Here is a 114118-nt window from a genome sequence, read left to right as displayed (position 1 = left end):
TTGTATTCGGTGTTTTCGCTCTGACGCAGCACGCGCATGCCCAGCACGCGGGTGTAAAAATCGATGGAGCGCTGCAGATCGCCAACGCGTAACATAGTGTGAAGTAAACGCATAACATCCTCTTTTTAAAAGTCATCAGGGAACCCGCTAAGTATAGCGAGGGAATGCCCTGAAGAAAGCACGCGGCCGCACATCCGCTGCGGCCGCGTTTGACTTACAGTGTCGGGTAGTCGGTGTAACCTTCCGCGCCGCCGCCGTAGAAGCTCTCCGGACGCTGCGGGTTAAGCGGTGCATCCTGCTGCAGGCGCGCTACCAGATCCGGGTTGGCGATGAAGTCACGGCCAAAGGCCACGGCGTCAATCAGGCCACGCGCGATCAGATCGTCCGCTTTTTCCACAGTGTAGGCACCGGCACCGATAATCACGCCCGGGAAGGCGGCACGCACTTTCTGGCGGAACTCATCGGTGTAAGGCTTACCGCCCGCCCAGTCTGGCTCAGACAGGTGCAGGTAGGCGAGGCCGCGCTTGCCCAGTTCGCTGATGTACCACAGTGCCGCTTCTTCTTCATCCGGACCGTTTTCCAGATTCTGGAAGGCGCCGATGGGCGAGATACGGATACCGATACGATCGGCTGACCAGTTAGCAATTGCCGCATCGACCACTTCCAGCGCGAAACGGCCGCGCTTCTCAATCGAACCGCCGTATTCATCGGTACGCTGGTTAGAACCGGGTGCGAGGAACTGATGCATCAGATAGCCGTGCGCTGAGTGCAGTTCCAGCAGGTCAAAATCGGCGTCGCGCGCATTGGCTGCCGCCTGACCGAAGTCTTTAACGATCTGCTGAATTTCTGCCACGCTCAGTTCACGCGGCATGGAGGTATCTTCGCGATACACGCTGCCGTCGGCGGCGCGCAGCGAGGTGCGGGTGCCAGCGGCGATCGCGGACGGTGCAACCGGCGCTTTGCCATCCGGCTGTACGCTATTATGCGAGATGCGGCCGGTGTGCCACAGCTGAACGGCGCTGTGACCGTGCGCGGCGTGAATGCCTTCGTTAATCATTTTCCACGCAGCAATTTGCTCCGCGGTGTGCAAACCCGGCGCACCAGCGTAGCCTTTCGCCTGGAACGAAACCTGGGTGGCTTCGGTAATGATCAGACCCGCGCTGGCGCGCTGCTGATAATACTCCGCCATCAGCGGGGTAGGAATATCGCCCGGTTCAATGCTGCGCAGACGCGTCAGCGGCGCCATAAATACACGGTTAGGTACGGTAATCGCGCCCACTTTCAGCGGGGTGAACAGCTGTTTACTCGCCATGATGACTCCTGTAATAGACCGGTCGTCTAGAAATTGCCGTTTTTAAAAATCAGCGGTGATTAAGCCACTGTTCGATGGTGTCGAGCGCCAGGCTAATCGGCCCGGGCTCACGTGAAATCTTGCTCTGCAGGCTGGCTCCCAGCCACAGCAGATAACAGCGTTGCGCCAGCTGCTGCGGGCTTTGCCCATAGGGCAGCGGCTGTTCGGCTGCGACCTCCGTCAGACAGCGTGCGTAAGCGGCCGTGATGGCCGTAGCCCCGCGCTGCAGCGCATCGCGCATCGGCTCTGACAGATCGCACACTTCGCCGGAAAGCTTAACGCCCAGACAGCCGACGATGTGACCCTGCTCAATAAACAGCCGTTCCGCGTAGCGAAAATGCTGCAGTAAGCGTTCGCGTGCAGTAACGCCGGGCTGGGTCAGCTGCTGTTCAACCTGCTGCTGATAGTTGACGAAATAGCGCTCCAGCAGCGCCACACCGAACGCTTCTTTCGAGCGGAAGTAGTGGTAAAACGAGCCTTTAGGCACTTCCGCCAGCGCCAGCATTTCGCTCAATCCCATGCCGGTGAAACCGCGCTGCAGGCAGACCTGCTCGCCGGTGGCGAGCAGATGTTCACGGGTTTCGTTGCGTTGCACTGTCTTGTTCATGGCAGGCAGAGTATTAGACCAGTCGGTCTAATGCAATCCTCAGGCGCGATTCTGGCACGATTTGATCATATCCAGCTGTGGCTGATACTGCTGCGTCTGGATGTTGAACAGGCCGAGCACCGTGTGGAACAGATTATCCTGCGACACCGCTGTCTCTGCCGCCTGCTGGCGCAGACAGGCCTGATCAATGTGATACGCCGCGGCGTAGCCCGGCGACATCCACAGCAGCAGCGGGATGTGCGTCTGCTGCGACGGCGCAAACAGGTACGGCGCACCGTGCAGATACATGCCGTGTTCGCCCAGCGATTCGCCATGGTCGGACAGATACACCAACGCCACGTTAAAGCGATCGCTCAGGCCTTTCAGCTTATCGATGGTGCGACTCAGCATATCGTCGGTATACAGCAGCGAGTTATCGTAGGTGTTGACCAACGCCTGGTGATCGCAATCCTGTATCTGATTACTGTCGCAGGTGGGCGTAAAGCGCTGGAACGCGGCCGGATAGCGCTTAAAGTAAGCCGGACCGTGGCTGCCCATCTGGTGCAGTACGATGATGCTGTCATTGTGCAGGCTGTCGACATAGTTATCAAAGCGATGCAGCAAGACGTCATCGAGGCAGAAGCCATCGTGGCAGTACTGTGGCAGCTGCCACTGCGTCATATCGGTATGCGGCACGCGGTCGCAGGCACCCTTGCAGCCGCCGTCGTTTTCGCGCCACAGCACGCTGATTCCGGCATGGGCCAGCACATCCAGCACGCCTTCCTGATGATGGGCGAGGTTCGCGTCATAGTGCTCGCGTGGCATATTCGAGAACATGCACGGCACCGAAATGGCGGTTTCCGTGCCGCAGGAGCTGGCGTTGGGATAATAAATCACCTGCTGCTTTTTCAGCTGTGGGTTGGTGTCGCGCGCATAGCCGCCGAGGGAGAAGTTCTCCGCGCGCGCAGTTTCGCCCACCACCAGCACCACCAGCGTCTTCTTCGGCTCGGCGGCGATCAGCGGCCCTTTCTTCGCATCTTCGCCAATCTTCACCAGCGCCTGGCTGCCCTGCAGATAGCGCTGATCGACATAATGGCCGGTGCCGCTGACAATATTGGCTGGGGTGATCATCTTCACCAGGCCTTTGTTATTGCGGATCAGCGAAGCGTAGTCTTTGTAGAACAGCACAGCCATCAGCAGAATCACCAGTACGGCACCGAGCGCACTGGCGAGGCGCTGCAGCAGGTTCCACCACCAGCGCTGGCGATTGCTGATACGGACGCTGCACACCAGCGCGACCGGAAGAATGCCCATCAGCAGCATCCAGATGACATAGTTGCGGCTCATCAGCGCGCCGGTTTCCTGCGTATTCGACTCAAACACGTTTTCGATCATGTTGGTGTCGATGACCGTACCAAAGCTGTGCATAAAGTAGTTGGCGGCGGCGCTGGCGAGAATCAGCACAATCAGCAGCGGTTTGCGTATCCACGGCCAGGCCAGCAGCGAGAAGATCAGATAAAACGCCGCGACCAGCACCACCGGCATGCTGGCGGCGAACAGGTAATCGTGCAGGCGGGTGTAGGGAATAATTTCCCACGCGCGCAGTAAAAACAGGGCATTGAGAACAAAAGCAAAGAACAACGCGGCCAGTAAATTAAAACTGTTGTCGTGACACTGTAACTTAGAGATCAGTTTCATGGAGACTCATCGGAATAACGGAATATGACAATCGTATGAATTGAAGATGAGGAAAACCTTAACCGCGTCTCCTTACCTGATTGATTCCCTGACTATTGCCACGGTGACGGACGCTGGCGTGGTTGTCGCCGTGTACAGTATCAGCAATAACGGTTTATGCCTTGCACTATGTCACTAAGCTGTTATCAATAAGAGTGGATAGGTTCATTGCGGAGGTGATGTGGCTGAGCAATTAGAGTTTTTTCCGGTTCCGAGCCCCTGTCGCGGTATCTGCCAGAGCGATGCGCGCGGCTATTGCCGTGGCTGTCTGCGCAGCCGGGAGGAGCGCTTCAACTGGATGAAATTCAGCGATGCGCAAAAACGCGAGGTGCTGCGCCTGTGTCGTCAGCGCCTGTTGCGCCTGCAGCGTCAGCAAAAAGTGGATGAAAATCCTGATCCACAGCAACCGGAGCTGTTTTAAGAAAACGCGACGTGCGCATTTGGTTATACTCGCGCTTTCGCTATTGCGCAGAAGGGAGTTTAACCATGTTACAACCGCACGCTATTGCCCCACAGGGACCCGCTTTTTCGCCGCTGATCGCCGGTTACTGGCGGCTGATGGAGTGGGGCATGACGCCGCAGCAGCTGGTGCAGTTTATTGAGCATCATCTGGCATTGGGCATCACCACCGTTGACCACGCCGACATCTATGGCGACTATCGCTGTGAAGCCGCGTTCGGCGAAGCGCTGCGCCTGGCACCGCAGCTGCGTCAGCAACTGCAAATCGTCACCAAGTGCGGCATTGCCACCCGCGCGAAACCGGAACATAAAATCGGTCACTACATCACCGAAGCCAGCCACATCCTGCACAGTGCGGAAAATTCGCTGCGCCACTTTGCCACCGATTATCTCGATCTGCTGTTGATTCACCGTCCGGATCCGTTAATGGATGCGGATGAAATCGCCGACGCCTTCCTGCAGCTGCATCAGAGTGGCAAGGTGCGTTATTTTGGCGTGTCCAACTTTACCGCTGCGCAGTTCACGCTGCTGCAATCCCGTCTGCCGTTTAGCCTGGTCACCAATCAGCTGGAAATCTCACCGCTGGAGCAGTCGGCGCTGCTCGACGGCACGCTCGACCAGTGCCAGCAGACGCGTATGCGCCCGATGGCGTGGTCGTGCCTCGGTGGCGGCCGCCTGTTTAACTATCCGCACTACCAGCCGCTGCGCGATGAGCTGGAACAGGTGCGTCAGGAGATCGGTGCCAGCAATATCGAGCAGGTGGTGTATGCCTGGGTAATGAAGCTGCCCAGTCGTCCGCTGCCGATTATCGGTTCCGGTAAAACCGCGCGCGTCAGCGACGCAGTGAAAGCCTGTGAACTGACGCTGGATCGTCAGCAGTGGTTCCGTATTCGCAAGGCGGCACTCGGCTACGATGTGCCCTGAAGCGTAAATCTGCGTCAAACTACGGCAGCCTGGGCAAAAGCGGTCCAGGCTTAGAGGGAATCTGAACCGTAAGGAGACGTTATGAACAAAACCATTATGGCCGTGCTGACGCTGGCGTGTGCTGCCGGTGCACACGCGGCGTCAGAAGACGTGACGCTGCATCAGGTGACGGCGCAGGGTATCGGTGAGTCGATCGGTAAGGTGACCATCAGCGAAACCCCGTATGGCCTGCAGTTCGCGCCGGCGCTGAGCGGGCTGAAACCTGGCATTCATGGCTTCCACGTCCACGCCAAAGGCAGCTGTGAGCCCGGCGAATCCGCCGGCAAAACCGTGGCGGCCGGCGCGGCGGGCGGTCACCTCGATCCGCACAACAGCGGCAAGCACCTCGGTCCGTACGCTGACGGTCACCTCGGCGATTTGCCCGCGCTGTATGTCACCGACGACGGCAAAGCCAGCTATCCCGTGGTGGCGCCGCGTCTGAAATCGCTAAGCGAGATCAAAGGCAAAGCGTTGATGGTGCACGTCGGCGGCGATAACCATGCTGACCATCCGCAACCGCTTGGCGGTGGCGGGGCGCGTCTGGCCTGCGGCGTGATCTGACTACCGGGCGGCGACGGGCCTGACCCGCCGCCGCCGCGCAGAAAAATTCTGACCCATTTTCCTGCTACTCAGCGGCAACATTCCATCCTATGATGTTGATTCAGGAACGGAACCGCTCAGGGGCAGGCATGAAAACGCGTGGGATTTTGCTGTTGTGTTTAGCGCTGGTGGGCTGCGATCGCCCGAATGATACCCAGCTGCGACTGGAGGCCAGCCGTCAGCTGCAGCGAGATATAGATACCAATCCGCTGCGTGCCAGTTGTGAAAATATTGCCCGCGGCCGCGAATGGCTGACGCAGCATACCCTACAGCGGCTGCAAGCCAAAGGCTGTCAGAACGTCCTGCGCAGCGCCACCGAAACCAATTTCACCCATACCGAAATCCGCCGTCACAGCATCACCGTGGTGTGCGGCGGCATTCAGGGCACCAGTTTTACCGGCAGCACGCTGGCACGGCGCTTTATCTACTCGTCGGATGAGAAAGCGCTGGTGATCGAACCGATGTCCGAGCAGGATAAAACCCGCTTTGAAGGGCAGAAGACCCTGCAGCAGCTGCACGATGACTTTGATCGGCAGTTTACCCAGTACTGTGAATGATCAATCCGGCACCGCCTGACGCAGCTGCGCCAGCGAACAGCGCAGGCGCCACAAAATACCCGCCAGGGTATTCGCGTCGCTCTCCGGCTGCCCCTGAAGCTGATCAATGGCCTGCTGCAGCGTATCCAGCGCGGTCTGCAGCGAGTCGTGACGCACACCGCGCAAACTCATAATACGCTGCAAATCCTGCAGACTGCTGTCGCGCAGCTGCGCCAGCGCCGGTGAGCGGGGTTGCCAGGCGCGCAGCTGCCAGACAATGTGCGAACAGTTCAGCAGCACCACGCCCCAGCGCAGCAGCCACAGGCGCGCCTGCTCATCACGGCTGTGGCTCAGCTGGCTGATGTGATGATAAATCTGCGATTCAAACCGGCTTTCACTCAGACGCGGCTGGCGACGTAGCTGATCGAGAAAAGCGTGGCGCAGCGCCGGGATATGGCGCCGGCTGCGGCGCGCATCAGAACCCGGCTGTAACACCTGAAACGCCAGCCACGCCAGCAGGACGCCACACACTTTTGCCAGGTTATCGTTAAGGAAGCTCTGGAAATCCCAGTCTGGCGGATTACTTACCGCGATAAACGATCCCATAAACACAATAAACTGGCCCCAGAGCGCGGCGCGTTGCTTCTGCTGCAGCTTAAACAGTTGCAGCGTCAGCAGCAGCGGGAACAGCAGCAGCAAAAACTGCCACAGCGCGCTGATTTGCACCATCAGACCAAACTGCAGCACAAAGCTGAACAGCGACAGCCACAGCAGCGTTTTCAGCAGCAGCGACACGCTGCCGCCGGGCGAAGGCGATGACGAGTAGAGCACGCAGGCAATAGCGGTAAGCGTCAGCGCGGCGGCGCCAGCGTCCCACTGGGTCCCAATCCAGAACGCGCAGCCCAGCATGATCACGCTAAACGTGCGCAGCGCACTCCAGCCAGCTTCGGCACTGTCGCTGGCACGTGCCAGTGCCGGCGCGTAAGGCGGCTGGAAACGGGTGTCAGCGTCGGCGCGCTCAATCAGGCGAATCCAGCGCTCCACATTCAGCCACACCCAGCAGAAGTAGCGCAGCCGCTGGACAAAAGCACGCCGGCGGAAATCACCGTGCACGTCCGGCGTGATGCTGCGCAGAATCTGCGCCAGACGGTATTTATCACACTGCGGCTGCGCCAGTTCGTGCAGCAGCTGTTGCATTGCGCTGTACAGCACCGGCGGCGCGTCGGGCCAGTTAAGCAGCATGCGCCGCAGGCTGGAGAGCACGCTGGTCAGGCGCAGCTGCTGATGCAACACGTAGTTAAGCACGTTATTTTGCCGGCGGAAGCGATAGTGGCTCCAGAAGGCCTGAATGCGCAGCAAATTCATGGTAAGGATCTGGCTGATCACCGTTTCGTGGGCGGTGCGCACATTTTCTGTGCTGCTCTGCTGCAACAGCAGCACCGCGTGGTCAAGCAGGCGGGTGTGCATCTGGCGCAGCGATAGCATCAGTGCGCTGCCGTCCGAGGTGCTGGGCAGGATCATCATCATCAGCCCGGCGCAGAGAATCCCGACGATCACTTCGCACACGCGCGCCTGGGTGATGTCCCACAGCTGGCTGACGTCGCTAACGTTAACGCTGCTGAAGGCGATAATCGCGGCGGTGTAACCGGCCAGTGAAAAGGCGTAGGCCACATTGTTTTGAAAATGGCTGGCGACCCAGGTGCAGAGCGCCAGCCAGCCGGCCATGAAAAAGGCAAACAGCCACGGTTCGTTGAGCGTATGGCCGGCAATCAGCAGCGCGGCGCTGGCACCGAGCAGGCTGCCGACGATGCGGCCCAGGCTTTTGCTGATGGCACCGCCGACGGTGGGGAAACTCACCACCGCGGCGGACGTCATGGCCCAGTAAGGCTGATCCAGCTGCAGCGCATACGCCAGGGTGAGCGCCAGACACATCGCGATTGCGTTACGCAACGCATAGCGCCACTCGCCGCCGGTTGCCTTTATCCACGGCAGATTGTGCCAGGCCAGCCACTGCAGATTCATACCGGCCTCAGTGCGCGACAGAGATGGTGCAGGTGGTACCGGCCACCAGCGGCACATTATCCGGTACCGCGTTTAGCCGGATACGCACCGGGACGCGCTGCGCCAGCCTGACCCAGGGCACGTTGGGTTTGATATCAGGCACCAGACCGCCGTCGCTGGCGATGCTTTGATCGTAAATGGCGCGCCCGATGCTCTCCACCTGGCCCTGCAGTCGTGCGCCGTTGCTATACAGCACGATTTGCGCCGCCGCGCCGGGCTGGATGTGGCGCAGTTTGGTCTCTTCGAAATAGCCCATCACATAGTAAGAGTGGCTGTCGACCAGCGCGAACAGTGGCGTACCGGCCGTCGCGTAATTGCCGGCACGCAGCGTCAGGTTACTGACCCAGCCGTCGGTCGGCGCCGTCACCGTGGTTTGCTGCAGGTTCCAGCGCGCCTGATCGAGCATTGCCTGTGCGGCTTTCGCTGTGGCGGCCGCTGCATTCGCGTTGAGGCGCGCCGCGTCCATATCTTCAGCGGAGATCACGTTACGCGGCAGGCTGGCACGGCGATCCGCCTCATGCTGCGCTTCGGCGAGGTCGGCCTGCGCCTTCGCCAGCTGGGCCTGCGCATTGGCCAGCGCAATCTGCCACGGCACCGGATCGAGCGTCAGCAGCACCTCGCCTTTATGCACGAACTGATTGTCGCGCACGGCCAGCGTGCTGATACGGCCGGAGACCTCGGGCGTCACGTCCACCAGTTCAGCGCGCACTTTGCCATCGCGAGTCCACGGGGCCTGCATGTAGTAGTTCCACATCCACCAGCCTGCGAGCAGCGCCAGGGTAAACACCACAAGGGTAGAAAAGTACTTAAAGGGGTTGAATTTCATGGTGATTTATCCGAGGCTCAGTATCCACAGTGCGCCGCTCACGCACAGAACAAACAGTGAGAGATCCATTAAGGTGGGGTGCCAGACATCGCCGGAGTAGATCCAGCCGCGCAGCAGCGGATGAATCAGCAGCCAGAAAAAGAAGCCCAGCAGCACCGCTTTGAACAGCGGCGGGAAGAACAGTGAGGCACCGAACACCAGATCGGTCAGCGGTGCCGTCGCGGTGAGCGCGAAGATTGACACGTGGCATCATCCTTTTTACCCGGGCACGGTTAAATCAAGTGTAGACAGCGGGCGTGCCGTCTGGCCCGGGATTTGTAATTTGTCCTGTAAACTCGCAGAATAGTGTAAAATCTGGCTTGATAGCTAGCAAGCTAATTATAAGGAGATGAAATGGATACGCCGCTTGGAACAGATCTGTCTCGCCTGGTGCGCATCTGGCGCGCGTTGATCGACCAGCGTCTGAAGCCGCTTGAGTTGACACAAACCCACTGGGTGACGTTGCACAATATTCATCAACTCCCGCCAGAGCAGTCGCAGATTCAGCTGGCGAAAGCCATCGGTATTGAGCAGCCGTCGCTGGTGCGTACGCTGGATCAGCTGGAAGAGAAGGGGCTCATCACCCGCGCCACCTGCGCTAACGATCGCCGCGCCAAGCGCATCAAGCTGACCCGCCAGGCTGAGCCGATCATTGAGCAGGTCGAAAACGTGATCGACGCGACGCGTGACGACATCCTCTCCGGCATCAGCCTCGAAGAGATTAATCAGATGGTGACGCTGATTGCCCGGCTGGAAAAAAACATTCTCGAGTTGCAGAACCGCGAGAAATAAAAAAACCGACGCACTGGCGTCGGTTTTTTTTATCTGTGCGCTTAGCGCGGAGAGACGGTGACCTGGCTGCCGTTGGAGGCCATCACCACGCGCTGGCCGACCGAGTAACGGCTGGCGGACTGCTTCTGCACCACCATAATGGTATTGCCGTCATCCTTACGGATCTCCAGCTCTACGCCGTCAGATTTGTTGAGCGCACCCTGCACGCCCTGACCGGCTACGCCGCCCAGTACCGCACCGCCGGCCGTTGCCAGACTGCGCCCCGCGCCGCCGCCGATGGTGTTACCGAGGAAACCACCCAGCACCGCACCGCCAATGGCACCGATCACATTACTGTCATCGCCGCCCTGAATTTTTACCGGACGCACGGATACCAGCGTACCGTATGAGACGCTTTGAACCTGCTTGGCTTCGCTGGCGCTGTAAACATCGCCGGAAAGGGTATCGTTATTAACACAGCCAGCCAGCGTGATACCCGCCAGGGCTACGGCTACGAAACGCTTAATCATGAGAAAGCTCCTTAATGCAAAAAAACGCCATATTCTCGTCCTGTACTGCAACAGTATAAGTCAGAAAATGGTCAATTGACGCGATGTCCGAACAATATGCGGCTGGGCCGAAGCATAGACCACCGCCCATCAACAAAAATTCAATTGCCGGATGAAAATAGTTTGCTGCCGGAATGCGTGTCGCAGCGCAGTTGAAAAGCGGAAATTTATCATAGAATTAGCCCCGGTAATTTGCCAGGCTAAACACAGATGCATTGCAGGCCCGCAAACGGGTAAGGAAGCGCTATGAAATCAGGACGCTATATCGGCGTGATGTCCGGCACCAGCCTGGACGGCGTAGACGTCGTGCTGGCCGCGATCGACCAGCATATGGTGGCGCAACAGGCCAGCTACTGCCATCCCATCCCGCTGGCGCTGCGTCAGCAGGTGCTGGCGATTTGTCAGGGACAGACGCTGACGCTGTCCCAGCTCGGTCAGCTTGATACCCGGCTCGGCCAGCTGTTTGCGGAAGCCGTACTGACGCTGATGCAGCAGCAGGCGCTGGAGGCCAGCGATATCATGGCGATTGGCTGCCACGGCCAGACGGTGTGGCACGAGCCGCAGTCGGCGGCACCGAATACGCTGCAAATTGGCGACAATAACCAGATCGCTGCCGCGACCGGCGTTACGGTGGTGGGCGATTTTCGCCGCCGCGACATGGCGCTGGGCGGCCAGGGCGCGCCGCTGGTACCGGCTTTTCACCAGGCGCTGCTGATGGACAGCGTTGAACGGCGCATGGTGCTGAATATTGGCGGCATCGCCAATCTGTCGCTGCTGATCCCCGGTCAGCCGGTGCGCGGCTTTGATACCGGGCCGGGCAATATGCTGATGGATGCGTGGATCTGGCGCCACAAAGGCCTGCCGTTTGATAAAGATGCCGGCTGGGCGCGCAGTGGCCAGGTCGTGCCCGCGCTGCTGGAGCAGATGCTCGGCGATCCGTGGTTTGCGCTGCCGCCACCCAAAAGCACCGGTCGGGAATACTTTAACTTGGGCTGGGTAGAACAGCAGCTGCAGCGCTTCCCGGCGCTGGCCCCGCAGGATGTGCAGGCAACGCTGTGCGAGCTGACCGCGCTGACCATTGCCCATCAGGTTCAGCTCAACGATGGCTGCGATCGTCTGCTGGTTTGCGGCGGCGGCAGTCGCAATCCGCTGCTGATGGCGCGGCTGGCCGCGCATCTGTCCGGCACTGAGGTGGGCACCACCGATCAGGCCGGTATCAGCGGTGATGATATGGAGGCGCTGGCCTTTGCCTGGCTGGCGTTCCGCACCCTGTCCGGGCTGCCGGGCAATCTGCCGGCGGTGACCGGCGCGCGCGAAATGAGCGTGCTGGGCGCCATCTATCCCGCCAATCCCCATGCAATACGTTAAGGAGCAAACATGAAGAAGATGATCGTGCTGGCCGGCACCCTGACCTTACTCAGCGGCTGTGGTATCTGGCATAAACCCGCACCCGCGCCAGAGACGTTACATTACCAGTGTGGCACGCTGCCGCTGACGGTCAATCTGGACAACGCGAAGCAGCAGGTGAGCTTTATTCTGGACGGCAAACCACTCACGCTGACCCAGACGGTGTCTGCCTCCGGCGCGCGCTACAGCGATGGGACCTACGTTTTCTGGTCAAAAGGCAATCGCGCCTTTGTTGAACGCAACGATAAAATCGTGATTAATGATTGTGAACTGCAGAACGCGGATGCCTCCGCACAGTAAGAGAGAACCGGGATACCAGCATGAGCGACAGTGACAGCTTGCAACACATTGCCCACCTGCGTCGGGAGTACACGCGCGGCGGGCTGCGGCGCAAAGATTTGCCAGATACTCCTCTGGCGCTGTTTGAGCAGTGGCTGCAGCAGGCGTGCGCCGCGCAGCTGCCCGATCCCACCGCCATGACGGTGGCGACGGTGGACAGCAGCGGCCAGCCCTATCAGCGCATCGTCCTGCTTAAACACTACGATGAGCAGGGCATGGTGTTTTACACCAACCTCGGCAGCCGTAAAGCGCTGCAGCTGGCGGACAATCCGCGCATTTCCCTGCATTTCCCCTGGCACTTCCTTGAGCGTCAGGTAATGGTGCTGGGCGAAGTGGAGAAACTATCGCCGCTGGAAGTGCTGAAGTACTTCCACAGCCGTCCGCGAGACAGCCAGATTGGTGCCTGGGTATCGAAACAGTCGAGCCGGATTTCCGCGCGCGGCGTGCTCGAGGGCAAATTCCTTGAGCTGAAGCAGAAGTTTCAGCAGGGGGAAGTGCCGCTGCCGAGTTTCTGGGGCGGATTCCGCGTCAGATTCCACACCATGGAGTTCTGGCAGGGCGGCGAACATCGCCTGCATGACCGCTTCCTTTATCAGCGTGATGGCAGCGGCTGGACAATCGACCGTTTAGCACCGTAAAACTGCGTTTTATCCCCTTTCAGCGCTGGCGCACGGCTCGTCAGCGCTTTATGCTATAGCCCTCATTTTTTTCGTATCCGCACGTCAGCGGACAGCTGTGTACCAGCATAGGTGCAGTCTGATCAATTTGGAGTCAGTGATGACCAGCAGTAACCTGATACAACAATTGCAAGAGAGAGGCTTAGTAGCCCAGGTAACGGACGAGGAAGCGTTAGCAGAGCGGCTGGCGCAAGGGCCAATTGCACTCTATTGCGGCTTTGATCCCACCGCTGATAGCTTGCACTTGGGCCATCTGGTGCCGCTGCTGTGCCTGAAACGTTTCCAGGATGCCGGCCACAAGCCGGTGGCCCTGGTCGGCGGTGCCACCGGCCTGATCGGCGATCCCAGCTTTAAAGCGGCCGAACGTAAACTCAATACCACGGAAACAGTCAACGAGTGGGTAGAGAAGATCCGCAAACAGGTTGCGCCTTTCCTCGATTTTGACTGCGGCGACAACAGCGCCATCGCGGCCAACAACTATGACTGGTTTGGCAGCATGAACGTGCTGACCTTCCTGCGCGATATCGGTAAGCACTTCTCGGTCAACCAGATGATCAACCGTGAAGCGGTGAAGATGCGCCTGAACCGTGAAGATCAGGGCATCTCCTACACCGAGTTTTCCTACAACCTGCTGCAGGGTTACGACTTTGCCGAACTGAACAAGCGCTACGACGTGGTGCTGCAGATTGGCGGCTCCGACCAGTGGGGTAACATCACCTCCGGCATCGATCTGACGCGTCGTCTGCATCAGCAGCAGGCGTGGGGACTGACGGTGCCGCTGATCACCAAGTCGGACGGCACCAAATTTGGTAAAACCGAAGGTGGCGCGGTATGGCTGGATGCGAAGAAAACCAGTCCGTACAAGTTCTACCAGTTCTGGATCAACACCGCCGACGCCGACGTCTATCGTTTCCTGAAGTTCTTCACCTTCATGAGCATTGAAGAGATCAATGCGCTGGAAGAAGAAGACAAAACCAGTGGCAAAGCGCCGCGCGCGCAGTATGTGCTGGCTGAGCAGGTGACGCGTCTGGTGCACGGCGAAAGCGGTCTGAGCGCGGCGAAGCGCATCACCGACAGCCTGTTCTCCGGCAGCCTGAGCGATATGACCGAAGCGGACTTTGAGCAGCTGGCACAGGATGGCATGCCGACCATTAGCCTGAATGCGGACGACGATCTGCAACAGGCGCTGGTGGCGGCGGAACTGGTGCCGTCACGCGGCCAGGCGCGCACCATGATTGGCTCCAACGCGGTGTCTGTCAACGGTGAGAAACAGTCTGATGCCGAGTATCGTTTCAGCGACAGCGACAAACTGTTTGGTCGTTACACGCTGCTGCGTCGCGGCAAAAAACACTACTGCCTGATTAGCTGGCAGTAAGGTGCAAGGGCCGGTCTCCGGCCCTTTTTTATGGCAAGCAGTACAGGGCAATAATGAAAAATATCCTCGCAATCCAGTCTCACGTGGTTTATGGCCACGCCGGTAACAGCGCGGCCGAATTCCCGATGCGACGCATGGGCGCCAACGTCTGGCCGTTAAACACTGTGCAGTTTTCCAATCACACCCAGTATGGTCACTGGACCGGCACCGTCATGCCCGCCACCCATCTGACCGATATCGTCAGCGGGATCGCCGCCATCGATCGTCTGAAAACCTGCGATGCAGTGCTGAGCGGCTATCTCGGCTCGGCGGAGCAGGGCGAACAGATCCTGGAAATCGTGCGTATGGTGAAGGCGGCGAATCCTGACGCCTGGTATTTCTGTGATCCGGTGATGGGCCATCCGGAAAAAGGCTGTATCGTCGCGCCCGGCGTGGCGGAGTTTCATTGCAAGCAGGCGATGCCGGCCAGCGATCTTATCGCGCCGAACCTGCTGGAGCTGGAGATGCTCAGTGGCCAGACGGTCGCTAACGTGGAACAGGCGGTGGTTGCCGCTCGCGCATTGATTATGCAGGGGCCGCGCGTGGTGCTGGTGAAACACCTGGCGCGCGCCGGACGCCGTAGCGATCGCTTTGAAATGCTGCTGGTCACCGCCGATCAGTGCTGGCACATCAGCCGTCCGCTGGTGGATTTTGGTGTGCGTCAGCCGGTGGGGGTTGGCGATCTGACCAGTGGCTTGTTGCTGGTTGACCTGCTGCACGGCAAATCGCTGCAGGATGCGCTGGAACATGTCACGGCGGCAGTATATGAAGTGATGCTGAAAACCCACGAGATGGGCGAGTATGAACTGCAACTGGTGGCGGCGCAGGATGCGATTGCGCAACCCACGCAGCACTTTGCGGCAGAACAGCTATAATCGCTGCTAATCAACAGGCCGGCCAGCACGCCGGCCTGTGGCGTCAGACCAGACCTTCAGCCTTCAGTGCGGCCTGAACCGCCGGCCGTGCGTCCACCCGCGCAAACCATGCCTCCAGCGCGCTCAAACCTTCGAGATTCAGTTTGATGGCTTTTGCCCAGCGCGTAACCACAAACAGATAGACATCGGCGACGGTAAAGCGTAACCCCATCAGCCACTGTTTATCCTGCAGCGCGTCGTTAACGCGCTGAAATTTCTGCTCCAGCTGTGCACGCACTATGGCTTTGTACTCTTCCGGCGTATCCGGACGGAACAGCGGGGAAAAGGTTTTGTGCAATTCGCTGCTGATGTAGCTCAGCCACTCCAGCGTGTGATAGCGCGTCAGGCTGCCGGTCGGTGCCAGCAGGTTGCGATCCGGCTTGAGATCCGCCAGATACTGCACAATCGCCACGCCTTCCGTCAGTATGCTGCCGTCATCAAACTGCAGCGCGGGAACCTGTCCTTTGGGGTTTATCTGCCAGTAATCTTCTCCGCGCTCGGTGACTTTCTTCTGCAGATCGACATTGACCTGCGTAAAATCCAGCCCGCATTCGCGCGCAACGATATGCGGCGAGAGCGAACAGGCACCGGGCTTACAATAGAGTTTCATCATGGCCTCTCCTGATGAGTTGTTGTGATGTCAGCAGCATAAAACTGCCAGAAATTTTTACCAGTGACAGCGATCAGGAATTGCGGGCGGGCGCGGGAAATTCAGCGGCCGCCTGCAGTCGCGGCGGCAGTGCCGTGAGCGCGAAATCCCAGAAACAGCGTACCTTGGGCGCCATGTTTTTCACCCGCTGCGCCACCAGATGCACCGGCAGCGGTGCCGGCTCCCACTCGCTCAGCAGGCGGATCAGCGTGCCAGCCTGCAGTTCATCTATCACCTGATAAGACAACAGACGGCCAATGCCCTGGCCACTGCGCAATGCATCCAGCTGGCTGGCGATATCATTGACGCGCAGGCGTGGGGTGATGCGCACACGCAGGTCGTGCGCGAAGCGCCACTCACGGGTATGGCGCACGCCTGCCACCAGCGCATGCATGCTGAGCTCAGCCGGATGGGCTGGGATTCCGGCCTGGCGAAGGTAGTCCGGGCTGGCGACCAGCATCGAGCGTACGCTGCCGACGTTGCGCGCCACCATCGACGAATCCTGCAGCTCGCCAATGCGCACTGCAATATCCAGCCCGTTTTCAATCAGGTCCTGATAGCTGTCGCTTAGAATCAGTTCGATTTGCATTTCCGGATGCTGTTGCAGAAAGGCATTGACCAGCGGCATCACGTGGCGACGGCCACACATCACCGGGGCGGTAATGCGCAGCAGGCCGTGCAGTCCGCTGTGGTGGGCGCTGTCGAGCGCGCTCTGGTAATCGTTAAGCAAGCGCTGCGCCTGCTCAAACAGCTGCCAGCCGCTCTCGGTGGGAGCCAGCTGGCGCGTGGTGCGTTCAATCAGGGTGGTACCGAAACGTGCTTCCAGCGCATTCAGCGTGCGGGTAATGACCGGCGGCGAACGCTGCAATACGCGCGCCGCGCCAGCCAGGCTGCCCTGCTGAATCACCGCAACAAACACCTGCAGCTCGTCAAATCTGTCCATGAGCCATTCCCGATCTCAGCCGTGCAAGGCGAGCATAAAAAGCGTGTTGCTTAAACTACAGCGGAAAGCAGGGGTTGTGAAGGGGGATAAAAAAAGCCGGGCTTAGCCCGGCTCAGAAACGATTACTGGTTGGCGCTGGCGCGCTTCAGTTCTGCCTGCGCGTCATCCTGCGTCATGCGGTTGAGCAGCGGGGCGGTAATCAGCATCAGCAGGGCGATTACGCCAGTGGCGATACCAATCTGCTGGAACACCTGGCTATACACGGCCAGTGAGGCGTGAGGATCGGTGACGTTTTCCGGCACCGCCATCAGGTTCGCTACCTTACCGGCAATCATCGCGGCGCCAGCGGTGGTGAGGAACCAGGAGCCCATAATAAAGCCCATCAGACGCTGCGGCACCAGCTGCGCCACCATCGCCAGGCCGAGACCGGAGATCATCAGCTCACCGATACTCTGCAGCGCGTAGCTCAGAATCAGCCAGTTTACCGAAACGATACCCGCCTGGTTCGCGAATTTCGCGCCAAACGGCAGCACCAGGAACGCTGCAGAGCACAGCACCATGCCAATGGCAAACTTGTGCGGCATCGGCAGCTTATCGCCAAGCTTGTTATAGACTGCCGCCAGAATCGGGCTGGCCACCATGATCCAGAACGGATTGAGCGCCTGGAACTGTTCCGGCTCAAAGGTGATACCGAGAATCGCGTGCTCGACGTTACGGATGGCGAAGAAGTTCAGCGAGGTTGGCATCTGCATGTACAGCACGAAGAACACAATGGCTTCGACCATCAGCAGGAATGCAACGATCATTTTGCGGCGTGCCGCACCGTGCAGCGCAAAGGCTTCTTTGGCAAACACCAGCACGATACCGATCGCGATCACGCCCAGCGTCATGCGGGCAATGCTCTGATGATGCAGCAGCCAGGTGGCCAGTGCGATCAGCGCAACCACGCCGACAAGGGTCATCAGCAGCTTACCGACCTGCAGCGGCGCAAAGTCTGGTTTGGAGCCGTAATTCTTCACCAGGCGCTGGCAGAACAGGAAGTTCAGCAGGGTGATCACCAGGCCCACCACCGACAGCGAAAACGCCGCGCCCCAGCCATATTTGGCCGCCAGCCACGGAGTCAGCATCATCGAGAACAGCGAACCGATGTTGATCGACATGTAGAACATGGTGAAGGCACCGTCGATGCGCGGATCGTCTTTCTCGTAGCAGGTCGACAGCAGTGAAGAAGGGTTAGCCTTAAACAGCCCGCTACCCACGGCAATGGTCGCCATGCCGACATACACCATGGTAGTGTCATGACCGGAGAAGGCAATCATCGCATAGCCCAGCGCCAGCACAATGACGCCGAGAATAATCACGCGTTTGGTGCCGAGCACTTTGTCGCCCAGCCAGCCGCCAATGGCCACCAGGCCGTAAACCAGTGCGCTGAACGAGGTGAACAGGGTGATGGAGTCCGCTTCGGACATCCCCAGCTGTTTCACCAGATAGACCGCCATGATGGCTTGCAGACCGTAGTAGCCAAAACGCTCCCACAGTTCGATGGAGAAGATCAAATAGAACGCTTTCGGCTGGCGGAAGGCGTTAAGGCTTACCGCCTCATCAGTGTGTTTGTTTGCAGTTGACACGTATACCTCAGTTTATACATCGCCTGTTTTACAACAGGAATTAAGTCTGCGTCGGGCTGGGTAATCCCGCGCAACATTGTTATTAGAAAGGAAAAACGGCGCCTAATTTGGCTGAATCAGGCCAACAGGGCAAGCATTTTCTGCACGCTGAAATACTTGTTACAGGCAGGGTTATAACCAGGATAATAACTTGTAAATCAGTGTTAAATATCACTGCGTGACATTATAGCAGGATAATTGTTCTTGTTGCAGATCGGTTGATGGATTTTCCTGAGATAAACTGCTTTTCCTGCTCTGGGCAGGACATAATATTATCCAGCCCATTCAGATGGATGAATCCCCTGATTTTTGCCGAAGAAGTAAGCGCAATTGTCTGATTGTTGAGCACAATAAGCGGTTGACAGTTCGCCGCAGGCTAATTTGTTGATCCTGCGCACAAAATTATCAATTAATTAGAAATGTAAAAAAAGAAAACGATTGCTGCTCTCCCGTTTGCCGACAATTTCACCACTTAATCGCAGCTTTCATTGTATAAGCTCTGCAACGCCCCCGGCGGCAGTGACCTGTTGCGCCAGGCAGGGGGAAGATGGATAGCCGATCGCCAGCCCTTAGACAGCCTGAAGAAATTGCTGTAACCTCGTTTTTTCCCTGCAAGGAACTCATCATGAAGCAGTCCGTTCGTGTCGCTCTCGTGGGCGATTACCGTGCCAGTGCTGTCGCGCACCAGGCTATTCCTCCCGCTGTTCAGCTTGCCGCAACCTCTCTCTCACTTAACGTAACCGCCGACTGGATCGCGACGCCGGAAATCGATCTGCCGCGTCTGCACGACTATGATGCCGTCTGGGTGGTGCCTGGCAGTCCCTTCCTGAATGATGCCGGTGTGTTCGACGTCATTCGCTGGGCGCGCGAAAGCGGTAAACCCTTTTTAGGCTCGTGCGCCGGCTTTCAGTATGCGGTGGTGGAGTACGCGCGCAACGTGCTGGGCTGGGAGGATGCTGGTCATGCCGAGACCGACCCTGACGCGCGCTGGGTGATTGCGCCACTGGCCTGCTCGCTGGTCGAGCAGCGCGGTGAGGTCACGTTTGAGCCGGGTTCGCGTATTGCTCAGGCCTACGGCGCGCTGCAGAGTAACGAAGGCTATCACTGCAACTTTGGCGTTAACGCTGAGTTCAGCGAGGCGCTGGCCACGCGCAATCTGCGTATTACCTCATGGGATCTGGAGGGGGATGTGCGCGGGGTAGAGCTGACCGATCATCCGTTCTTTGTCGCCACGCTGTTCCAGTCTGAACGCGCCGCGTTACAAAACCGGCTGTCACCGCTGGTCGTGGCGTGGCTGCAGGCGGCGCAATAACGGTTAATAAGCGATCTACGGCGCGCAGCGTCGCGCCGTTACCGATCAGTCGGTCTTTTCCGTGAACTCACACAAATCTTCAATCAGGCAGGAGCCGCAGCGCGGTTTACGCGCCACGCAGGTGTAGCGACCGTGCAGAATCAGCCAGTGATGGCAGTCAACCTTAAAGTCGGCCGGCACCACTTTGAGCAGCTTCTGCTCCACTTCCTCAACGTTTTTACCCGGCGCAAAGCGGGTGCGATTGCTGACGCGGAAAATGTGGGTATCCACGGCAATGGTGGGCCAGCCAAAGGCGGTATTGAGCACCACGTTGGCGGTTTTGCGCCCGACGCCGGGCAGGGCTTCCAGTGCCGCGCGGTCTTCCGGCACCACACCGCCGTGCTGCTCCAGCAGGATGCGGCAGGTTTTGATGACGTTTTCCGCTTTGCTGTTAAACAGGCCAATGGTCTTGATGTACTCTTTAACGCCTTCCACGCCGAGCGCCAGCATTGCCGCTGGCGTATTGGCCACCGGATAGAGTCGGGCGGTGGCTTTGTTGACGCTGACATCGGTTGCCTGTGCCGACAACAGCACAGCGATCAGCAGCTCAAACGGTGAGCTGAAATTCAGTTCGGTGGTCGGATGGGGATTGGCGTCACGCAGTCGCGTGAGGATCTGCAGGCGTTTATCCTTATTCACACAGCCTTCCCGGTTTCGCCCTGCGGCGCGGCAGCAGCAGCGTCCAGCTGACGTGCGGCGCGCTGCTTCATTTTCTGATCGATCAGGTATTTGCCGGCCAGCAGCATACCGAGGCCGATAAACGCACCCGGCGGCAGCATCGCCAGCAGCATCGGTGAATCAAAATGCATCACTTCAATACGCAGCGCTTTAGCCCACGGCCCCAGCAGCTGGTCAGCGCCATTGAACAGCGTGCCGTTACCAATCAGTTCACGAATCGAACCCAGCGTCACCATGGCGCAGGTAGCGCCCATACCGATGGCAAAGCCATCCAGCGCGGAGAGGGGAATACTGCTTTTCGATGCCACCGCTTCCGCGCGTCCCACCACAATGCAGTTGGTGACGATCAGCGGGATAAAGATGCCCAGCGACTGATACAGGCCATAGGCATAGGCGTTGATCAGCATCTGCACGCAGCTCACCACCGAGGCGATGATCATCACGTAGATCGGAATACGAATTTCACCCGGCACCCAGCGGCGCGAAGCGGAAATCGCACTGTTGGTGATGGTCAGTACCAGCGTGGTTGCCAGTCCGAGGCCCAGCGCGTTAGTGGCGGTTGAGGTCACCGCCAGCAGCGGACAGAGCCCCAGTAGCTGCACCAGCGCCGAGTTATTCTTCCACAGTCCGCCAATCAGTAAATTTTTCGCTTCACTCATGGTGCATCTCCACATTCAGGCAGCGAAGCGAGCTTCGCTGGCAGCGTTTCAATCAGCAGCGCCGTGCGTTTGGTGGCGTTGACCACCGCGCGCGGCGTGATGGTAGCGCCGGTAAACTGGTCAAATTCGCCACCGTCTTTTTTCACGGCAAAGGCTTTATCGTCGGCACCGTGCACCACTTTGCCGTTAAAACTGTTGATCCAGTCGGAAATTCGCAGCTCGATTTTATCACCCAGACCCGGCGTCTCATGATGTTCAATTACGCGTACGCCCAGCACTTTGCCGTGAAAATCGGCGCCGACCAGCATCTGTATCGCGCCAGAATAGCCGTCGGGGGCAGTGGTCTCAAGTGCGGCGGCCACCGGTTGATCTCCTTTGCGCGCCACATACAGATGATGCGGTTTGTCGTTGCCGAGCGCGCGGGCATCGGTCACCAGCAGACACTCCTGCTGAATATTGTTGTCGTACAAATCGGTGGGCACCACCTGGTCGAGCAGGTTTTTCTGCTGCAGCGCGGTCTGGTGATCTACCGTCGGTTTGGTGACATAGTTGACCACCGCCGTCACGCCGGTGGTGATCACGGCAAACATGCCCAGCGTGAACGCGTTTTTACGAATGGTTTCGATCATCATCAATCCCTGCGATGTCCATACACGCGCGGCTGCGTGTAGTAGTCAATCAGCGGCACGCAGATGTTGGCGAGCAGCACCGCAAAGGCGACGCCATCTGGATAGCCACCGAAGCTGCGAATCAGCCACACCAGCAGGCCAATCAGCGCACCGTAAATCAGCCGGCCACGGTTGGTAGTGGACGCGGTGACCGGATCGGTGGCAATAAAGAACGCACCGAGCATGGTCGCCCCGGAGAACAGATGCACCAGCGGCGAGTTCAGCGACTGCGGCGCGAACAGCCAGCCGAGCGTGGCGCACAGCGCCAGCGACAGCAGGAAGCTGAACGGGATATGCCAGCGAATGGCGTTCTTCGCCAGCAGCAGCATGCCGCCGAGCAGATAGCCGAGATTGACCCACTGCCAGCCGAGGCCGGCCAGAACGCCGCCATAAATCGGCTGGGCCAGCAACTGTTCGGCGCTGTGCCCGGCGCGCAGGCCGGTTTTAAAGGTATCCAGCGGCGTGGCCTGGCTCACGCCATCCACACCCAGCTGCAACTGCTGCATGGTGTCACCGGCCAGCGTGTGGCCGGTAAAAATCATACTGAGTGAGTCCATCAGGCCAGGTTTAATCGCCTGCAGTACGTCCGGCGGCAGCCAGCTGGTCATCTGCACCGGGAAGGAGATCAGCAGTACCACATAACCGACCATGGCCGGATTGAACGGGTTCTGGCCGAGGCCGCCGTACAGTTGCTTGGCGATAACCACGGCAAATACGGTACCGAGCACCACCAGCCACCACGGCGCCAGCGGCGGCAGGCTGATGCCCAGCAGCAGCGCCGTCAGCAGGGCAGAGTTATCCGCCAGCGTCGGCACTACCGGCGCGTGACGCAGGCGCAGAATTACGCCTTCAGTGATCCATGCGGTAGCGACCGCCAGCAGCACCTGAATCAGGAAGCCGATGCCGAAGAAATACCACTGTGCCGCCATGCCAGGCAGCGCGGCCAGCACCACCAGCAGCATGATGTTGCCGGTGCTGCGGCGGTTATGGGTATAAGGCGAACTTGCAATACGAAAAGCCATTTAGTCCTCAGTCGTCGAAGGCTGCTGCTGCGCTTTACGCGCTTTGGCACGGGCGACCGCTGCGGCAATCGCCGCTTTGCGTGGGTCGGCGGAGTCAGGAGAGGCAGCGGCCTCCACTTCAGGGGATGCGGCGGGCGCGTCGGCTGTCTGCTGCGCTGCGGCCGCGGCTTTCTTCGCTTTGGCACGGGCGATAGCGGCTTCGACTGCGGCTTTGCGCGGATCGACCTCAGCCGCTGGCGTTTCCGCTACCGGTTCAGCGTTGGCCGGCGTCTGCGCGGCGGCAGCTTTCTTCGCTTTGGCACGGGCGATAGCGGCTTCGACTGCGGCTTTGCGCGGATCGACCTCAGCCGCTGGCGTTTCCGCAGCTGGCTCAGCATCGGCCTGAGTCTGCGCCGCCGCAGCTTTCTTCGCTTTGGCGCGGGCAATCGCCGCCTCGACCGCCGCTTTGCGCGGATCGACCTCAGCCGCTGGCGTTTCCGCTGCCGGCTCAGCGTCGGCCGGCGTCTGCGCCGCCGCCGCTTTCTTCGCTTTGGCGCGGGCGATAGCGGCTTCAACCGCCGCTTTGCGCGGATCGCTTTCTGCGGTCGTGGTGTCAGCGGCTGGCTGTGCTGGCGCGGCCACTTTTTTCGCTTTAGCACGCGCAATGGCGGCTTCCACGGCGGCCTTGCGCGGGTCAATGGCCTGGCGGCTTAGCGGTTCGGTTTCAGCCTGCTTCTCGGCCTGCTGCGCCAGCGCCTGCGCATGGCGCGCTTCGCGTTCGGCGGCTTCCTGTTCCGGCGTTTTGGCCTGACGCGCTTTCACGCGCCCGGTTGCCGCTTCCAGCTCGGCTTTATCGCTGCGCGCAACCCGCTGTTTGGCCTGCTCATGGCGCGCTTCCCGCGCCAGTTTTTCCCGCTCAAGGCGTGCCTGACGCGCTTCAAAGCGTGCTTTGGCTTCGGCGGTGCGTTTGGCCTCCAGATCGATGGCGCGCAGTTCGGCTTTTTCCTGACGGTAATACTGCACCAGCGGAATATTGCTGGGACAGACATACGCACAGGCACCGCACTCAATGCAGTCATCAATGTGATGGGCGCGCGCTTTGTCATGATCGCCACCCTGACTGTACCAGTACAGCTGCTGCGGCAGCAGTTTTGCCGGGCAGGCGTCAGCGCAGGCGCTGCAACGGATGCAGGACTGTTCTTCCTGTGGTTGCCCCATCTCGCTGGCCGACGGTGCCAGAATACAGTTGGTGATCTTCACCACCGGCACGTTGAGGGACGGCAGGGTAAAGCCCATCAGCGGCCCGCCCATGATCACCATCTGGCGCGCGCCCGGCGTGAAACCGACCTGTTGCAACAGATGGCTTACCGGGGTACCGAGACGACCCCAGACATTAAGCGGCCGGGCAATGGCCTCGCCGGTCAGCGTCACCACGCGCTCTGTAATCGGTTCGCCATTGACAATGGCGCGCTTCACCGCCCAGGCGGTGCCGACGTTCTGCATCAGCACGCCAATGTCGGTGGAGCGTCCGCCGTGCGGCACTTCCCGCCCGGTGAGAATTTTGGTCAGCTGTTTGGCACCGCCGGAAGGGTATTTGGTTGGGATCACCCGCAGCTGCAACTCGCGGTCACCGGCCAGCGCCTGTTTCAGCGCGGCAATCGCCTCCGGCTTATTATCTTCAATGCCAATCAGCACGCGTTCCGCCTGCAGCACCCAGGCGAGGATGCGGCAGCCTTCCAGCACTTCCGCCGCACAATCCTGCATCAGGCGATCGTCCGCCGTGATGTAAGGTTCGCACTCGGCGGCGTTGATGATCAGCGTGTTGACGCCACGCAGTCCGCCGCGCAGTTTGGTGGCGGTCGGGAAGCCCGCGCCGCCGAGGCCTGCAATACCGGCATCGTGGATGCGTTTCACTACCGCGTCCCGACCCAGCGCGCGATAGTCCGGCTGCGGATCGAGCGGCATCCAGCGGTCTTCGCCATCGGCGCGCAGGAAAACGCACAGCTCGGACAGGCCGGAAGGGTGCGCGGTCATGTGTGGCGCGATGGCTTCAATGGTGCCGGAAGTGGGCGCGTGCACCGGCAGCATCCGGCCGCTGCCAAAGGTCAGCGGCTGGCCGCGCAGCACCTTATCGCCCGGCGCGACACAGATTTCGCCTTCGTGGCCAATATGCTGTTTCAACGGAATAATGAACTGTTCAGGCAGCGGGAGCTGGCTGAGCGGCGTGCCGCTGGACTGGGTTTTCATTTCCGGCGGGTGAATGCCGCCTTCGAAATCCCACAGCTTCTCTTTGCGCAGCAGCGATAACAGATTAAGCATGATGTTCTACCGGGATCACCCGTACAGGTATGGTGTCGAGATCCCACTTCCAGTTGGCGGTGGTGGTGGCAACCGGGCGCATCTCAATACAGTCGGTGGGACAGGGCGCGACGCACAGGTCGCAGCCAGTGCAGACATCGCTCAGCACGGTGTGCATGGCGCGCGTGGCACCGACGATGGCGTCAACCGGACAGGCCTGAATACATTTGGTGCAGCCAATGCAGTTGGCTTCGTCAATCCACGCCACGGTGCGAACCGGCGTCAGCACTTCCGCGCCGCCGTCCAGCGGCTGCGGTTCAACGTTGAGCAGTTCGGCCAGCTTCAGCATGGTCTGTTCGCCGCCCGGCGCACATTTGTTAATGGCTTCACCGTTATTGCCCACCGCATCGGCGTACGGACGGCAGCCGGGATAGCCACACTGGCCGCACTGACTCTGCGGCAGAATCGCATCGATCTGCTCAACAATCGGGTCTTCTTCTACTTCAAAGCGGCGCGAGGCGTAGCCCAGCAGGGCACCAAACACCAGTGCCAGCGCCGCCAGAACAGCAATAGCAATCCAAATCGCGGTCATATCAGAATTTCACCAGACCGGTAAAGCCCATGAACGCCAGCGCCATCAGGCCAGCGGTGATCAGGGCAATGGAGTTTCCTTTGAACGGTGCCGGCACGTTGGCCAGCACCAGACGTTCACGCATGCCAGCGAACAGCACCATCACCAGCGAAAAGCCGAGTGACGCACTGAAGCCGTACAGCGCCGCCTGCAGGAACGTGTGGTTGAGGTTGACGCTCAGCAGCGGCACGCCCAGCACCGCGCAGTTGGTGGTGATCAGCGGCAAAAAGATACCGAGCAGGCGATACAGCGACGGGCTGGTTTTACGCACCACCATTTCGGTGAACTGCACCACTACCGCAATCACCAGGATATAGGCCATGGTACGCAGGTACACCAGATCAAGCGGCAGCAGAATCAGGTGATTCACCAGCCAGGCGCAAATCGACGCCAGCGTAATGACGAACGTGGTGGCAAGTCCCATGCCAATGGCCGTTTCCAGTTTTTTTGACACGCCCATAAAAGGGCAAAGGCCGAGGAATTTGACCAACACGAAGTTGTTCACCAGCACTGTGCCAATAAAGAGCAGTAAGTAATCGGTCATTTTTTAACCTGGGAAGCCGAAAGGCGTTTATTATCCGGAATTGAGAGGTGCATCTCAACCTTTGCGCGATTCGTGCGCTGGCTGAGAGCACTCAGAATTAAATTCCTGACGAAAAGAGCGTCATCAGGGCTGAATAAAGGTCTGTTTGACCCGCTGTGAGCGTTTGAAGTAGGGCACAAAGACTGCCGCCGAGAGCAGGGCCAGCAGCAATGTCTGGATCGCTTTCCCATCGGCCACCGGCGTAAAAGCGAAGGTTTTCAGCGCCAGCAATACGGTCATCAGCAGCCAGAGAATGTAGTGACGTGGCAGACGGCGCGAACGCTGACAAAAGATCCAGCACACCCAGATGCTGTACAGCCACACCGCGGCGGCGGTGAGTAAGGACACCAGCCACTGCGTCATTAAAATACTGGCGTGAGAAAACAGCGTGGTGCGCAGTTCCGTGTCAAACAGCGGCCGCAGATAGAGCGCCACCACCAGCGCGCTGGTCAGCATCGTCATAATCAGCCAGGCCAGCGGCAGCAGCAGCCAGCCGGCAATACGCGGCGGGTTTACCGATTCGGACATGTTGTTCATCCTGATGTAAGAAAAAAGACGAGGCAGAGCGTACCATGTCCAAACGGGTCACGCCCGATTCGGACAGCGCACCAGGGGCAGAAACAGAGATAAGCGCGCTTTACACCACGTAGCGCCAGACGGATTTCGGCACACAGCCGAGGTCATACAGACGGCCACCTGAGGCGAGTTCAGCACGGCGGTGATCGGCGGCGCGGTACATATTAATGATCTCGTTATCATCAGTGAGCGAATAATTGAGGTGATCGTAGAGTTTTTCCAGACTCTCAAGATTATTCACTTTACGAAATTTCAGCAGGTAATCGAGCGCAGTCATGATTGCCATAAAAGATAGAGAACGGGGAAGTGCTCAAGTATAGGGAGCACGCGGCCAGAGTCCAGACACCGCGGTTAAAAAAATTCAAAATTCAGACAACGTGCGCTAATTCGCTCATCAAAAGGGACTTTTTTACGCTTTTATCTTTTTTAACGCGCATTTTCCTGCGCGTCAGGCGCGTTTTTGGCCCCGTTAACCGGGGGCTGGTGAGAAAATTTAACAGCTGCCTTAAACGGTATTCCAGACGCTATTTTTAGCACTTTTGTTGCGCTTATTTTGAAACGCAGCAGGCGCGAAAAAGCGATTTATCTGTAGCGAGTGACGCACAAGGGTGCAGCTGTGATGAAACGTCAAATCGCAAGTGTGCGAATTATCACAAAACAGAACATTGCCTGCCGCGCGCATGAATAACCATTCTTTACGTGTCCGTTGTAATCGTTTCCAGTGCCTGCGGTCATAACCGCTTCTGTTTATTACAGTTATTTAACCTCCGCTGACATAAAGTTCAGGCGTTTTGTCCATAAGCTGAGTCAGCTGTCTGACACGCTGATGCGCGTAACCCCTTTAATTCATTCTGTTTTGTGAGGTGTGTCGCGCTTGTTTTAGCGCAATTGCGCCAGGCTTGAAGCGCGTTTGTACCCCTACAGCACACTCCCTTCAGAGGAATGAAAATTATGTGGAAACGTTTACTCTTGACCACCATGGTCAGCGCCGCACTCAGCACATCGGTTCTGGCTGCCGACATGACGGTGGGCTTCTCGCAGGTCGGTTCTGAATCCGGCTGGCGTTCGGCCGAAACCAACGTGGCAAAAAGTGAAGCGCAAAAGCGCGGTATCACCCTGAAAATTGCCGATGGTCAGCAGAAGCAGGAGAACCAGATCAAAGCGGTGCGCTCGTTTATCGCTCAGGGCGTTGACGCCATCTTTATCGCGCCAGTGGTTCAGACTGGCTGGGAACCGGTGCTGGAAGAGGCCAAAGACGCCAAAATCCCGGTGTTCCTGCTGGACCGCGCCATCGTGGTGAAAGATAAATCGCTGTACATGGCGGTGGTGACGGCCGACAACGTGCTGGAAGGCAAACTGATTGGTGACTGGCTGGTGAAAACCGTCGGTGACAAGCAGTGTAAGGTGGTGGAACTGCAGGGTACCGTCGGTGCCAGCGTGGCGATCGACCGTAAGAAAGGCTTTGCCGAAGCCATCGCCGGCCATAACAACATCAAAGTGATTCGCTCGCAGTCCGGTGACTTTACCCGCAGTAAGGGTAAAGAGGTGATGGAGAGCTTCATCAAAGCCGAGAACAACGGCAAAAACATCTGCATGGTGTATGCGCATAACGACGACATGGCGATCGGCGCCATCCAGGCAATTAAAGAAGCCGGCCTGAAGCCGGGCAAAGATATTCTTACCGGCTCGATTGATGGTGTACCGGATATCTACAAAGCGATGCTGGCCGGCGAGGCCAACGCCAACGTTGAGCTGACGCCGGACATGGCTGGCCCGGCGTTTGACGCGCTGGAGAAATTCAAAAAAGACGGCACGCTGCCGCCGAAAATCATCAAAACCGAATCAAAACTGTTCTTACCGGCTGACGCTCAGGCGGAGCTGGATAAGAAAAAAGGCATGGGTTACTGATCCCCGCAACCGCCCTTCGGGGCGGTTTTTATGACGTAAGCGAGGCAGAATCTGATGAGCAGCTACGATGAAACACCCCTGCTGAGCCTCAACGGCATCAGCAAAGGCTTTCCCGGCGTCAAAGCGCTGGATAACGTGTCGTTCAGCATCCGCAAGGGCGAAATTATGGCGCTGCTGGGTGAGAACGGCGCGGGGAAATCGACCCTGATTAAAGTGCTGACCGGCGTCTACACGCGGGATGCCGGCACCATTACCCTCAACGGCGCGGTGATTGCGCCGCACAGTACCGCCGATGCACAGCAGATGGGCATTGGCACCGTTTATCAGGAAGTGAATCTGCTGCCGAATATGTCGGTGGCGGATAACCTCTACATTGGCCGCGAGCCGCGCCGCTTCGGCATGATCGATCGCAAGCGCATGGTGCGCGACGCCGATGCGCTGATGCGCAACTACGGCTTCGCGCTGGATGTGACGCGTCCGCTCGGCCACTACTCGGTGGCGATGCAGCAGATCATTGCGATCTGCCGCGCAGTCGCTCTCTCCGCGCAGGTACTGATTCTGGATGAACCAACTGCCAGCCTCGATGCCAGCGAAGTGGAGATGCTGTTTACCCTGATGGCGCAGCTGAAAGCCAAAGGCATGAGCCTGATTTTCGTCACCCACTTTCTCGACCAGGTGTACCGTATTACCGACCGGATTACCGTACTGCGCAACGGCCAGTTTATCGCCACGCGGGACACCGCTACGCTGCCGCAGATTGAGCTGATCAAGCTGATGCTGGGGCGAGAGCTGCTGGAAACCGCACTGCAGCGCCAGGGCAGCACGTTACGCAGCAATCAGCCGGTGGTGTCGTTTGAGGATTACGGTAAGAAAGGCACCATTGAACCGTTTAGCCTGCAGGTACGGCCGGGCGAAGTGGTGGGGCTGGCCGGGCTGCTTGGCTCCGGGCGCACCGAGACCGCCGAGGTGCTGTTTGGCATCCGCCGCGCCGATCGCGGTACCGCCACCATCAAAGGCAAAGTGCAGCACATCCGCACGCCGGCCAAAGCCTCGCGTCTCGGCATGGGCTTCTGCCCGGAAGATCGTAAAACTGACGGCATTATCGGCGCGGCCTCGGTGCGGGAAAACATCATTCTGGCGCTGCAGGCGCAGCGTGGCTGGCTGCGGCCGATCAAACGCCGTGAGCAGCAGGCGATAGCCGAGCGTTTTATCAAGAGCCTGGGTATTCGCACGCCGCACGCCGACCAGCCGGTGGAGCTGCTGTCGGGTGGCAACCAGCAGAAGGTGCTGCTGTCACGCTGGCTGGTGACTAAACCACAGTTTCTGATTCTGGATGAGCCGACGCGCGGTATCGACGTGGGCGCCCACGCCGAGATCATTCGGCTGATTGAGTCCCTGTGCGCCGACGGACTGGCGCTGCTGGTCATCTCCTCTGAACTGGAAGAGCTGGTGGGCTATGCCGATCGCGTGCTGATCATGCGCGATCTGAAGCAGGTCGCCGAAATTCCGCTGGAACAGCTGTCGGTGGCGTCGATCGTCAACGCCATCGCGGACGGAGGAGCACAACATGCTTGAATCGCCTATGACACACGAAAAACCGGAACGGCGGAAGCCGAAGCTGCCGCCGGGCATGCCGCAGATCGTCGCGCTGATTCTGGTGCTGCTGATCGACAGCCTGGTGGCGAATAACTTTTTTGCTATTCACATTCAGGACGGGCGGTTGTTCGGCAGCCCGATTGACATTCTCAACCGCGCCGCACCGGTGGCGCTGCTGGCGATTGGTATGACGCTGGTGATCGCCACCGGCGGGATCGATCTGTCGGTAGGCGCGGTGATGGCGATTGCCGGCGCGACGGCGGCGACGCTGACGGTGGCGGGGCACAGCCTGAGTTTTATTATTCTGGCTACGCTCGGCACCGGGCTGCTGTGCGGCCTGTGGAACGGCGTGCTGGTGGCCCTGCTGAAGATTCAGCCGTTTGTCGCCACGCTGATTCTGATGGTGGCCGGGCGCGGCATCGCGCAGCTGATCACCCAGGGACAGATCGTCACCTTTAATAGTGACAGTCTCGCGTGGTTTGGCAGCGGTTCGCTGTGGCTGCTGCCGGTACCGGTGTGGATTACCCTGCTGGTGGCCGTGGCGGTGTGGCTGCTGACGCGCAAAACCGCGCTTGGCCTGTTCATCGAAGCGGTAGGCATCAACCTGCGCGCGGCGCGCAATGCCGGGGTGACCGGCTGGCTGGTGGTGATGTCCACCTATGCCATCAGCGGCGTGTGCGCGGCGGTAGCCGGGCTGATTGTCGCCGCCGATATTCGCGGTGCCGATGCCAATAATGCCGGGTTGTGGCTGGAACTGGACGCCATTCTGGCGGTGGTGATTGGTGGCGCCTCGCTTATGGGCGGGCGTTTTAACCTGGTGCTGTCGCTGGTTGGCGCGCTGATTATCCAGTCAATGAATACCGGAATACTGCTGTCAGGTTTTCCGCCAGAGCTGAACCAGGTGGTGAAAGCGGTGGTGGTGATGTGCGTTCTGCTGCTGCAGTCGCCGCGCTTTATCGCCATGCTGAAGGGGAGACGTAAACCATGATCAAGCGTCATTTACCGTTAATGATTACCCTGCTGGTGTTTGTCGCGGGTTACCTGTTCTGCCTCAGCCAGTTTCCCGGCTTTGCCTCAACACGGGTGATTTGCAACATCCTCACTGATAATGCGTTTCTCGGCATCATCGCCGTCGGCATGACGTTTGTGATTTTGTCCGGCGGCATCGATCTGTCCGTTGGCGCGGTGATCGCTTTCACCGGCGTGTTTCTGGCGCGCATCATCGGCGACTACCATGTCGATCCGCTGCTGGCCTTTGCGCTGATTCTGGCGGCAGGCGCGCTGTTTGGTGCCATGATGGGCTGGCTGATTGATGCATTAAAAATCCCGGCCTTTATCATCACGCTCGCCGGGATGTTTTTCCTGCGCGGCTGCAGCTATCTGGTGTCGGAGAACTCGATTCCTATCGATCATCCGCTGTATACCACGCTGTCGAGCCTGGCGTGGAAAATTCCCGGCGGCGGACGTCTCAGCCTGCTGGCGGTGATTATGCTGGTGGTGGTAGCGGGGGGCATTCTGCTGGCGCACCGTACGCGCTTCGGTAATCAGGTGTACGCCATTGGCGGCAATCTGACGTCGGCTCAGCTGATGGGCGTTTCAACGCGTGCCACCACGATTAAGATTTATATGCTGTCGACCACGCTGGCGACGCTGGCAGGCATCGTATTTTCCATTTACACCTCGGCCGGCTACGCGCTGGCCGGGCTGGGCGTCGAGCTGGATGCCATTGCTTCGGTGGTGATTGGCGGTACGCTGCTGTCGGGGGGCGTCGGTACGGTGCTGGGCACGCTGTTCGGGGTGCTGATTCAGGGGTTGATTCAGACATGGATTAACTTCGACGGCACGCTGAGTTCGTGGTGGACCAAAATCGCCATCGGTATCCTGTTGTTTGCCTTTATTGCGCTGCAGCGTCTGCTGACGGTGATGTGGGACCGCCAGCAGAACGCGCCGGTTAAGCGTTTAACGTCTTAGTTGTGATCGCATGTGTCTTTTAAGAGGTGCGCAAACTGGCGCACCTTTTTTTATGCACAGATTCGTGGATGTTGGGTGGGGTTGCTGTTTTAGCGCTCAGAGTCGTGAAAGTTTGGTGGGTTTGCTGTTAATTGAGTGCCCGGCCCCATCAAGGCCAGCCCGATCGCAAAGAAACCCCGCATCCATGCCGATCGGCCGCGCCATCCCTGGCGCGGACGCTTTGCTATTCGGGCTGGCCTTGATGGTGCAAGTGAGATTGTCATTGCTGTAGTCAGTACGACGCTTAATGGCTGATGCAAATTCGGCTCCGGTAAAAGCGCAACCAACCTGCATTAAGGAAACCAGGGCGGCCGGGGCGACAGGGCGGTATTCATGCCGGCTTTACGTAACGCCTGCCGTTGTTGACTGGACCCAGTTTCGCCATAAAAAAAGCCGCGATACACTCGCGGCTTACTTCAATTTTCAGGCAATTAACGTTTCAGGCGGTAGTACGCGTCGTTCCAGCGCAGCGCATTTTTGAAGGCTGGCAGGCGCGTCTCGTCATCAATCACCAGCACTTCAATGCCGTGCAGTTCGCCGTACAGGTACATATCCTCAACATCCAGCGCCTGGCTGAACACCGTATGGTGTGCGCCGCCCGCCAGGATCCACGCTTCAGAAGCGGTGGCCAGCGACGGCTGTGCGCGCCACAGCGCACGTGCCACCGGCAGCTTCGGCAGCGCCTGCGGCTGTTCAATGGTATCGACCACGTTGACCAGCAGACGGAAGCGGTCGCCCATGTCGATGACGCTGGCGTTCACCGCGCGACCCGCCGGCGTCGAGAAAATCAGACGCGCCGGATCGGCTTTGCCGCCAATGCCGAGGAACTGCACATCAATCAGCGGCTTCTCCTCTTTGGCGATCGACGGGCACACTTCCAGCATGTGCGAGCCCAGTACCAGCTCGTTGCCCGGCGCGAAGTGGTAGGTGTAATCCTCCATAAACGAGGTGCCACCGGCGCGCGTGCCGGCCTGCACTTTCAGGATGTGCAGCAGCGCGGCGGTTTTCCAGTCGCCTTCACCGGCGAAACCGTAGCCCTGAGCCATCAGGCGCTGAACCGCCAGACCGGGCAGCTGGGTCATACCGTGCAGCGTCTGGAAATTGGTGGTAAAGGCTTTACAGCCTTCGCTATCGAGGAAGCGCTTCAGGCCCAGCTCAATGCGTGCGGCATCCAGCACATTCTGCCGCTTGTCGCCGTTTACAGACGCCGCTGCGCTGAACAGATACTGGCTCTCATATTCGTCGACCAGCGCGTTGACATCACCGTCGCTGACGCTGTTCACCACCTCAACCAGATCGCCGACGCCCCAGCCGTTAACCGCATAGCCAAACTGAATCTGCGCTGCCACTTTATCGCCTTCGGTGACCGCCACTTCGCGCATATTGTCACCGAAGCGCGCCACTTTCAGATGCTGGCTGGCCTGCTTCGCCAGGGCGGCATTGATCCAGCGCGCGATACGCTGCTGGCTGGTTTTATCCTGCCAGTGACCGGTCACTACGCTGTGCTGCAGACCCATGCGCGCGCCAATGAAGCCGAACTCACGGCCGCCGTGCGCGGTCTGGTTCAGGTTCATGAAGTCCATGTCCATGCTGTCCCACGGAATTTCCGCATTGAACTGGGTGTGAAACTGCAGCAGCGGCTTATGCAAAATACTCAGTCCGCCAATCCACATTTTTGCCGGCGAAAAGGTATGCAGCCAGGTAATGATACCGACGCACTGGCTGTCGTGATTGGCCTCGCGGCACAGCGCCAGCGCTTCATCCGGTGATTTCACCAGCGGCTTCAGCTCAAGCGGCACCGGCAGCGTACCGGCCTGGTTCAGGCCGTCCATCACCTGGCGCGCATGCTGCTCAACCTGGCGCAGGGTTTCCGCTCCGTAGAGATGCTGTGTACCAATCACAAACCAGACTTTCTGTTCCATTCATCGCTCCTTTACTTAGCGGATGCGGCGCGCGCGGCGTACTGCGGTTCAGCCGCCTGGCACCAGTGTTGATAACGTTGATAAAGCTGCTGATAAGTCGCCACGCGCGCGCTGTCCGGCTGCAGGGTGACGGCAATCGGACTGGCCATCACCTGCTGCGCCGCTGGCACATCGGGGTAAACGCCGGCGGCAACGGCGGCAAAAATCGCCGCGCCCAGCGCGCAGCACTCATCGGAAGCGACAATGTCCAGCGGCCGGTTCATCACATCGCAGCAGGCCTGCATGATGGCAGGGGATTTGCGCGCAATGCCGCCGAGCGTCAGGATGTTCTGCACCGGAATCTGCTGCTGCTCGAAGCACTCCATGATGGCGCGCGCGCCAAAGGCGGTGGCGGCAATCAGGCCGCCGAACAGCGCCGGCGCATCGGTGCCGAGGTTGAGGTCGGTAATCACGCCTTTCAGGCGCTGGTTGGCGTCTGGCGTGCGGCGACCGTTAAACCAGTCCAGCACCACCGGCAGGTGATCGAGTTGCGGATTTGCCGCCCAGGCGTCGGTCAGCTGGCGGATCAGATCCTGCTGCAGCGCGGCCAGCTGCGGCTGTAATTCAGGATGGCGCTGCGCCGCCTGCTGTAAAGGCCAGCCGAGCAGGCGACTGAACCAGGCATAGATGTCGCCGAACGCCGATTGTCCGGCTTCACAGCCGATGGCGCCCGGCATCACGCTGCCGTCGACCTGACCGCAGATGCCTTTGATCGCGCGATCGCCAACCTGTTCGCTGTCGGCGATCAGGATGTCGCAGGTCGAGGTGCCGATCACTTTCACCAGCGTGTACGGCTGTGCGCCCGCGCCAACCGCGCCCATGTGGCAGTCAAAGGCGCCACCGGACAGCACCACCTGTTCTGACAGGCCAAGACGCTGCGCCCATTCGCCCGACAGCGTGCCGACCGGCACATCGGCGGTAAAGGTATCGCTGAACAGCGGCGAATCGAGCTGTTCCACCAGCATGGGGTCGAGCGCGCGAAAGAACGCCGCCGGCGGTAAACCCTGCCACTCCGGATGCCACAATGATTTGTGCCCGGCGGCGCAGCGTCCGCGCCGCAGATCGGCCGGTGCGGTGGTACCGCTCAGCAGCGCGGGCACCCAGTCGCACAGCTCTACCCACGACACCGCCGCCTCTCGCACCGCGGCATCGGCACGCGACACGTGCAAAATTTTGGCCCAGAACCATTCGGAGGAGTAAACGCCGCCGATGTAGCGGGTATAGTCGGTGAACTGGCCGCTGCGGCACAGGCGGTTGATCTCTTCGGCTTCTTCTATGGCGGTGTGATCTTTCCACAGCACAAACATGGCGTTGGGATTGCTGGCGAATTCCGGACGCAGCGCGAGGACGTTGCCGTCGCGATCGATGGGGGCCGGCGTCGAGCCGGTAGAATCGACGCCAATACCCACCACCGCGGCGCGCTGCGCCGGGGTTAACGCCTGCACCACGCTGACGATGGCCTGCTCCAGCGCATCAATATAATCCTGAGGATGATGACGAAAGCGGTTGGCGTGGGCATCGCAGAATTCACCCTTTGCCCAGCGCGGATAGTTGACCACCGCCTTTTCCAGCTCTTTACCGCTGTGGCACTCCACGGCCAGCGCTCGTACCGAGTCACTGCCGAAATCCAGCCCAATTGTTATGGCACCCGCGCTCATCGGGATTCTCCTGTGTGAGTTGTCTCGCTCTATCCTGGAATGGGGCGCGGGCGGCGGTTAGTCATCAGCGGCTGAGAATATGCACTTTTCTGTCATCGGCGGGGTTGTGTGATCGACAGCAAAAGTTAATGTCCGGTTAATTTTGCTGAATATATGGAGGATTTAGTCATCGTTTTGGGATGTGATACCGCTCTACATTTTTCCGCGCTTTTCCCGCTACAACTAGCCCAGCGTTTGCACAGCCTTTGTACAACCTTTGAGCTAACGCGCTGATTTTGCGCTGTACCCGAACGTGAAATCTGATTGGTAGCGTTTACACCGATTCGTTGATAACAGCGATAAAACACCATTGTGCCGGAGAGCATCATGCATAAATTCACTAAAGCACTGGCGGCCGCAGGCCTCGCCGCGCTTATGTCACAATCCGCTATCGCCGAGACCATGAAGCTCGGTTTTCTCGTCAAACAGCCGGAGGAACCCTGGTTCCAGACCGAGTGGAAATTCGCCGATAAGGCCGGCAAAGATCTCGGCTTTGAAGTGATCAAAATTGCCGTGCCGGACGGTGAAAAAACCCTGAACGCTATCGATAGTCTGGCGGCGAGCGGCGCCAAAGGCTTTGTCATCTGTACCCCGGATCCCAAGCTGGGCTCGGCCATCGTCGCCAAAGCACGCAGCTATGACCTGAAAGTGATTGCCGTGGATGACCAGTTTGTCACCGCCAAAGGCAAGCCGATGGATACCGTACCGCTGGTGATGATGGCAGCGACCAAAATCGGCGAGCGTCAGGGCCAGGAGCTGTACAAAGAGATGCAGAAACGCGGCTGGGATGTGAAGCAAACCGCCGTCATGGCGATTACCGCTAACGAACTGGATACCGCGCGCCGCCGCACCGGTGGTTCGATGGCCGCGCTGAAAGCCGCCGGCTTCCCGGAGAAGCAGATTTATCAGGTGCCGACCAAATCCAACGATATCCCGGGCGCGTTTGACGCCGGTAACTCGCTGCTGGTGCAGCATCCGGAAGTGAAGCACTGGCTGATTGTCGGCATGAACGACAACACCGTGCTGGGCGGCGTGCGCGCCACCGAAGGCCAGGGCTTCAAGGCACCGGACGTGATCGGTATCGGCATCAACGGCGTGGATGCGGTAAGCGAGCTGTCGAAGGGCGCGCCAACCGGCTTCTACGGTTCCCTGCTGCCAAGCCCGGACGTGCACGGCTACAAGAGCAGCGAAATGCTCTACAACTGGGTGACCAAAGGACAGGAGCCAGCGAAATTCACCGAAGTGACCGACGTGGTGCTGATCACCCGCGACAATTTCAAAACCGAGCTGGCGAAGAAAGGGCTGATGTAAGTCGGTTTTAAGCCGCCCTCAATGTGATGTTAATTAACAGGCAGCCGGCATAGTTCGTGCTGTAGCAAGGCGGCAGGCACGTTTATCCCCGGGAGCTTACTGAGGTCAGTGACCGGGGTAAATGTGCGCAGCCAACGCCGCTACGGTGCGAAACATAGAGGCTCAGGAGTTCCCATGAACACGGATCCAGCATTTCTGTCATTTCATGGCATCAGCAAAACCTTCCCTGGCGTGAAAGCGCTGCAGGATATCTCTTTTCAGTGCCGCGCCGGGGAAGTGCACGCGCTGATGGGAGAAAACGGCGCGGGCAAATCCACGCTGCTGAAAATCCTCAGCGGCAGCTATCAGCCCAGCGGCGGCGAAATCCGCATCAAAGGCACAGCGAAAAGCTTCAGCAATACCGTTGATGCGCTGGATGCCGGTGTAGCGATCATTTACCAGGAGCTTCATCTGGTACCGGAAATGAGCGTGGCGGAGAACATCTATCTTGGCCAGCTGCCGCACAAGCGCGGGCTGGTTAATCGCAAGCTGCTGCGCTACGAAGCCGGTCTGCAGCTGAAAAATCTTGGCATGGATATCGACCCCGACATGCCGCTGAAATACCTGTCGCTCGGCCAGTGGCAGATGGTCGAAATCGCCAAAGCGCTGGCGCGCAACGCGCGCATCATCGCCTTTGATGAGCCGACCAGTTCGCTGTCGGCGCGCGAAATTGAGCATCTGTTCCGCGTGATTCGCCAGCTGCGCGAGCAGGGCCGGGTGGTGCTGTATGTGTCGCATCGCATGGAAGAAATTTTCGCGCTGAGCGATGCCATCACCGTGTTTAAGGATGGGCGCTACGTGCGCACCTTCACGGATATGGCCAATACCCACCATGACGATCTGGTGGAGGCGATGGTCGGACGTAACCTCGGAGATATCTATGGCTACGCGCCACGTGAGCTGGGCCCCGTGCGTCTGCAGCTGGACCAGGTGGAAGCGAAAGGCGTGCGGATGCCGATATCGCTGACGGTGCGCGCCGGAGAAATTGTCGGTCTGTTTGGACTAGTCGGTGCCGGCCGCAGCGAACTGATGAAAGGGCTGTTTGGTGCCACCCGGCTGCGCGCAGGCACGGTCACGCTGGACGGTAAACAGCTCAACATTCGCGAACCGATTGATGCCATCCGCGCCGGCATCATGCTGTGCCCGGAAGATCGCAAAGCCGAAGGCATCATCCCGGTGCACTCGGTGCGCGAGAACATCAATATCAGCGCGCGCCGCCACAACCTGAGTGCCGGCTGTCTGATCAAGCCGGGCTGGGAAGCGAAAAACGCGGACCACCACATTCGCTCGCTGAACATCAAAACGCCGGGCGCGCATCAGCTGATCATGAATCTGTCCGGTGGCAACCAGCAGAAGGCAATTCTGGGCCGCTGGCTGTCGGAGGAGATGAACGTGATCCTGCTCGACGAACCGACGCGCGGCATTGATGTCGGCGCCAAACATGAAATCTACAACCTGATTTATCAGCTGGCGAACAAAGGGATTGCGGTGCTGTTTGCCTCCAGCGATCTGCCCGAAGTGATGGGACTGGCCGACCGCATCGTAGTAATGCGCGAAGGTGAGATTGCCGGTGAACTGCCCCACGACGCCGCCACGGAGCAGCTGACGCTGAGCCTGGCCATGCCGAAAACCACTCAAGCGGCCGCCGTGGCCTGAGGTAAAGGAGAGTAAAAATGGCTTCATCTACCACGTCCAATACGCCACCGGTGCAGCGCAGTGGCCTGCAGCTCGGGCGCATCTGGGACAACTTCGGCATGCTGGTGGTGTTTGCGCTGCTGTTTATCGTCTGCGCCATCTTCGTGCCTAATTTTGGCACCTTTATCAACATGAAAGGGCTGGGCCTGGCGATGTCGATGTCCGGCATGGTGGCGTGCGGCATGCTGTTCTGCCTCGCCTCCGGCGATTTCGACCTGTCGGTGGCGTCGGTGATTGCCTGCGCTGGCGTCGTCACCGCCGTGGTGATCAACATGACCGAAAGCCTGTGGATCGGCGTCGCCGCCGGCCTGCTGCTCGGTATGGCCACCGGCTTCGTTAACGGCTTCGTGATTGCGCGTCTCAAAATTAACGCGCTGATCACCACGCTGGCGACCATGCAGATTGTGCGCGGCCTGGCCTATATCTTCTCCGACGGTAAAGCGGTGGGGATTGAGGATGAGCGCTTTTTCACCCTCGGCTACGCCAACTGGCTGGGCGTGCCGGCACCGATCTGGCTGACCATCGCCACCATGATCGTGTTCGGTTTCCTGCTGAACAAAACCACCTTTGGCCGCAACACGCTGGCGATTGGTGGCAACGAGGAAGCGGCGCGGCTGGCCGGGGTGCCGGTGGTGCGCACGCGCATCATCATCTTTATCCTCTCCGGGCTGGTGTCAGCGGCGGCCGGCATTATCCTGGCTTCACGCATGACCAGCGGTCAGCCGATGACCTCGCTCGGCTATGAGCTGATCGTCATCTCCGCCTGCGTGCTGGGCGGCGTGTCGCTGAAGGGCGGTATTGGCAAGATCTCCTACGTGGTCGCCGGGGTACTGATTCTGGGTACCGTCGAGAATGCGATGAATTTATTGAATATCTCGCCATTCTCACAGTATGTGGTGCGCGGTTTGATACTGTTAGCGGCGGTGATCTTTGACCGTTACAAACAAAAAAGCAGAACCGCCTGATCCCGCGGGCGCAGCCGCAACGCTGCGCCCCAACGTCACACGAACCGGGAGATCCTTATGTACCACCGCGAAGCGCCGAGTGAACAGCAAAATCCGTTACTGCCGGGCTATCCGTTTAACGCCTGGCTGGTGGCCGGCCTGACGCCGATCAACGCCGGCGATCAGCTCGATTTTTTTATCGATCGCCCGCACGGCATGAAAGGTTACATCCTCAATCTGACCATTAAAGGCCAGGGACGGGTGTTTGACGGGGCGTCAGCGTTTGACTGCGAGCCGGGCGACCTGCTGCTGTTTCAGCCGAAAACGCCGCACTACTATGGCCGCGCGCCGGACAGTCCGTGCTGGCACCATCGCTGGGTCTATTTCCGTCCGCGCGCCTACTGGACCGACTGGCTGCAGTGGCAGGATCAGAACCAGGGCGTTGGCCGGCTGCGGCTGCCGGATGCGCTGCGCGCCGAATTTGACCGCCTGTTTGCCAGCATCGAACAGACGCATAATTCCGGACGCCGCTTCGCCGAAGAGCTGGCGATGAATCTGCTGGAACGCCTGCTGCTGCGTGCGGTAGAAGAGGATCCGCGCAGCCATCAGCAAATTCGCGATCCGCGCGTGATTGAAGCCTGCCAGTACGTCACCAATCATCTGGCCAGCGAGGTGAAAATCGAGGAAGTGGCGCGCCACGTCTGTCTGTCGCCGTCGCGTCTGGCCCACCTGTTCCGCGAGCAGATGGGAATCAACCTGTTACGCTGGCGCGAAGATCAGCGGGTGATCCGCGCCAAGCTGCTGCTGCAAACCACTCAGGAACCGATCGCCTCGGTGGGGCGCGAGGTCGGCTACGACGACCAGCTCTACTTCTCGCGCGTGTTCCGCAAGCGGGTGGGCGTCAGTCCGAGCGATTTCCGCCGCCGCAGTCAGGATGCGCACGACGCACTGGTGGCCCAGGAGAGCTGGCAACCGGCACGGAGTGCGATCTCCTGAGCTTTCAGGTGATTCCGCCTTGTTCTTACTGACTGATTCGTCTTAAATCAGTCAGGTCACGAACAAGAGGAATGAGAATGAGCGATAAACTACGTGTCGGCCTGATCGGCTACGGATTTGCCAGCAAAACCTTCCATGCGCCACTGATCGCCGGTACGCCAGACGTTGAGCTGGCGGCGATCTCCAGCAGCGATGCCAGTAAAGTGCACGCTGACTGGCCGTCGGTGCAGGTGGTGGCCGATCCTCAGGCACTGCTGGATGACCCGACGCTGCACCTGATTGTAATTCCTACCCCGAACGACACCCATTTCCCGCTCGCCAAAGCGGCACTCAATGCCGGCAAGCATGTGGTGGTCGATAAACCGTTTACCGTGACGCTGTCACAGGCGCGCGAGCTCGACCAGCTGGCCAAAGCCAAAGGGCTGCTGTTGTCAGTGTTCCACAACCGCCGCTGGGACAGCGATTTCCTGACGCTGAAAACGCTGCTGAACGACGGCACGCTGGGCGAGGTGCGCTATCTGGAGTCGCACTTTGACCGTTTCCGTCCGGAAGTGCGTCAGCGCTGGCGCGAAATGAAAGGCCCGGGCAGCGGGATTTGGTTCGATCTTGGACCGCACGTGCTGGACCAGGCGTTGCAGCTGTTTGGACCGCCGGTGGCGATCAACGTCGACATGGCTGAACTGCGTCCCGGCGCGCAAACCACCGATTACTTCCACGCGGTGCTGACTTATCCCACCCGGCGCGTGGTGCTGCACGCCAGCATGCTGGTGGCCGCGGAATCGGCGCGTTTTGTGGTGCACGGCACGCGCGGCAGCTACGTTAAGTACGGGCTCGATCCGCAGGAGGACCGTCTCAAAGCCGGTGAACGTCCGCCGCGTGAAGAGTGGGGCTACGATATGCGCAACGGCACGCTGACGCTGGCCGAGGGCGACGTGATGGTGGAAAAAGAGCTGCTGACGCTGCCGGGCAACTATCCGGCCTATTATGCGGCGATCCGCGACGCCATTGCCGGTAACGGTGCCAACCCGGTTACGGCGGAAGAGGCGATTCAGGTGATGGAGCTGATTGAGCTTGGCCTGCAGTCGGCGGAGAAACGCCAGACACTGTCCCTGAAGTAAACCGGACGGCGTTATCGCCAGCCGATCAACAAGGAGCGCAATCTGCGCTCCTTTTTTATGGCTCAGGCTGCAACGCGCTGGCGCAGCGCGGCTTTCTCCGCCTCGGTTAAAAAGGCGATAGCGATGCCGTTCTCTTGTGCCTGGCGAATCTCGGCGGCGCTCAGGCCCGCCTGTGGCGCAGCGACCTCATATTCATGCGCCAGCTCAATGCCCTGTACTGCCGGATCGTCAGTGTTGATGGTTGCCAGAATGCCGTGCTGCAGGAACGCCTTCAGCGGATGGCTGGCCAGCGAGGCCACGGTGCTGGTCTGAATGTTCGACGTCAGGCAGGATTCAATGCCAATGCGCTGTTCGGCGAGGAAATCCATCAGCGCGCGGTCTTCAATCGCTTTGACACCGTGACCGATGCGCTCAGCGCCCAGTTCGCGGATCGCCTGCCAGATGCTCTCCGGTCCGGCGGCTTCACCGGCATGCACGGTAATGCGGAATCCGGCGTCGCGGGCGCGGTTAAAGTGGCTGAGAAACTCGCTGCCCGGGAAGCCCAGTTCGTCACCGGCGAGATCGACGGCAGTGATGCCGTCGCGGTGCGCCAGCAGACCTTCCAGCTCGCGCAGGCAGGCTTCTTCGCCGAAGGTGCGGCTCATGATGCCAATCAGCTTCACATCAACGCCGTACTGCTGCACGCCCGCGCGCACGCCATCAATCACCGCTTCCACCACGCCAGCAATCGGCAGCTGATGGTTCATCGCCATGTAGCCCGGGGAGAAGCGCAGCTCAGCGTAATGGATACCGGCCTGCGCGGCGTCAGCGACGTTTTCCAGCGCTATGCGGCGGCAGGCGTCGAGATCGCCCAGCACTTTGACGCCCCAGTCAAGCTTCTGCAGAAAGCTCACCAGGTCCGGCTGGTTGGCGGTCACCTGCACGTGCGGACGCAGCGTATCCAGCGTATCGGCGGGCAGCGCAAGATTGAACTGGCGACCTAAATCGAGGATGGTCTGGGCGCGGATATTGCCATCGAGGTGGCGGTGAAGGTCGGTGAGGGGAAGTTTCGCATCAATCATGTCGCACTCGCTGAATTAACGTAAAGTGCAGACCATTATAAAAACATCTTGCGCAACCGCGCCAGTGATTTGCGCAAAGCGGGCAGCGGATGCTGAATTAATCAGCATCCGCTGTGGTTCAGAACGATTGCAGTGCGGCAATCAGCCGGTCCAGCCCGTCATCCAGCTTGCTGCGCGGGCAGCCGGCGTTGAGACGCAGATAGCTGCGGCTGGCGCTGCCGTAAGTGCTGCCTGGCATAATCGCCACCTTATGCTGCTGGATCAGCCGCTGCTGCAGCGCGACGTCATCAATGGCCAGCGGCGCGGTGTCAATCCATGCCAGATAAGTGGCCTGCGGCGGTTGCCAGTTAAGCCCGGCAAACGCCGCGTTGAGCCGTTGCGCAATGTGCTGCATATTGGCACGCAGATAATCGCGCAGCGCGTCGAGCCAGGGTGCGCCGTGACGGTAGGCGGCAATGGTGGCAGCCAGCGCCATCACTGCCGGTGACGACAGCCCGTCCTGCTGCTTCAGCGCGTGAAACCACGCCCGGCGATCGTCCGCGTGCGGAATAATGCCCCAGGCGCCGGTCAGCGCCGGAATATTGAAGCTCTTCGAGGCCGAGGTAAACAGCGCCCAGCGGCCTTGTGCCACCTCGCACCACGGCGTGTGGCGCGCCGCGCTCAGCACCATATCCATATGGATTTCGTCGCTGATCACGCTCACGCCATGCCGTTCGCACAGTGCCGCCATCTGCTGCAGCTCTGCGCGCTGCCACACTTTGCCGGTGGGATTGTGCGGGCTGCACAGTAACATCACCTTACAGCGCGGCCGCGCCAGCAGGCTTTCCAGCTGAGCCATATCACAGCGCCATGTGTCGCCAGTGCGCTGCAACGGCAGTTCCAGCACCCTGCGCTGATTCCCGATGATTGTCTGGTAAAACGCATCATAGGCGGGCGTATGAATCAGCACTTCATCCTCCGCCTGCGTCCAGTGGCGCAGCAGCTGCGCCACCATATAAATCACCGACGGGCCATACACCAGCGACTCTGCCGCGATCTCGCTGGCAAAGCGGCTATGCATCCAGTGCTGCAGGGCGGAGAGGAAATCCTCGTGCTGCCAGCGGCTGTAGCCCAGCACGCCGTGATTCAGCCGCTGCTGCAACGCGTCAATGATGCAGGGAGCGGTGGCAAAATCCATGTCCGAGATGGTGAAGGGCAGCAGATCGGCCACGCCAAAGCGGTCGGCGACAAAATCCCACTGCGTGCACCAGCTGCCGTGGCGATCTACCACCCGATCAAAATTAAACGCCTGCATGTTTACACCGTCGCGCTCATCAGATGGGCCATTTCATCCTTGACCGACTGCACCTGCGGGCCAATCACCACCTGCAGATTGGTCTGATTAAGGTGCACCACGCCGATGGCGCCGTTGGCTTTCAGCGCGGCATCGTCGACCTTGCTCATGTCGGCCACCGACAGGCGCAGGCGCGTCAGGCAGTTATCCAGCGAGGTGATGTTGTCAACGCCACCTAGCGCCGCGAGAATCGCTGGCGTGTTGTAGCCGGATTTGCCCACACCGGCGCGGCTGACCTGCTGCTCAACGCGGCTGGTTTCTGCTTCGCGGCCTGGTGTTTTGATATTGAAGCGGGTGATGGCGAAACGGAAGATGGCGTAGTAACCCACAAACCACACGGCGGCAATTACCGGCACCCAGTACCATTTGGTAGAAAGGCCGTGCAGCACGCCAAACACGAAGAAGTCGATCACGTTACCGTCGGTATTACCGATGGTCACGCCAAGCATCGCCATCACGGTGAAGCCGAGACCGGTCAGCAGCGCGTGGATCAGATACAGTACCGGTGCGACAAACAGGAACAGGAATTCGATCGGTTCGGTGGTGCCGCCAACCACGCAGGCAACCACGCCCGAAATCAGCAGACCTTTAATTTTGTGACGGTTTTCCGGGCGTGCACAATGGTAAATCGCCAGCGCTGCTCCCGGCAGGCCGCCAAGGAATGCCGGCATTTTACCCTGCGACAGGAAGCGGGTAGCGCTTTCCGCGAAACCGTGAGTTTCCGGACACGCCAGCTGCGCCTGGAAGATGGTCAGCGCGCCGCTGACGCTGTGACCACACACCTCCATGGTGCCACCGGCATCGGTGAAACGAATAATCGCCACCAGAATATGCTGCAGGCCAAACGGCAGCAGCAGACGTTCACCGGTGCCGAAGATCATCGGGCCGAATTCGCCTGCGCTGTTGATCATCCAGCCAAGACCGGTGATCGCGCGCGCAAAGAATGGCCAGATCAGCGGTACTACCAGCCCCAGCAGGCCCATCACCACGGTGGTGATAATCGGCACAAAGCGCGTGCCGCCGAAGAATGCCAGCGCATCCGGCAGGCGAATATTGTGGAAACGCTCGTGCAGCCAGAACACCACAATGCCGACAATCACCGCGCCGAGAATACCGGTGTCGATGGACTGAATGCCGAGAATGTTCTGCACGTTATTGGCTTTCAGCACCGCCGCATCGGTAGTCGGCAGAATCCCGTTGATGTTCAGCCAGAAGTTAACGCTGAGATTGAGCACCGCAAAGCCGACGAAGCCGGCAAATGCCGCCACGCCTTTGTTTTCCCGCGCCATGCCCAGCGGGATGGCGATGGCAAACATCACCGGCAAATAGCTAAAGGCAAAGGAGCCGATTTTCGCCATCCAGATAAACAAATATTGCAGGAACGGCTGGTCGAGCAGCGGGATCAACGTCAGTACATCATGGCTGCTGAGTGAACTGCCGATCCCTAACATGATGCCGCAAAACGACAGCAGCGCCACGGGTAGCATGAAGGTTTTCCCCAGGCTCTGGAAAAATTCCCAGAGCGACATTTTGGGTTGGCTGTGAGGCATAGTCTCTCCTGGCTAAAAAGTAACAAGCGGGTAAAGTGGTGGGGGATGATAAAACGTTTTATCACGGCTTTTTGTGGTGATAATCACAAAGCGTGACGAGCATCAGGCTTTATTTTTATGTGAATCAGTGTAACGTTTTACCTCTTTGAATTTTCCGGCAACGAATAGCGTCACACTATGTCCCAGCAAAAAATCACCATCCATGATGTCGCGCAGGCCGCTGGCGTATCGGTCAGCACGGTATCGCTGGTGCTGTCCGGCAAAGGGCGTATTTCACCCGCCACCGCCGCGCGGGTGAATCAGGCGATTGAGCAACTCGGCTATGTGCGTAACCGCTCAGCCTCCATGCTGCGCGGCGGTGAGAGCGGGGTGATTGGCCTGATCGTGCGCGATCTCAGCCAGCCCTTTTATGCGGCAATGACGGCGGGACTGAGCGAGGTGCTGGAGCAGCAGGGCAAAGTGCTGGTGCTGACGCAGAGTGGCCAGCACGGCCAGCATCTGCAGCGCTGTTTTGATTCGCTGGCGGCGCAGGGCGCCGATGGCATTGTGCTGGGCGGCGCGGTGGCGCAGGCGGAATCGCTGCGGCTGCAGGCGCAGGAGCAAAATATTGCGCTGATCTGCGCCGCGCGCGCCAGCAGTCTGGAAAAGGTCGATTCGCTGCGTCCGGATAACAGCCAGGCGGCGCGGATGGCCACCGAGTATCTGATCAAACAGGGACATCAGCGCATTGCCTGGGTGGGCGGTCTGGGGTCCTCACTGACGCGCGCCGAACGTATCGGCGGCTATTGCGCCACGCTGCTGCAGTACGGTTTGCCGTTTCGCCCGGACTGGATTATCGAATGTGACGATCGCCAGCAGAGCGTCTCTGCGCTGACGCAGGCGCTGCTGCATCAGCATCCGCGTATTACCGCTATTCTGGCCCACAATGCCAGCACCACGCTCGGCTGCTATTTCGGCGCGCTGCGCAGCGGCCGCACCCTCGGGGAAGACGCGGTGGACAGTTACTACACCCAGCAGCTGGCACTGGTCGGCTTTAATGACGATCCGCAACCTGAGCTGAACGATCCGGCGTTGACGTTTGTCAGCAGTGAAGCGCGCATCGTCGGGCGGCGCGCGGCAGAACGCATATTACAGCGCCTGGCGCAGCCACAGGCCGATGTGCAGACGTTAATCGTGCCGCCGCAGCTGGTGCAGGGCCGCTAAGCCTGTCGCCCGCCCGGCGTCAGATCATTACTCGCCACGTTTCTGTTACCGCTGCTTACCGATTGTCAGCCGGCCTGTGATCATCGTTCTTCTTATGCATTGCGGGCCAGCAGAAAATAAAGATTAAACTTCAGCATCAAATACTGACACGAAATTGTCATAATATGGCCAGCGTTAAATAAAAATCAACGCGTTAGCCATTTTTCTAAAATACGCGAATTTTTTATTGATTAATCTTCTTTAACGGCCGTGTCTGAATTTTATTCAGGCTGGCTGATGTTATTACCTGTCACAAAATGTGTATTTTCTTATTGTTTAGCGCGGGTTTACTTGCTCGCTGGATTTGTGACTGGCGAGGAATATACTGCCAGCTATGCTTATTTTTCCTGTGCCGGGGCACGTATGAAAATAATCGTAAATGGGAAAGGTTATCCGGAAAAGAGAAATATCATCGTCAACGATTCACACCATTATCTCAATCTTAAATATAAAAATATCTGGTTTTATCGTAACGCCGTCAGGCAGAAAATCCGCAAAGCCAATAAGTTGTTTATTTTCGCGCCGCTACCGTTCTCGGTGCCGGACGATGCACAAATCATCCATCTCTTTAATGAAGTGGCCTGCACAAAAAAGCGCTGGATGGCGACATTTGAAACCGAAATTCCGCGCGTGCTGCCGGTGCCGGGCATGGCCAAACTGCATAATCCACAATTGCAGAAACAACTCAAACTGATCGCGGCACCGCAGTGTACGGCGCTGCTGGCTATCTCCGACGCGACGAAAAAGATTCAAATCAAGCTGTTACAGGCGTTTCCGCAGCAGGCTGCAGCCATTTTGCCCAAACTGCACACCCTGCATCCGCCGCAGGCAATTATCTGTGATCGGGTCAGGCCGGTGAATCAGGCGAAGCTGACGTTCAGCTTTGTCGGCAATGAGTTTTATCGTAAAGGTGGGGCGGAAGTGGTGCTGGCCTTTAGCGAGTTGCTGGCAGAAGGCATCATTCACCCCGACAGCGTGCAGGTGAATTTAACGGGCAACCTGAAGCATCGCTATAATATCGCGCACGGCGCGCAGCAGGATGACGCGCAATTTCATCAGCGGATTGAAGACCTGATTAATCAGCAGGCAATCTTCAGGCATGAAACATTTCTGCAAAATGATCGGCTGATGAAAATGCTCGAACAGACCGATGTGGGATTATTACCGACCTGGCAGGATACCTACGGCTTTTCAGTGCTGGAAATGCAGGCGTGCGGCTGTCCGGTCATTACCACTAATGTGCGCGCACTGCCGGAAATAAACCCGGCTTCGGCCGGCTGGCTTATTGATTGTCCGCTGAATGATATGTTTGAAATTACCATCGGTTCAGCGCAGGAGAAACAGGCGATCAGGGAAAGAATTATTGCGCAGCTCAAACAGATCATCACGCAGATAATGGCGCAGCGCGAGGCGATCAGCACCCGCTCGGCGCGGGCGCTGCAAAGAATTAAAGACCAGCACGATCCGGCGCGCTTTCGCGCCCGTCTCGACGCCTTTTATCAGCAGACAGCACAGGTGAATCCTGCCCCGGGCGTCAGCGCTAAAGAGATTTGACGCATGAATCACGCCGGGTGGAAGGAAGCGGATCCCCGGTTATCGCCGACGGCGCTGACGCAACGGCCAGCGCGCACGGCATTAGCGGGCTCTGGCCGTCAGACTAAAATAGGGATGTTTTCCTGCCAGCAGCAGCAAAAACTCATATTCTCCCTGACTGAGCGGCGACGGTTTTGCTGCGGACTCCTTCATCTGCCAGACCCGCAGGCTGAGGTCGAAGCGTTCAGCCGCGTGCAGTTGGGTCATGCCCGTGGCGATGCGTAAGTCACGCACATCAGTCTGAACCGGAACGATGTGCTGCAATGATTGATGACTCATAAGTTCTTCTCTTTCTGTGGCCTGTCCCTGGCGGTATGGTTATCGGCTGCGAGCTATGCCGGGTCAGAGACGGCAAGCTTTTCTGTCGCGAAGCTGCCGGTGGCTGAAACGGGGCGCTGACCGGCCAGCAGCGCGCTGTGCTGCGGGCTGTCAGAAAAGTTAAAATGACTGATCACCGCAGCCAGCGTTCCGGTACGGCCATTCAGGCTGCCGGCCGAGGCGGCAATCTCTTTCACCAGGGCGGCATTCTGCTGGGTAACGCGATCCAGATCGGTCACGGCCAGCGTAACCTGGGCAATGCCTTTGCTCTGTTCGTCTGACGCCAACGCAATCTGGCCAATCAGCGAGGTGACGGCTGAAACGCTTTGCGTGGCGCTGTCCATGATCGCGCCGGCGCGCTGCGCGGTCTGCGCGCCCTCGCCAACGCGCGTCACGGTACCATTAATCAGCCCTTCGATCTCCTTCGCGGCGCTGGCGCTGCGTTGTGCCAGCGTGCGCACTTCAGCTGCCACCACGGCAAAGCCGCGTCCCTGCTCACCGGCGCGAGCGGCTTCAACAGCCGCGTTCAGTGCCAGAATATTGGTCTGAAACGCGATGCTGTTAACCGTGGCGGTGAACTGACGGATTTTATCGGCTTCGGTGGCGATATCGGCCATCATCGCTGACACGCTTTTGACCAGCGCTTCGCCGTCGCGTGTGGTGCGCGCCGCATCCTCAGCCAGCTCGCGCGCTTCGCCGGCGCTGTGGGCATTTTTCTCTACGGTGGCGCTAAGCTGCTCCATGCTGGCCGAGGTCTGCTCGAGCGCAGCCGCCTGGCGGGTGGTGCGGTCGGACAGATCGGCGTTGCCGCTGGCGATATCCGCAGACTCCTTGCGTAGCACGTCGGTGTTGTCATGCACGGCACGCACCGTGGTCAGCAGGCTCTGCTGCATCAGCCTGACCAGCGGAATCAGCTGACCCACACAGTTGCGGCCAAAATCCTGCGGTTCCCGCGTAAGATCGCCAGCGGCGATGCCGCGGAAATGTTCCCGCAGCGCCCCCAGCGGCCGTACCAGATGCGTGACCAGAAAACGGTCACAGAACAGCAGCAGCGCGAGCATCAGCAGTGCAGCTATGCCAAAGGCCATTTGCAGACGCTGGCGATCGGACTGGTCGGCATGGTTATTCGCTGCGATGTCGCGCTGCAGCAACTGCAGGCGCTCAGCCGCAGGCAGCGCAAAGTCAGCCGGCGATGCGGCGAGGGCGGCACGCAGCGGCGCCCAGTCGCTATCGGCCGGCGCATCGGCCGCTACGGCCGCTTTTGCCGCCGTGGTTCCCGATGCCATCACTAAACTGGCGCGATTGAGAAACAGCAGCTGGCTGGTCAGTGTGGCGTTATGCAGTTCGCGCTGATGCATGTCGCGCAGCACCGTGCTGCCATAGATCCCGGCCAGCGCCACAATCAGTAGCGCCGCGACCAGGATGCACTGCACAACCCGGCGAATGGTGAAGTTTTTAAGAAATTGCATGGTGAGTTTCCCCGGTGTCGTTTAAGACACAATGGTGTCGAGCGTTATTATTTATTGTTCGCGATAATATCGCGTACTATGGTTTAGCGTTTTAAGCATGGCAGGGAATTCTGAAAAAGAAAATGAATCGTCGATAAAATATTTCTTTCCCAAAGATATGCCAGATTAATTTACAAGAGGGTTATTTCGCCTGGCCGCGGCAGTAAAGCTCGCCGGCGGATAAATAAACTTTCATTGTTTTTGCCGTTTGCTGAAATTGAGCGTTCAGTGCCCGTTAATTTAGCTTAAGTCACGCCGTAATGATTAACAGCACTCCGCCTGCAACACGCTGGGCGTCAACAAATAATAAACGCTGCCGTGTTAACGCTAATTTCACCCGTGACCATCACCGATTATAAATTCACACTGTAAAGCACCGGACCCGTTGGACGTCCGGTTGGTGAACCGCCGTGCGGCTCGAGACTGATCGCCAGCGTCGCCTTAACCAGGGACTGCTGTTTCTCAATCGGATACTGCTGCGGCGCACTTCCGGTGACCAGACCGAGTGAAACTGGCGCCCGGCCAGGCGGAATCAGCCACAGTTCCAGACTCTGATCCGCCCTGACCGCGCTGACCTGCAGCGGCGCCAGACTGATCACGTCCTGCCGGCGGCTGGCGCTCACCACCCATTGCTGACTGTGTTGCGCATCGGTCAGCACCGCCAGCGGTGTCATCACCGGCTCGCGCAGCCAGTAAGCCGACAGCGCGAAGCCCAGCGCGACGCAGGCGGCAGCCAGCCACGGTAGCGTCCGGCGTGCGGGCGCGACGCGCTTGTCGGGCGGCAGGGAAAGGGCAATTTTTTTCCACAGCGTTTCCGGCGGCGTGACGGGCGGCTGAACCTGGTCGAGACCCGCCAGCAGCGTCTGCCAGCGGGCGACCTGCGCTGCCAGCGCCGGCTCGGCCTGCAGTCTGCGCTGAAAACGCAATCGCGCGCTGCCGCGCAGCGTGCCGAGGGCATACTCCGCCGCCAGGGCGTCATCCCGCTGCACCTTGTCACTCATCGTCCAACACACTCCCGCAGGTGGTCCAGGCCACGTCGAATCCAGCTTTTAACCGAGCCCACTGGCTGCTGCAGCCACCCGGCAATGTCGCTATGTGATAAGCCCTGATAATAGGCCAGCGCGATCGACTGGCGCTGTTCACTGCTCAAATGCTGCAGACAGTGGTGCAGGCGGGCAACCTCGCGATCGTGCTGCTCATCCAGACTGACGTCACCCGGCGTGCTGCTTAAATCGTCGAGCCAGGCTTCATCGGCATGGAATTGTCTGGCATAGCCGCTGCGCAGCCAGTCAATACAACGGTTGCGTACAATGTGCGTCATCCAGGTCAGGGGAGAACTGAGCGCGCTGTTAAATGACGCGGCGTTGTGCCAGACCGTGATGTAGCATTCATGCAGAATCTCTTCCGCCCACGCCCGCTGGCGTAACATGCGTAGCGCTACCGCAAACAGATGCGGGGAAGTCAGCCGGTACAGCTGTTCAAAAGCCAGGCGGTCGCTCTTCGCGACCGCCTGTATTAAGGCTATTTGTTGCTCAGCCTGAGAGGCGTCCATAATACTCCTGGCCGGTTTGTTTAACCTTACCGAGTATAGACAGTTATTCAGGCATTAAGACGGTATCAATAACGTCAATGACGCCATTTTTCTGGTTTACATCATAAGTGCTGATATTTGCCACATTACCCTGACCATCTTTCAGCTGAATATTGTGTGGCCCGTTGCTCATAATCCACAGCGGCTGACCATTCACCGTTTTCAATTCGGCTTTACCGCCACCCTGTTTAATTTTTTGCTCCAGCGCTTTCATATCATATTTACCGGCGACCACATGGTAGGTCAGCACGCTGGTGAGTTTGGCTTTGTTTTCCGGTTTGAGAAGTGCATCAACGGTGCCGGCAGGCAGTTTGGCAAAGGCGGCGTTAGTCGGCGCAAACACCGTAAACGGGCCTTTACCCTGTAAGGTATCGACCAGACCCGCGGCTTTAACGGCGGCGACCAGCGTAGTGTGATCCTTCGAGTTCAGGGCGTTTTCAATAATGTTTTTTTGTGGATACATTGCCGCGCCGCCTACCATCACCGAATCGGCGTGCATGGCCGCCATCGAAGTGTTAGCGCCAAGCAGGGCAGCAGACAGAACGGCATAACTGATTAACTTTTTCATCATATATCCTCATTGAAGGAGCAGAAGGGTGCTCACAAAGGGATATACGTACGGTGCGGCTGAACGGATGCAGAAAAGGGTGAAATTTTTTTGCCGGGGGAAAACGGCAGCCCGGAGCGGGCTGCCGCAGGGATTACTCTGGCATGCCTTCGCTGGTTGGCGCGCCTAACATGTAGCGCGACAGGAACTGCTCCAGCGTCATTTTGTCGCCATTCATGGTGACCTGACCGTTAGCGTATTGCAGGCTGGTGGTGATGTTATCGTCCTGCTGCTGCGTCAGACGGAACATCTGACCCATCGCCGCCAGACCTTTAACCTGCTGATCGGCCAGCTTCTGCGCGTCATCACCCTGATAACCTTCCGCCAGCCCGACGTGACGCATCACTTCGGTCGCCATCGGCATATTGATGCTCAGCTTGCCGTCGAGCGTTTTCAGCACGCGATCCACGGCGGCACCCAGACTCTGCGGTTCACCGGTGACGGTCGCCGGATCGTTAAAACCAACGTTAAGGTTAAACGTGCTCTCGCCTTTGTCATTTTTCCAGCTCAGCGGCGCCACGCTCACGGTCGGCGAACCTTTCAGCAGGGTCGGCAGGTTATTTCTCAGGATGGTCTGCACGCTGGCCTGGTAGCGGATAGGATCGTCCACCACGCCAGGCTGGTTCAGCAGATCCTGCATCTGCGCATTGTACTGGTCAGAGAAGGTTTTCACCGCCTGAGCATCAAACTGCGCAAATTTCATCGCCAGTTTGGCTTTGCCGAACGGCTGTTTTTGCAGGCTGATGCTATCAACCTGATAATCAATCTGGCCGCCAATCTTGCCGTCTTTGTTGTCGAACGAGGACTTCCCGTCCAGCTTCTCCAGCGTCAGGCCTTCCTGACCGTTGATGCTGGCGTCGAGCTTATCCAGCGTGATGGTCTGGTCGCCGACGCGCACGCCTTCCGGACTCAGGTGGGTGTCACCGCCCAGTTTCAGACCGTTAAGGGTAAACAGCACCGGTTGCTGCAGCTGGTTTTTGCTGGTGACGGCGATGCTCGAGAAGTCGCCCTGCAGACTGACTTTGTCGCCTTTGCTGTCCGCGCTGACGTTGAGCGTGCCGCCGTTGGTGGCGAGGCGATCACCGGTCTGCGCATTGCTGTAATCCACCGGCAGCAGGTGCAGCGCGGTATCGGTCGCACCGCTGTACCCGACGCGGGTATCGGCATTAACCAGCGATTTGCCCTGAGTCAGTTCAAACAGTTTCTTCACCGCATCGGTGTTTTCCAGTTCGGTGTGCACCGAGGCCATGCTGGGGATCAGGTTGCCGCGTTTAAGCTGAGCAAACGGGAAAGGACCGTGGTCGATGGTTTCGTTGAGCACGATGCTTTGACCCGGCTTCAGCAGCGGATTGTCTTCGGTCTGCGAACTGGCCTGAATCACCAGTTTGGTTTTGCTGCTGAATACGCCACGCTGGTAATCCTGATAGCTGAGCGTCAGACGGCTATTCGGCGCGTACGCGTTGATCTGGCTGTTGGCATTTTGCAGCATCTCATCCATGTGGCTTTCCAGCTGTTTACCGGTAAACCACGCTGCGCCAGTCCAGATTACGCCGAGCGCCACAATCACACCTACGGCAACCTTGGTCTTTTTCATCGCTGAGTCGTCCTTATCCTTGCGTGCGCATACCGTTGGGCCGCGCGACGGGTGAAGAAAAACGCCCGCAGGCGTTTTTTAATTAATAGTTTGAAATAATAGCAGTTAATGCTGCAGGCGTCAGCCGCCTCACGTCAGCGCGTTGTACACCCGCGCCAGACGACCGGTCCCCGCCGCGCTCACCGGCGACTCGCTGGCTGCGACAAAGCAGGATTCGCCCGGTTGCAGTACCAGCTGCTGTCCGGCCTTTTCAATCACCGCCTGGCCTTCAATGCAGAACAGCAGGGCGGCACTGTGCTGTGCCAGCGTTTGCGGCGTGGCCGAGAGCGTATGGATGGCGAAGGCAAAATCCTCTACCGGAATCGGGAAGTTCAGGCTGTCGCCCTGCGTCTGCGGCTGCGTGAGCAGCGTCGCCGCCGGTTTGGCCTCGAACTTCAGGTTGGCCAGCAGTTCCGGAATATCAATGAATTTCGGCGTCAGGCCGGCGCGCAGCACGTTATCCGAATTGGCCATCACTTCCAGCGCCACGCCTTTCAGATAGGCATGCGGCGTTTCGGCGAACAGGAACATCGCCTCACCCGGTTGCAGGGTGATGACATTCAGCAGCAGCGGTGAGAACAGGCCATTATCGTCCGGATAGTCGCTGGCGATGGTTTTAATGGTCTGCCATGGTTCGCCTTCGCGCGCGTTCAGCGCGGATTTCAGCACGCCGAGCGCGCGGGTTTTGCTCTCGTCTTTCAGCGACAGCAGGGTAGCGAACAGTTTAGCCAGCGCGGCTTCGCTGGCGTTTTCGAGGAAATGGGCGATCTGCGGATGCGCGCCCGCGACCGGCTCCAGCAGCGAGACAATCTCCGGCAGTTCGCGAAAGCCGTTCATCGCCTGGAACGGCGTCAGGGCATACACCAGTTCGGGCTTGTGGTTAGCATCTTTATAGTTGCGCTCGGCGGCGCTGAGCGGAATGCCCGCCGCGTTTTCACGCGCGAAACCGGCTTCAGCGGCAGTTTTACTGGGATGCACCTGAATCGATAACGGCTGATCGGCGCACAGCACTTTAAACAGAAACGGCAGCTCACCGAAACGCTGCGCTACCGCAGCGCCCAGCGTCGCGACCTGATCGTCATTGATCACGTCACGCAGCGAACGGGTGACGCCGTTCACTTCAACGGTAGAAGGGCTTTTCGGGTGCGCGCCCATCCATAATTCCGCCATCGGCAATCCCTGCGGGTTTTCGATGCCGTAGAGTTCGGTCAGCGCGGTTTTGCTGCCCCATGCATAATTTTGCAGCGAATTGTTCAATTTTTGCATCGTTTACCCTTAATAACGGTAAGTAAATAAGCGTATTAAAGCAGAAAGTGCCATAGAAAATACACGAACAAGTGCAATAAACGCGATGGGCTCGCATAATGTTAATTTCTTGTATGTGACAATCTTGCTCGCTCTAAGGCGTCGCGGGAAGACGACTTAGGCGGAAACCTCAAAATCTGAGCTAAGGAGACGTAGTCATGGCAGCCAACCGCATTGAAAAAGATTCAATGGGTCCGATCGAAGTTCCGGCAGATAAGTTGTGGGGCGCACAAACGCAGCGTTCGCTGGAGCACTTCCGTATCTCCACCGAGAAGATGCCCGTGGCGCTGGTGCACGCGCTGGCGCTGACCAAGCGCGCCGCCGCCCAGGTTAACCGCGATCTGGGGCTGCTGCCGGCTGAACGGGCCGGGGCGATTATCGACGCCGCTGATGAGGTGCTGGCCGACCAGCACAGCGACGAGTTCCCGCTGGCCATCTGGCAGACCGGCTCCGGCACCCAGACCAACATGAACATGAATGAAGTGCTGGCTAACCGCGCCAGCGAACTGCTGGGCGGCGAGCGCGGCATGTCGCGCAAAGTGCATCCGAATGATGATGTTAACAAGAGCCAGAGCTCCAACGATGTGTTCCCGACGGCGATGCACGTTGCTGCGGTGATTGCGCTGCGCGAACAGCTGATTCCGCAAATTGAAGTGCTGAAAAATACCCTGAGCGAGAAGTCCGCCGCGTTTAAAGACATCGTTAAAATTGGTCGTACCCACCTGCAGGATGCCACACCGCTGACGCTCGGCCAGGAGATTTCTGGCTGGGTTGCCATGCTGGAGCACAATCTGAAGCACATTGAACACAGTATTCCGCACGTCGCCGAGCTGGCGCTGGGCGGTACCGCGGTCGGTACCGGCCTGAATACCCATCCGGAATATGCGGTGCGCGTGGCGAAAGCACTGGCCGACCTGACGCAGCAACCCTTTGTCACTGCGCCCAACAAGTTTGAAGCGCTGGCGACCTGCGATGCGCTGGTGCATGCGCACGGCGCGCTGAAAGGCCTGGCCGCCTCGCTGATGAAAATCGCTAACGACGTGCGCTGGCTGTCATCCGGTCCGCGCTGCGGCATCGGTGAAATCAGCATTCCGGAAAATGAGCCCGGTAGCTCGATCATGCCAGGCAAAGTCAACCCAACGCAGTGTGAAGCGCTGACCATGCTGTGCTGCCAGGTGATGGGCAATGACGTGGCGGTGAACATGGGCGGTGCATCCGGTAACTTCGAACTCAACGTCTACCGGCCAATGGTGATCCACAACTTCCTGCAGTCGGTACGGTTGCTGGCCGACGGCATGGACAGCTTCAATCACCATTGCGCGGTGGGCATTGAGCCCAACCGCGAGCGCATCGATCAACTGCTCAACGAGTCGCTGATGCTGGTTACCGCGCTGAATACTCATATCGGCTATGACAAAGCGGCGGAAATTGCCAAGCAGGCGCACAAACAGGGGCTGACGCTGAAAGCCTCGGCGCTGCAGCTCGGCTACCTGACCGAAGCGCAGTTTGACGAATGGGTGCGGCCAGAAGAGATGGTTGGCAGCATGAAGCAATAGCTTTACTGCCGGACACTACAGCGCGACCTGTCGCGCTGTTTTTTTGCCTTACAGACGGTCACTCCATAAATGCAGCCGCGGGATGATCAGATGCAGCGGCTGCGCCAGCGGCTTGTAACGGTGCGCGATGTTTTCAGCATCGTAATCCAGCAGTTCACCCAGCGTCGGCACCTGCGTTCGATCGCGGCACAACACCAGCAGCGGCGAAGGGCAGGCCAGCTGCAGCTGTTTTTTCTCGCTGGCGCGCCACAGCCGCGCGATAGGTTGCACTTTGACCGGTCGCTTGATCTTCAGCTGCGCGCCGTCCGGCAATGACCGCACCCGCTCCAGCTCCTGCTGCACTTTCTCTGCCCACTGTTCGCGCGTCCACGGCGCCTGCGCGCGGTTCGCCTTCAGGCTGCGCTCCAGCTGCTCGACGATGGCCTCGCGCGTCACCTTCTTGATGATGTTTTTATTCGCCCAGCCAAAACGCAGCGTATCCGGCGCCTGCAGTAGCGTGACGCTGCGGTAGGCGTTGAGGGTGATCAGGCCACGCAGATGCTGGTGCACAAACTCAAAACGCGCCTCGCTCGGCAGGCCGGAGTCGACGGTAATCAATTGCTCCAGCCGCTGTTTAAGGGTGTTGATGGTCGTGACCTGTTGCTCCAGTCGCAGGCTGGCCGCCTCATCCGCCTCAATGCAGAGGGCGCCAGGCAGACGCACCGCCGCTTTGGTGCTGAGTTTTTCCGACTGATGCTGCATAAACAGGCGACAATAGTGGGCGAGGGCCATTTCGCGCGCGCGTTTACCGAGATGCTGGGTCACCGCGATGCGGTTGATTTCATCATGCTCTTTGCCTTTCTCGATCTCCGGCAGGCTGAATACGCGCGCCAGCAACAGCGGCTGCTGTTCAACCGACGCGCGCAGTGCAGTGAGTTCGCGCTCCAGTGTATTGACGCATTCATGTAAATCAGCCACCAAATCATAGCGAGCCATCGCGGTTCTCCATAGTTACAACATACCAAAGGGTCGCACTGAATGACGCGGCGAGCAAGCAGGCATACTAGTTACGACATACTGAAATAAGGTTTATCCATCCAATCGCTGAAACCCCGGCGTGGAATTCGGCTCAACAGGGCGCGCGGGCATTTTTCCTGCCGGATGAACATGTTATAACCGTGATTTACCTGTTAACGGATATTAGCTGTGGAGTATCAGCCAAAACCGGGCGCGCCCGCTATCGTCACGCTCGGCGCCGTGCAGATCCTGTCATGGGGCGGATCGTTTTATCTGATGGCCGTGATGGCTAACCCGATCATCGCGGAAACCGGCTGGTCGCAGCAGTGGGTATATGGCGCACTTTCGCTCGGCATTCTGATCTCCGGCCTGCTGGCACCGCTGTGCGGCCGGCTGATTGCCCGCGCACAGGGTCGCCGGCTGCTGGCGGCGAGCGGGGCGGTGATGGCGCTCGGGCTGGTGATCATGGCGCTGAGCCACAGTTTGCCGCTGTTTCTGTTTGCCTGGCTGATTATCGGCGCGGGTATGGCGATGGGCCTGTATGACGCGCTGTTCGCCACGCTGGGCACCTTATATGGCGGCCAGGCGCGTGGCGCGATTACCGGTATTACGCTGATTTCAGGATTCTGCACCTCGCTGGTGTGGCCCGGCATCGCGCTGCTGATCCACTGGCTGGAGTGGCGCGGCGCTTGTCTGGCTATTGCCGCGCTGCTGTGTCTGGCGGTGCTGCCGGCTTACCTGTATGCGCTGCCGGCGCCGCGCACGCCATCGATGCCAAAAACCAGGCAACAGCATACCGCACAGAATTCGCTGGCCCCCACGCTGTTCTGGCTGCTGTGCAGCATCTTTACCCTCGCGTCGGTGATCATGACGGCGATATCGGTGCAGCTGATTACCCTGCTGCAGGCGAGCGGGCATTCGCTGAGCGCCGCGCTGGCGATCAGCACGCTGCTGGGGCCGTGCCAGGTGGCGTCGCGCATTGTCGATATGGCGTTTAAGCGCGGCCATCCCATCTGGACTACTTTCTTCTCAGTCGGGCTGGTGGCGCTGGGATTACTGCTGCTGGCCTGTTATCCCGCGTGGGCGCTGGTGAGTATGGTGCTGTACGGTGCAGGAAATGGCTTGCGGGCTATCGTGCGCGGTACGCTGCCGCTGGCGATGGTAAAACCGGAAGAGTACGCCATTGTGGTTGGCCGCATGGCGCGACCGGCGCTGATTGGTCAGGCGCTCACACCGCTGATTGGCGGCTATATTTTCCAGCATTCCGGCGCGCAGGGTACGCTGTGGCTGTTATGTGCGCTGGCGCTGATCAACGTGCTTTTGGTGGTGGTGCTGAAGCGGAAATTGCCGGCAGGCGCTCCGGAATCCGCAGGTTGAAATCGCCACTGACGGCTAACGGTCAGAGATGGCCGCTGCTGCGCTTTAGTGGCGATCCGTCAGATATTGCAGCAGGCAACACAACGCGCTTAACAGCAGAGTGCAGCCAGCCGAGACAACGAAAGGCAGCGGTGCCATCCGTACGCATTGCCATAAGGTTGGCGCATTCAGGCAGCTGGTTGCCGCCGTGATGATGCCCACCGTCAGCGGGAGAACGGTCAGCAATAATGCGCCGACGACCGGGGATAATACAGACATTATTTCGCGCCTCGAAAATAGTAACGGCGCGCATTTTGTGCAAAAAATAGCAAGGGAATCATGACCCGGATCAATATTATTCCTTTCAGAAGCCGGTTTATCGACCCTGACGCAGACCCCTTCGCCGGGGTGTTTTTGTTTCCCACAGAAACAATGGCTTGTCTGAAGGTCGGTTGCGCACACGGCGCGACACCCGTGCAGAAATAATCGTCCCTTTGTCACAACATCCTTTGCCAGCCCGCAGCTACAGCGGTGGGGGCAAAAAAGTGACACATCGCGCATATTGTTGCGCAAGGCTCAGAGTGCTAAAGCGCTCAGTGGCATGCCCTGTTGGAATATTTTTATCTAAATTCAATAGTTTAAGTAGATATTAAGGCGGGTAATAGCGCAGGTTAGTCACGGGCGGAAAGCATTTTCGGTATTCTAAAAAGCAACAGTGTTTGTTATATTTATTGCTCATTGATTATTCACTGCCGCGGTATGAAAACAAGAAGATAGGCCGCAACTCAGGAAACAGAAATGCTAGATTACCGCTTCCCGACAGCTTTGCAGATGGTTTTGAGCGTAGCGATGGCGGAGCAATTGGGTAAACGCTCGACCAGTGCCATTCTGGCGTACGGTCTTGAAGCGAACCCCAGTTTCATTCGGAAACTCATGGTTCCGTTAACGCGCGATGGCATCATTGTCTCGACGCTTGGCCGTACCGGCTCGATCCATCTGGGTCGTCCGGCCGCTGAGATCACGCTGCGCGATATCTACACCTCAGTGATTGAAGACAAAAAACTGTGGGCGTCGCGCCCCGATGTCGCACCGCGCTGCCTGGTCAGCGCCAACCTGTGCTGGTACTTCAAATCGATCGCGGAGCAAGCGGAAGAGGCGTCGCTTAAAGTGCTGGAAACCCGCACCGTCGCCGATGCCCTTAACGAGCTGAAAAAGCACGATACCAGCAACTGCGAACCGCTGCCTGACCTCGAAATCGCCGAACTCTGCAAAAAAGACCGCTAACCTCGCGTGCGCATCGCTGATGCGCACCTTTCCATTCCGCTTCTGTACGCGCAATCTACCCCTGTAAATCCTGTGAAATCCCGCTGCTGTGCTCTGGCGCAGAGGCGCACTGTTGCTGTGTAACATCGTCATGCTGCGACAGGCAAAAAAAAATCCGGGCACGATGGCCCGGATGGGTTTTACTCCTTAGCGTTTACACCGTCTGCGTTTCCACCGCCGGTTGCTGTTTGCGCGTCACCAGCTTACGCAGCGTCACGTAGAACACCGGCGTCAGGAACAGGCCAAACAGCGTAACCCCCAGCATGCCCGAGAACACGGTAATGCCGGTGACGCCACGCACTTCGGCGCCCGCACCTTCGCCCAGAATCAGCGGCACGGTGCCGGCGATAAAGGCGATGGAGGTCATAACGATAGGGCGCAGACGCAGGCGACAGGCTTCCAGCGCCGACTCCACAATCCCTTTGCCCTGCATCTCCAGTTCGCGGGCGAACTCGACGATCAGGATGGCGTTCTTACATGCCAGCCCCATCAGCACCACCAGACCGACCTGGACAAACACGTTGTTATCGCCGCCGGTCAGCCACACGCCGACCAGTGCGGAGAGCATCGTCACCGGTACGATCAGGATCACCGCCAGCGGCAGCGTCCAGCTCTCATACAGCGCCGCCAGTACCAGGAACGCCAGCAGCACCGCCACCGGGAACACGATAAACGCGGTGTTGCCCTGGGTTGCCTGCTGATAACTCAGATCGGTCCATTCGATATTCATGCCGTTCGGCAGCACCTGGCTGGACATCGCCTCGAGTTTCTCCATCGCCTGCGCAGAAGAGAGCACGCGCGGATCGGCATCGCCAATCAGGTCGGCCGCCGGATAGCCGTTATAGCGAATCACCGGGTCCGGACCGTAGGTGGTGGTGATGTTCACCATGCTGCCAATCGGCACCATCTCACCGCGATCGTTACGGGTGCGCAGGTTTGCGATATCCTGCACGCTGTCGCGGAAATCCCCGTCGGCCTGCGCCATCACGCGCCAGGTACGACCAAACTTATTGAAGTCGTTGACGTAAGAGGAACCCAGATACACCTGCAGCGTCGTGAACAGATCGGTCAGCGATACCCCCTGTGCTTTGGCTTTGTCGCGATCGACCTGCACATCCAGCTGCGGCACGTTGGCCTGATAGGAGGAGATCGGGAACATCATGCCAGGCGTCTGCATCACCGCACCGGACAGGGTATTAATCGCGGTTTGCAGCGCACCATAGCCCAGGCCCGCACGGTCCTGCACATACAGCGAATAGCCCGATCCCTGGCCCAGACCGAGGATCGGCGGTGGCATGATGGAGAAACCGAAGCCCTGCTGGATTTTGGAAATTTTCGCGTTGATCTCAGCATTAATTTCCGCCGCAGTGCGGCTGCGCTCGCTGAACGGCTTCAGACCGAAGAACACCGTGCCGGTATTCGGCGTATTGGTGAACTGCAGCGCATTCAGGCCGGGGAAGGCGACGGAGTAGGCCACGCCTTCGGTGTTCATGCCGATTTCGCTCATCTTGCGAATCACTTCATCGGTACGCGCCAGCGATGAGCCTTCCGGCATCTTCACGCCACCAATCAGGTACAGCTTATCCTGCGTCGGAATAAAGCCGCCTGGCACGGTGTGGAACATGAAGCCGGCACCGGCCAGCAGCAGCACGTACACGCCAAACACAGCGCCGCGCCGGCGCAGGGTTTTGCCGACCATCGATTCATAGCCGTCCGAGCTGCGCTGGAAGAAGCGGTTAAACGGCCGGAACACCCAGCCCAGCAGGCGATCGATCAGGCGCGTCGGCAGGTCCTTCGGCGCACCGTGCGCCTTCAGCAGTTTCGCCGCCAGCGCCGGAGAGAGCGTCAGCGAGTTAATCGCCGAAATCACCGTCGAAATGGCAATGGTCACGGCAAACTGTTTATAGAACTGACCGGTTACGCCCGAGAGGAAGGCCATCGGCACAAATACTGCACACAGCACCAGCGCGATGGCGATAATCGGCCCGGAGACCTCGCGCATCGCCTGGTGAGCTGCCGCCACCGGTGTTAAGCCCTGCTCAATGTTACGCTCGACGTTCTCCACCACCACGATGGCGTCATCGACCACGATACCAATTGCCAGCACCAGCCCGAACAGGCTCAGGGTATTGAGCGAAAAGCCCAGCAGATAGAGCACGCTGAAGGTACCGACCACCGACACCGGCACGGCCAGCAGCGGGATGATCGAGGCGCGCCACGTCTGCAGGAACAGAATCACCACCAGCACCACCAGCACGATGGCTTCGAACAGCGTCTGAACCACGGCGCGGATTGAGTCACGCACAAACACCGTTGGGTCGTACGGCGCGGCCCACTGCACGTCATCCGGGAAGCGCGTTGCCAGCTCGGCCATTTTGGCGCGTACCGCATTCGACAGGTCGATGGCGTTTGCGCCCGGCGACTGGAAGATACCGATACCAACCGCATCCTTGTTGTTCAGCTGCGAACGCAGGGCATAACTGCCGGAGCCCATCTCGATGCGCGCCACGTCACGCAGGCGCACCAGCGTGCCGTCATCGGCGGTTTTCAGGATGATGTTGCCAAACTGCGCCTCATCTTCCAGCCGCCCCTGGGTGTTGATCGACAGCAGGAAATCGCTCTCTTTCTTCGTCGGCTCTGCGCCCAGCTGCCCGGCAGAAACCTGCACGTTCTGCTCCTGCATGGCGCTGACCACGTCGCCGGCGGTCATGCCGCGCGCCGCCACTTTATTCGGGTCGAGCCAGACGCGCATCGCGTAGTCACCGGCACCGAAGATCTGAATCTGGCCGACGCCCGGCAGGCGCGCCAGCTCATCTTTCACCTTCAGCGTGGCGTAGTTACGCAGATAGAGCGAATCGTACTTGCCGTGGGGCGAGAACAGATGCACCACCAGCGTCAGGGTAGGTGACTGCTTCTGGGTGGTCAGGCCGAGCTGACGCACCTCTTCTGGCAGACGCGCTTCAGCCTGCGCCACGCGGTTTTGCACCTGGACCTGCGCCTGGTCGGGATCGGTCCCCGGGCGGAAGGTCACGGTGGTAACCAGCACGCCATCTGAGCCGGCCACCGACTTCATGTACATCATGTTTTCCACCCCGTTGATCGCTTCTTCCAGCGGCGTTGCCACCGAATCAGCAATCACTTTGGGGTTGGCACCGGGATATTCTGCGCGCACCTGCACGCTGGGTGGTACCACGTTGGGGTATTCACTGATCGGCAACAGCGGAATGGCGATCAGTCCGGTGGTAAATATCAAAATCGACAGTACCGCGGCGAAAATCGGTCGGTCGATAAAAAAGCGGGAGAAATCCATAACGGGCAGTCTCGATTATTATTGAGCGGAGCGCATGGCCACCGGCTGCGCTTTTACCGGCATACCGGGCATGAACACTTTCTGCAGACCGTTGACAATTACCTTGTCGCCTGGCTTCAGACCCTGCTGCACAATACGCAGGCCGTTAGCCAGATCGCCCAGCTGAACATCGCGGCGTTCGGCTTTGCCCTGCGCATCAACCACGTAAACGTATTTACGATCCTGGTCGGTCAGTACCGCGCGGTCGTCGACCAGCAGCGCGTTAAATTCTGCGCTGCCCGGCAGCCGCACGCGGGCAAACAGGCCTGGGGTAAACTGACGCTGCTGATTGTCGAGCGTGGCGCGCATGCGAATGGTGCCGGTGCTGGCGGTCAGCTGGTTATCGAGAAAATCGACGGTGCCGCGGTGCGGATAACCCTGTTCGCCGGTCAGCGCAATCTCTACCGGCAGCGAACCGCGGTTCTGGCCCTGACGCGCCATCGCCTGGTACTGCAGATAGATCGCTTCGTCGACGTCAAAGTAGACGTACATGCGGTCCTGTGAAACCAGCGTGGTGAGAACGCTGGCGCTGTCGCCGGCGGTCACCAGGTTACCGGTGGTGATCATCGCCCGGCTGGCGCGACCATCAATCGGCGCGGTGACGCGGGTAAAGTCGAGGTTCAGCTGCGCCATATCGACTGCCGCCTGGGCGGCCAGCACGCTGGCCTGCGCCTGACTGGCGGTCGAACGACGCTGTTCCCACTCTTCGCGCGATACCACCTGGGTGCCGATCAGCTTGTCGGTACGGGCCGACTCGCTGCGGGCCAGCGCCGCCTGGCTACGTGCGCTGGCCAGTTCGGCCTGCGCCTGCTCCAGCGTGGCGCGGTAGGTGCGGTCATCAATGGTAAACAGCACCTGACCTTTCTTCACCTCATCGCCTTCGCGATAGTTAACCTGATCGATGTAGCCCGAGACGCGCGGACGCAGCTGCACGCTCTGCACCGCTTCAATGCGGCCATTGAAGCTATCCCACTGGCTGACTTTTTGTTGCACCACCTGCGCGACACTCACTTCGGGCGGAGGCGGCGGCGCGTTTTGCGCCACACCGCGATCACAACCGGCCAGCAGGCTTCCCAGCAACATCACTCCTGACAGGCTTACGGCCCGACGAACCCCATATGTTTGCAGATGCATTGTTGTTATTCCGCGTTGGTGAAAAAGAAAGGAGACGTACGAAAAATCTGCAACTTTTAAGATTGCATTAAAACCACAGGAGTGTAGGCTTGGGCGAACTGCATCTGCAAGAATATCTGATACACTTTATGTGCGGTTTTGATCAATTCGTAACAGGTAGCGAAAGCCCCTACGGCGAGTGCGGCATTTAATGCAATAATAAAACTTGCATTAAGTGCGATAGTCAGTCACCCTTAAAGTGTAATTGCAACTGATACTGATACTATTCGCCATGGCGACGGGAGAGAATGGGATGATGAGCGACGCTTTTATTCACGATCTGATCGACTGGATTGATAACAACATTGAAGCACGTCTGGATCTGGACACCGTAGCGGGGCGCGCCGGCTATTCGAAGTGGCACCTGCAGCGCATGTTCAAAGAGCACACCGGCTATCCGCTAGGTGAGTACATCCGGGCTAAGAAGCTGAAAAAATCGGCCGACCGCCTGACAACCACCAACGAACCGATCCTCAACGTGGCCATTTCGCTGGGCTTCGATTCACAGCAGTCGTTTAACCGCAGCTTCAAGCGCCAGTATGGCGTGGCACCGGGCGCATGGCGTCGTCACGCCGCGCACACCCCGAGCGCGATGCAGCAGTAAACCTCCGCCAGGGCCAGCTATGCTGGCCCGCGTTTTTCCCCGCCTGAAACCTGCTATTATCGGCGTCCTGCCTTTCAGGATGTCACTATGTCGAAAAAACTCTGGATTGGATTACTGTTTGCGCTGGTGGTTTGCTGGATCGGGCTGAAGCCCCATCTGAGCGGTACTGCGCCAGGAAAACAGACGGATATTGCGCAACTGACCGATGCCAATCGCGTGGCGCGCTGGCTGCAGCAGCATCACCGTTTGCCTGATTTTTATCTCACCAAAAGCGCGGCACGTCGTCAGGGCTGGAATCCGGCTCAAGGTAACCTGTGTGAGGTGTTGCCGGGGCGGGCGATTGGCGGCGATCGCTTCAGTAACCGCGAACGGCGGCTGCCGATGCAGGCAGGGCGTCAGTGGTATGAAGCGGACGTCAATTACGACTGCGGCCACCGCGATGCCGATCGTCTGCTTTACTCTTCTGATGGGCTGATCTTTCTCACTACCGATCACTATCGCAGCTTCACGCCGTTACCCTGACTATGCTGACACTCCATTTTGATTTTCGCACGCTGGATACGCGCCAGGCCTTTTATCAGGCGCTGGTCGATCAGAGCGGCTGCGGTGAACGCTTTGGTTACAATCTGGATGCGCTGTGGGACTGGCTGACCGGCGGTATGGCGCTGCCGGCAACGCTGCATCTGGAGCATGTCGCCGAGGTCAGCACCAGCGCGGAGTTTGCCCCGGTGCTGGCGCTGCTGGAAGAGGCGGCGCAGCAGCTGGCGGGCGAGCTGCGCCTGATTACTCACTGACTACGCGTGCAGCGGCAGCAGCATAATCGCCAGCGTCTGGCGTGCGCTGGCCGGCAAATCGCCGCCGCCGGTGTAGCCGTTATTTTCGACGATCAGCGAATTTAACCCCACCAGCCAGTCATAAATGTAATAGGCGGTGTGGTTAGCCGGCGCGGCAGACAGCCGCGTAAGACGCTGGCCTGACGAAAAGCTGACGCTGGGCGCCGGCGGGCGGGTGAAAATCGGGCTGCCGCGATTGACGCGACTCTGCGGCCGTTCACGTTCATCCCGCTGCAGGAAGCCGAGCCAGGCGACAAAGTCACCCAGCACCGTCATGGCACGCGACACCTGGCGATCGGTGCGCGCTTCATGGGCACTGGCCTGCGTCTCTGTTTCGTTCAGCGCGCTTTGCAGTTTGCTCAGCACCTGCAGACGGAAGCTGGCGGTGATGAGCTCCTCCACCAGCAGTTCCAGCGTCGGCTTATCAACGTTGAGCAGCGCCAGCAGGCTCTGGCTCTCCGGCAGCTGACGCAGGTGCGCCAGCCACAGCGCGAACACCTGCTGAGGAAACTGCTGATCGCGCTGGCCGCTGCTGCTGCGCGGTTCGGCGGTGGTTACCGGCTCATCGTTAAACAGGTCAAACTCAAAACCAATACCAAAATAGCTCTGCTCTGCCGCGGCTGGCTGGCCGCCGGTGGACGGCGTGCTGCCGTGGCTCTGACTTAGCCACAGCTGGCGCACCGCTTCGCGCGACGGCTGCAGACGCTCAAGCAGCTCGCCGTGCAGGCCGGTGCGATGCTGTAAACACTTCAGCAGCGTATCGGCGATGGCCTGTTTCCGCGCGGCCTGTTCCGGCGTGGCGCTGGCTTCGGTCCACGGCTGCAGACGCTCCACCAGTTTCTGCTGCAGCGTGCTGAGCTGCAGCGCCAGCCGGTCGCGCCGTGCCTCCGGCTGCATCTCATCCTGCAGCCAGCTGCTCATGCGGTCGACACCGGCGCGATCGCGCGCCAGCATGGAGCCCCAGCTTTGGCCAGGCTGACCAATCTGCCGCTGTACCGCTTCATCGACGTTGATTTGCGACTGCTGATAGCGCGCATCGTGCGGCGTAATCGCCCAAATCAGGCGCGGCTTATCCGCGCTGGCCGTCGCGCTCTGCTGCAGTTGCCACTCGCGCAGCGTGCTGGCGGCGAGATCCGCATCCTGACGCTGGCTGGCGGCGGTACAAATCAGCATTAAATCGATCCCCTGACGGGCGGCATAGAAGCCCGGCAGCAGGGCACGTTTCTGTTCCAGCAGACTGGCGCGCAGCGCATCACGCGCCTGCAACCTTGCGCGCTCGTCCTGCTGATCGCGATCGGCGGGCGTGCCCGGCGCGGGCAGCTCCAGCATATCGGCTTCGTCATACAGCGCCTGACGCGGCGTCGAACTGAGCGGCAGGGTGATTTCCAGCGTCAGCAGCGCCAGCCAGCCGAGCGGCACCGACTGCGGTTTGCCCACGCGGTTGGCGACAACCGGACACACTTCAATCAATTCGTTCAGGTCGGCGTCATGGCCGATGAGCTTTTCAGCGGGCAGTGAGGCGTCATCCACCAGCAGGCTGAGCGGTGCCAGCACGCGCGGCGCGTGCCGCAGCTGATGGCGCAGATGCAGCAGGCTGCGCAGGGTTTCATTCAGCGCCGGACGCTGCGGCCACAGCAGCGCAAACAGCTGCACGCGGTCGTCCACGTTGAGCCACGGTGCCAGCTCAATCGCCTGCGGCCAGAAATGACGGTCCAGCACCTCGGCGTGATCGGGCTGGCGGCGATGCCACGCCCACAGCGTCACCAGCGCGTCGCTGTCGAGGCCGGGCTGCATCTCGCTCTGGCGATGGCGCTGCAGGCGCTGCAGCGCGGCATCAATCGCCGCGCTGTCCGGCTGGGTTTCCGCGCTGGCACAGGCCAGCATCAGACGAATCAGCTCGGCTTCGCTCAGCAGCGTCATCTCCAGCGGCCACGCACCAGACTGCGCTTCACGCTGATGGCTGAAACGGGTGGAGATGGCGAAATCGAGATTGCCGGGATTAATGTGCTGAAAATAGTTCAGGGTTTTGTCGCCGAGACGGGCGATCAGCTGGCCCTGCGCGTCGCCGACCATTTCACTCAGCAGCCAGGCTTTACCCGCCTGCGACTGACCAAACAGCGCCAGGGTGACCGGCCGCGCCAGCTGTCGTGCCAGCGCGTGGCTTTCAACGCGGGCGCGACGCAGCTGGAGCCGCAGCGTATCGGCTTCCAGCGCCAGACGCGGCGAGTGCGCCTGGTGGCTCTCCACCCAGTTCAGCGCGCCGTCAACCGTCTCCTGCAGCAGGCCCAGGCGTTTAGCAGGCGTCGCCGGCGTGGCTTTTTTGGCAGTTCTCATCGTTTACACACGCTCCCGCTGTCGATCCAGTATTGCGCATTGGCGTTGCCGGTGGCCGACAGCGTATTCAGTTTCAGACTCAGTTGCTCCAGCGGCACGCGCGTGCCATCGTCCATGCGCGCCTCGCTCAGCACCAGCCGCTCCGGGCCGAGATTATCCGGGCCCGGTTGTACCGCCAGCCTGATGCGCAGCACGCTTTCGCCCGCTACCTGGCGCGCCAGCTGCGGATCGGTAATGCTCAGGCTGTAGAGCGGTGTCGCCGGCCAGCGGTCGTTCTCCAGCTGGCGGAAACCGAGGCAGACGTTACCGCGAATGCGGAAGCTGCTTTTACGGTCCAGCGCGAAGCTGTGGCTGTCGAGATCAATCTCGCTGTAGCACAGATTGTCATCGCTCAGCGTGGCGTTTTCATCCAGCACGCCAAGATAGCGAATGGTCGAGTAGGGTTCAAAATCGCCGGCGCGGAACCAGAAGCTGCTGAGACGCAGATCGAGTGCCAGCAGACACAGCATGGCACCGACCGCCGCGGTGGATTTCGGGTTATCAATGCGTCCCTGTTTGTTGAACGGATACCAGTCGCTGGTGTGATACCCCTCCAGCGACAAAATGCGGCTGCCCGGCAGCGGCTGCAAATGACGCACCAGCGCCTGAATGCCCGGGAAGCGCGACGGGCGACCGGTCAGCAGCAGCACATCGCACTGATAGAGAGAAACCACTTCGCACATGGCGCGCAGCGCCGGGATGATTGCCATCCGGTGTTGCAGAAACTCAGCATGCAGCTGCGCCATGCTCACCACCAGCGGCACGTCAAGCAGATCGAAACGGCTATCGCCGCCGAGCGTGCGCTGAATCTCTCCGTTGACAAACGCCAGCACGCTGCTGGCTGGCTTCTGCGGCACCAGCTCGCCAAACAGCGCGTTAATTTCGCTGTGGCTGTCGAGCGGATTCCAGTTTTCATAGCGCTCCAGCACCGCCTGCGCCAGCGGAATAAACAGCTGCAGGGTGACCTGCTGGCGCAGCGTGGCCTGACCGTCCATGCGGCTGTCGTGTCCAAACAGCTTGTTCATCAGCGGTTCCGCCAGCGCCAAGCCGGCTTTTTGCAGACTCTGCTGTAGCGCGGGCAGGACCCACAGCTGAATCACGTCCAGCAGAATGTCATCGCCGGCCACTTTAAACCCTTCCCGGAACAGCAGGCGCGGGGTGATTTTCACGTTGTTGCCCTGACCATCATCCAGACGATACTGGGTGATGGCGAGGTCGGTGGTGCCGCCGCCGATATCAATCGAGGCGATGCGCAGGCTTTTGCCCGGCAGCTCATCCGCTTCGCGCGGGCGATCCGGGCGCGCCATGCTGCTGAAGAAATCTTCCGCGCGACCGGCAAAGTTCACCTGGGTTTCGTTGAATAGCCACACCATCTGACCGCAGGTTGCTTCATCCCACTCCATCTGCACATCCGGTACCGGACGCAGGCTGTGTGCCTGGCTGGTGGCGTCAAACGCGGCGTCGGCCGGATGCCAGCCTTCGGCTTTCCACACCAGCGCGATGGCTTCCTGCATGCGGCGACGGAAAATTTCCCGCTCCGGCTTCGGCATGGCCGACGGCAGCGTGAGGATCACATGACGCAGCTGGCGCGGCGCCTGGCTTTGCGGCATACGCTGGCGCTGGGCCACGCTGTTCATCTGCATCATGGCCTGCGCCAGCAGTTCACACAGCATAAAGGTCATCAGCGAGCTGCGGCTGTAGCTGGCAGAAAACACCGGCAGGCGGTCATCTTCCGGCAGGGCATGCAGCGGCTGCCCCTCATCGTTGAGCAACAGGGTAAACGGCAGCGCGGTGGCCTGCGGCTCGTCGCTGCCGCCGCTGGCGTTGAAGCGCCAGCCTGGCTGATAACGCGCTTCGTCCCATAAGTAGCGGCGCGGGCTGGAGAGGCCGGTGCTGCCCTCGGTGCCGGCGCGCTGCAGCGCCAGGCGGCTGGCTTCGCGACCGACGCGGGTCAGCGAGGGCCACATAAACGCGTTTTCGCGGCCGCTCTCCAGCGAGAAGTTGGCTTTGCCAAAGTGCGTTTCGGCAAACTCCAGTCGGCTATCGAACAGCTCGTTGTAGACCCGGTGCGGCTGCGACAGATCGCGCAGCTGCAGCTCATAAGTCTGGCGCAGGCCGTTGCTCTCTTCGGGGTGATCTTCCACCAGAATGCCGCAGGTGTGCGAGTTGCCGACGTCGAGAATGATATCCACGTTGACCGCCGGCGTTTGCGGTGAGGCCGTCTGGATAGTGATTTCTGCCAGATCGAGCTGTTCGCCCAGCAGTTCCAGCACGTTGAGATAGTGCGCCTGATATTCAAATTCGCGCAGCGCCTGGTTCACTTCCTGCTCGCGGCGTGATTCCAGCGCATACACCTGCTGGCTGAACGTCTCGCGCAGCCAGCCGTCAACCCAGGTAAGGTCGAGGAACTCGCCCAGTTCATAGTTGTGCCACGCCAGCGCAAAGCTGACGCCGTTCTGCGCATCGGCTTTGCTCAACCCCAGCTGCTCACCGCCGTCCGCGTCGGCCACCAGGCGCGTATCGAAGGCGAGGGTGATGCGATGGGTATTTCCCGCCGCGTCGGGCTGGCTGAGCGGCGCAAGGCGCAGACGCGCCCAGTTATCCGGGCCACCGATGAAACGACGGCCACTGGAACAGCGCAGCACCGGCAGCGGCAGCCACTGCCCGGCCAGCAGCGTCAGAGAATCGGCCAGCGCGATATCGGTTTCCGGGCGCACCACCTCAGCGGCACCGCCATCCTGCGGATAGAGCAGAAACTTGCCGCTGTTGCCATCAACGTTGAGGCGCAGCAGCGGGCCGTTGGCGGTCTGGCGCACAAACTGCCGCCGCGCCTGTAGCGCGGGCAGGCGCAGACCAAAATCAAGAAACTGCACACCGCTGTCTTCGATCAGCGTGATTTTCTGTTTGTCATCAATCAGGGGAGCCAACATGGTTACTTACTCTCACGCTTAATCGTCAACGGGAACACCTGATCGGCGCCATACTGCGCCGTACAGCTGGCAATGCCATCACCGGCTTTGCACACCAGCTCCGGCATGCGATAGCGTGATTTATCGCTGCAGCTGGCAGTATAGCGGCTGCGCACTACCATGGTGCCGGCGCTGGTCATGGCGGCGGTGACATCGGCTTTACAGCGAATATTGTCGCCCTGGGTAATCACTGCGCTGCCTTTACCGTTGCGGATCCGATAGCGCAGGCTCGGCGGCTTGCCGGTCGGCAGATTGGTCTGACGCAGCGTCACACGCCAGGTACCATTGATAAATTTCACCGAGCCGAGGCGCGCGTCATCGGCCGTCATCACCAGATCGTCCGCTTTGGCCGGTTCGGTATGCTCCGCTACGACCTCCGGCGGTGCCGGTGGGGCAGCCGGTGTCGGCGCAGGCGTCACCGTCGCACTGCTGTGCGGCAGCGTGGCGGCCAGCGTCTGTGCTTTCGCCAGCATCGCCGGGGCCAGCGCGGGCGCGGCGCTGACCACTGGCGCGGTTTCGGTTTCTGCCGGCTGGACCGGCGCGTTGTGTAACCAGAAGGCCACACCCGCTGCGGCGGCAGCCGCCAGAGGCAGCACCAGCAGCAGCGGGCGCAGTGCGGATTTCTTCCGCGCAGGCGCGTCGGCGACAACGCTCAGCGGTGCAGGTTCAGGCTGTGGTTCGGGTTCCGCCAGCAGTTCCGGCTCGGGCTCCGCCACAACGGGTGCCGCAACCGGTTCAGGCGCGGCAGCCCTTTCTGGCTCCGGCGCGGGCACCACCAGCGGCGGCAGCTCTTCATCAAGGCTGTCGCGCAGGCAGGCCAGCGCATCATCACGCGTGCGCGCCTGCGGGTCGACAAAGCCCCAGAAGGTGATCACCGGCTTGCCATCCACCAGATAGACGTATTGCTGATCGGGAAACTGCAGCGTCTTTGCCAGCAGCGCCCCAAACAGGCGCATCGCCGGATTGTCGGCATCCCGGGCGCGCAGGCTGAGCGCCTGCAAATCCTGCTGATTAAGGGTGAGCTGATCCAGCGCCTGACGCTTTTCGCGATCGCTGGCCGCCAGCCAGGATTTCACTTTGCCGCTGAATGGCGCGTACCAGTCAAGGCGGTCACCGCGCTCGTTGGCCTGCGGGATCGCGAGGCAGTTGGCCAGTGTTGTCTGGCGGCGCAAACGTAACGTTTCGCGAATTTGCAGGGCAGAAGCCCAGACCGGCTGGCCGTTCTCCCCCAGTGCCAGTAACGCGTCGAGATTACCGCTGCGCAGAAAAGTTTTTGCCACTCGTTGGGCCCTTATCGGTGGTTATCTGAAGCCAAACATCGGGTGTGATGGGCGATGGTAGTGATCTTAAGCCAAATGCGCCGCAATCAAACGGGGGAAAAAGGGGGGAAAACAGGGCGTTATTCCCCCCACGGTACGCGGGGTGGTGAAATGTTAACCGTTCCGGCGTGGGCTGAGCAGCAAATGGGTGAGGACGCCCCCGATCAGGCCCCAGAACGCCGAGCCGACGCCGAGCAGGGAGATGCCGCTGGCGGTGATCAGGAATGCCACGATGGCGCTGTCGCGTTGCGCCGGTTCCGCCAGCGCGCGCTGCAGACTGCCCGCCAGCGTGGCCAGCAGTGCCAGACCGGCCAGCGTGGCGATCAGCACCGGCGGCAATGCGCTGAGCATCACGGCGATCAGCGCGCCGGTAAAGCCGGTCAGCAGATAGAACACGCCCGCCAGCGCGGAAGCCACCCAGCGGCGCGCCGGGTCCGGATCGACATCATCGCCCATGCAGATCGCGGCGGTGATCGCCGCAATACACACCGAAAAGCCGCCGAACGGCGACAGCAGCAGCGCGATCAGGCCGGTCCAGCCGGTGAGCGCGGAGACCGGCGGCCAGTAGCCATGCGCCTGCAGCGTGGCAATACCGGGCGCATTCTGCGACGCCATGGTTACCAGGAAGTAGGGCAAGCCGACGCCAATCAGCGCGGCAGGATTAAAGTGCGGCATGATAAATTCCGGCACGCTTAGCGTTAGCGCATGAGGCGGAAAGTGAATGGCGCGCTGACCCAGCGCCACCAGTACGCCTGTCACCAGCGCCAGCAGAATGGCATAACGCGGCAGCCAGCGGCGGCTCAGCAGCCATACCAGACACATGCTGCCGCACAGGGCAAAATGATCCTGTAAGCCGCTGAAAGTGCCGATGCCAAATCGCAGCAGTATCCCCGCCAGCATCGCGGCCGCCAGCGACTGGGGAATGTGGTTCATCAGCCGGGCAAACAGGCCGGTCACGCCGCTCAGCACAATCAGCAGATTGGTCGCGACAAACACCCCGACCACTTCATTGAGCGTCAGGCCGTGCACGCTGGTGGCCAGCAGCGCGGCACCCGGCGTCGACCAGGCGGCGAGCACCGGCATCCGCGTCCACAGCGACAGGCCGAGTGACGCCAACCCCATGCCCACGCCCAGCATCGACAGCCAGCCGCCAATCTGCGCCGGTGAGGCGCCTGCGGCCTGCGCCGCCTGGAAGATCAGCGCCGCGGTGCTGCTGTAGCCGACCAGCACGGCGATCAGGCCGGAAATCAGCATCGGAAAGGAAAAAGCCGGACGAACAGTCGCAGTGGTCATGGAATCACATCCTGTTGTGCGTTATAACGCACATTGTGGCACGCACGGTATGGCGCGCACAAGTGGTACACTGCGCGCCCGCTTTTCAGGAGAATTCATGGAAAATCTGCATCAACATCTCAGCCAGGCGCTGAAGCAGCTGCGTCAGGCTAATGGCTGGAGCCTGACGCTGGCGGCGGCGCGCACCGGCGTGAGTAAAGCCATGCTCGGTCAGATTGAGCGCGGCGAGTCGAGTCCAACGATCGCCACGCTATGGAAAATCGCCACCGGCTTTAATGTGCCGTTCTCCTTTTTTGTGCAGAGCGGGGCGCAGCCGTCGGGCGATGTGGCGACCTTCAGCCAGCCCAATGCACAAATGCAGGTGAAGCCGCTGCTGCCGTATGACGCGCGTTTGCGCTTCGATCTGCTGGAAGTGACGCTGGCGGCGGGTGCGCAAAGCGATTCGTCAGCGCACGAAAGCGGGGTGATTGAGCAGGTGGTGGTGCTGGAAGGTGAGCTGTTGCTGGGCATGGCGGGCAGCTGGCGTCGCCTGCAGGCCGGAGAAGCCAGCCAGTTCGCCGCCGATCAGCCGCACAGCTATCGCAATCCGCTGGCCAGCCCGTTGCGCTTTCATAGCCTGATTCACTATTTGCAGCGCAGCTGAGCGGCGGGATGCGCAATTACAAATTGATACGAAGGCAAACTACACAGTTTACCTGCGTATTTATATACTGCGGTCTCATCAGTAAAGGAGAAGGGCGATGAGCGAGCTGATTAGCGCCGCTGCCGCGTTACGCAGCATTAATGGCAAACTGATGCGCCGCCTGCGTGAATCGGCCCCGCCGGGCGATCTCACCTGGCCGCAGGTTTCCGTGCTGGGTTATCTGGTGCGCGACGGCGCAATGACGGTGACCGAGCTGGCCGCGCGCGAAGGGGTGCGCAGCCAGTCGATGAGTGCCACGGTCGCCAGCCTGCAGACGCTGGGCCTGGTACAGGGCGTGGCCGATGCTCAGGATGGCCGCAAAACCCGTTATCAGCCTACCGCTGCCTGCCTGCAGCTCATCGCCAGCAATCGCGCCCAGCGTGACGACTGGCTGCTGCACAGTATCAGCAGCCTGCTCAGCCCGCAGGAACAGCAAACGCTGCTGGCCGCCATTCCCTTACTGCAACGACTCGCTGACCACTAATTTGAGAGGACTCACCATGGCTGTCACCACGTTAGATGCCCAAACCGCCCTGATTGTCATCGACCTGCAGCACGGCATCGTCCGCCTGCCGGTTACGCCGCGCCATCCGGATGAAGTGATTGCACGCGCCACGCAGCTGACGCAGGCGTTTCGCGCGAAACAGCTGCCGGTGGTGCTGGTGAACGTGGCGGGCGGCGCGCCGGGCCGCAATCAGCAGCCGCGTCACGATGCTGCTCTGCCGGCAGACTGGGCGGTGCTGGTGCCGGAAATGACACCGCAGCCGGGCGATATCAGCGTAACGAAAAAAACCTGGGGCGCGTTTCACAATACCGATCTGCACCAGCAGCTGCAGCAGCGTGGCGTGACGCAGGTGGTGGTGTGCGGGATTGCCACCAGTATCGGCGTGGAATCCACGGCGCGTCAGGCATACGAGCTGGGCTACAACGTTACGCTGGCGACTGATGCGATGAGCTGCCTGAACGCCGAAACCCACCACAACAGCATTGAGCGCATCTTCCCGCGCCTCGGTGAAACCGGCACCACTGACGAAATCCTCGCGCTGCTGAACTGATCTTTTCCCTCCAGGGCTGGCGCTGCCGGCCCTTATCTTTGCTGCTCGCTGCCGCGGGTTATTCTGCTGCGCCTCGCTTTCCCTGCCGCCGTTGAGAGTTGGTTGTAACAGCGCTGGTTACTGTCACAGTATGCACAGCAACACGATAACCAATATTTAGCCTGACTTTACGTTTTTATTAACACCAGTGAGCAGCAGGATCAGGTAGAGAAATACAGCGCTATTCTGCTGCAGGGAGGTAGGGATGCTAAAAAAATTGAACGTGCTTTATCTCATCGCCAGCCTGTTTTTTCTGGGCACCGGTATTACCTTAGGTCTGGTGTTGTCACCGTTAATTACCGCGGAAGTGAATGCCACGCAAAAGGAGGTTGATCTGGCGAAACAGCAGGCGCTATATAGCGGCGAGTTTGATCGCCATCAGCCGGCAGTGATGCGCTGTACTGGGCCAGCGGCAAGGTCTATCTCAATGAAAACGTCATCGCTTTTGAGGGGGAAATTGCCCCCGGGCCACACTATAAAATTTACCTCACCAAAACTCAGGCGTTTGATCAGCATTCATTTCTGCAAATAAAGCATCAGTCGGCGTTAATTGGCGATTTAAATAACTTTGGTGATTTTATTAAATCACTGCCGGAAGGCATCGATCCGCAGGAATATTGCGCCGTGCAAATCTGGAGTGAGCAATTTTCGAAATTTGTCGGTTCAGCACGTTATCGCACCTGAATAAGGCACCGACGTGCGCCGGTGCCCGCTTTAGATTACTGGAAAGCGTAGCTCAGCGTCAGGCCGACGCTGTAATTACGCCCCGGTGCGGGTTCGTAATACCGGCCATTGCTCTCATTAACGATGACTGAGCCGATATAGTGGCGATCGAGCAGATTATCCACGCGACCAAACAGATCCAGCGTCCAGTTCTGCACCAGCCATTTATAGCCGCTGTTCAGTCCCACCACCGTATACGCCGGCGCTTTGACATCATTCTGGTCGTTGGCCGCAATGTCGCTCAGGTAGCGCAGGTCGCCGCCAGCATACCAGCCTTGCTCCGGCGCGTAGGCCAGTCCGGCGTAGGCCATATTGCGCGCAATACCGGGGATGCGCTTGCCGTCACAGCTGTCGCTGCCGCAGGCGTTACTGCGGTAGCGCGCGTCGAGCAGCGTCCATGCGGCTTTCAGGTGCCAGTCATAGCCAAACTGCTGATCGAGCCCGAGTTCCAGGCCACGGCGGCGCGTCTCACCGGCATTTTTGTAGCTGGTGCGGCCTTCGTAACTGCTGTCTGACACGATCTCGTTTTTGGTATCGGTCTGAAACAGCGCAGCGGTCAGCAGGCCGTTGCCGAGGCGTTTTTTGCTGCCGAGCTCCACGGTATTGCTGGTGGCGGGCTGCAGGTTGAGATTGAGCCCGGCCTGATCCGCCGCGCGGTAGGAGAGTTCATTGAGCGTCGGCGTTTCAAAGCCGCGACCGGCGGAAACATAGGCATTCCAGCCATCATCAATCGCGTATTTGAGCGAAGCCGCAGGCAGCCAGCGATGATAGCGGCGATTACCGCTGTCATCCGGATCGCTGGCGGTCACGTAATAGTCGTTAGCATCGAAATTGACCGTGCTGAAGCGCACGCCGGCGTCCAGCGACCAGCGATCGCTCAGCTGCCACGCGGTCTGCAGATAGGGATCGAGGTTCCACATCAGGTTGCGCTCGTTGCGGCGCAGATCACCCTGCACGCCGTAGTCGGTGGCGCCGTCACTGCGGGTGAAGTTCTGATAGCCTTTGCGCTTCTCGCTCATGGTTTCATAGTCGAGGCCGCCGGTCAGGGTCACCGGCAGCGTCAACAGCGTCGCGCGGTGCGTCCAGCGCGTATCGATGCCCTGATAGTGGCGCGCCAGTGAAATGACACCACCGGGATAGCCGGCTTTCAGCTGGGTCGCCATCGGGATGGACTGATACTGGGTGGTTTCCCGTTCACCGGCATAGAGCATCACGCTGAGGTCGTCGTTGTCGCTCATCTGGCGCTGGTAGTGCAGGCCCGCCTGGGTCTGGTCGACCGTTTTGCGCGCGTTGTACAGCGCGACGTTGCTGGCCACCTGGCGCGGATTATCATGCCACTGTGCTGGCGTCAGGCCGCCCGGATCCTGCGCCTCAACGTGAACGCTGTTGAACAGCAGCGTCAGGGTGCTGACATCGTCAATGCGCACGCCAAGCCTGGCATTGCCGAGGTTCTTCTGCGCGGCGCTGTGGTCGCGATAGCCGTGCGTGGTGAAGCGCGAAGCCGACACCGTATAGTCAACATCGCCGGCGTGGCTGCCATCACCGGTGGCACCGCTCGCTTTCACGCTGTTGCGCCAGCTGCCGTAGCTGCCGTACCAGCTGCTGGCTTCCAGCGTGGTCGGCTGCTGGCCGCGCTGGGTTTCCACATTGATGACGCCGCCCGATGCGTTACCGTACAGCGCGGAGAACGGACCGCGCAGCACCTCCACGCGATCGATGGAACCGATATCGATATTCGAGGTTTGCCCCTGGCCATCTGGCATGCTGGCCGGAATGCCGTCAACGTACAGGCGAATGCCGCGCAGGCCGAAGGTGGAACGCGAACCAAAGCCGCGCACTGAAATCTGCAGGTCCTGCGCATAATTTTGTCTGTTTTGAATTTGCAGACCCGGTACGCTGGTGAGGTTTTCAGACAGGTTAACGCGCGGTGCGGCGTGGCGCATATCGTCGCCGCTGACAACGCTGACCGCCGCCGGAGTATCCAGCTCAGAAAGTCCACTGGCCGCGGGCGCGGCGCTCACCACCAGGGTATTGCTGGCATTGTCCGCCGCCAAGAGCGGCAGCGGCAGGAGTGCAGGCAGCATCAGCAACGGCGCCTGTCGCAAAAGAGCAATTTTCATTTTAATAACCGTAAAAGACGTGAAATGAACCAATCGGGACATTTATCGCGCGTATGTTAATCGTTTTAGCGCGGGTTTGAAAAGCGTTAATAGTAGGGCGGAACCCTGTTAAGTGTGGCATGAAAAATGTCCTTTCACCGCACCTCTGGCCTGGCTGTCAGCCCCAATTTCTGTCAGTGTGATCGTTTTGCCTGCGGTAAGAAGAAGGAGAAAACATGAGTCAGCAACCTGTAGTGGCGGTACTGGGATTAGGCGCGATGGGGCACGCATTTGCCGCCAATCTGTTGAAGAAAGGCTTTACCGTGCGCGGCTGGAACCGCACGCGTGCCAAAGGTGAAGATCTGGTGGCCGCAGGCCTGACGCTGAGCGACAGCGCCGCGCAGGCTGTGGAAGGCGCAGACGTGGTGATTGCCATGCTGGCGGACGGCGCTACCACGCGCGCCACGCTTAACCAGGTGCAGAACGCACTGCAGCAGGGGGCTACCGTGGCGCAGATGGGCACCATCGGTGTTGAAGCGACCGACGCGCTGATCGCCGGGCTGGCGGCCGCACGGCCGGACGTGGTGTTTATTGATGCGCCGGTCTCCGGTACCAAAGCGCCGGCTGAAAACGCGCAGATTCTGGTGATGGCCAGCGGCGACCGGCAGCGCGCCCAGGCGGCGGAGCAGGTGTTCGCCGCGATTGGTAAAGGGACGCAGTGGCTGGGGGCCGCCGGTGCCAGCTCGCGCATGAAGCTGGTGGTGAATAGCTGGCTGATTGGCCTGATGCAGAGTCTTGCCGAAAGCACCCGGCTGGCAGAGCAGTTTGGTTTCACTACCGACGATCTCTGGCAGGTGCTGGAAGGCGGTCCGCTGGCAGCGCCGTACGCCAAAATGAAACTCGGCATGATTGCCAGCGGCGACTTTACGCCGCAGATGCATCTGATCTGGGCGCTGAAGGATGCGCGGCTGGCGCTGGACGCGGCCGGCGACACCTCGCTGCCGGCGCTGGAAAACATCGTCGATGTCTGGCAGCAGGCGGTCGATGCCGGTTACGGCGAGCAGGATCTGGCGGCGGTTTATCAGTATCTGAAACGCTAAATGAGTCAGCGGCTCGACTTTGACTTCTCGCAGCGTCCGCTGGTGCCGTATGCGCATGATTATGCGCACGGCGATGCGGAGCCGTGGCACTATCACCACTGCGCGCAGCTGATACATACTTTGAGCGGCGTGGTGAAAGTGGAAACGCAACACGGCAGCTGGATTGTGCCGCCCAGCCGCGGCGTGTGGCTGCCGGCCGGCACGCGTCATGCGCTGCACATCGTTGGCAGCGTGGCGGCGCGCACGCTGTTTGTCGATCCGCTGGCGCGCGCCGATCTGCCTTCCAGCTGTCAGGTGGTGCAGATATCGCCGCTGCTGCGGGAGCTGATCGTCAGCGCGCTGGCGCTGCCGGAGCATTACGCGTCTGGCAGTCGCGCCGAGCGCATTTACGAGCTGATTCTCGATGAAATTCGCGTGATGGACGTGCTGCCGTTTGGCCTGCCACTGCCGCACAGCGACCGGTTGCTGACGCTGTGCCAGCAGATTCAGCAGGCGCCGGGCGAGAGCTGGACGCTGGCGCGCGCGGCGGCGCAGCTGTGTGTAGCGGAGCGCACGCTGGCGCGCCATTTCAGTCGCGAAACCGGTTTGCAGTTTAGCGACTGGCTGCGGCGTGCCCGGCTGAGCGTGGCGCTGACCCGGCTGGCACAGGGCGATACGGTGCTGGCCGTGGCGCTCGATCTCGGTTATGACAGCCCGAGCGCCTTCAGCGCCATGTTTCGCCGTGTGCTGGGCGTTACGCCAGCGAACTACTTTCCGGCGGCAGAAAAGCGCCCGCCGCGTTAAGCAATGCCTGGAGCGAGGCGCGCGTCACGTCATTATCAATACCCACCCCCCACGCACGCTCGCCACGCGGCGTGATGCAGCTGATATAGCACACCGAACGGCTGTCGCTGCGTTTGCCCAGCGTGTGTTCATGGTAATCCTCAATGGTTACGGCCAGATCGTAGCGCTGACGCAGCGCGGCGACCGCTGCTGACAGCAGTCCGTTGCCGCGGCCTTCCAGGGTCAGCTGCTGCGGACCCTGCTGCAGGCGCGCTTTAATCCGCGTCTCGCCCTGATCATCGCTATGGCTCTCCGCCTGCAGCAGGCGACACCGTGGCTGTTGCAGGCCGTACTGCTGACAGAACAGCTGCCACAGCGCGTGGTGCGTCATCTCCTGGCCGTGAGCATCGGTCTGTTGCTGCACGCAGCGGCTGAAATCCTGCTGCAGGCCGCGCGGCAGTTGCAGGCCGTGATTTTGTTCCAGCAGCCAGGCGGCACCGCCTTTACCGGACTGGCTGTTCACGCGGATCACCGCTTCATAGCTGCAGCCGATGTCCAGCGGATCGATCGGCAGGTAGGGTATTTGCCAGATCGCTTCATTACGCGCGCTGCGTTCGGCAAAGCCTTTGCGAATGGCATCCTGATGCGAGCCGGAGAAGGCGGTAAACACCAGTTCGCCGGCGTAAGGATGGCGCGGATGGACCGGCAGCTGGTTACAGCGCGTCACCACTTCCAGCACCTCGCGCATATCGCTAAAGTCCAGCTCAGGCGTCACGCCCTGGGTATAGAGATTCAGCGCCAGTGTCACCAGATCGACGTTGCCGGTGCGCTCGCCGTTACCAAACAGACAGCCTTCAACGCGATCGGCGCCGGCCAGCAGCGCCAGCTCGGCGCAGGCGATGCCGGTGCCGCGATCGTTATGCGGATGGACGCTGATGGCCACCTGCGAGCGCTGGCTGAAGTGGCGACAGAAATACTCGATCTGGTCGGCATACACGTTAGGCGTGTTGACTTCCACCGTGGCGGGCAGGTTGATGATCATCGGCCGCTGCGGTCCCGGCTGCCAGATGGCGGCGACCGCTTCACAGATTTCCAGCGCAAATTCCGGCTCGGTAAAGCAGAAAGTTTCCGGCGAGTACTGAAAGGTCCAGTGTGTGGCGGGCTGCGCCGCACAGCGTGCGCGGATTTGCCGCGCGGCGGCGCAGGCCAGCTCGACAATTTCAGCTTTGCTTTGACGAAATACGCGCTCACGGAACAGCGGGGCGGTGGCGTTATACAGATGGATAATCGCCTGCGGCGCGTCACGCAGCGCTGCAAAGGTGCGATCGATTAAATCGCCGCGCGCCTGGGTTAATACCTGAATAGTGACGTCGTGAGGGATGTGCTGCTGTTCAATCAGCAGGCGCACAAAATCAAAATCGGTTTGCGAGGCGGCGGGAAACGCTACTTCAATCTCTTTAAAGCCGCAGCGCAGCAGCAGTTGCCAGAATGCTAATTTGCGCGCGCTGTCCATCGGCGTAGCCAGCGCCTGATTGCCATCACGCAAATCGGTTGAGAGCCAGCGCGGCGTGCGGGTGATCTGGCGTGACGGCCACTGGCGATCCGCCAGATTGATGACAGGCCACGGGCGATATTTTTCAGCAGGTTGAGTCAGCATGGGGGTCTCCTTGAGGTCTGCCTGTAGTCTGCAGTAACCTGCCGGACGCGGCTCACGCATAGCTGACAACCCGGCGTGCAAAACTGACAGCTGCCGCAGCGATACCCGTCAGTTAAACCCTACTGTGCTTCGATCCCGTGTTTTTTCATCATCGCGCGCAGCTGATGATAAGTAACGCGCAACAGTTCAGCGGCGCGGCGCTGGTTGTATCGCGCCTGTTGCAGACTGGCTTCGACCAGTGCGCGCTCCTGCTGGTTTTGCCACTGGCGTAAATCCAGCGGCAGCGCCGGCAGGGCGTTTTCACGCTGTTCTGCTGCTGGCTCTGTTACCGCAGGAGCGCTGCGTGGCGCAAACGGATTGATGATGATGGTGTCGAGCGCCTGTTCGGTGCTGTGATGACGGTACACTGAGCGCTCCACCACGTTTTTCAGTTCACGCACGTTGCCCGGCCAGCTGTGCTGCAACAGGGTGAGCTGAGCGCGCTCGCTAAAGCCGGGAAACAGCGCCAGGCCCAGCTCGCGGCACATCTGAATGGCAAAATGCTCGGCCATCACCAGAATATCGCTGCGGCGCTCGCGCAGCGGCGGCAGCTGGACGACATCGAACGCCAGGCGATCGAGCAGGTCGGCGCGAAAACGGCCGGCGGCGGCCAGCGCGGGCAGATCCTCATTGGTAGCGCACACCAGCCGCACGTTAACCTGCAGCGACTGATTGCCGCCAACGCGTTCCAGCTGGCCATACTCAATCACGCGCAGCAGTTTCTCCTGCACCAGCATCGGCGCAGTGGCAAGCTCATCCAGAAACAGCGTGCCACCATCGGCGCGCTCAAAGCGGCCAAGGTGGCGCTTCTGGGCGCCGGTAAAGGCACCGGCTTCATGGCCGAACAGCTCGGAATCCAGCAGGTTTTCATTCAGCGCGGCGCAGTTGAGCGAAATAAACGGCCCCTGCCAGCGGTCGGAGAGGTAGTGCAGGCGGCTGGCAATCAGCTCTTTACCGGTACCGCGTTCGCCAGTCACCAGCACCGGTTTCTCCAGCGGTGCCAGTTTCGATACCTGTTCCAGCACCTCTAAAAAGTTATTCGACTCGCCCAGCAGATTGTCTTTACCGTTTGCCATGATGAAATTCACCACTGATTAATTAATTTCACTACCTTAACGGATTGTGCGGCGCTTGTAAAATACTAAAATTCATTAAAATCAATAGCTTAAAAACTGGCACGCATCTTGTATTAGTTATGGGCGTAAAGACATGACAACCAGAGGAACATCATTATGGGTATTTTTTCTCGTTTCGCCGATATCGTGAACGCTAACATCAACTCGCTGCTGGAGCGCGCCGAAGATCCGCAGAAACTGGTACGCCTGATGATTCAGGAAATGGAAGACACGCTGGTGGAAGTGCGTTCCACCTCGGCCCGCGCGCTGGCAGAAAAGAAACAGCTGCTGCGCCGTATTGAGCAGGCCGAAATTCAGCAGGCGGAATGGCAGGAAAAAGCTGAGCTGGCGCTGAGTAAAGAGAAAGAAGATTTAGCCCGTTCGGCGCTGATTGAGAAACAGAAGCTGACTGACCTGATCGCTGCGCTGCAGCAGGAAGCCAGCCACGTTGAAGAGACGCTGGATCGCATGAAAGGCGAGATTGGCGAGCTGGAGAAAAAACTCAGCGAAACCCGCGCCCGCCAGCAGGCCCTGACGCTGCGTCATCAGGCGGCTTCATCGTCACGCGATGTGCGTCGTCAGCTCGACAGCGGCAAGCTGGATGAGGCAATGGCACGCTTCGAATCTTTTGAGCGCCGCATCGATCACATGGAAGCAGAAGCGGAAAGCCAGCGCTTCGGTAAAAGCAAAACGCTGGACCAGCAGTTTGCCGATCTGAAAGCCGATGACGAAATCAGCCAGCAGCTGGCTGCGCTGAAAGCCAAAATGAACCGCAGCGAGTGATCGCCCCGGGCCTGCTAACGGGCCCGGATTGCCGGGTGTACTGAAAAAGGAGAGTCAATGAGCGCACTATTTCTGGCCATACCGTTAACGATCTTCGTGCTGTTTGTGGCACCGATCTGGTTATGGCTGCACTACAGCAACAAACGCAACGGCGGGGCGCTTTCGTCCGGTGACCTGCAGCGCCTGCAGCAGCTGACGCAGGAAGCGCGCCGCATGCGTGACCGGGTCGAGGCGCTGGAAGCGATCCTCGATGCCGAACACCCGAACTGGAGGCAGCCATGATGAACGGACGCAAACTGTGGCGTATTCCGCAGCAGGGCAAAGTGCGCGGCGTGTGTGCCGGGCTGGCCGAGTACCTGGATATTCCGGTGCGGCTGCTGCGTGTGATTGTGGTGCTGTCGCTGTTTTTAGGTCTGTTTATGATCACCGTGACCGCCTATTTTATCCTTGGCTACGTGCTGGATGAAAAACCGCTGGACGCACCCTCTGAGCGCACACCAACGGCGCGCGAACTGCTGGATGAGCTGGAAAATACGCTCACCGCGGATGAGCGTAACGTACGCGATATTGAGCGTTACGTGACCTCAGAAACCTTCAGCGTACGCAGCCGTTTCCGCCAGATTTAATCCCTGTCGCGGGCCCGTCAGCGGGTCCGCTGCTCTAAGAGAGGCGCTATGCATACGCAACGTTTAACTGCTCTGCGCCGCCGCGCAACGCCTGCGTTGAAGTCGGCGGGAAAATTCATCATCATCAGTGCAGTAACTTATGCGCCCGGCGGCCTGGCCGGCTGGGCAGTGAAATCGGTGGCGCGCCGTCCGCTGCGCCTGTTGCTGGCGGCCGCCCTGGAACCGTTGCTGAGTAAGGCGTTTAACCGCCTGTCGGCACGTTTCATCAGGGAGAGCGATGAAAAGACTGCAAAATGAATTGATGGGGCTGATGAACCGCGGTGTGGATCGCCATCTGCGCCTCGCCGTCACCGGCCTGAGCCGCAGCGGTAAAACCGCGTTTATCACCTCGCTGGTTAACCAGCTGCTCAATGTCCACAGCGGCGCGCGTCTGCCGCTGTTTTCCGTGGTGCGCGAAGAGCGGCTGCTGGGCGTGAAGCGCGTACCCCAGCGTGAGCTGGGCACGCCGCGCTTTACCTATGATGAAGGGCTGGCCCAGCTGTACGGCACGCCGCCGATGTGGCCGACCCCGACGCGTGGCGTCAGCGAGATGCGCCTGGCGCTGCGCTACCGGCCGGATCAGTCTCTGCTGCGCCATTTCAAAGATACCGCCACCCTTTACCTCGAAATTGTCGATTATCCCGGCGAGTGGCTGCTCGATCTGCCGATGCTGGCGCAGGATTATCTTAGCTGGTCACGCCAGATGGTCGGCCTGCTGCAGGGCGATCGTCAGCAGTGGGCCGCGCGCTGGCACAGCCTGAGCGCCGATCTCGACCCGTTCGCGCCCGCCGATGAAAACCGCCTGGCGGAGATCGCCGCCGCCTGGACCGACTACCTGCATCAGTGCAAAACCGAAGGATTGCACTTCATCCAGCCGGGACGTTTTGTTTTGCCGGGTGACATGGCTGGCGCGCCGGCACTGCAGTTTTTCCCGTGGCCCAACGTTGATGAACAGCAGGCCGGCAAGCTGTTACAGGCGCCGGCCGGCAGCAATTTCGCCATGCTGCAGCAGCGTTTCCACTACTACTGTCAGCATGTGGTGAAAGGGTTTTATAAAAATCACTTCCTGCGCTTCGATCGCCAGATCGTGCTGGTCGATTGCCTGCAGCCGCTCAACAGTGGACCGCAGGCGTTCAATGATATGCGGCTGGCGCTGACCCAGCTGATGCAAAGTTTTCACTATGGCCAGCGCACGCTGTTCCGCCGTCTGTTCTCGCCGGTCATCGATAAGTTGCTGTTTGCCGCCACCAAGGCCGATCACATTACCGCCGATCAGCACGCCAATATGGTGTCTCTGCTGCAGCAGCTGGTGCAGGACGCGTGGCAGAACGCCGCGTTTGAAGGCATCAGCATGGATTGTCTGGGGCTGGCGTCGGTGCAGGCGACCGAGAGCGGGCTGGTGGATCATCGCGGAGAAAAATTACCGGCGCTGCGCGGTCATCGCCTCGCCGACGGTGAACCGCTGACCTTTTACCCGGGCGAAGTACCGCCGCGCCTGCCGGGCAACAGCTTCTGGCAGCAGCAGGGGTTTCAGTTTGAACAGTTCCGGCCGCAGCAGCTGGATGTCGATCGGCCATTGCCGCATATCCGCATGGATGCTGCGCTGGAATTTTTACTGGGAGATAAATTGCGATGAGCGATGAAACGCCACTCAAACCACGGATAGATTTTGCCCGCCCGTTGCAGGAGCCTGTGGAGCCGACCCTGCGCGCGGCGCACACCTTTAGCAGCGACGCGCAACAGGGGTTTCTGGTGACGCCTGACGCGGAGCCGCTGGAAGAGGGCGCCGGCGAGAAAGTGGTGGAAGCCGCGCTGCGGCCGAAGCGCAGCCTGTGGCGCAAAATGGTGGGCGTCGGGCTGGGTATCTTTGGCATCAGCGTGGTGGCGCAGGGCGCCCAGTGGCTGCACGATGCCTGGCTGACGCGCGACTGGTTTGCACTGGGCTGCGGCGTGGCCGGTGGGCTGATTGTCGCCGCCGGCGCGGGCGCGCTGATTGGCGAATGGCGTCGGCTGTATCGTCTGCGTCAGCGGGCGGAAGAGCGGGACGTGGGCCGTGAGCTGCTGGCCAGCCACGGTATCGGCAAAGGCCGGGCGTTCTGTGAAAAGCTGGCGCGCCAGGCGCAGCTGGATCAGGCGCATCCGGCACTGCAGCGCTGGCACGCGGCGCTGCATGAAACCCATAACGATCGCGAAATTGTCACCCTGTATGCGCAACTGGTGCAGCCGGTGCTGGATCGCCAGGCACGACGCGAAATCAGCCGTCACGCGGCAGAATCAACGCTGATGATTGCCGTCAGCCCGCTGGCGCTGGTGGACATGGCGTTTATCGCCTGGCGCAACCTGCGGCTGGTGAACCGTATCGCGGCCATCTACGGTATTGAACTCGGCTACTTCAGTCGCATCCGGCTGTTCCGGCTGGTATTACTGAATATGGCGTTTGCCGGTGCGTCAGAGCTGGTGCGCGAAGTGGGTATGGACTGGATGTCGCAGGACATCGCCGCCCGTCTCTCGGCGCGTGCGGCGCAGGGCATCGGTGCCGGGCTGCTCACCGCCCGACTGGGGATCAAAGCGATGGAATTATGCCGTCCGCTGCCGTGGCTGGCGGAGGACAAACCGCGGCTCGGCGATTTCCGCCGTGAACTGGTGGGACAGCTTAAAGAATCGCTGGCCAAAAGCGGTGATAAAGCAGGTCAGGCTGCTAAATAATCTCACCATGTCTGCCTTTCACGCTGCCGATGGCGTGAAAGGTGAAATTATCTGTGCCAAGAGTGATTTCTGGCGGGATTATTGTTGGTTGTTCCGCTACACTTCTTTTCGTCACCTGCCTCAGAGTGTCAACTTTTCATGACAGAACCCTTCTGAGGCGCTGCAAGTTAGCGTATTATCTCTAAAATCAAAACCTGACTAAGGCTCATCGCAATGCGTTTGGAAGTTTTCTGCCAGGACCGTATCGGTCTGGCGCGCGAGCTACTCGACCTGCTGGTTGCCCGTAATATTGACCTGCGTGGCATTGAAATTGCCTCGCTGGGCCGCATCTACCTCAACTTTTCTGCGCTGGAATTTGACGCATTCAGCAACCTGATGGCGGAGATTCGCCGTACACCGGGCGTGACAGACGTTCGCACCGTGTCTTTCATGCCGTCTGAACGTGAACATCGCGCGCTGAGCGCGCTGCTGGTGGCGATGCCCGAGCCGGTGTTCTCCCTCGACCTGAAAGGTAAAGTCGAACTGGCGAATCCGGCGGCGCAGAACCTGTTTAACCTTGACGAACAGAAGATTCGTAACCAGAACGCCGGCACGCTGATTGCCGGCTTTAATTTCCAGCGCTGGCTGGAGAGTGAACGTGTTGACGCGCAGGCGCAGCATGTGGTGATCCAGGGGCGTGATTTCCTCATGGAAGCGCGCCCGATCTATCTGGCGCAGGAAGATGAACAGAACGACCAGCCGGTAGGCGCGATGATCACCCTGAAATCCACTGCACGCATGGGGCGGCAGTTGCAGAACCTCAGCGTCACCGATGACTCCGAATTTGATCACATCGTGGCGGTAACGCCGAAAATGCGTCAGGTGATCGACCAGGCGCGCAAGCTGGCGATGCACGATGCGCCGCTGCTGATTGTCGGCGACACCGGCACCGGTAAAGATATGCTGGCGCGCGCCTGCCATCTGCGCAGCGCACGCGGTAAAAAACCGTTCCTGGCGCTCAACTGCGGCTCGATCCCGGATGACGTCGCTGAGAGCGAGCTGTTTGGTCACGCGGCGGGCGCGTATCCCAACGCGCTGGAAGGCAAGAAGGGCTTTTTTGAGCAGGCGAACGGCGGCTCGGTGCTGCTGGATGAAATCGGCGAGATGTCGCCGCGCATGCAGACCAAACTGCTGCGCTTCCTGAACGATGGCACCTTCCGCCGCGTCGGCGAGGATCATGAAGTGCATGTGGATGTGCGCGTGATCTGCGCCACGCAAAAGAATCTGATTGAGCTGGTGCAGCGCGGTGAGTTCCGCGAAGACCTGTTCTATCGTCTGAATGTGCTGACGCTGAATCTGCCGCCGCTGCGCGAACGTCCGCTGGATATTCTGCCGCTCACCGAAATGTTTGTGGCGCGCTTCGCCGATGAGCAGGGACTGCCGCGCCCGCGTTTGTCACCGCAGCTGACGCCGTTCCTGACGCGCTATAACTGGCCGGGCAACGTGCGCCAGTTGAAAAATGCGCTGTATCGCGCGCTCACGCAGCTGGAAGGTCATGAACTGCGTCCGCAGGATATCGTGCTGCCGGAGCAGGCGCTGGATGTGTCGCTGGGCGAAGAGGCAATGGAAGGGTCGCTGGATGAAATTACCAGCCGTTTTGAGCGTTCAGTGCTGACTCGTCTCTATCTGTCGTATCCCAGCACGCGTAAACTGGCGAAACGCCTTGGGGTGTCACACACCGCGATTGCCAACAAGCTGCGCGAATATGGCCTTGGTCAGAAACGCAGCGAAGGCGAATAATCCGCGTTCTGCATGAACAAGCCGTCTGTGACAGACGGCTTTTTTATCAGCAGTAACCTTACTTCAGCGCTGCCAGTGCCGCTTCATAGTTCGGCTCTTCGGTGATTTCATTCACCAGCTCGCTGTACAGCACCTTATCGTTCTCATCCAGCACCACCACGGCGCGGGCGGTCAGGCCTTTCAGCGGGCCATCGGCGATGGCAACGCCGTAACCTTCAATGAATTCTGCACCGCGCAGCGTAGACAGCGTCACTACGTTATTGACGTTCTCGGCGCCGCAGAAGCGCGATTGCGCAAAAGGCAGATCGGCAGAGATGCACAGCACCACGGTGTTGTCAGCTTCGCCAGAACGCTCGTTGAATTTGCGCACCGACGCGGCGCACACGCCGGTATCAATGCTTGGGAAAATGTTCAGAACTTTGCGTTTGCCTGCATACTGAGAAAGGGACACATCACTGAGATCTTTCGCTACCAGGTTGAACGGTTTTGCCTGCTCGCCAGCCTGCGGGAAGTGGCCGGCAACCGGCACCGGATTGCCCTGAAAGTGAACATTCTGCGACATACAATTTCCTTTTAACGATGAAAAATCTGGCGTTAACCCCACCAGAACAGGTATAGCGTTTGTTTATGACATAAATTTTAAGGGTTTACGAGCCTAATTCAACGTGGAGCTGCACCAGCACGTTATGACGTCATGGATTTGAGGAGTCAGTATGAGAACAGTGAAAAGTTATCCGGAAGCCTGGCCGCTGCACTCGCCATTTGTGATTTCGCGCGGCAGCCGCACCGAGGCGCACGTGGTGGTGGTGGAGATTGAGCAGGATGGCCTCAAAGGGATTGGCGAGGCCACGCCCTATGCGCGCTATGGCGAAAGTGAGGCTTCGGTGCTGCAGCAGATTGCTTCACAGCTTGGTGCGTTACAAAACGGCATGACGCGGGCAGCGCTGCAACAGGCGTTGCCGGCCGGTGCCGCGCGCAACGCGATTGATTGCGCGCTGTGGGATCTGGAGCGCCAGCAGCAGCGCACCAGCCTGGCGGCGCTGTGTGAGGCGGTGCCGGCACAGGAGATCGTCACGGCGCATACCGTCAGCATCGATACGCCAGAAGCGATGGCCAGCAGCGCGCTGGCGCTGTGGCAGCACGGCGCGCGCCTGCTGAAAATTAAGCTGGATAACCATCTGATCAGCGAACGGCTGGTGGCGATCCGCAGTGCGGTGCCGGACGCCACGCTGATCGTCGATGCCAATGAATCCTGGCAGGCAGAAGGGCTGGCGGCGCGCTGCCAGCTGCTGGCGGATTTGCAGGTGGCAATGCTGGAGCAGCCGCTGCCTGCCGTGCAGGATGCGGCGCTGGCCCATTTTATCCATCCGCTACCGATCTGTGCGGATGAGAGCTGCCACACGCGCGACAGTCTGGCAGCCCTGCACGGGCGCTACGACATGGTGAATATCAAACTGGATAAAACCGGTGGGCTGACCGAAGCGCTGGCGCTGGCCACGGCCGCGCGCGCGCAGGGATTTGCCATCATGCTGGGCTGTATGTTGTGTACCTCACGCGCCATTCGCGCCGCGCTACCGTTAACGCCGCAGGCCACGTTTGCTGACCTCGACGGTCCGACGTGGCTGGCGGCCGATGTGGAACCGTCGCTGCACTTCTCGCACGGCGTGCTTAAGACGACGGCTGCCAGCGCAGCAGGTTGATCATCGCATCAAGATACACCTCGGTGGCTTCGTCCACCGAGATGGCGGGCATTTCGGCGGTGATGCAGGGCAGACTGAGATCGGCGCACCAGCTGCCAAACGAGCCCGGCGTGGCGTAGCCGACGCTACTCACCACCGGCAGACCGGTTTGTTCCGCCAGCCAGCTGGCCAGCGGGCTGTGGTGCGGATCATCAATACAGGCCAGCGGTTCGTGCCAGGAGACGACCCAGCGCGGTCGGATACGATGAATCAGCTGGCACAGTGCGGCGGTTTCCGGCTCTGACGCTGGTGCGTTTCCGGTTGAGAGTAGCACATCGCGCGCGTCGGCCACGCTGTTCCAGCGATAGACGGTATCGCCCGCTTGCCAGTTGGCGGCAGGGAAGTTGCGGTTGAGATCGATACCGTTGACATTGGCGCGCAGCCCGAGCTGGCAGCCATCCGGATTGACCGCCAGAATCACATGATGACGCCGCAGCGTGTCCGGCAGCGTGCGCATGGCGGCAGAGAGCGTGGCCACCGCCGCGTTTTCATCGCCGTGGGTGCCGGCGATAATCAGTCCGCTGTCCTCGTCGGCCGCCGGTGCTGGAAACCACAGCAGCGGCGCACCCAGCACCGATTGTCCATACTGTTGCCAGACGGCGTCCAGCTTACCGCGTAGCGGGCGCGGGTGGTGTGTCGACATAACCTTCCTCTCTGTCATGCATCGCGTTCAGCCGCAAAAATTGTGAGCTGCCATCCAGCCTCAACATAACGGTAAACAGCAGACGGGGAAATAGCTATTTATCAATCAGCGATTTGCGATAAAGTGCGAAAAGTTGCTGGCGACGCATTGGTTTGGCCGTCGCCCTTTTTTCGGGTCAAGGAGTCGTGATGAAACTAACTTTCCGCACCACGCTGGCCGCGCTCATCATCAGCAGCGCTCTCTCATCCGCCTATGCCGCCAGTGTGCCTGCCGGGGCGCAACTGGCCAGCAGCCAGGAAATCGTGCGCCATATCAAAGATGAACCGGCCTCGCTTGATCCGCTCAAAGCGGTCGGTCTGCCGGAGATTCAGGTGCTACGCGATCTGTTTGAAGGGCTGACTAACCAGGACGCGCAGGGCAAAATCGTGCCGGGCGTTGCGCAGAGCTGGAGCAGCAACGACAACAAAACCTGGCTGTTTACGCTGCGCAAAGACGCACGCTGGTCTAATGGCCAGCCGGTGACCGCACAGGATTTTGTCTATAGCTGGCAACGTCTGGTCGATCCTAAAAACAGTTCGCCTTTCGCCTGGTTTGCTGCGCTGAGCGGCATTGATAATGCTGAAGCCATCACCAAAGGGCAGATGAGCCCGGACAAGCTGGGCGTCGTGGCTACCGATGAAACGCACCTCAAGGTGACATTGTCACGTCCGCTACCGTGGTTCCCCAGCATGGTGGCTAACGTGGCCATGTTCCCGGTGCCGCAAAAGGTCATCGCGCAAAACGGCGATGGCTGGACTGCGCCGGGTAAACTGGTGGGCAACGGCGCTTATCAATTGCAGGAGCGTGTGGTTAACGAAAAGATTGTGCTGGTGCGCAACCCGCACTACTGGGATAACGCCCATTCGGTGCTGACTAAAGTGACCTTCATTCCCATCAATGAAGAATCCAGCGCCACCAAGCGTTACCGCGCCGGGGATATCGATATCACGGAATCCTTCCCGAAAAATATGTACGGCCTGCTAAAAAAAGAGCTGCCGGGGCAGGTGTATACGCCGGATCAGCTTGGCACCTACTATTACGCGTTTAATACGCAGAAAGGGCCGACGGCGGATGTGCGGGTGCGTAAGGCGCTGTCATGGAGCATTGACCGCCGCATCATCGCGGAAAAAGTGCTGGGCACCGGCGAGAAACCGGCATGGCACTTCACACCGGACGTCACCGCCGGCTTCACGCCGCAGCAGAGCTATCTGCAGCAGCACAGCCAGCAGGAACTGAATGCGCAGGCCAAAGCCCTGCTGACCGCCGCCGGTTACGGCCCGGCTAAACCGCTGCACCTGACGCTGCTGTATAACACCTCTGAAAGTCACCAGAAAATTGCGATTGCGGTGGCCTCGATGTGGAAAAAGAATCTCGGCGTTGACGTGACATTGCAGAACCAGGAGTGGAAAACCTATATCGACAGCCGCAACAGCGGTAATTTCGATGTGATTCGCGCTTCGTGGGTGGGCGATTACAATGAGCCGTCGACCTTCCTCAGCCTGCTGACCGCCAGCCACAGCGGCAATATTTCCCGCTTCAGTAACGCGGAATATGATGCGGTGCTCAGTAAAGCCAGCAATGAAACCAGCGTGGCGGCGCGCAATGCCGATTACAACAAAGCCGAGCAGATCATCGCTGACCAGGCGCCGATTGCGCCGATCTACCAGTACACCAACGGGCGGCTGATCAAGCCGTGGGTTAAGGGCTATCCCATCACCAATCCGGAAGACGTTGCCTACAGCCGGGAATTGTGGATTGAGAAACACTGACGCTGAACCGCCACGGAGGGCGGTGAACGACCCGGTTGCGCTGTCATTTTTACTCACACCCTGGTAATTGCAACTGTCCCGCGCCGCGCTAGACTGTATCGTATTGTTTTTGCTAGTGAGGCGAGTACGTGAACGTCATTGAAGGAAAAGCGCTGCAGGTGTCGGATGCGATTGTCGCCTGCCAGTTCGACGGCAAGGGTGGCGTTATCGCCATTGAAGATAAAGATGTCATCAACTGCGAGCGTCACTGCTGGCTGCATCTGAACTACACCCAGCGGCAAAGCGCCGACTGGTTGCAGCACACGCCGCTTATTCCTGATGCGGTGCGGGATGCGCTGGCCGGTGACAGCATGCGACCGCGCGTGACGCGTCTCGGTGACGGCTTTATGATCGTGCTGCGCAGCGTGAATCATAATGCCGATTCGCGCCCGGACCAGCTGGTGGCGATGCGGGTATTTATCAATGACAAGCTGATTGTTTCTACCCGCCGTCGCAAAGTGTATGCCATCGATGAAGTGCTGACCGATCTGCAAAACGGCAACGGCCCGGTGGACGGCGGCAGCTGGCTGGTGGACGTCTGCGATGCGCTCACCGATCACGCCAGCGAATTCATTGAAGAGATGCACGATAAAATTATCGCGCTGGAAGATGCGCTAATGGATCAGCAGGTCCCGGCGCGCGGTGAGCTGGCGCTGCTGCGTAAACAGCTGATTGTAATGCGCCGCTATATGGCGCCGCAGCGTGATGTCTATGCGCGGCTGGCAAGCGAGAAACTGCCGTGGATGAGCGATGACGATCGCCGCCGTATGCAGGATGTCGCGGATCGGCTGGGGCGCGGGCTGGATGACCTCAATGCGGGCGTGGCGCGTACCGGTATTCTGGCGGATGAAGTGGCCTCGCTGCTGGCGGAATCCATGAACCGGCGCACTTACACCATGTCGCTGATGGCGATGATTTTCCTGCCTGCCACGTTTCTCACCGGGCTGTTTGGCGTCAATCTCGGTGGCATTCCCGGTGGCAGCTGGCCGCACGGCTTTACCATGTTCTGCGGGTTGTTACTGGTGATGGTGCTGGGGGTCGCGCTGTGGCTGAAACGCCGCAACTGGCTGTGATGTTATCAGGGGGTTATCTGCAGGTCATGAACGGGTAATTGTGGCGGTGCAGGGGAGAAAAGCGGAAAAAACCTGATCGACATCAATAAGCGCATAGCCCAACCGGGGCAAACTCTCTCCCGCAGGTGAATGCAACGTCAAGCGATGGGCGTTGCGCTCCATATTGTCTTACTTCCTTTTTTTGAATTACTGCATAGCACATTTGATTCGTACGACGCCGGCTTATCCGCCGGCTTTTTTTTGCCGTTTGGCTTGCTGCCGCATCCTTTCCTATGCTTAACAGACATTCAGCGAACAGGAGAACGGCATGCGCATGATTCACGCCAGCGAACCTATCCCGACCGATCCGCCACCGATTCCCGAACCCGTGCCGCAACCGCAGCCCATTCCCGAGCCTGAGCCGCCGCACGATCCTGAATTTCCGCCGATTAGCGATCCTCCGCCGCACCGCTAATAAAAAAGGCGCGTTGCCGGAGCGACGCGCCTTTATGCTGCAAAGTCACCGCGTTATTTAATTTCCAGCACGTCGAGGCGAGCGCTCAGGTCCGGCTGATCGTCCTCGTCAGCCTGCCAGCCGACGGGCTGCGCTGGCAGCGATTCGCGATCAAAACCAATGTCCCCGCCGTCAACCACCGCATCACCATGCTTAATGCCTTTGAAATCAAACAGATTAATATCAGCCATATGCGAGGGCACGATGTTCTGCATGGCGCTGAACATGGTTTCAATGCGGCCCGGATAGCGCTTGTCCCAGTCACGCAGCATATCGGCAACCACCTGGCGCTGCAGGTTCGGCTGTGAACCACACAGATTGCACGGAATGATAGGGTACTGGCGCGCTTCGGCAAACCGTACGATATCTTTTTCGCGGCAGTAGGCCAGCGGGCGAATCACGATATGTTTACCGTCGTCGCTCATCAGTTTTGGCGGCATGCCTTTCATCTTGCCGCCGTAAAACATGTTGAGGAACAGCGTCTGCAGGATGTCATCGCGGTGATGACCTAAGGCAATCTTGGTGCAGCCCAGTTCAGTGGCGGTGCGATAAAGAATACCGCGACGCAGGCGTGAACAGAGCGAGCAGGTGGTTTTGCCTTCCGGAATTTTTTCTTTAACGATGGAGTAAGTGTCTTCGTTGACGATCTGGTACTCCACGCCCAGCGTGTCGAGATAAGCTGGCAGCACGTGTGCCGGGAATCCCGGCTGTTTCTGGTCAAGATTCACCGCCACCAGCGAAAATTTGACCGGCGCGCTCTGCTGCAGGTTACGCAGAATTTCCAGCATGGTGTAGCTGTCTTTACCGCCGGACAGGCACACCATGATGCGATCGCCTTCCTCAATCATGTTGAAATCCGCAATCGCTTCACCGACGTTACGGCGCAGGCGCTTCTGCAGTTTGTTCAGGTTGTACTGCTCTTTTTTATTAACTTCTTGATATTCAGACATGAATTTCGGTCTCGGTGATCGCTGGTCAGCTGCGGATGTCGCGTTGATGCGGCCCTCGCCAGGCCTGCATTAACCGTGTCCGCGCACGCTGCGGGTCGCTGCGCTGGCCTTTATGGGTGCCGGCTGACCGCAGTCAGCAGGAAAAGTCTGTGGCGTATGGTACGGATTACAGCGCCAAATTCCAGCACGATTTATGGGTTTGCCGGTGATGTGCTCTGTGCGCCTCGCGATCGCGGTCAGAGACCTGTTGCGCTATTCACAATTTTTAGTTTGTCGCGGATTTTGCAAGCGGTACACTGCCTGCTTCCCCAGGGAGGAATAAGCGATGAAAAATGTTGTGTTAAGCATGCTGGCGAAGATTTCACAAATTGATGCCACCACCAAGCAGTTGACCGCGCGCGTTGAGGCTCAGTCGCTGCTGATCGGTGCGCTGGTACTGGCCGTCAGTAAGAAAGGCGGCGTCACTGAAGTTATTGAAAGCGCCAACAAAGCCATCAACATGGTGATTGAGTCAGCCGAGGCTGACGATATGCTGAAGTCGGACGCCGCTATTCTGCTGAGCGAGTTTCAGGATCTGTTGACGATTTCGCGTGCGGTTGACAGCGCCGATGATGTCATCAACCAGCAGGCGCTGGAAGGTATTACTGGTGTGAGCAGCGCCAGCGATGACGACAAAAAGGATCCGTCCTAATCGCGCAGCGCCGCAGTCGGCTACCATTGCGCACATTTTGCCAGCGGTAACTGCATATTTATTGATCTGGGTAAAGATTTCTTCTCACTGCGCTGACAGGATGGATTCAGCGCTTTTTTTAGTTTTTAAAGGTGAGGAGAGGAACAATGCAAACGTACGACATGGTATTTGAGGAGGCGTGCCGGCTGGTGGGGCAATGCTATCTGGAACTGGCGCAGCGCGGTGCCGCTACCGAAAAAGAGGTGCTGGCCAGCGAGTTGCGTAACCTGCAACTGCGCTATCGGGAATTAACTGGCGCGCCCAATCGCGCCGTTGAAATGGCGATTGGACAACTCAAACCCTGCTAACCCAGCCGCCCGGCCTTGAGCGCCGGGCTTTTTATCTCCCCTCCACCGCAGCGGTTAACCCGCCAGCGCCAGCGCAGTCAAACCATTTCCAGCGACTGCACGCCTTTGATTTCCATCACTTTGTCATAAATGCTGTGCATAGGAAATCTGCGTGACAACGTCACCTCAACGCTCAGCTCGCACAGCCCGCTCTCTTCGTTACGATTGACCACAGCGATGTGGCCATAGCGCAAATTTTCGCGCTGCAGTACCAGCAACACCAGCGGTACGCTTTTGGCTTTGAGATGGACGATAAGGGTGTGATGGCGGCCAATCAGCCAGTGGCTGATACGGCGGAACGTTTCCAGCACCACCAGCGCCAGCACCGTGCCGTAAATACCGATTTCGTACATGCCGCTACCGATCACCAGGCCAATCGCGGCGGTCACCCACAGGCCGGCGGCGGTCGTCAGGCCTTTCACAATCTGCTTTTGAATGATGATGGTTCCAGCGCCAAGGAAGCCCATGCCGCTGACCACCTGCGCCGCAATACGGCTGGGATCCAGCGCCACATGATCATTAGTCAGCATATCGGCAAAGCCATATTTTGACACCAGCATGAACATGGCGCTGCCAATGCCGACCAGAATGTGAGTGCGCAGGCCCGCTTCTTTAGCGCGCATCTGGCGCTCCAGGCCAATCAGTCCGCCCAGTATTCCGGCTAACGCGATGCGGATGAGCATATCGGCTAACATCCTTCCTCCTTATTGATTGATGTTTCGTATGAACAGGCAGAGAAAAGAGGCAAAACGCTGCAATCAGGATAATTCTGCTTGCCAACGACGATATTAAATTTTGTAAAAAGCTGTGTCGCCTATCGATCGCGCACCGCTGCTGACATATGCTGGTGCGACTTTTCCGCTCACACTCCCGGAGCCCGACCGATGAAAGCCGCAACTTTACTGCTGGCCGGCGCAGCGCTGTTACTCTCTGCCTGCAGCAGCAACAGCGACAATGAACCGCCGCAACAGGCAACCGCCGCGCACGTGCAGCCGCACGTCGTGATGTCGTCCATGGCAGAAGCCAACTGCAACAGCGCAGGTGGCACGCTGGCGTTCTCGCGTCAGTTAGACGGTTCACGCATCGGGATGTGTCAGCTGGCTAACGGTCGTCGCTGCGACGAACAGGCGCTGATCGGCGGTGCCTGCGCCCGCTAACGCAGGCGCAGAGCGTTACGCCTTAACCTGATTTGAACAGGTTTCCCCGCGTGACAGCTGCTGTAAATTACTGAGCGTGGTTTCTGAAATCGCCGTCAGCGCTTCGGCGGTGAGAAAGGCCTGATGGCCGGTAAACAGCACGTTGTGGCAGGCCGACAGGCGGCGGAACACGTCGTCCTGAATCACGTCATTCGACTTGTCTTCAAAAAACAGGTCGCGTTCGTTCTCATACACGTCCATGCCGAGCGAGCCGATTTTCTGCTGTTTCAGCGCCTCAATCGCCGCCTGTGAATCAATCAGCCCACCGCGGCTGGTATTGATAATCATCACGCCATCTTTCATCTGGCTGAACGCCTGTGCGTTGAGCAGATGATGGTTTTCCGGCGTCAGCGGACAGTGCAGGGTGATGACATCGGACTCCGCCAGCAGCGTTTTCAAATCAACATATTCCGCCCCGAGCGCCAGCGCGGCGTCACTTGGGTACGGATCGTACGCCAGCAGACGCATGCCAAAACCTTTCAGGATGCGCATTGTCGCCACACCAATCTTGCCGGTGCCGACCACGCCAGCGGTTTTGTTATGCATGTTGAAACCGGTCAGGCCGTCCAGCGAGAAGTTGGCATCGCGCGTGCGCTGGTAAGCGCGGTGAATGCGGCGGTTAAGCGTCATCATCAGGCCTACCGCGTGTTCCGCCACCGCTTCCGGCGAATAGGCGGGCACGCGTACCACCTGCAGTCCCAGCGCGGCGGCTGCGTCGAGGTCGACGTTATTGAAACCGGCACAGCGCAGCGCGATATATTTCACGCCCAGCGCCGCCAGCTCCTCCAGCACCGCTTTGCTCCCGTCATCGTTAACGAAGATACAGACCGCATCACAGCCAGCGGCGTTTTTCGCCGTGGTTTCGCTCAGCAGGAAGTCAAAAAACTGCAGCTCAAATCCGTAGCCTTCGTTAACGTGCTCGAGGTATTTCTGGTCGTAATGCTTGGTGCTGTAAACCGCAACTTTCATTGTTTCGCTCCTGAAAAATGTTACGTCGGTATCACATCAGGATAACGTTTTCCGCGTCATTTTGCTGTTCTTCAGCCAGACTAAAGCGGTAACGCCTTCATTTGCCGGGCGTAACATGCCATCATCTCTGTCAGGATTGGGTAAAGAACAGGAACGTTAACAGCCATGACGCGGGGCCTCCGTCGACTACTTGCTGCGCTACTGGCGCTGATACTGCTGCTGCTGGGATTGCTGCTGACGCTGACGCACTGGCTGCCGCGGCTGGCAGGTATCTGGCTGCCGGAAAATACCCGCGTCGAGCTACACGGCGCGCCGCACTGGCAGCAGGGCCGGCTGGTGTTTCCTGATGTGCGCTATCTGGCCGGCGACTGCCTGCTGGCGCAGGTCGCCGACGTGGGACTTGGCCGGACGCAACAGCGCTGGCAGCTTGATGCGCGCGAGGTGGCGCTCAACAGCAATTGTCTGCAGGCGCTGCCGCACAGTGCCACGCGCGATGCGCCGCGCAGCCTCGCAGAGTGGCAGCAGATGCTGCCCGGCGCGGATATCCATCTGCAACAGCTCAGTATTTTGCCATGGCAGCAATATGCCGGCCGCTTCGATCTGACTTTAGACAAAGACCTTCAGCAGCTGCGTTATCAGGGCGACAACCTGCGCGTCGCCGCGCGCCTGCAGGGGCAGCAGCTGCACATTGATCAGCTGCAGCTCAGCCATCCTTTACTGCCGCAACCGGTCGAACTGCATGGCAATCTGACGCTGCCGACTTTTGCCGATGGCCTGCCGGTGGCGGGTGAGCTCAGCGGTGCGCTTAACCTGACGCAGTGGCCGCAGCCGCTGGCGCTGACGCTCAACTGGCAGCAGCAGCAGGGCGAACTGGTGGTGCGCCAGCAACAGGAACCACAGCCGTTGTTGCAGCTGCCGTGGCAGGTCGATGCGCAGCAAATCCGCATCACTGCCGGTCACTGGCGCTGGCCGTTCGGGTCGCAGCCGCTGTCGGGCGGCGTGGCGCTGACGCTGGATGACTGGCAGCAGGGGCTGGAACAGACGCAGATCCGCGGCCGCTTTAATTTACTGACCGCCGGACGCGGCGGGAAAGGCAACCTGGTACTGAGTGTTGGGCCGGGCAAGCTGAGCCTGACTGACAGCGCACTGCCGTTCCAGTTAACCGGCGAAAGCAAGTTTGCCGACCTGCAGCTGTACGGCACCATTCCCGGACAATTACATGGCATGCTGAGCGATCCGCAGCTCAGCCTGCAGCCTGGCGCACTGCTGCGCCTGCGCGGACGCTTACTCTCGACGCTGGAAGTGGATGAAGCGCGCTGGCCGCTGGCCGGCGTCAGCGTGGCCTCGCGCGGCATCAACGGCCGGTTACAGGCGATTCTCAACGCGCACGACCCCAGTTTCGGCCGCTTCAGGCTGCATCTCGACGGGCGCGCCAGCGACTTCTGGCCAGACAGCGGACGCTGGAACTGGCGTTACTGGGGCGAAGGCGTGATGGCGCCGCTTAGCGCCAAATGGGATGTGAAGGGCACCGGCAGCTGGCACGACACCCTGATCAGCCTCGATACGCTGAACACCGGGTTTGATCAGCTGGCGTACGGCATGGTGCAGGTGGATAAGCCGCGCCTGACGCTGACCGCGCCGGTGCGCTGGCAGCGCGATGTGGCACAGCCAGCGTTTAACGGCGGGTTTGCGCTGCGTTCCGGCCAGACGCGCTTCAGCTACGGTGGCTGGCTGCCGCCGTCCGAACTGCGTTTCGATGCCAAAGGGCGCGATCCAGGGCGTTTTCTGTGGCGCGGTCAGCTCACCGCTGAAGACATCGGACCGCTGCGCGTGCATGGCCGCTGGGACGGCGAACGGCTGCGTGGTGAAGCCTGGTGGCCGGCGCAGTCGCTCAGCGTATTTCAGCCGCTGCTGAGCAGCGATCTGAAGATGCGTATCCAGTCTGGCGAGCTGCGCGCGCAGATGGCCTTTTCCGCCGCCAGCGGCCAGGGGTTTGAGGCGGGCGGTTTCTGGGCGGTGAAACAGGGCAGCGTATGGATGCCGGACAGCGAAATTAACGGCATCGATTTTACCCTGCCGTTCCGCCTGAAAGATCATCAGTGGCAGCTGGGGCGCCGCGGGCCGGTGTCGCTGCGCATCGCCGAAGTGAAGAACCAGTTTGCGCTGCAAAACATAACTGCGGATCTGCAGGGCCACTATCCGTGGCAGGAGCGCCAGCCGCTGACGCTCAGCAACGTCAATCTCGATCTGCTCGGCGGGCACGTCAGCATGCCAGCATTGCGTTTACCGCAGCATCAGCCGGCGCGGATTTCGCTGCGTGACATTGATCTCAGCCGGCTGGTGACGGCGCTCAAGCCGAAGCAGTTTGCCATGTCCGGTAAAGTGAATGGCGAATTGCCGCTGTGGGTGAACAATCCGCACTGGCTGATTGAAAAGGGCTGGATCGCCAACAGCGGCCCGCTGACGTTCCGCATGGACAAAGACATGGCGGATGCGATTGTCAGCAATAACGTGGCCGCCGGGGCGGCGATGGACTGGCTGCGCTACATGGAGATTGCCCGTTCGTGGGCGACGCTGGATCTGGATAACTTCGGTAACCTGATTCTGCAAAGCGAGGTGAAAGGCACCAGCCAGTTCAGTAACCGCCGCCAGTCCGTCAATCTCAATTACCGTCATCAGGAAAACCTGTTCCAGCTGTGGCGCAGCCTGCGCTTTGGCGATAATTTGCAATCCTGGGTGGAGCAAAACGCCACCCTGCCATCCAACAAGGACCCGAAACCATGAGCCTGAGGGCATTACTGGTGCTGACAGCGGGACTGCCGCTGCTGGGCTGTGTGCCGCGCATCGAAGTCGCCGCACCCAAAGAGCCAATCACCATCAACATGAACGTAAAAATCGAACATGAAATCCACATCAAGGTGGATAAAGACGTCGAAGCGCTGCTGAAGAATCAGAGCGGACTGTTTTGAGGAGAGGCTCGATGAAACGCAAGGGGATAGCGCTGTTAGTGGCGCTTTTGCTGGTGCCGTCGGCCTGGGCGCTGACGCTGGATCAGGCGCGCCAGCAGGGGCGCGTGGGCGAAACGCTGAGCGGTTATATCGCCGCTCGTCAGCAGGATGAAGAGACGCTGGCGCTGGTTAAGCGCATCAATGACGGCCGCAGCCAGCAGTATCAGCGCGTGGCGCAGCAGAACAACCTCACCACCGCCGAGGTGGCGCGCATCGCCGGCGAGAAGCTGGTTAACCGTGCCGGCAGCGGCGAATATGTGCGCGGGATTAATGGCCAGTGGGTGCATAAATAGCTGCTTCCACGACAGCGCAGGCATAAAAAAGCCGGGCACTCAGGCCCGGCAAGACAGATAGCATTGTTTTAATGATGATTACGCAGCAACAATCTGTTTGATGGCATCTTTGGCATCGCTGGCGGCTTTGGTTGCCACTTCCGGACCGTAAGCAATGCCTTCGGCGAACACGAAGTCAACGTCGGTGATGCCGATGAAGCCGAGGAACAGTTTCACGTACGGAGTCAGCAGATCAGTCGGGGTGTCTTTGTGAATGCCGCCACGGCTGGAGAGGATCACCGCACGTTTGCCTTTCACCAGACCTTCCGGGCCTGCTTCGGTGTAGCGGAAGGTGACGCCGGCACGGGCAATCAGGTCAAAGTAGTTTTTCAGCTGAGTAGGAATGTTGAAGTTGTACATCGGAGCGGCGATAACCACGGTATCGTGCGCCTGCAGTTCAGCAATCAGTTCATCGGACAGGGCCAGCGCGTCCTGCTGACGTGGCGACAGCGGCGCGTCTGAAGGACGCAGGGCGCCAACCAGTTCACCGTCCAGTACCGGAATCGGCTGGGCAGCCAGATCGCGTACCGTGACTTCGTCGCCTTTGGCGCGGGCTTCATCAGCGTAGAAGTCTGCCAGCTGGTTAGACTGTGAGTAACCGGCAAGGATGCTTGATTTCAGAACTAAAACTTTGCTCATGGTATTTTCCTGTACGTTACGCGGTTGGCTTACCGCTCAATGCGTTACACTCTACGGAGTTCGTCCGGCAGGTAAAAGCGCAATATTTCGAGGCCTATGTTCGAAATTATTGAATAAGGTGGCACGTCCGGTCAGGTGAGATGTTCCAATCTGTGCTAAGATGGCGGGCATTAATCGATTGAATCCGCCGGAAAATTCTGCCCGGCGCCGAGCCGCAAGTGCCGGCTCACTGCAACAACAGGTAATTCATCACTATGTCATCATCCGTTACGTCACCTCTGGCCCCCCTCTGGTCGCGGCTCGATAACCTGATGCTGCGCGACCGCAAAGCGCTGCAGCGTCGTCTGCACGGTGCGGCAAAGGTGAAAAATCCCGCTGCGCAGCAGGAAATTATGGCTGAGCTGGAGCCGGTGTTCGCCGCGGCAGAACAGCGCGTGGCGCAACGCGCCGCCGCGACGCCGCGCATTACGTTTCCGGACAATTTGCCGGTCAGCCAGAAGCAGCAGGACATCGCTGACGCGATTCGCGATCATCAGGTAGTGATTGTCGCCGGTGAGACCGGCTCAGGTAAAACCACCCAGCTGCCAAAGATCTGTCTGGCGCTCGGGCGCGGTGTGAAAGGGCTGATTGGGCATACGCAGCCGCGTCGCCTGGCGGCACGCACCGTGGCGAACCGCATTGCCGAAGAGCTGGAAACCACGCCCGGCGGCACCGTCGGTTACAAGGTGCGGTTTAACGATCAGGTCAGCGAAACCACTCAGGTCAAACTGATGACCGACGGTATTCTGCTGGCGGAAATTCAGCAGGATCGTCTGCTGCTGCAGTATGACACCATCATCATCGATGAAGCGCACGAACGCAGTCTGAACATCGATTTCCTGCTGGGTTACCTGCGCGAACTGCTGCCGCGTCGTCCCGATCTGAAAGTGATCATCACCTCCGCGACCATCGATCCGCAGCGCTTTTCGCGCCACTTCAATAATGCCCCGGTAATCGAGGTGTCGGGCCGCACTTATCCGGTCGATGTACGCTATCGTCCGGTGGTGGAAGATGCCGAGGACACCGAGCGCGATCAGCTGCAGGCAATCTTTGATGCGGTTGACGAACTGAGCAGCGAAGGGCGCGGCGATATCCTGATCTTCATGAGCGGTGAGCGCGAAATTCGCGATACCGCCGATGCACTGATGAAGCGCGATTTACCGCACACCGAGATTCTGCCGCTCTATGCGCGCCTGTCCAACGCCGAACAGAACCGGGTGTTCCAGGCGCACAGCGGCCGCCGCATTGTGCTGGCGACCAACGTCGCCGAGACCTCGCTCACCGTGCCGGGCATTAAATATGTCATCGATCCGGGCACTGCGCGCATCAGCCGTTACAGCTACCGCACCAAAGTGCAGCGACTGCCGATCGAGCCGATCTCGCAGGCGTCGGCTAACCAGCGCAAAGGGCGCTGCGGCCGCGTGTCGGAAGGGATCTGTATTCGCCTCTATTCGGAGGATGATTTCCTCAGCCGCCCGGCGTTTACTGACCCGGAAATTCTGCGTACCAACCTGGCGTCGGTGATTTTGCAGATGACGGCACTTGGACTGGGCGACATCGCCGCATTCCCGTTCGTCGAAGCGCCGGATAAGCGCAATATTCAGGACGGCGTGCGCCTGCTGGAGGAGCTCGGCGCGATTACCCTGAGCGAGGAAGGTGCGTACAAACTGACGCCGTCCGGCCGCAGCCTGGCGCAGTTGCCGGTCGATCCGCGGCTGGCGCGCATGGTGCTGGAAGCGCAGAAATTTGGCTGTGTGCGCGAAGTGATGATTATTGCCGCTGCGCTGTCGATTCAGGATCCGCGCGAGCGTCCGGTGGAGAAACAGCAGGCATCTGACGAGAAACACCGGCGTTTTGCCGACAAAGAATCAGACTTTCTCGCCTTTGTTAATCTGTGGAACTACCTGCAGGAACAGCAGAAAGCGCTGTCCGGCAATCAGTTCCGCCGCCAGTGTAAAAGCGATTATCTCAATTACCTGCGCGTGCGCGAATGGCAGGACATCTATACCCAGCTGCGTCAGGTGGTGCGGGAACTGGGTATGCCGCTCAACAGCGAGCCGGCACCGTACCGTGAAGTACACTGCGCGCTGCTCACCGGTTTACTGTCACACATCGGTCAGAAAGATGCGGAAAAGCAGGAGTTTACCGGCGCACGCAACGCGCGTTTCGCTATTTTCCCCGGTTCCGGGCTGTTTAAGAAGCCGCCTAAATGGACCGTGGTGGCGGAACTGGTGGAAACCAGCCGCCTGTGGGGCCGCGTTGCGGCGCGCATCGATCCGGAGTGGATCGAACCGCTGGCCCAGCATCTGCTGAAGCGTAGCTATAGTGAACCGCACTGGGAGAAAGCGCAGGGCGCAGTCATGGCCACCGAGAAAGTTACGCTGTACGGGCTGCCGATTGTGCAGGCGCGTAAGGTCAATTACAGCCGCATCGATCCGCAACTCAGCCGGGAGCTGTTTATCCGTCATGCGCTGGTGGAAGGCGACTCGCAGACGCGTCACGCCTTCTTCCGCAATAACCTGAAACTGCGCAGTGAAATCGAGGATCTGGAGCACAAATCGCGGCGGCGCGACATTTTAGTCGATGACGAGACGCTGTTTGCGTTTTACGATCGCCGCATTGGCAGCGAGGTGGTCTCAGCGCGGCATTTTGACAGCTGGTGGAAACAGGCCAGTAAGGACAATCCGGATCTGCTGAGCTTTGATAAGCAGATGCTGATCAAAGACGGCGCGGAGAAGGTCAGCCAGCTGGATTACCCGAATTTCTGGCATCAGGGCAACCTGAAACTGAAGCTCAGCTACCAGTTCGAACCGGGGGCCGATGCGGATGGCGTGACGGTGCACATCCCGCTGCCGCTGCTCAACCAGGTCGACGAAGCCGGCTTTGAGTGGCAGATCCCCGGCGTGCGCCGCGCGCTGATCATCGCGCTGATTAAGTCGCTGCCCAAGCCGGTGCGACGCAACTTTGTGCCGGCACCCAACTACGCTGAAGCCTTTCTTGGCCGCGTGACGGCGCTGGAGCAGCCGCTGCTGGATGCGCTGGAGCGTGAGTTCCGCCGCATGTCTGGCGTCACCATTGAGCGCGACGCCTGGCAGTGGGATCAGGTGCCCGATCACCTGAAAATGACCTTCCGCGTGGTGGATGAGCACAACCGGAAGCTGCAGGAAGGCAAAGACCTGCATCAGCTGAAGCAGGTGCTGAAAGGCAAGGTGCAGGAGACGCTGTCCAAGGTGGCGGATGACGGACTGGAGCAGAGCGGATTACACCTGTGGAGCTTCGGCGATCTGCCGCAAAACTATGAGCAGAAGCGCGGCAACTATCAGGTCAAAGCCTGGCCGGCGCTGGTGGATGAAAAAGACAGCGTCGCGATTCGTCTGTTTGACAGTGAACGCGAGCAGCAGAAGATGATGTGGCGCGGCCAGCGGCGGTTACTGCTGCTGAACATTCCTTCGCCAATCAAGTATCTGCACGAGAAGCTGCCGAACAAAGCCAAGCTCGGGCTCTATTTCAATCCGTACGGCAAAGTGCTGGAGCTGATTGATGACTGTATCGCCTGCGGCGTGGATAAGCTGATGGCGGACGCCGGTGGGCCGGCGTGGCAGCAGGAAAACTTCGAGCAGCTGCGCGATAAAGTACGCGCCGAACTCAACGACACGGTGGTGACCATCGCCAGCCAGGTCGAGCAGATTCTCACCAGCGTGTTCAACATCAACAAGTTCCTTAAGGGACGGGTGGACATGACACTGGCACTGGCGCTGGCGGATATCAAAACGCAGCTGAGCGGCCTGGTGTATCGCGGTTTTGTCACCGGCAACGGCTATCAGCGGCTGGGCGACACACTGCGCTATCTGCACGGTATTGAGCGCCGGCTGGAGAAGCTGCCGGTTGATCCGCACAGCGATCGGGCGCGGATGCTGAAAGTGCAGGCGGTAGAGCAGGCGTGGCAAAGCTGGCGTAACAAGCTGCCGCCGCAGCGTCAGGACGATGAAGAGGTACAGGCGATCCGCTGGATGCTGGAAGAGCTGCGCATCAGTTATTTTGCGCAGCAGCTGGGCACGCCGTATCCCATCTCCGACAAACGTATTCTGCAGGCGATGGAGCAGCTGAGCTGACTTATTGCGCCAGCGCTTCCAGCTTGTCTTTAAAGGATGTAACGGCGATGGCGCGGTTATCGGCGCGATAGCGATCGGCCGGTGCCGGCGCCGAGCTCTGTACCGCAATCAGCTGCCACTCGCCGTCGCGCTTCAGCAGCAGCGGAGAGCCGCTGTCGCCGGGCAGGGTGTCGCACTGGTGCGACAGCACGGCACGCTGCGCCCAGCCGGTGATCAGGCAATCGCTGTGCGAATAGAGTGTATCCAGATGGTCAGCGGGATAACCGGCCTGTGTCACTTTGCGGTCGGTGGTTTTCAGCGCGGCGGTTAAATCGCTGCGCGAACCGTCAAACAACGGAATCGGCACGATACCGGACGGCGGATTGTGCAGAATCACCAGGCCGTAATCGTAAGGTGCCGCGTCTGGCGGCACGATCCAGCCTTCACCATCCGCCTGCAGACGCCGCGCCAGCGAAGGCTCTACGCGCGCGTCAATATCATGAATTTCGTAGCGCCAGCCTTTGGCACCCGCCATGAAGCGCAGCGCGACCGGCTTGTCGAATTTGCCCGGGGGCGTCAGTAAGCAGTGTCCGGCCGTCAGCGCCAGATGGGCCGAAATCAACGTGGCACTGCACAGATTGCCGCTTTCCGTCTCTAACTGACCAATGGCATCCCACGGCGCCGCACTGACGTCGGTAATGGCTTTACGATGATCTTTGCCGAAGAACAGGGTCTTAATCTCTTCCGGGCTGGGGCCGTCTTCATCATCGGCATGTGCTGTGAGGTTAAAGCTAAAAAGACCTACAAATAACAGGATAGCCAGGCGCATAGTTCTCTCAATGGCGAGAATAAATAGAGGTTATGGTCATCACGCTTGAGCGATAACTATAGTCGGTGAGCGGTAAAAAAGGGAGAAATATTGGAGTAATCAGCACGCTACAACGACTAGATAAAAAAGCTGGCCGCAATAATGCCGCACAGAATCATGACAATCAGGATAATTTCGAAGCGATAGCGACGCACCATTTTTCGCTACTCCAGTAAATAAACACCCGGCAGAACCGGGTGTTTTCAATCATTAATGCGGTGTTGGCGCGCAAGGCAACCTTATTTAGCAGCTTTTTTCGCTTTGTGGTGCTTTTTAGCAGCCTGAGCTTTCTGAGCAGCAGGTTTGGTTACTTTTTTGTGGTGCTTTTTAGCCGCCTGAGCTTTCTGTGCAGCTGGCTTGGTGGCTTTGTGGTGTTTTTTAGCAGCCTGGGCTTTCTGAGCCGCTGGCTTGGTGGCTTTCTTGTGGTGCTTTTTAGCGGCCTGGGCTTTCTGAGCAGCTGGTTTGGTGGCTTTCTTGTGGTGCTTTTTAGCCGCCTGCGCTTTCTGAGCCGCTGGTGCTTTCTTCTCTACTTTCTTGTGCTTTTTGGCAGCCTGCGCTTTCTGAGCAGCGGCTTTTTTGTGGTGAACAGCTTTGTGCTTAGCCGGTGCAGCGGTAGTTGCAGCAGCAGGAGCAGCAGTTGTTGTCTCAGCAGCGAAGGCTACAGAAGACAGACCCATAGCAGCGGCGATCACCAGCGCAAATAATTTTTTCATTGCAAAACCCTCGAACTATTTTTTCATGTGTAGCCCACTGCGGGGCCGGTGAATGCACTATATGTAAAACAATTCGCGCCTTCAGTGAGGGAATGGTATCGGCGTGTAACGGATTGTACAAAGCAGGAAAACCGGGCAGGGCGGGGATAAGTGCGGATCACTCTCCGCGCAAAAAACGGCGGCCGGGCAGGCCGCCGCACGGATCAGGCAGAGAGATAACGCTGTTCCAGATGCTGACGGAAATAGTGTGGATTGAGCGCTTCGCCAGTGGCATTGATCAGCAGCTGCTGCGTAGGGAAGCGGCTGCCGTGCTGCCAGATGTTCTGCTGCAGCCAGTCAAACACCGGTTGCAGTTCGCCCTGCTGAATCAATTCGTCCACCTGCGGAATGGCGCGTTTTACCGCCTGGAACAGCTGAGCAGCGTACATCGCGCCCAGTGTGTAGGTCGGGAAGTAGCCGAAGGCGCCGTCGGTCCAGTGAATATCCTGCATACAGCCGTCGCGGTAGTTGCCGCGCGTATCGATCCCCAGCGACTGCTGCATTTTTTCATCCCACAGCGCCGGAATATCCTCGACTTCAATCTCGCCTTCAATCAGCGCTCGCTCGATTTCGTAACGTAAAATCACATGGGCCGGATAGCTCAGCTCATCGGCATCGACGCGGATAAAGCCCGGTTTCACGCGCTGGGTCAGCCGAATAAAGTTGTTGCGCTCCAGCGCCGGCTGGTCGCCCATCAGCGCCACCACCTGGGGATGAATATGCTGCAGGAAGGCGTGACTGCGACCCAGCTGCATCTCCATAAACAGGCTCTGCGATTCATGCATCGCGGTTGAGCGCGCCAGCGCCACGGGCTGTCCGCGCCACTGCTGTGGCAGATTCTGCTCATAGCGCGCATGGCCGGTTTCGTGGATCACGCCCATCAGCGCGCTGAGAAAATCGTTTTCGTTGTAGCGTGTGGTGATACGCACATCTTCCGGTACGCCGCCGCAGAACGGGTGCGCGCTCACGTCCAGCCGGCCGTGATTAAAATCAAACCCTAACGTCGCCATCACGCTCAGGCCGAGTTGCTTTTGTGATTCGATGGCGAAGGGGCCGACCGGCTGGGCAATTGGCGTTGCCTGCTGGCGGGCTACCGCTTTTTGCAGCAGATCCGGTAGCCAGCTTTTCAGATCGCCAAAGGTGCTGTCGAGCTGCGCGCTGGTCATGCCTGGCTCAAACACATCCAGCAGCGCATCGTAGCGTGATACGCCGAGCGCATCGGCGCGCAGCTGTGCCTCTTCGCGGCTCAGCTTCACCACTTCTTTCAGGTTAGCGCTGAAGCCCTGCCAGTCGTTGGCCGGACGCTGACTGCGCCACGCGTGTTCACAGCGCGAGCCGGCCAGCGATTTGGCTTCCACCAGCGAGGCCGGCAGCAGCGTTGCCTGGCGCCACGCGCGCTGCATTTCGCCCAGATTGGCCTGCTCCACATCGTTCAGCGACTCCTGCCTGGCGGCGTCAAACAGCCCGCCGAGGCGCTTGTCGGTCAGCAGCTCGTGCATAAATACGCTCAGCTCCGCCATCGCTTCTCCACGCGCCTGGCTGCCGCCCGACGGCATGGTGGTTTGCATATCCACGCTGGCAATTGCGCCCAGATGGCCAAAACGCGCCAGGCGCTGAAAAGTGCGGCTAAGTTCCTGATAAGCTGCAGTCATGTAACAAGCTCCTTATGAAGGTAAGCGCGGCGTCACGTCGCGCAGAGGGAGATCAACTGGCCAGCAGAAGCGCACGCAGGCGCCGCCCAGCGGACTGCTCTCAATCGAGACCTGGCCCTGCAGCGCCTGCGCAATAGAGTGCACAATCGCCAGACCGAGGCCGCAGCCGCCGGTGGCGCGATCGCGGCTGGGATCGAGCCGTACGAAAGGCTCGAATACCCGCTGGCGTTCATCCGGCGGAATGCCCGGACCATCATCTTCAACCTGCAGATTGCCGATGGCGCCGTCAAACCACAGGCTGACACGCAGCCGCTGCTGCGCATAGCGCAGGGCGTTATTCACGAGGTTATCCAGCACGCGCTCCATCAGGCGCGTATCTGCCGCGCCAATGTTTTCCAGCTGCGGAATATCCAGCGTAATGTGCGTTTGCGGATTCATGGTCTGCACGTCAGCGATGTGCACGCGCAGCCACTGGGCCAGATCGAAAGATTGCAGATTGAGGTCAACGCGCGGCCGGTCGAGGCGCGCATAGGTCAGCAGCTCCTCAATCAGGCTCTCCAGCTGGCCGACGTCACGGTTCAGCGCCGCGGATTCTGCCGCGCTGAGGTTTTCACTCATCTCCAGCCGGTATCGCAACCGGACCAGCGGCGTGCGCAGCTCGTGCGCGATACCATCAATCAGCTGTTTTTTACTCGCCACCAGCGTATTGATGTTGTCCGCCATCTGGTTAAACGCCACGCCAAGGCTGTGCAGGCTGGAGGTATTTTCAAAATGGGTGCGCACGTCAAGCTCGCCGCGACCAAAGCGCTGAGCCGCTTTCTCCAGCCGCTGCATCTCCTGCCAGTGAGGCCGCAGCCAGATGAACACCGGCAGCGCCAGCGACATGCCAATAAACGCCAGCAGGGCGATATCAAGGATGCGCATCTGGTGCAGATAAAACAGGTAAGGGATCGGTCCGACCGACAGCACATAGTGGCTGCGCGGGATGTGCTGCAGGAAGGTGTACTGATCGTCGAGGGCGACGATCTCACCGGCGCGCAGCCGCTTCATGTCGGCTTCGTCCAGCTGATATTTGCTCATCGGTTCGATGTGCAGCTCAAAGGATAAATCGAGATCGAGGTTGCGGATGGTTTTATTCCAGTCGCGCGGCGGGATCTCACGCAGTTCGCTGCGCATCAGAAACAGCGAGCTGGCCATCAGGTCGTTCATTGACTGACGTCCGGCGCGCTCGGCGGTGAATTTGTACACCAGACCCACCAGCAGCGTCATCACCAGGAAGCAGACGAACAGCAGCAGATAGAACTGAATGAAGAGCTTTCTCATCAGGAGCGGGTATCCCAGGCCTGCGGCGCGAACAGATAGCCTTTGTTACGGATGGTTTTGATGCGGAACGGCTCGGTGGCGCTGTCGTACAGTTTCTTGCGCAGGCGTGAAATGGCGACGTCGATGCTGCGATCCATGCCGTCATAGCTCACGCCGCGCAGGGTTTTCAGCAACGCGTCACGGTCGAGAATTTCTCCCGCGTGGCTCGCCAGCTCCCACAGCAGATCAAAATCGGCGGTCGAAAGGGTGATCGGTTCATCGAACAGGATCACCTGGCGGTTGAGCGCATCAATGGTGAGTGAACCAAACCGCAGCACCTTTTGCGAGCTCTGCACGGCGGGTGCGGCTTCTGGTTTGGCCACGTGCGCCTGGCGCAGATGCAGGCGCAGGCGCGCCAGTAGCACCGCCGGCGGCGTGGTTTTCAGAATATAGTCATTGGCGCCCATCTCCAGCGCCAGAATGTGGTTCATGTCGCTGTCGAGCGAGGTCAGCAACACAATCGGTCCCTGCCAGTGGGCACGCAAATCGCGGCACAGCGTCATGCCATCTTTGCCCGGCAGCATGATATCCAGTAATACCAGATCCGGGTCGGCGGCGAGAATGGTCGCTTCCGCGCGATCGCCGCGCGTCTCAACCAGCACCTCAATATCGTGGCGGCCAAGATAAGCCGCAATCAGTTCGCCGACTTCCGGCTCATCTTCCACATAGACAATTTTGTTCATAATGCTCTGTCATGGCTGAGAATGTCAGCAGCATAGCTTTTCCTGGTCCTGAGCTCTACGCTACCGCACGAATTATCCTTGTCTTACTGGTATGTACACCGTGAAATGTGCCATTATTACCGGCGCGTTCTGGCGCAAGGTTCGGAATCGTACTGAAAACAGGAGGAGTGCGAGGGTGTCTGATAAAGAGCTGGCTTCAGCCGGATACAGTGACCGCATCTGCTTCAACTACAGTGACTTCCTTTCCGCTTCCTGCAAAAAACGCTGGAGCTTTGTCGATGCCATTTACGGCGTGATGCCAATTTTTGGCATGGTGACGCGCAAGTCCGGGCACAGTTTACAGGCCAGCGACGACCATCTGAAAGAATTAGCATTACAAATCATTTCA

General features: G+C 59.4%; 109 protein-coding genes (2 of these 109 running past the window's edge). 54 read left to right on the top strand and 55 right to left on the bottom strand.

Going from position 1 to position 114118, the window contains the following annotated elements; all coding sequences use genetic code 11:
- From gloA to eptA, 4 genes are all read right to left on the bottom strand, one after another.
- Positions 1-113 carry the start of a lactoylglutathione lyase gene (gene gloA / locus AC6I7J_RS10960; protein ID WP_021314698.1) on the bottom strand. The gene continues 295 nt to the left of window position 1, outside the view, so the window shows 113 of its 408 coding nt (coding positions 1-113); its start codon is at positions 111-113; its stop codon lies off the left edge, out of view.
- A 101-nt stretch (positions 114-214) separates the two neighbouring features.
- Positions 215-1312 (bottom strand): alkene reductase, encoded by a 1098-nt coding sequence (locus AC6I7J_RS10955; RefSeq protein WP_058776267.1) that lies wholly within the window; start codon positions 1310-1312, stop codon positions 215-217.
- Positions 1313-1361: 49 nt separating this feature from the next.
- A complete protein-coding gene (locus AC6I7J_RS10950) occupies positions 1362-1958 on the bottom strand; it encodes a TetR/AcrR family transcriptional regulator (protein ID WP_031279165.1) in 597 nt (198 codons plus the stop codon).
- A 39-nt stretch (positions 1959-1997) separates the two neighbouring features.
- Positions 1998-3635 carry a phosphoethanolamine transferase EptA gene (gene eptA, locus AC6I7J_RS10945; RefSeq protein WP_498005668.1) on the bottom strand — a complete coding sequence of 546 codons (1638 nt, stop codon included), beginning with the start codon at positions 3633-3635 and terminating at the stop codon, positions 1998-2000.
- Positions 3636-3855: 220 nt separating this feature from the next.
- Here eptA and AC6I7J_RS10940 point away from each other — a divergent pair, with 220 nt between their 5' ends.
- From AC6I7J_RS10940 to AC6I7J_RS10925, 4 genes are all read left to right on the top strand, one after another.
- The gene (locus AC6I7J_RS10940; protein ID WP_021506211.1) at positions 3856-4095 is read left to right on the top strand and encodes a DUF1289 domain-containing protein; all 240 of its coding nucleotides are present in this window, start codon (positions 3856-3858) and stop codon (positions 4093-4095) included.
- 65 nt (positions 4096-4160) lie between these two features.
- Positions 4161-5057: an aldo/keto reductase gene (locus tag AC6I7J_RS10935; protein WP_498005666.1), complete on the top strand. Its 897-nt coding sequence runs from the start codon at positions 4161-4163 to the stop codon at positions 5055-5057.
- A gap of 81 nt (positions 5058-5138) precedes the next feature.
- Positions 5139-5657, top strand: a complete 519-nt coding sequence (gene sodC, locus AC6I7J_RS10930; RefSeq protein ID WP_264248354.1) for a superoxide dismutase [Cu-Zn] SodC — start codon at positions 5139-5141, stop codon at positions 5655-5657.
- Between the two features lie 128 nt (positions 5658-5785).
- The gene (locus AC6I7J_RS10925; RefSeq protein WP_021506208.1) at positions 5786-6253 is read left to right on the top strand and encodes a hypothetical protein; all 468 of its coding nucleotides are present in this window, start codon (positions 5786-5788) and stop codon (positions 6251-6253) included.
- Here the strand turns inward: AC6I7J_RS10925 and AC6I7J_RS10920 are convergent, their stop codons facing one another.
- The 3 genes from AC6I7J_RS10920 to AC6I7J_RS10910 are packed head-to-tail and all read right to left on the bottom strand — an operon-like array spanning position 6254 to position 9362.
- A complete protein-coding gene (locus AC6I7J_RS10920; RefSeq protein WP_498005664.1) occupies positions 6254-8254 on the bottom strand; it encodes an FUSC family protein in 2001 nt (666 codons plus the stop codon).
- Positions 8255-8261: 7 nt separating this feature from the next.
- Positions 8262-9119: an efflux RND transporter periplasmic adaptor subunit gene (locus AC6I7J_RS10915; protein ID WP_498005662.1), complete on the bottom strand. Its 858-nt coding sequence runs from the start codon at positions 9117-9119 to the stop codon at positions 8262-8264.
- Positions 9120-9125: 6 nt separating this feature from the next.
- Positions 9126-9362, bottom strand: a complete 237-nt coding sequence (locus AC6I7J_RS10910; protein ID WP_021506205.1) for a DUF1656 domain-containing protein — start codon at positions 9360-9362, stop codon at positions 9126-9128.
- 150 nt (positions 9363-9512) lie between these two features.
- Between AC6I7J_RS10910 and slyA the strand changes: the two genes are divergently transcribed.
- The gene (gene slyA, locus AC6I7J_RS10905) at positions 9513-9950 is read left to right on the top strand and encodes a transcriptional regulator SlyA (protein WP_010618966.1); all 438 of its coding nucleotides are present in this window, start codon (positions 9513-9515) and stop codon (positions 9948-9950) included.
- 41 nt (positions 9951-9991) lie between these two features.
- Here slyA and slyB read toward each other — a convergent pair whose 3' ends face one another.
- Positions 9992-10459: an outer membrane lipoprotein SlyB gene (slyB, locus tag AC6I7J_RS10900; protein ID WP_021506204.1), complete on the bottom strand. Its 468-nt coding sequence runs from the start codon at positions 10457-10459 to the stop codon at positions 9992-9994.
- A gap of 285 nt (positions 10460-10744) precedes the next feature.
- Here slyB and anmK point away from each other — a divergent pair, with 285 nt between their 5' ends.
- The 5 genes from anmK (at position 10745) to pdxY (ending at position 15210) form a co-directional block, all read left to right on the top strand.
- Positions 10745-11866, top strand: coding sequence for an anhydro-N-acetylmuramic acid kinase (gene anmK / locus AC6I7J_RS10895; RefSeq protein ID WP_104092879.1), 1122 nt, complete (start codon positions 10745-10747; stop codon positions 11864-11866).
- A 9-nt stretch (positions 11867-11875) separates the two neighbouring features.
- Positions 11876-12205 carry an MliC family protein gene (locus tag AC6I7J_RS10890; RefSeq protein ID WP_498005659.1) on the top strand — a complete coding sequence of 110 codons (330 nt, stop codon included), beginning with the start codon at positions 11876-11878 and terminating at the stop codon, positions 12203-12205.
- A gap of 20 nt (positions 12206-12225) precedes the next feature.
- Positions 12226-12882, top strand: a complete 657-nt coding sequence (pdxH, locus tag AC6I7J_RS10885) for a pyridoxamine 5'-phosphate oxidase (protein ID WP_021506201.1) — start codon at positions 12226-12228, stop codon at positions 12880-12882.
- 139 nt (positions 12883-13021) lie between these two features.
- Entirely contained in the window at positions 13022-14296 is a 1275-nt protein-coding gene (gene tyrS, locus AC6I7J_RS10880; protein ID WP_414056838.1) for a tyrosine--tRNA ligase, read from the top strand.
- Positions 14297-14349: 53 nt separating this feature from the next.
- Positions 14350-15210 carry a pyridoxal kinase PdxY gene (gene pdxY / locus AC6I7J_RS10875; protein ID WP_498005657.1) on the top strand — a complete coding sequence of 287 codons (861 nt, stop codon included), beginning with the start codon at positions 14350-14352 and terminating at the stop codon, positions 15208-15210.
- Between the two features lie 43 nt (positions 15211-15253).
- On the opposite strand, the gene gstA is transcribed toward pdxY, so the two are convergent.
- From gstA to dtpA, 3 genes are all read right to left on the bottom strand, one after another.
- On the bottom strand, positions 15254-15859 hold the full coding sequence (gene gstA, locus AC6I7J_RS10870; RefSeq protein ID WP_181444756.1) for a glutathione transferase GstA: 606 nt from the start codon (positions 15857-15859) through the stop codon (positions 15254-15256).
- Between the two features lie 73 nt (positions 15860-15932).
- Positions 15933-16841, bottom strand: a complete 909-nt coding sequence (locus AC6I7J_RS10865) for a LysR family transcriptional regulator (RefSeq protein ID WP_058776276.1) — start codon at positions 16839-16841, stop codon at positions 15933-15935.
- A 122-nt stretch (positions 16842-16963) separates the two neighbouring features.
- Entirely contained in the window at positions 16964-18469 is a 1506-nt protein-coding gene (dtpA, locus tag AC6I7J_RS10860) for a dipeptide/tripeptide permease DtpA (RefSeq protein WP_058757699.1), read from the bottom strand.
- A gap of 664 nt (positions 18470-19133) precedes the next feature.
- Between dtpA and AC6I7J_RS10855 the strand changes: the two genes are divergently transcribed.
- On the top strand, positions 19134-19820 hold the full coding sequence (locus AC6I7J_RS10855; RefSeq protein ID WP_127834031.1) for a CTP synthase C-terminal region-related (seleno)protein: 687 nt from the start codon (positions 19134-19136) through the stop codon (positions 19818-19820).
- Between the two features lie 45 nt (positions 19821-19865).
- On the opposite strand, the gene nth is transcribed toward AC6I7J_RS10855, so the two are convergent.
- From nth to ydgT, 9 genes are all read right to left on the bottom strand, one after another.
- Entirely contained in the window at positions 19866-20498 is a 633-nt protein-coding gene (gene nth, locus AC6I7J_RS10850) for an endonuclease III (protein ID WP_021506194.1), read from the bottom strand.
- Positions 20495-21196, bottom strand: a complete 702-nt coding sequence (locus AC6I7J_RS10845) for an electron transport complex subunit E (RefSeq protein WP_498005654.1) — start codon at positions 21194-21196, stop codon at positions 20495-20497. Before AC6I7J_RS10845 ends, nth begins: the two co-directional genes overlap by 4 nt.
- Positions 21193-21825, bottom strand: coding sequence for an electron transport complex subunit RsxG (gene rsxG, locus AC6I7J_RS10840; protein WP_031279157.1), 633 nt, complete (start codon positions 21823-21825; stop codon positions 21193-21195). The genes AC6I7J_RS10845 and rsxG overlap by 4 nt, the downstream gene beginning before the upstream one ends.
- Positions 21826-21827: 2 nt before the next feature.
- Entirely contained in the window at positions 21828-22886 is a 1059-nt protein-coding gene (gene rsxD / locus AC6I7J_RS10835; protein WP_058780632.1) for an electron transport complex subunit RsxD, read from the bottom strand.
- Entirely contained in the window at positions 22887-25184 is a 2298-nt protein-coding gene (rsxC, locus tag AC6I7J_RS10830) for an electron transport complex subunit RsxC (RefSeq protein ID WP_498005652.1), read from the bottom strand.
- Positions 25177-25755, bottom strand: coding sequence for an electron transport complex subunit RsxB (gene rsxB, locus AC6I7J_RS10825; RefSeq protein WP_021506189.1), 579 nt, complete (start codon positions 25753-25755; stop codon positions 25177-25179). Before rsxB ends, rsxC begins: the two co-directional genes overlap by 8 nt.
- A 1-nt stretch (position 25756) precedes the next feature.
- Complete coding sequence (rsxA, locus tag AC6I7J_RS10820) at positions 25757-26338, bottom strand: electron transport complex subunit RsxA (protein ID WP_010618951.1); 582 nt, start codon at positions 26336-26338, stop codon at positions 25757-25759.
- 123 nt (positions 26339-26461) lie between these two features.
- Positions 26462-26905, bottom strand: coding sequence for a DUF2569 domain-containing protein (locus AC6I7J_RS10815; RefSeq protein WP_058758460.1), 444 nt, complete (start codon positions 26903-26905; stop codon positions 26462-26464).
- 109 nt (positions 26906-27014) lie between these two features.
- Positions 27015-27230, bottom strand: coding sequence for a transcription modulator YdgT (gene ydgT, locus AC6I7J_RS10810; RefSeq protein ID WP_010618950.1), 216 nt, complete (start codon positions 27228-27230; stop codon positions 27015-27017).
- 674 nt (positions 27231-27904) lie between these two features.
- Between ydgT and ytfQ the strand changes: the two genes are divergently transcribed.
- The 4 genes from ytfQ to yjfF are packed head-to-tail and all read left to right on the top strand — an operon-like array spanning position 27905 to position 32428.
- Positions 27905-28861, top strand: a complete 957-nt coding sequence (gene ytfQ / locus AC6I7J_RS10805; RefSeq protein ID WP_498005650.1) for a galactofuranose ABC transporter, galactofuranose-binding protein YtfQ — start codon at positions 27905-27907, stop codon at positions 28859-28861.
- A gap of 54 nt (positions 28862-28915) precedes the next feature.
- The gene (locus AC6I7J_RS10800; protein WP_498005648.1) at positions 28916-30436 is read left to right on the top strand and encodes a sugar ABC transporter ATP-binding protein; all 1521 of its coding nucleotides are present in this window, start codon (positions 28916-28918) and stop codon (positions 30434-30436) included.
- Entirely contained in the window at positions 30429-31445 is a 1017-nt protein-coding gene (gene ytfT / locus AC6I7J_RS10795) for a galactofuranose ABC transporter, ATP-binding protein YtfT (protein ID WP_058758461.1), read from the top strand. Before AC6I7J_RS10800 ends, ytfT begins: the two co-directional genes overlap by 8 nt.
- Positions 31442-32428, top strand: a complete 987-nt coding sequence (yjfF, locus tag AC6I7J_RS10790) for a galactofuranose ABC transporter, permease protein YjfF (RefSeq protein WP_021506182.1) — start codon at positions 31442-31444, stop codon at positions 32426-32428. The genes ytfT and yjfF overlap by 4 nt, the downstream gene beginning before the upstream one ends.
- A gap of 470 nt (positions 32429-32898) precedes the next feature.
- Here the strand turns inward: yjfF and araA are convergent, their stop codons facing one another.
- Both araA and AC6I7J_RS10780 read right to left on the bottom strand, forming a co-directional pair.
- Positions 32899-34389 carry an L-arabinose isomerase gene (araA, locus tag AC6I7J_RS10785; protein WP_498005646.1) on the bottom strand — a complete coding sequence of 497 codons (1491 nt, stop codon included), beginning with the start codon at positions 34387-34389 and terminating at the stop codon, positions 32899-32901.
- 11 nt (positions 34390-34400) lie between these two features.
- Complete coding sequence (locus AC6I7J_RS10780) at positions 34401-36086, bottom strand: ribulokinase (protein ID WP_058769719.1); 1686 nt, start codon at positions 36084-36086, stop codon at positions 34401-34403.
- 366 nt (positions 36087-36452) lie between these two features.
- On the opposite strand from AC6I7J_RS10780, the gene AC6I7J_RS10775 reads away from it, so the two are divergent.
- The 5 genes from AC6I7J_RS10775 (at position 36453) to AC6I7J_RS10755 (ending at position 42228) form a co-directional block, all read left to right on the top strand.
- A complete protein-coding gene (locus AC6I7J_RS10775) occupies positions 36453-37436 on the top strand; it encodes an arabinose ABC transporter substrate-binding protein (protein WP_021506179.1) in 984 nt (327 codons plus the stop codon).
- 174 nt (positions 37437-37610) lie between these two features.
- A complete protein-coding gene (gene araG / locus AC6I7J_RS10770) occupies positions 37611-39131 on the top strand; it encodes an L-arabinose ABC transporter ATP-binding protein AraG (protein ID WP_021506178.1) in 1521 nt (506 codons plus the stop codon).
- Positions 39132-39148: 17 nt separating this feature from the next.
- Positions 39149-40135 carry an L-arabinose ABC transporter permease AraH gene (araH, locus tag AC6I7J_RS10765; protein ID WP_021506177.1) on the top strand — a complete coding sequence of 329 codons (987 nt, stop codon included), beginning with the start codon at positions 39149-39151 and terminating at the stop codon, positions 40133-40135.
- 57 nt (positions 40136-40192) lie between these two features.
- The gene (araC, locus tag AC6I7J_RS10760) at positions 40193-41110 is read left to right on the top strand and encodes an arabinose operon transcriptional regulator AraC (RefSeq protein WP_021506176.1); all 918 of its coding nucleotides are present in this window, start codon (positions 40193-40195) and stop codon (positions 41108-41110) included.
- 77 nt (positions 41111-41187) lie between these two features.
- The gene (locus AC6I7J_RS10755; RefSeq protein WP_021506175.1) at positions 41188-42228 is read left to right on the top strand and encodes an oxidoreductase; all 1041 of its coding nucleotides are present in this window, start codon (positions 41188-41190) and stop codon (positions 42226-42228) included.
- 62 nt (positions 42229-42290) lie between these two features.
- On the opposite strand, the gene add is transcribed toward AC6I7J_RS10755, so the two are convergent.
- From add to malX, 3 genes are all read right to left on the bottom strand, one after another.
- Positions 42291-43289: an adenosine deaminase gene (add, locus tag AC6I7J_RS10750; protein ID WP_127834039.1), complete on the bottom strand. Its 999-nt coding sequence runs from the start codon at positions 43287-43289 to the stop codon at positions 42291-42293.
- Positions 43290-43407: 118 nt separating this feature from the next.
- Positions 43408-44583 (bottom strand): MalY/PatB family protein, encoded by a 1176-nt coding sequence (locus tag AC6I7J_RS10745; RefSeq protein WP_498005643.1) that lies wholly within the window; start codon positions 44581-44583, stop codon positions 43408-43410.
- A gap of 2 nt (positions 44584-44585) precedes the next feature.
- A complete protein-coding gene (gene malX / locus AC6I7J_RS10740; RefSeq protein WP_031279154.1) occupies positions 44586-46172 on the bottom strand; it encodes a maltose/glucose-specific PTS transporter subunit IIBC in 1587 nt (528 codons plus the stop codon).
- A gap of 177 nt (positions 46173-46349) precedes the next feature.
- On the opposite strand from malX, the gene malI reads away from it, so the two are divergent.
- Both malI and AC6I7J_RS10730 read left to right on the top strand, forming a co-directional pair.
- Complete coding sequence (gene malI / locus AC6I7J_RS10735) at positions 46350-47375, top strand: Mal regulon transcriptional regulator MalI (protein WP_031279152.1); 1026 nt, start codon at positions 46350-46352, stop codon at positions 47373-47375.
- A 402-nt stretch (positions 47376-47777) separates the two neighbouring features.
- Positions 47778-48968 carry a glycosyltransferase gene (locus tag AC6I7J_RS10730; RefSeq protein ID WP_498005641.1) on the top strand — a complete coding sequence of 397 codons (1191 nt, stop codon included), beginning with the start codon at positions 47778-47780 and terminating at the stop codon, positions 48966-48968.
- 81 nt (positions 48969-49049) lie between these two features.
- On the opposite strand, the gene AC6I7J_RS10725 is transcribed toward AC6I7J_RS10730, so the two are convergent.
- The 7 genes from AC6I7J_RS10725 to manA form a co-directional block, all read right to left on the bottom strand.
- On the bottom strand, positions 49050-49286 hold the full coding sequence (locus AC6I7J_RS10725) for a hypothetical protein (RefSeq protein WP_021506169.1): 237 nt from the start codon (positions 49284-49286) through the stop codon (positions 49050-49052).
- A 53-nt stretch (positions 49287-49339) separates the two neighbouring features.
- The gene (locus AC6I7J_RS10720; RefSeq protein WP_309787144.1) at positions 49340-50794 is read right to left on the bottom strand and encodes a methyl-accepting chemotaxis protein; all 1455 of its coding nucleotides are present in this window, start codon (positions 50792-50794) and stop codon (positions 49340-49342) included.
- A gap of 392 nt (positions 50795-51186) precedes the next feature.
- Positions 51187-51834 carry an anti-sigma factor gene (locus tag AC6I7J_RS10715; protein ID WP_058758468.1) on the bottom strand — a complete coding sequence of 216 codons (648 nt, stop codon included), beginning with the start codon at positions 51832-51834 and terminating at the stop codon, positions 51187-51189.
- The gene (locus tag AC6I7J_RS10710; RefSeq protein ID WP_058780621.1) at positions 51831-52385 is read right to left on the bottom strand and encodes a sigma-70 family RNA polymerase sigma factor; all 555 of its coding nucleotides are present in this window, start codon (positions 52383-52385) and stop codon (positions 51831-51833) included. Before AC6I7J_RS10710 ends, AC6I7J_RS10715 begins: the two co-directional genes overlap by 4 nt.
- 43 nt (positions 52386-52428) lie before the next feature.
- Entirely contained in the window at positions 52429-52992 is a 564-nt protein-coding gene (locus AC6I7J_RS10705) for a fasciclin domain-containing protein (protein ID WP_498007225.1), read from the bottom strand.
- Positions 52993-53125: 133 nt separating this feature from the next.
- The gene (locus tag AC6I7J_RS10700; RefSeq protein ID WP_166710075.1) at positions 53126-54625 is read right to left on the bottom strand and encodes a YdgA family protein; all 1500 of its coding nucleotides are present in this window, start codon (positions 54623-54625) and stop codon (positions 53126-53128) included.
- Positions 54626-54754: 129 nt separating this feature from the next.
- Positions 54755-55930, bottom strand: coding sequence for a mannose-6-phosphate isomerase (manA, locus tag AC6I7J_RS10695; protein ID WP_104186741.1), 1176 nt, complete (start codon positions 55928-55930; stop codon positions 54755-54757).
- Between the two features lie 197 nt (positions 55931-56127).
- On the opposite strand from manA, the gene fumC reads away from it, so the two are divergent.
- The gene (gene fumC / locus AC6I7J_RS10690) at positions 56128-57525 is read left to right on the top strand and encodes a class II fumarate hydratase (protein WP_021506162.1); all 1398 of its coding nucleotides are present in this window, start codon (positions 56128-56130) and stop codon (positions 57523-57525) included.
- 48 nt (positions 57526-57573) lie between these two features.
- On the opposite strand, the gene tus is transcribed toward fumC, so the two are convergent.
- Complete coding sequence (tus, locus tag AC6I7J_RS10685; RefSeq protein ID WP_498005637.1) at positions 57574-58500, bottom strand: DNA replication terminus site-binding protein; 927 nt, start codon at positions 58498-58500, stop codon at positions 57574-57576.
- Positions 58501-58710: 210 nt separating this feature from the next.
- Between tus and AC6I7J_RS10680 the strand changes: the two genes are divergently transcribed.
- Positions 58711-59898 carry an MFS transporter gene (locus AC6I7J_RS10680; RefSeq protein ID WP_498005635.1) on the top strand — a complete coding sequence of 396 codons (1188 nt, stop codon included), beginning with the start codon at positions 58711-58713 and terminating at the stop codon, positions 59896-59898.
- Positions 59899-59943: 45 nt separating this feature from the next.
- Here the strand turns inward: AC6I7J_RS10680 and AC6I7J_RS10675 are convergent, their stop codons facing one another.
- The gene (locus AC6I7J_RS10675; protein WP_088515833.1) at positions 59944-60156 is read right to left on the bottom strand and encodes a hypothetical protein; all 213 of its coding nucleotides are present in this window, start codon (positions 60154-60156) and stop codon (positions 59944-59946) included.
- A gap of 519 nt (positions 60157-60675) precedes the next feature.
- Here AC6I7J_RS10675 and AC6I7J_RS10670 point away from each other — a divergent pair.
- Complete coding sequence (locus tag AC6I7J_RS10670; RefSeq protein ID WP_031279147.1) at positions 60676-61161, top strand: RrF2 family transcriptional regulator; 486 nt, start codon at positions 60676-60678, stop codon at positions 61159-61161.
- Positions 61162-61354: 193 nt separating this feature from the next.
- On the opposite strand, the gene oqxB is transcribed toward AC6I7J_RS10670, so the two are convergent.
- Both oqxB and AC6I7J_RS10660 read right to left on the bottom strand, forming a co-directional pair.
- Positions 61355-64510 carry a multidrug efflux RND transporter permease subunit OqxB gene (gene oqxB, locus AC6I7J_RS10665; protein WP_058758475.1) on the bottom strand — a complete coding sequence of 1052 codons (3156 nt, stop codon included), beginning with the start codon at positions 64508-64510 and terminating at the stop codon, positions 61355-61357.
- An 18-nt stretch (positions 64511-64528) separates the two neighbouring features.
- Positions 64529-65683: an efflux RND transporter periplasmic adaptor subunit gene (locus tag AC6I7J_RS10660; protein ID WP_031279145.1), complete on the bottom strand. Its 1155-nt coding sequence runs from the start codon at positions 65681-65683 to the stop codon at positions 64529-64531.
- 292 nt (positions 65684-65975) lie between these two features.
- On the opposite strand from AC6I7J_RS10660, the gene AC6I7J_RS10655 reads away from it, so the two are divergent.
- The 3 genes from AC6I7J_RS10655 (at position 65976) to AC6I7J_RS10645 (ending at position 67120) form a co-directional block, all read left to right on the top strand.
- A complete protein-coding gene (locus AC6I7J_RS10655; RefSeq protein ID WP_021506154.1) occupies positions 65976-66326 on the top strand; it encodes a helix-turn-helix domain-containing protein in 351 nt (116 codons plus the stop codon).
- A gap of 87 nt (positions 66327-66413) precedes the next feature.
- Entirely contained in the window at positions 66414-66848 is a 435-nt protein-coding gene (locus AC6I7J_RS10650) for a ribonuclease domain-containing protein (RefSeq protein WP_215480267.1), read from the top strand.
- A gap of 2 nt (positions 66849-66850) precedes the next feature.
- Positions 66851-67120: a barstar family protein gene (locus AC6I7J_RS10645; protein WP_215480268.1), complete on the top strand. Its 270-nt coding sequence runs from the start codon at positions 66851-66853 to the stop codon at positions 67118-67120.
- Here the strand turns inward: AC6I7J_RS10645 and AC6I7J_RS10640 are convergent, their stop codons facing one another.
- The 4 genes from AC6I7J_RS10640 to AC6I7J_RS10625 form a co-directional block, all read right to left on the bottom strand.
- Positions 67121-69493 (bottom strand): virulence factor SrfC family protein, encoded by a 2373-nt coding sequence (locus AC6I7J_RS10640; RefSeq protein ID WP_498005632.1) that lies wholly within the window; start codon positions 69491-69493, stop codon positions 67121-67123.
- Entirely contained in the window at positions 69490-72462 is a 2973-nt protein-coding gene (locus AC6I7J_RS10635; RefSeq protein ID WP_346818257.1) for a virulence factor SrfB, read from the bottom strand. Before AC6I7J_RS10635 ends, AC6I7J_RS10640 begins: the two co-directional genes overlap by 4 nt.
- A gap of 2 nt (positions 72463-72464) precedes the next feature.
- The gene (locus AC6I7J_RS10630; RefSeq protein ID WP_498005630.1) at positions 72465-73781 is read right to left on the bottom strand and encodes an SrfA family protein; all 1317 of its coding nucleotides are present in this window, start codon (positions 73779-73781) and stop codon (positions 72465-72467) included.
- A gap of 153 nt (positions 73782-73934) precedes the next feature.
- Positions 73935-75113: a benzoate/H(+) symporter BenE family transporter gene (locus AC6I7J_RS10625; RefSeq protein ID WP_498005628.1), complete on the bottom strand. Its 1179-nt coding sequence runs from the start codon at positions 75111-75113 to the stop codon at positions 73935-73937.
- Positions 75114-75210: 97 nt separating this feature from the next.
- On the opposite strand from AC6I7J_RS10625, the gene AC6I7J_RS10620 reads away from it, so the two are divergent.
- The 5 genes from AC6I7J_RS10620 (at position 75211) to AC6I7J_RS10600 (ending at position 77573) form a co-directional block, all read left to right on the top strand.
- Entirely contained in the window at positions 75211-75756 is a 546-nt protein-coding gene (locus AC6I7J_RS10620) for a helix-turn-helix domain-containing protein (RefSeq protein ID WP_021506147.1), read from the top strand.
- Between the two features lie 97 nt (positions 75757-75853).
- On the top strand, positions 75854-76279 hold the full coding sequence (locus AC6I7J_RS10615) for a MarR family winged helix-turn-helix transcriptional regulator (RefSeq protein ID WP_021506146.1): 426 nt from the start codon (positions 75854-75856) through the stop codon (positions 76277-76279).
- Between the two features lie 16 nt (positions 76280-76295).
- Positions 76296-76850: an isochorismatase family protein gene (locus AC6I7J_RS10610; protein WP_058758482.1), complete on the top strand. Its 555-nt coding sequence runs from the start codon at positions 76296-76298 to the stop codon at positions 76848-76850.
- A gap of 244 nt (positions 76851-77094) precedes the next feature.
- Positions 77095-77421 carry a hypothetical protein gene (locus AC6I7J_RS10605; protein WP_498005626.1) on the top strand — a complete coding sequence of 109 codons (327 nt, stop codon included), beginning with the start codon at positions 77095-77097 and terminating at the stop codon, positions 77419-77421.
- Positions 77328-77573 carry a DM13 domain-containing protein gene (locus AC6I7J_RS10600; protein ID WP_498007224.1) on the top strand — a complete coding sequence of 82 codons (246 nt, stop codon included), beginning with the start codon at positions 77328-77330 and terminating at the stop codon, positions 77571-77573. The genes AC6I7J_RS10605 and AC6I7J_RS10600 overlap by 94 nt, the downstream gene beginning before the upstream one ends.
- 35 nt (positions 77574-77608) lie before the next feature.
- Here the strand turns inward: AC6I7J_RS10600 and pqqU are convergent, their stop codons facing one another.
- Positions 77609-79732 (bottom strand): TonB-dependent receptor PqqU, encoded by a 2124-nt coding sequence (gene pqqU, locus AC6I7J_RS10595; RefSeq protein WP_262255742.1) that lies wholly within the window; start codon positions 79730-79732, stop codon positions 77609-77611.
- A gap of 215 nt (positions 79733-79947) precedes the next feature.
- Between pqqU and AC6I7J_RS10590 the strand changes: the two genes are divergently transcribed.
- The gene (locus AC6I7J_RS10590; RefSeq protein WP_215480273.1) at positions 79948-80811 is read left to right on the top strand and encodes an NAD(P)-dependent oxidoreductase; all 864 of its coding nucleotides are present in this window, start codon (positions 79948-79950) and stop codon (positions 80809-80811) included.
- Positions 80812-81594 carry an AraC family transcriptional regulator gene (locus AC6I7J_RS10585; RefSeq protein ID WP_498005623.1) on the top strand — a complete coding sequence of 261 codons (783 nt, stop codon included), beginning with the start codon at positions 80812-80814 and terminating at the stop codon, positions 81592-81594. It begins immediately after the preceding gene.
- Here AC6I7J_RS10585 and leuA read toward each other — a convergent pair.
- Entirely contained in the window at positions 81545-83230 is a 1686-nt protein-coding gene (gene leuA, locus AC6I7J_RS10580; RefSeq protein ID WP_498005621.1) for a 2-isopropylmalate synthase, read from the bottom strand. The two genes, AC6I7J_RS10585 and leuA, sit on opposite strands and share 50 nt — an antisense overlap.
- Before the next feature lie 119 nt (positions 83231-83349).
- Positions 83350-84345 carry a phage shock protein operon transcriptional activator gene (pspF, locus tag AC6I7J_RS10575; protein WP_021506140.1) on the bottom strand — a complete coding sequence of 332 codons (996 nt, stop codon included), beginning with the start codon at positions 84343-84345 and terminating at the stop codon, positions 83350-83352.
- A gap of 156 nt (positions 84346-84501) precedes the next feature.
- Between pspF and pspA the strand changes: the two genes are divergently transcribed.
- The 7 genes from pspA (at position 84502) to tyrR (ending at position 90317) form a co-directional block, all read left to right on the top strand.
- Positions 84502-85167 carry a phage shock protein PspA gene (gene pspA, locus AC6I7J_RS10570; protein ID WP_058758491.1) on the top strand — a complete coding sequence of 222 codons (666 nt, stop codon included), beginning with the start codon at positions 84502-84504 and terminating at the stop codon, positions 85165-85167.
- Between the two features lie 57 nt (positions 85168-85224).
- Positions 85225-85449, top strand: coding sequence for an envelope stress response membrane protein PspB (gene pspB / locus AC6I7J_RS10565; protein ID WP_058769745.1), 225 nt, complete (start codon positions 85225-85227; stop codon positions 85447-85449).
- A complete protein-coding gene (gene pspC / locus AC6I7J_RS10560) occupies positions 85446-85793 on the top strand; it encodes an envelope stress response membrane protein PspC (protein ID WP_021506137.1) in 348 nt (115 codons plus the stop codon). Before pspB ends, pspC begins: the two co-directional genes overlap by 4 nt.
- 48 nt (positions 85794-85841) lie before the next feature.
- Positions 85842-86090, top strand: coding sequence for a phage shock protein PspD (gene pspD / locus AC6I7J_RS10555; protein WP_021506136.1), 249 nt, complete (start codon positions 85842-85844; stop codon positions 86088-86090).
- Positions 86071-87468: a YcjX family GTP-binding protein gene (locus AC6I7J_RS10550; protein ID WP_058780608.1), complete on the top strand. Its 1398-nt coding sequence runs from the start codon at positions 86071-86073 to the stop codon at positions 87466-87468. The genes pspD and AC6I7J_RS10550 overlap by 20 nt, the downstream gene beginning before the upstream one ends.
- Positions 87465-88538 (top strand): YcjF family protein, encoded by a 1074-nt coding sequence (locus tag AC6I7J_RS10545; protein WP_498005618.1) that lies wholly within the window; start codon positions 87465-87467, stop codon positions 88536-88538. Before AC6I7J_RS10550 ends, AC6I7J_RS10545 begins: the two co-directional genes overlap by 4 nt.
- A 213-nt stretch (positions 88539-88751) precedes the next feature.
- A complete protein-coding gene (gene tyrR / locus AC6I7J_RS10540) occupies positions 88752-90317 on the top strand; it encodes a transcriptional regulator TyrR (protein ID WP_498005616.1) in 1566 nt (521 codons plus the stop codon).
- Positions 90318-90375: 58 nt separating this feature from the next.
- On the opposite strand, the gene tpx is transcribed toward tyrR, so the two are convergent.
- Positions 90376-90879 (bottom strand): thiol peroxidase, encoded by a 504-nt coding sequence (gene tpx, locus AC6I7J_RS10535; RefSeq protein WP_021506132.1) that lies wholly within the window; start codon positions 90877-90879, stop codon positions 90376-90378.
- Positions 90880-91030: 151 nt separating this feature from the next.
- Here tpx and ycjG point away from each other — a divergent pair, with 151 nt between their 5' ends.
- On the top strand, positions 91031-92017 hold the full coding sequence (ycjG, locus tag AC6I7J_RS10530) for an L-Ala-D/L-Glu epimerase (protein WP_215480279.1): 987 nt from the start codon (positions 91031-91033) through the stop codon (positions 92015-92017).
- On the opposite strand, the gene mpaA is transcribed toward ycjG, so the two are convergent.
- Entirely contained in the window at positions 91986-92699 is a 714-nt protein-coding gene (gene mpaA / locus AC6I7J_RS10525) for a murein tripeptide amidase MpaA (protein ID WP_215480280.1), read from the bottom strand. The two genes, ycjG and mpaA, sit on opposite strands and share 32 nt — an antisense overlap.
- A 188-nt stretch (positions 92700-92887) precedes the next feature.
- Here mpaA and AC6I7J_RS10520 point away from each other — a divergent pair, with 188 nt between their 5' ends.
- From AC6I7J_RS10520 to AC6I7J_RS10510, 3 genes are all read left to right on the top strand, one after another.
- Positions 92888-94507: a peptide ABC transporter substrate-binding protein gene (locus tag AC6I7J_RS10520; protein WP_215480281.1), complete on the top strand. Its 1620-nt coding sequence runs from the start codon at positions 92888-92890 to the stop codon at positions 94505-94507.
- A gap of 128 nt (positions 94508-94635) precedes the next feature.
- Complete coding sequence (gene zntB / locus AC6I7J_RS10515) at positions 94636-95619, top strand: zinc transporter ZntB (protein ID WP_021506128.1); 984 nt, start codon at positions 94636-94638, stop codon at positions 95617-95619.
- A 307-nt stretch (positions 95620-95926) separates the two neighbouring features.
- Positions 95927-96073, top strand: a complete 147-nt coding sequence (locus AC6I7J_RS10510) for a hypothetical protein (protein ID WP_021506127.1) — start codon at positions 95927-95929, stop codon at positions 96071-96073.
- A 53-nt stretch (positions 96074-96126) separates the two neighbouring features.
- Here AC6I7J_RS10510 and ttcA read toward each other — a convergent pair whose 3' ends face one another.
- On the bottom strand, positions 96127-97062 hold the full coding sequence (gene ttcA, locus AC6I7J_RS10505; RefSeq protein ID WP_414056851.1) for a tRNA 2-thiocytidine(32) synthetase TtcA: 936 nt from the start codon (positions 97060-97062) through the stop codon (positions 96127-96129).
- A gap of 325 nt (positions 97063-97387) precedes the next feature.
- On the opposite strand from ttcA, the gene iraP reads away from it, so the two are divergent.
- Positions 97388-97753, top strand: coding sequence for an anti-adapter protein IraP (gene iraP / locus AC6I7J_RS10500; protein ID WP_010618425.1), 366 nt, complete (start codon positions 97388-97390; stop codon positions 97751-97753).
- Between the two features lie 146 nt (positions 97754-97899).
- Positions 97900-98100: a DUF2767 family protein gene (locus tag AC6I7J_RS10495; RefSeq protein ID WP_010618426.1), complete on the top strand. Its 201-nt coding sequence runs from the start codon at positions 97900-97902 to the stop codon at positions 98098-98100.
- A gap of 77 nt (positions 98101-98177) precedes the next feature.
- Here the strand turns inward: AC6I7J_RS10495 and AC6I7J_RS10490 are convergent, their stop codons facing one another.
- Complete coding sequence (locus tag AC6I7J_RS10490; protein WP_021506125.1) at positions 98178-98834, bottom strand: MgtC/SapB family protein; 657 nt, start codon at positions 98832-98834, stop codon at positions 98178-98180.
- Positions 98835-99023: 189 nt separating this feature from the next.
- Between AC6I7J_RS10490 and AC6I7J_RS10485 the strand changes: the two genes are divergently transcribed.
- The gene (locus AC6I7J_RS10485) at positions 99024-99296 is read left to right on the top strand and encodes a putative hemolysin (RefSeq protein WP_021506124.1); all 273 of its coding nucleotides are present in this window, start codon (positions 99024-99026) and stop codon (positions 99294-99296) included.
- A gap of 15 nt (positions 99297-99311) precedes the next feature.
- On the opposite strand, the gene AC6I7J_RS10480 is transcribed toward AC6I7J_RS10485, so the two are convergent.
- Positions 99312-100304, bottom strand: coding sequence for a 2-hydroxyacid dehydrogenase (locus AC6I7J_RS10480; protein WP_059008751.1), 993 nt, complete (start codon positions 100302-100304; stop codon positions 99312-99314).
- 165 nt (positions 100305-100469) lie between these two features.
- On the opposite strand from AC6I7J_RS10480, the gene AC6I7J_RS10475 reads away from it, so the two are divergent.
- Genes AC6I7J_RS10475 through AC6I7J_RS10465 form a run of 3 tightly spaced genes read left to right on the top strand, consistent with a single transcriptional unit; the run spans position 100470 to position 103605 of the window.
- Complete coding sequence (locus tag AC6I7J_RS10475; RefSeq protein WP_498005611.1) at positions 100470-103088, top strand: YdbH family protein; 2619 nt, start codon at positions 100470-100472, stop codon at positions 103086-103088.
- The gene (locus AC6I7J_RS10470) at positions 103085-103273 is read left to right on the top strand and encodes a YnbE family lipoprotein (protein ID WP_010618431.1); all 189 of its coding nucleotides are present in this window, start codon (positions 103085-103087) and stop codon (positions 103271-103273) included. The genes AC6I7J_RS10475 and AC6I7J_RS10470 overlap by 4 nt, the downstream gene beginning before the upstream one ends.
- 11 nt (positions 103274-103284) lie before the next feature.
- A complete protein-coding gene (locus tag AC6I7J_RS10465; RefSeq protein ID WP_498005609.1) occupies positions 103285-103605 on the top strand; it encodes a YdbL family probable chaperone protein in 321 nt (106 codons plus the stop codon).
- Positions 103606-103683: 78 nt separating this feature from the next.
- Here the strand turns inward: AC6I7J_RS10465 and azoR are convergent, their stop codons facing one another.
- The gene (azoR, locus tag AC6I7J_RS10460) at positions 103684-104283 is read right to left on the bottom strand and encodes an FMN-dependent NADH-azoreductase (protein ID WP_021506120.1); all 600 of its coding nucleotides are present in this window, start codon (positions 104281-104283) and stop codon (positions 103684-103686) included.
- A gap of 254 nt (positions 104284-104537) precedes the next feature.
- Here azoR and hrpA point away from each other — a divergent pair, with 254 nt between their 5' ends.
- Positions 104538-108434 (top strand): ATP-dependent RNA helicase HrpA, encoded by a 3897-nt coding sequence (hrpA, locus tag AC6I7J_RS10455; RefSeq protein WP_498005607.1) that lies wholly within the window; start codon positions 104538-104540, stop codon positions 108432-108434.
- Between the two features lies 1 nt (position 108435).
- Here hrpA and AC6I7J_RS10450 read toward each other — a convergent pair whose 3' ends face one another.
- The 6 genes from AC6I7J_RS10450 to rstA form a co-directional block, all read right to left on the bottom strand.
- Positions 108436-109242: a trypsin-like serine peptidase gene (locus AC6I7J_RS10450; protein ID WP_021506118.1), complete on the bottom strand. Its 807-nt coding sequence runs from the start codon at positions 109240-109242 to the stop codon at positions 108436-108438.
- Positions 109243-109358: 116 nt separating this feature from the next.
- The gene (gene ydgU, locus AC6I7J_RS10445; protein ID WP_021506117.1) at positions 109359-109439 is read right to left on the bottom strand and encodes a small membrane protein YdgU; all 81 of its coding nucleotides are present in this window, start codon (positions 109437-109439) and stop codon (positions 109359-109361) included.
- Positions 109440-109520: 81 nt separating this feature from the next.
- On the bottom strand, positions 109521-109994 hold the full coding sequence (gene asr / locus AC6I7J_RS10440; protein ID WP_072209965.1) for an acid resistance repetitive basic protein Asr: 474 nt from the start codon (positions 109992-109994) through the stop codon (positions 109521-109523).
- A gap of 203 nt (positions 109995-110197) precedes the next feature.
- Positions 110198-111685, bottom strand: coding sequence for a carboxypeptidase M32 (locus AC6I7J_RS10435; protein WP_498005605.1), 1488 nt, complete (start codon positions 111683-111685; stop codon positions 110198-110200).
- A 12-nt stretch (positions 111686-111697) separates the two neighbouring features.
- Entirely contained in the window at positions 111698-113008 is a 1311-nt protein-coding gene (gene rstB, locus AC6I7J_RS10430) for a two-component system sensor histidine kinase RstB (protein ID WP_021506114.1), read from the bottom strand.
- Positions 113008-113730 carry a two-component system response regulator RstA gene (gene rstA / locus AC6I7J_RS10425; protein ID WP_021506113.1) on the bottom strand — a complete coding sequence of 241 codons (723 nt, stop codon included), beginning with the start codon at positions 113728-113730 and terminating at the stop codon, positions 113008-113010. The genes rstB and rstA overlap by 1 nt, the downstream gene beginning before the upstream one ends.
- 175 nt (positions 113731-113905) lie before the next feature.
- On the opposite strand from rstA, the gene AC6I7J_RS10420 reads away from it, so the two are divergent.
- Positions 113906-114118, top strand: partial view of a hypothetical protein gene (locus AC6I7J_RS10420; protein WP_021506112.1) — the 5' portion only. 201 nt of this gene lie beyond the right edge of the window; 213 of the gene's 414 nt are visible here — the first part of the coding sequence; the start codon lies at positions 113906-113908; the stop codon falls past the right edge of the window.

The sequence above is a fragment of the Type-C symbiont of Plautia stali genome (genome assembly GCF_059730935.1).
The sequence above is the reverse complement of the archived record's forward strand: the minus strand, read 5'-3'. Positions and strand labels throughout refer to the sequence as shown.

Coding starts and splice junctions, on each gene's coding strand:
- AC6I7J_RS10495 (WP_010618426.1), top strand. CDS start 97,900: ATGCAAACGTACGACATGGTATTTGAGGAGGCGTGCCGGCTGGTGGGG.
- AC6I7J_RS10675 (WP_088515833.1), bottom strand. CDS start 60,156: ATGTCTGTATTATCCCCGGTCGTCGGCGCATTATTGCTGACCGTTCTC.
- AC6I7J_RS10755 (WP_021506175.1), top strand. CDS start 41,188: ATGAGCGATAAACTACGTGTCGGCCTGATCGGCTACGGATTTGCCAGC.
- AC6I7J_RS10465 (WP_498005609.1), top strand. CDS start 103,285: ATGAAACGCAAGGGGATAGCGCTGTTAGTGGCGCTTTTGCTGGTGCCG.
- asr (WP_072209965.1), bottom strand. CDS start 109,994: ATGAAAAAATTATTTGCGCTGGTGATCGCCGCTGCTATGGGTCTGTCT.
- AC6I7J_RS10925 (WP_021506208.1), top strand. CDS start 5,786: ATGAAAACGCGTGGGATTTTGCTGTTGTGTTTAGCGCTGGTGGGCTGC.
- pspC (WP_021506137.1), top strand. CDS start 85,446: ATGATGAACGGACGCAAACTGTGGCGTATTCCGCAGCAGGGCAAAGTG.
- pdxY (WP_498005657.1), top strand. CDS start 14,350: ATGAAAAATATCCTCGCAATCCAGTCTCACGTGGTTTATGGCCACGCC.
- AC6I7J_RS10545 (WP_498005618.1), top strand. CDS start 87,465: ATGAGCGATGAAACGCCACTCAAACCACGGATAGATTTTGCCCGCCCG.
- pspD (WP_021506136.1), top strand. CDS start 85,842: ATGCATACGCAACGTTTAACTGCTCTGCGCCGCCGCGCAACGCCTGCG.
- AC6I7J_RS10645 (WP_215480268.1), top strand. CDS start 66,851: ATGCTGACACTCCATTTTGATTTTCGCACGCTGGATACGCGCCAGGCC.
- AC6I7J_RS10475 (WP_498005611.1), top strand. CDS start 100,470: ATGACGCGGGGCCTCCGTCGACTACTTGCTGCGCTACTGGCGCTGATA.
- AC6I7J_RS10670 (WP_031279147.1), top strand. CDS start 60,676: ATGCTAGATTACCGCTTCCCGACAGCTTTGCAGATGGTTTTGAGCGTA.
- manA (WP_104186741.1), bottom strand. CDS start 55,930: ATGCAAAAATTGAACAATTCGCTGCAAAATTATGCATGGGGCAGCAAA.
- rsxC (WP_498005652.1), bottom strand. CDS start 25,184: ATGCTTAATCTGTTATCGCTGCTGCGCAAAGAGAAGCTGTGGGATTTC.
- mpaA (WP_215480280.1), bottom strand. CDS start 92,699: ATGTCGACACACCACCCGCGCCCGCTACGCGGTAAGCTGGACGCCGTC.
- AC6I7J_RS10720 (WP_309787144.1), bottom strand. CDS start 50,794: ATGCAATTTCTTAAAAACTTCACCATTCGCCGGGTTGTGCAGTGCATC.
- AC6I7J_RS10490 (WP_021506125.1), bottom strand. CDS start 98,834: ATGTTAGCCGATATGCTCATCCGCATCGCGTTAGCCGGAATACTGGGC.
- AC6I7J_RS10845 (WP_498005654.1), bottom strand. CDS start 21,196: ATGAGTGAAGCGAAAAATTTACTGATTGGCGGACTGTGGAAGAATAAC.
- araH (WP_021506177.1), top strand. CDS start 39,149: ATGGCTTCATCTACCACGTCCAATACGCCACCGGTGCAGCGCAGTGGC.
- rsxG (WP_031279157.1), bottom strand. CDS start 21,825: ATGATCGAAACCATTCGTAAAAACGCGTTCACGCTGGGCATGTTTGCC.
- oqxB (WP_058758475.1), bottom strand. CDS start 64,510: ATGGATTTCTCCCGCTTTTTTATCGACCGACCGATTTTCGCCGCGGTA.
- AC6I7J_RS10485 (WP_021506124.1), top strand. CDS start 99,024: ATGAAAGCCGCAACTTTACTGCTGGCCGGCGCAGCGCTGTTACTCTCT.
- tyrS (WP_414056838.1), top strand. CDS start 13,022: ATGACCAGCAGTAACCTGATACAACAATTGCAAGAGAGAGGCTTAGTA.
- AC6I7J_RS10780 (WP_058769719.1), bottom strand. CDS start 36,086: ATGAGCGCGGGTGCCATAACAATTGGGCTGGATTTCGGCAGTGACTCG.
- AC6I7J_RS10620 (WP_021506147.1), top strand. CDS start 75,211: ATGGAAAATCTGCATCAACATCTCAGCCAGGCGCTGAAGCAGCTGCGT.
- AC6I7J_RS10510 (WP_021506127.1), top strand. CDS start 95,927: ATGCGCATGATTCACGCCAGCGAACCTATCCCGACCGATCCGCCACCG.
- AC6I7J_RS10855 (WP_127834031.1), top strand. CDS start 19,134: ATGAAGCAGTCCGTTCGTGTCGCTCTCGTGGGCGATTACCGTGCCAGT.
- rstB (WP_021506114.1), bottom strand. CDS start 113,008: ATGAGAAAGCTCTTCATTCAGTTCTATCTGCTGCTGTTCGTCTGCTTC.
- fumC (WP_021506162.1), top strand. CDS start 56,128: ATGGCAGCCAACCGCATTGAAAAAGATTCAATGGGTCCGATCGAAGTT.
- malI (WP_031279152.1), top strand. CDS start 46,350: ATGTCCCAGCAAAAAATCACCATCCATGATGTCGCGCAGGCCGCTGGC.
- malX (WP_031279154.1), bottom strand. CDS start 46,172: ATGCCTCACAGCCAACCCAAAATGTCGCTCTGGGAATTTTTCCAGAGC.
- AC6I7J_RS10955 (WP_058776267.1), bottom strand. CDS start 1,312: ATGGCGAGTAAACAGCTGTTCACCCCGCTGAAAGTGGGCGCGATTACC.
- AC6I7J_RS10615 (WP_021506146.1), top strand. CDS start 75,854: ATGAGCGAGCTGATTAGCGCCGCTGCCGCGTTACGCAGCATTAATGGC.
- anmK (WP_104092879.1), top strand. CDS start 10,745: ATGAAATCAGGACGCTATATCGGCGTGATGTCCGGCACCAGCCTGGAC.
- tyrR (WP_498005616.1), top strand. CDS start 88,752: ATGCGTTTGGAAGTTTTCTGCCAGGACCGTATCGGTCTGGCGCGCGAG.
- AC6I7J_RS10470 (WP_010618431.1), top strand. CDS start 103,085: ATGAGCCTGAGGGCATTACTGGTGCTGACAGCGGGACTGCCGCTGCTG.
- AC6I7J_RS10920 (WP_498005664.1), bottom strand. CDS start 8,254: ATGAATCTGCAGTGGCTGGCCTGGCACAATCTGCCGTGGATAAAGGCA.
- AC6I7J_RS10435 (WP_498005605.1), bottom strand. CDS start 111,685: ATGACTGCAGCTTATCAGGAACTTAGCCGCACTTTTCAGCGCCTGGCG.
- ytfT (WP_058758461.1), top strand. CDS start 30,429: ATGCTTGAATCGCCTATGACACACGAAAAACCGGAACGGCGGAAGCCG.
- AC6I7J_RS10590 (WP_215480273.1), top strand. CDS start 79,948: ATGAGTCAGCAACCTGTAGTGGCGGTACTGGGATTAGGCGCGATGGGG.
- pspA (WP_058758491.1), top strand. CDS start 84,502: ATGGGTATTTTTTCTCGTTTCGCCGATATCGTGAACGCTAACATCAAC.
- AC6I7J_RS10725 (WP_021506169.1), bottom strand. CDS start 49,286: ATGAGTCATCAATCATTGCAGCACATCGTTCCGGTTCAGACTGATGTG.
- AC6I7J_RS10705 (WP_498007225.1), bottom strand. CDS start 52,992: ATGAAAAAGTTAATCAGTTATGCCGTTCTGTCTGCTGCCCTGCTTGGC.
- tus (WP_498005637.1), bottom strand. CDS start 58,500: ATGGCTCGCTATGATTTGGTGGCTGATTTACATGAATGCGTCAATACA.
- araG (WP_021506178.1), top strand. CDS start 37,611: ATGAACACGGATCCAGCATTTCTGTCATTTCATGGCATCAGCAAAACC.
- AC6I7J_RS10865 (WP_058776276.1), bottom strand. CDS start 16,841: ATGGACAGATTTGACGAGCTGCAGGTGTTTGTTGCGGTGATTCAGCAG.
- gstA (WP_181444756.1), bottom strand. CDS start 15,859: ATGAAACTCTATTGTAAGCCCGGTGCCTGTTCGCTCTCGCCGCATATC.
- pdxH (WP_021506201.1), top strand. CDS start 12,226: ATGAGCGACAGTGACAGCTTGCAACACATTGCCCACCTGCGTCGGGAG.
- AC6I7J_RS10625 (WP_498005628.1), bottom strand. CDS start 75,113: ATGACCACTGCGACTGTTCGTCCGGCTTTTTCCTTTCCGATGCTGATT.
- tpx (WP_021506132.1), bottom strand. CDS start 90,879: ATGTCGCAGAATGTTCACTTTCAGGGCAATCCGGTGCCGGTTGCCGGC.
- AC6I7J_RS10640 (WP_498005632.1), bottom strand. CDS start 69,493: ATGAGAACTGCCAAAAAAGCCACGCCGGCGACGCCTGCTAAACGCCTG.
- AC6I7J_RS10915 (WP_498005662.1), bottom strand. CDS start 9,119: ATGAAATTCAACCCCTTTAAGTACTTTTCTACCCTTGTGGTGTTTACC.
- AC6I7J_RS10610 (WP_058758482.1), top strand. CDS start 76,296: ATGGCTGTCACCACGTTAGATGCCCAAACCGCCCTGATTGTCATCGAC.
- ycjG (WP_215480279.1), top strand. CDS start 91,031: ATGAGAACAGTGAAAAGTTATCCGGAAGCCTGGCCGCTGCACTCGCCA.
- eptA (WP_498005668.1), bottom strand. CDS start 3,635: ATGAAACTGATCTCTAAGTTACAGTGTCACGACAACAGTTTTAATTTA.
- AC6I7J_RS10660 (WP_031279145.1), bottom strand. CDS start 65,683: ATGCATCTGCAAACATATGGGGTTCGTCGGGCCGTAAGCCTGTCAGGA.
- pspF (WP_021506140.1), bottom strand. CDS start 84,345: ATGGCAAACGGTAAAGACAATCTGCTGGGCGAGTCGAATAACTTTTTA.
- AC6I7J_RS10950 (WP_031279165.1), bottom strand. CDS start 1,958: ATGAACAAGACAGTGCAACGCAACGAAACCCGTGAACATCTGCTCGCC.
- add (WP_127834039.1), bottom strand. CDS start 43,289: ATGATTGATGCGAAACTTCCCCTCACCGACCTTCACCGCCACCTCGAT.
- ttcA (WP_414056851.1), bottom strand. CDS start 97,062: ATGTCTGAATATCAAGAAGTTAATAAAAAAGAGCAGTACAACCTGAAC.
- AC6I7J_RS10800 (WP_498005648.1), top strand. CDS start 28,916: ATGAGCAGCTACGATGAAACACCCCTGCTGAGCCTCAACGGCATCAGC.
- AC6I7J_RS10450 (WP_021506118.1), bottom strand. CDS start 109,242: ATGCGCCTGGCTATCCTGTTATTTGTAGGTCTTTTTAGCTTTAACCTC.
- AC6I7J_RS10815 (WP_058758460.1), bottom strand. CDS start 26,905: ATGTCCGAATCGGTAAACCCGCCGCGTATTGCCGGCTGGCTGCTGCTG.
- araC (WP_021506176.1), top strand. CDS start 40,193: ATGTACCACCGCGAAGCGCCGAGTGAACAGCAAAATCCGTTACTGCCG.
- rstA (WP_021506113.1), bottom strand. CDS start 113,730: ATGAACAAAATTGTCTATGTGGAAGATGAGCCGGAAGTCGGCGAACTG.
- araA (WP_498005646.1), bottom strand. CDS start 34,389: ATGGAACAGAAAGTCTGGTTTGTGATTGGTACACAGCATCTCTACGGA.
- AC6I7J_RS10745 (WP_498005643.1), bottom strand. CDS start 44,583: ATGCAGGCGTTTAATTTTGATCGGGTGGTAGATCGCCACGGCAGCTGG.
- AC6I7J_RS10730 (WP_498005641.1), top strand. CDS start 47,778: ATGAAAATAATCGTAAATGGGAAAGGTTATCCGGAAAAGAGAAATATC.
- AC6I7J_RS10605 (WP_498005626.1), top strand. CDS start 77,095: ATGCTAAAAAAATTGAACGTGCTTTATCTCATCGCCAGCCTGTTTTTT.
- AC6I7J_RS10585 (WP_498005623.1), top strand. CDS start 80,812: ATGAGTCAGCGGCTCGACTTTGACTTCTCGCAGCGTCCGCTGGTGCCG.
- AC6I7J_RS10775 (WP_021506179.1), top strand. CDS start 36,453: ATGCATAAATTCACTAAAGCACTGGCGGCCGCAGGCCTCGCCGCGCTT.
- AC6I7J_RS10635 (WP_346818257.1), bottom strand. CDS start 72,462: ATGTTGGCTCCCCTGATTGATGACAAACAGAAAATCACGCTGATCGAA.
- sodC (WP_264248354.1), top strand. CDS start 5,139: ATGAACAAAACCATTATGGCCGTGCTGACGCTGGCGTGTGCTGCCGGT.
- rsxD (WP_058780632.1), bottom strand. CDS start 22,886: ATGGCTTTTCGTATTGCAAGTTCGCCTTATACCCATAACCGCCGCAGC.
- hrpA (WP_498005607.1), top strand. CDS start 104,538: ATGTCATCATCCGTTACGTCACCTCTGGCCCCCCTCTGGTCGCGGCTC.
- ytfQ (WP_498005650.1), top strand. CDS start 27,905: ATGTGGAAACGTTTACTCTTGACCACCATGGTCAGCGCCGCACTCAGC.
- AC6I7J_RS10935 (WP_498005666.1), top strand. CDS start 4,161: ATGTTACAACCGCACGCTATTGCCCCACAGGGACCCGCTTTTTCGCCG.
- slyA (WP_010618966.1), top strand. CDS start 9,513: ATGGATACGCCGCTTGGAACAGATCTGTCTCGCCTGGTGCGCATCTGG.
- ydgT (WP_010618950.1), bottom strand. CDS start 27,230: ATGACTGCGCTCGATTACCTGCTGAAATTTCGTAAAGTGAATAATCTT.
- iraP (WP_010618425.1), top strand. CDS start 97,388: ATGAAAAATGTTGTGTTAAGCATGCTGGCGAAGATTTCACAAATTGAT.
- azoR (WP_021506120.1), bottom strand. CDS start 104,283: ATGAGCAAAGTTTTAGTTCTGAAATCAAGCATCCTTGCCGGTTACTCA.
- yjfF (WP_021506182.1), top strand. CDS start 31,442: ATGATCAAGCGTCATTTACCGTTAATGATTACCCTGCTGGTGTTTGTC.
- ydgU (WP_021506117.1), bottom strand. CDS start 109,439: ATGGTGCGTCGCTATCGCTTCGAAATTATCCTGATTGTCATGATTCTG.
- AC6I7J_RS10655 (WP_021506154.1), top strand. CDS start 65,976: ATGATGAGCGACGCTTTTATTCACGATCTGATCGACTGGATTGATAAC.
- AC6I7J_RS10715 (WP_058758468.1), bottom strand. CDS start 51,834: ATGAGTGACAAGGTGCAGCGGGATGACGCCCTGGCGGCGGAGTATGCC.
- leuA (WP_498005621.1), bottom strand. CDS start 83,230: ATGCTGACTCAACCTGCTGAAAAATATCGCCCGTGGCCTGTCATCAAT.
- pspB (WP_058769745.1), top strand. CDS start 85,225: ATGAGCGCACTATTTCTGGCCATACCGTTAACGATCTTCGTGCTGTTT.
- pqqU (WP_262255742.1), bottom strand. CDS start 79,732: ATGAAAATTGCTCTTTTGCGACAGGCGCCGTTGCTGATGCTGCCTGCA.
- rsxB (WP_021506189.1), bottom strand. CDS start 25,755: ATGACCGCGATTTGGATTGCTATTGCTGTTCTGGCGGCGCTGGCACTG.
- rsxA (WP_010618951.1), bottom strand. CDS start 26,338: ATGACCGATTACTTACTGCTCTTTATTGGCACAGTGCTGGTGAACAAC.
- AC6I7J_RS10700 (WP_166710075.1), bottom strand. CDS start 54,625: ATGAAAAAGACCAAGGTTGCCGTAGGTGTGATTGTGGCGCTCGGCGTA.
- slyB (WP_021506204.1), bottom strand. CDS start 10,459: ATGATTAAGCGTTTCGTAGCCGTAGCCCTGGCGGGTATCACGCTGGCT.
- AC6I7J_RS10520 (WP_215480281.1), top strand. CDS start 92,888: ATGAAACTAACTTTCCGCACCACGCTGGCCGCGCTCATCATCAGCAGC.
- AC6I7J_RS10650 (WP_215480267.1), top strand. CDS start 66,414: ATGTCGAAAAAACTCTGGATTGGATTACTGTTTGCGCTGGTGGTTTGC.
- AC6I7J_RS10890 (WP_498005659.1), top strand. CDS start 11,876: ATGAAGAAGATGATCGTGCTGGCCGGCACCCTGACCTTACTCAGCGGC.
- AC6I7J_RS10710 (WP_058780621.1), bottom strand. CDS start 52,385: ATGGACGCCTCTCAGGCTGAGCAACAAATAGCCTTAATACAGGCGGTC.
- AC6I7J_RS10480 (WP_059008751.1), bottom strand. CDS start 100,304: ATGAAAGTTGCGGTTTACAGCACCAAGCATTACGACCAGAAATACCTC.
- AC6I7J_RS10550 (WP_058780608.1), top strand. CDS start 86,071: ATGAAAAGACTGCAAAATGAATTGATGGGGCTGATGAACCGCGGTGTG.